The 114,452-nt window shown below is 72.6% G+C and carries 91 protein-coding genes, 1 tRNA gene and 2 pseudogenes; 65 read left to right on the forward strand and 29 right to left on the reverse strand.

Annotation, left to right across the window (positions count from 1 at the left end; genetic code table 11):
• Positions 1-538 precede the first annotated feature (538 nt).
• The gene (locus ABT014_RS25425; RefSeq protein WP_350641479.1) at positions 539-1,012 is read left to right on the forward strand and encodes a hypothetical protein; all 474 of its coding nucleotides are present in this window, start codon (positions 539-541) and stop codon (positions 1,010-1,012) included.
• 91 nt (positions 1,013-1,103) lie between these two features.
• Here the strand turns inward: ABT014_RS25425 and ABT014_RS25430 are convergent, their stop codons facing one another.
• Together ABT014_RS25430 and ABT014_RS25435 are read right to left on the reverse strand one after the other, a co-directional pair.
• The gene (locus ABT014_RS25430; RefSeq protein ID WP_350641481.1) at positions 1,104-3,470 is read right to left on the reverse strand and encodes a SulP family inorganic anion transporter; all 2,367 of its coding nucleotides are present in this window, start codon (positions 3,468-3,470) and stop codon (positions 1,104-1,106) included.
• Positions 3,471-3,806: 336 nt separating this feature from the next.
• Positions 3,807-4,802 (reverse strand): ATP-binding protein, encoded by a 996-nt coding sequence (locus ABT014_RS25435; RefSeq protein WP_350641581.1) that lies wholly within the window; start codon positions 4,800-4,802, stop codon positions 3,807-3,809.
• Positions 4,803-5,002: 200 nt separating this feature from the next.
• Between ABT014_RS25435 and ABT014_RS25440 the strand changes: the two genes are divergently transcribed.
• A complete protein-coding gene (locus tag ABT014_RS25440) occupies positions 5,003-5,899 on the forward strand; it encodes a Fic family protein (protein WP_350641482.1) in 897 nt (298 codons plus the stop codon).
• A 412-nt stretch (positions 5,900-6,311) separates the two neighbouring features.
• Here the strand turns inward: ABT014_RS25440 and ABT014_RS25445 are convergent, their stop codons facing one another.
• Positions 6,312-7,229 (reverse strand): HAD family hydrolase, encoded by a 918-nt coding sequence (locus ABT014_RS25445; RefSeq protein WP_350641484.1) that lies wholly within the window; start codon positions 7,227-7,229, stop codon positions 6,312-6,314.
• A 619-nt stretch (positions 7,230-7,848) separates the two neighbouring features.
• On the opposite strand from ABT014_RS25445, the gene ssd reads away from it, so the two are divergent.
• From ssd to ABT014_RS25460, 3 genes and pseudogenes are all read left to right on the forward strand, one after another.
• A complete protein-coding gene (gene ssd / locus ABT014_RS25450) occupies positions 7,849-8,964 on the forward strand; it encodes a septum site-determining protein Ssd (RefSeq protein WP_350641486.1) in 1,116 nt (371 codons plus the stop codon).
• A gap of 392 nt (positions 8,965-9,356) precedes the next feature.
• Positions 9,357-10,268 (forward strand): annotated as a pseudogene (locus tag ABT014_RS25455) (TadA family conjugal transfer-associated ATPase); the annotation flags it as partial.
• Positions 10,269-10,456: 188 nt separating this feature from the next.
• Entirely contained in the window at positions 10,457-11,662 is a 1,206-nt protein-coding gene (locus tag ABT014_RS25460; RefSeq protein WP_350641488.1) for a TniQ family protein, read from the forward strand.
• A 70-nt stretch (positions 11,663-11,732) separates the two neighbouring features.
• Here ABT014_RS25460 and ABT014_RS25465 read toward each other — a convergent pair whose 3' ends face one another.
• On the reverse strand, positions 11,733-14,180 hold the full coding sequence (locus ABT014_RS25465; protein WP_350641490.1) for a UvrD-helicase domain-containing protein: 2,448 nt from the start codon (positions 14,178-14,180) through the stop codon (positions 11,733-11,735).
• Positions 14,181-14,337: 157 nt separating this feature from the next.
• On the opposite strand from ABT014_RS25465, the gene ABT014_RS25470 reads away from it, so the two are divergent.
• From ABT014_RS25470 to ABT014_RS25485, 4 genes are all read left to right on the forward strand, one after another.
• Positions 14,338-15,543, forward strand: a complete 1,206-nt coding sequence (locus ABT014_RS25470) for a TniQ family protein (RefSeq protein WP_350641492.1) — start codon at positions 14,338-14,340, stop codon at positions 15,541-15,543.
• 214 nt (positions 15,544-15,757) lie between these two features.
• On the forward strand, positions 15,758-15,970 hold the full coding sequence (locus ABT014_RS25475; protein ID WP_350641494.1) for a hypothetical protein: 213 nt from the start codon (positions 15,758-15,760) through the stop codon (positions 15,968-15,970).
• Complete coding sequence (locus ABT014_RS25480; RefSeq protein ID WP_350641495.1) at positions 15,957-16,565, forward strand: sigma-70 family RNA polymerase sigma factor; 609 nt, start codon at positions 15,957-15,959, stop codon at positions 16,563-16,565. The genes ABT014_RS25475 and ABT014_RS25480 overlap by 14 nt, the downstream gene beginning before the upstream one ends.
• Entirely contained in the window at positions 16,562-17,338 is a 777-nt protein-coding gene (locus ABT014_RS25485; protein WP_350641497.1) for a hypothetical protein, read from the forward strand. The genes ABT014_RS25480 and ABT014_RS25485 overlap by 4 nt, the downstream gene beginning before the upstream one ends.
• A 172-nt stretch (positions 17,339-17,510) precedes the next feature.
• Here ABT014_RS25485 and ABT014_RS25490 read toward each other — a convergent pair whose 3' ends face one another.
• A complete protein-coding gene (locus tag ABT014_RS25490; RefSeq protein WP_350641499.1) occupies positions 17,511-17,741 on the reverse strand; it encodes a DUF397 domain-containing protein in 231 nt (76 codons plus the stop codon).
• Positions 17,742-18,614 carry a helix-turn-helix domain-containing protein gene (locus ABT014_RS25495; protein ID WP_350641501.1) on the reverse strand — a complete coding sequence of 291 codons (873 nt, stop codon included), beginning with the start codon at positions 18,612-18,614 and terminating at the stop codon, positions 17,742-17,744. It abuts the gene before it with no gap.
• A gap of 334 nt (positions 18,615-18,948) precedes the next feature.
• On the opposite strand from ABT014_RS25495, the gene ABT014_RS25500 reads away from it, so the two are divergent.
• The 6 genes from ABT014_RS25500 (at position 18,949) to ABT014_RS25525 (ending at position 24,253) form a co-directional block, all read left to right on the forward strand.
• Entirely contained in the window at positions 18,949-19,365 is a 417-nt protein-coding gene (locus ABT014_RS25500) for an ATP-binding protein (RefSeq protein ID WP_350641503.1), read from the forward strand.
• 170 nt (positions 19,366-19,535) lie between these two features.
• Positions 19,536-20,852, forward strand: a complete 1,317-nt coding sequence (locus ABT014_RS25505) for a carboxyvinyltransferase (protein ID WP_350641505.1) — start codon at positions 19,536-19,538, stop codon at positions 20,850-20,852.
• Entirely contained in the window at positions 20,849-22,075 is a 1,227-nt protein-coding gene (locus ABT014_RS25510; protein WP_350641506.1) for a metallophosphoesterase, read from the forward strand. The genes ABT014_RS25505 and ABT014_RS25510 overlap by 4 nt, the downstream gene beginning before the upstream one ends.
• Positions 22,072-22,608 carry a dCTP deaminase gene (gene dcd / locus ABT014_RS25515; protein ID WP_350641508.1) on the forward strand — a complete coding sequence of 179 codons (537 nt, stop codon included), beginning with the start codon at positions 22,072-22,074 and terminating at the stop codon, positions 22,606-22,608. Before ABT014_RS25510 ends, dcd begins: the two co-directional genes overlap by 4 nt.
• The gene (locus ABT014_RS25520) at positions 22,608-23,144 is read left to right on the forward strand and encodes a dCTP deaminase (RefSeq protein ID WP_350641510.1); all 537 of its coding nucleotides are present in this window, start codon (positions 22,608-22,610) and stop codon (positions 23,142-23,144) included. Before dcd ends, ABT014_RS25520 begins: the two co-directional genes overlap by 1 nt.
• Positions 23,141-24,253, forward strand: coding sequence for a glycosyltransferase family 4 protein (locus ABT014_RS25525; protein WP_350641512.1), 1,113 nt, complete (start codon positions 23,141-23,143; stop codon positions 24,251-24,253). Before ABT014_RS25520 ends, ABT014_RS25525 begins: the two co-directional genes overlap by 4 nt.
• 13 nt (positions 24,254-24,266) lie before the next feature.
• On the opposite strand, the gene ABT014_RS25530 is transcribed toward ABT014_RS25525, so the two are convergent.
• Positions 24,267-25,541 carry a hypothetical protein gene (locus ABT014_RS25530; protein WP_350641514.1) on the reverse strand — a complete coding sequence of 425 codons (1,275 nt, stop codon included), beginning with the start codon at positions 25,539-25,541 and terminating at the stop codon, positions 24,267-24,269.
• Positions 25,542-25,789: 248 nt separating this feature from the next.
• Here ABT014_RS25530 and ABT014_RS25535 point away from each other — a divergent pair, with 248 nt between their 5' ends.
• Positions 25,790-26,833 carry a serine hydrolase domain-containing protein gene (locus ABT014_RS25535; protein WP_350641516.1) on the forward strand — a complete coding sequence of 348 codons (1,044 nt, stop codon included), beginning with the start codon at positions 25,790-25,792 and terminating at the stop codon, positions 26,831-26,833.
• Between the two features lie 368 nt (positions 26,834-27,201).
• Complete coding sequence (locus tag ABT014_RS25540) at positions 27,202-28,413, forward strand: TniQ family protein (protein WP_350641517.1); 1,212 nt, start codon at positions 27,202-27,204, stop codon at positions 28,411-28,413.
• A gap of 176 nt (positions 28,414-28,589) precedes the next feature.
• Here the strand turns inward: ABT014_RS25540 and ABT014_RS25545 are convergent, their stop codons facing one another.
• Complete coding sequence (locus tag ABT014_RS25545; RefSeq protein WP_350641518.1) at positions 28,590-28,829, reverse strand: helix-turn-helix domain-containing protein; 240 nt, start codon at positions 28,827-28,829, stop codon at positions 28,590-28,592.
• A 59-nt stretch (positions 28,830-28,888) separates the two neighbouring features.
• On the opposite strand from ABT014_RS25545, the gene ABT014_RS25550 reads away from it, so the two are divergent.
• Genes ABT014_RS25550 through ABT014_RS25565 form a run of 4 tightly spaced genes read left to right on the forward strand, consistent with a single transcriptional unit; the run spans position 28,889 to position 34,705 of the window.
• A complete protein-coding gene (locus tag ABT014_RS25550) occupies positions 28,889-30,718 on the forward strand; it encodes a TniQ family protein (RefSeq protein ID WP_350641519.1) in 1,830 nt (609 codons plus the stop codon).
• Positions 30,715-31,479 carry a TnsA-like heteromeric transposase endonuclease subunit gene (locus tag ABT014_RS25555; RefSeq protein ID WP_350641520.1) on the forward strand — a complete coding sequence of 255 codons (765 nt, stop codon included), beginning with the start codon at positions 30,715-30,717 and terminating at the stop codon, positions 31,477-31,479. The genes ABT014_RS25550 and ABT014_RS25555 overlap by 4 nt, the downstream gene beginning before the upstream one ends.
• The gene (locus tag ABT014_RS25560; protein ID WP_350641521.1) at positions 31,476-33,593 is read left to right on the forward strand and encodes a TnsB C-terminal domain-containing protein; all 2,118 of its coding nucleotides are present in this window, start codon (positions 31,476-31,478) and stop codon (positions 33,591-33,593) included. The genes ABT014_RS25555 and ABT014_RS25560 overlap by 4 nt, the downstream gene beginning before the upstream one ends.
• Positions 33,593-34,705 (forward strand): TniB family NTP-binding protein, encoded by a 1,113-nt coding sequence (locus ABT014_RS25565; protein ID WP_350641522.1) that lies wholly within the window; start codon positions 33,593-33,595, stop codon positions 34,703-34,705. Before ABT014_RS25560 ends, ABT014_RS25565 begins: the two co-directional genes overlap by 1 nt.
• A gap of 101 nt (positions 34,706-34,806) precedes the next feature.
• Here the strand turns inward: ABT014_RS25565 and ABT014_RS25570 are convergent, their stop codons facing one another.
• From ABT014_RS25570 to ABT014_RS25580, 3 genes are read right to left on the reverse strand one after another with little or no spacing between them, the layout of a single operon-like run.
• Positions 34,807-36,861: a hypothetical protein gene (locus ABT014_RS25570; RefSeq protein WP_350641523.1), complete on the reverse strand. Its 2,055-nt coding sequence runs from the start codon at positions 36,859-36,861 to the stop codon at positions 34,807-34,809.
• A 51-nt stretch (positions 36,862-36,912) separates the two neighbouring features.
• The gene (locus tag ABT014_RS25575) at positions 36,913-38,922 is read right to left on the reverse strand and encodes a coiled-coil domain-containing protein (RefSeq protein WP_350641524.1); all 2,010 of its coding nucleotides are present in this window, start codon (positions 38,920-38,922) and stop codon (positions 36,913-36,915) included.
• Between the two features lie 29 nt (positions 38,923-38,951).
• Positions 38,952-39,617, reverse strand: a complete 666-nt coding sequence (locus ABT014_RS25580; RefSeq protein ID WP_350641525.1) for a hypothetical protein — start codon at positions 39,615-39,617, stop codon at positions 38,952-38,954.
• A 325-nt stretch (positions 39,618-39,942) separates the two neighbouring features.
• On the opposite strand from ABT014_RS25580, the gene ABT014_RS25585 reads away from it, so the two are divergent.
• The 6 genes and pseudogenes from ABT014_RS25585 to ABT014_RS34595 form a co-directional block, all read left to right on the forward strand.
• Positions 39,943-40,224, forward strand: coding sequence for a hypothetical protein (locus ABT014_RS25585; protein ID WP_502895098.1), 282 nt, complete (start codon positions 39,943-39,945; stop codon positions 40,222-40,224).
• Positions 40,225-40,318: 94 nt separating this feature from the next.
• The gene (locus ABT014_RS25590; RefSeq protein ID WP_350641526.1) at positions 40,319-41,356 is read left to right on the forward strand and encodes a type II secretion system F family protein; all 1,038 of its coding nucleotides are present in this window, start codon (positions 40,319-40,321) and stop codon (positions 41,354-41,356) included.
• A gap of 290 nt (positions 41,357-41,646) precedes the next feature.
• Entirely contained in the window at positions 41,647-42,213 is a 567-nt protein-coding gene (locus tag ABT014_RS25595) for a type II secretion system F family protein (RefSeq protein WP_350641527.1), read from the forward strand.
• A 97-nt stretch (positions 42,214-42,310) separates the two neighbouring features.
• Positions 42,311-42,595, forward strand: coding sequence for a DUF4244 domain-containing protein (locus tag ABT014_RS25600; RefSeq protein ID WP_502895096.1), 285 nt, complete (start codon positions 42,311-42,313; stop codon positions 42,593-42,595).
• Between the two features lie 85 nt (positions 42,596-42,680).
• On the forward strand, positions 42,681-43,037 hold the full coding sequence (locus ABT014_RS25605; protein ID WP_350641528.1) for a TadE family type IV pilus minor pilin: 357 nt from the start codon (positions 42,681-42,683) through the stop codon (positions 43,035-43,037).
• A 101-nt stretch (positions 43,038-43,138) separates the two neighbouring features.
• Positions 43,139-43,393: pseudogene (locus ABT014_RS34595) on the forward strand (Rv3654c family TadE-like protein); the annotation flags it as partial.
• A 98-nt stretch (positions 43,394-43,491) separates the two neighbouring features.
• Here the strand turns inward: ABT014_RS34595 and ABT014_RS25615 are convergent.
• Positions 43,492-45,924 (reverse strand): DEAD/DEAH box helicase, encoded by a 2,433-nt coding sequence (locus tag ABT014_RS25615; RefSeq protein ID WP_350641529.1) that lies wholly within the window; start codon positions 45,922-45,924, stop codon positions 43,492-43,494.
• 217 nt (positions 45,925-46,141) lie between these two features.
• On the opposite strand from ABT014_RS25615, the gene bldG reads away from it, so the two are divergent.
• From bldG to ABT014_RS25640, 5 genes are all read left to right on the forward strand, one after another.
• Entirely contained in the window at positions 46,142-46,483 is a 342-nt protein-coding gene (gene bldG, locus ABT014_RS25620; RefSeq protein ID WP_018562186.1) for an anti-sigma factor antagonist BldG, read from the forward strand.
• 131 nt (positions 46,484-46,614) lie between these two features.
• Positions 46,615-47,040, forward strand: a complete 426-nt coding sequence (locus tag ABT014_RS25625; RefSeq protein ID WP_350641530.1) for an ATP-binding protein — start codon at positions 46,615-46,617, stop codon at positions 47,038-47,040.
• A gap of 182 nt (positions 47,041-47,222) precedes the next feature.
• Positions 47,223-47,609: a cyclophilin-like fold protein gene (locus ABT014_RS25630; RefSeq protein ID WP_350641531.1), complete on the forward strand. Its 387-nt coding sequence runs from the start codon at positions 47,223-47,225 to the stop codon at positions 47,607-47,609.
• Between the two features lie 95 nt (positions 47,610-47,704).
• Positions 47,705-48,439, forward strand: a complete 735-nt coding sequence (locus ABT014_RS25635) for a small secreted protein (RefSeq protein ID WP_350641532.1) — start codon at positions 47,705-47,707, stop codon at positions 48,437-48,439.
• Between the two features lie 74 nt (positions 48,440-48,513).
• A complete protein-coding gene (locus ABT014_RS25640) occupies positions 48,514-50,049 on the forward strand; it encodes a DUF7059 domain-containing protein (protein ID WP_350641533.1) in 1,536 nt (511 codons plus the stop codon).
• Between the two features lie 64 nt (positions 50,050-50,113).
• Here the strand turns inward: ABT014_RS25640 and ABT014_RS25645 are convergent, their stop codons facing one another.
• A complete protein-coding gene (locus tag ABT014_RS25645; protein WP_350641534.1) occupies positions 50,114-50,746 on the reverse strand; it encodes a hypothetical protein in 633 nt (210 codons plus the stop codon).
• A 383-nt stretch (positions 50,747-51,129) separates the two neighbouring features.
• On the opposite strand from ABT014_RS25645, the gene ABT014_RS25650 reads away from it, so the two are divergent.
• From ABT014_RS25650 to ABT014_RS25695, 10 genes are all read left to right on the forward strand, one after another.
• Positions 51,130-51,666 carry a hypothetical protein gene (locus ABT014_RS25650; RefSeq protein WP_350641535.1) on the forward strand — a complete coding sequence of 179 codons (537 nt, stop codon included), beginning with the start codon at positions 51,130-51,132 and terminating at the stop codon, positions 51,664-51,666.
• Between the two features lie 503 nt (positions 51,667-52,169).
• Positions 52,170-55,067 (forward strand): type I DNA topoisomerase, encoded by a 2,898-nt coding sequence (gene topA, locus ABT014_RS25655; RefSeq protein ID WP_350641536.1) that lies wholly within the window; start codon positions 52,170-52,172, stop codon positions 55,065-55,067.
• A gap of 125 nt (positions 55,068-55,192) precedes the next feature.
• Positions 55,193-58,468 (forward strand): dTMP kinase, encoded by a 3,276-nt coding sequence (tmk, locus tag ABT014_RS25660; protein ID WP_350641537.1) that lies wholly within the window; start codon positions 55,193-55,195, stop codon positions 58,466-58,468.
• Between the two features lie 136 nt (positions 58,469-58,604).
• Positions 58,605-59,819, forward strand: a complete 1,215-nt coding sequence (locus tag ABT014_RS25665; protein ID WP_350641538.1) for a DNA polymerase III subunit delta' — start codon at positions 58,605-58,607, stop codon at positions 59,817-59,819.
• Positions 59,820-60,014: 195 nt separating this feature from the next.
• Positions 60,015-61,094 (forward strand): alpha/beta hydrolase, encoded by a 1,080-nt coding sequence (locus ABT014_RS25670; RefSeq protein ID WP_350641539.1) that lies wholly within the window; start codon positions 60,015-60,017, stop codon positions 61,092-61,094.
• 213 nt (positions 61,095-61,307) lie between these two features.
• Positions 61,308-62,912: an alpha/beta hydrolase gene (locus ABT014_RS25675; RefSeq protein ID WP_350641540.1), complete on the forward strand. Its 1,605-nt coding sequence runs from the start codon at positions 61,308-61,310 to the stop codon at positions 62,910-62,912.
• Between the two features lie 93 nt (positions 62,913-63,005).
• On the forward strand, positions 63,006-63,683 hold the full coding sequence (leuE, locus tag ABT014_RS25680; protein ID WP_350641541.1) for a leucine efflux protein LeuE: 678 nt from the start codon (positions 63,006-63,008) through the stop codon (positions 63,681-63,683).
• A gap of 111 nt (positions 63,684-63,794) precedes the next feature.
• A tRNA-Thr gene (locus ABT014_RS25685) sits at positions 63,795-63,871 on the forward strand.
• 611 nt (positions 63,872-64,482) lie between these two features.
• Positions 64,483-65,037, forward strand: coding sequence for a hypothetical protein (locus ABT014_RS25690; RefSeq protein WP_350641542.1), 555 nt, complete (start codon positions 64,483-64,485; stop codon positions 65,035-65,037).
• Between the two features lie 69 nt (positions 65,038-65,106).
• Positions 65,107-69,990, forward strand: coding sequence for a P-loop NTPase (locus tag ABT014_RS25695; protein ID WP_350641543.1), 4,884 nt, complete (start codon positions 65,107-65,109; stop codon positions 69,988-69,990).
• Positions 69,991-70,185: 195 nt separating this feature from the next.
• Here ABT014_RS25695 and ABT014_RS25700 read toward each other — a convergent pair.
• Positions 70,186-71,432 (reverse strand): IS3 family transposase gene (locus tag ABT014_RS25700; RefSeq protein ID WP_502895099.1). Its coding sequence is split into 2 segments (ribosomal slippage): positions 70,186-71,096 and positions 71,096-71,432, totalling 1,248 coding nucleotides; the frame shifts between segments, so codons are not numbered across the junction.
• Between the two features lie 544 nt (positions 71,433-71,976).
• Between ABT014_RS25700 and ABT014_RS25705 the strand changes: the two genes are divergently transcribed.
• Together ABT014_RS25705 and ABT014_RS25710 are read left to right on the forward strand one after the other, a co-directional pair.
• Complete coding sequence (locus ABT014_RS25705; protein ID WP_502895100.1) at positions 71,977-72,261, forward strand: hypothetical protein; 285 nt, start codon at positions 71,977-71,979, stop codon at positions 72,259-72,261.
• A 52-nt stretch (positions 72,262-72,313) separates the two neighbouring features.
• Positions 72,314-74,236: an OmpL47-type beta-barrel domain-containing protein gene (locus ABT014_RS25710; RefSeq protein WP_350641544.1), complete on the forward strand. Its 1,923-nt coding sequence runs from the start codon at positions 72,314-72,316 to the stop codon at positions 74,234-74,236.
• 71 nt (positions 74,237-74,307) lie between these two features.
• On the opposite strand, the gene ABT014_RS25715 is transcribed toward ABT014_RS25710, so the two are convergent.
• The gene (locus tag ABT014_RS25715) at positions 74,308-76,386 is read right to left on the reverse strand and encodes an ATP-binding cassette domain-containing protein (protein WP_350641545.1); all 2,079 of its coding nucleotides are present in this window, start codon (positions 76,384-76,386) and stop codon (positions 74,308-74,310) included.
• A 390-nt stretch (positions 76,387-76,776) separates the two neighbouring features.
• Here ABT014_RS25715 and ABT014_RS25720 point away from each other — a divergent pair, with 390 nt between their 5' ends.
• The 11 genes from ABT014_RS25720 to ABT014_RS25770 all read left to right on the forward strand — a co-directional run bounded on the left by ABT014_RS25720 (position 76,777) and on the right by ABT014_RS25770 (position 89,276).
• Entirely contained in the window at positions 76,777-77,178 is a 402-nt protein-coding gene (locus tag ABT014_RS25720; protein WP_350641546.1) for a YegP family protein, read from the forward strand.
• Positions 77,175-77,576, forward strand: coding sequence for a hypothetical protein (locus ABT014_RS25725; RefSeq protein ID WP_350641547.1), 402 nt, complete (start codon positions 77,175-77,177; stop codon positions 77,574-77,576). The genes ABT014_RS25720 and ABT014_RS25725 overlap by 4 nt, the downstream gene beginning before the upstream one ends.
• Before the next feature lie 343 nt (positions 77,577-77,919).
• Positions 77,920-78,942, forward strand: coding sequence for a PstS family phosphate ABC transporter substrate-binding protein (locus tag ABT014_RS25730; RefSeq protein ID WP_350641548.1), 1,023 nt, complete (start codon positions 77,920-77,922; stop codon positions 78,940-78,942).
• 200 nt (positions 78,943-79,142) lie between these two features.
• Positions 79,143-79,742, forward strand: a complete 600-nt coding sequence (locus ABT014_RS25735; protein ID WP_350641549.1) for a hypothetical protein — start codon at positions 79,143-79,145, stop codon at positions 79,740-79,742.
• Positions 79,743-80,126: 384 nt separating this feature from the next.
• Positions 80,127-82,625 (forward strand): hypothetical protein, encoded by a 2,499-nt coding sequence (locus ABT014_RS25740; RefSeq protein ID WP_350641550.1) that lies wholly within the window; start codon positions 80,127-80,129, stop codon positions 82,623-82,625.
• A gap of 133 nt (positions 82,626-82,758) precedes the next feature.
• Positions 82,759-83,778, forward strand: a complete 1,020-nt coding sequence (gene pstC, locus ABT014_RS25745; RefSeq protein WP_350641551.1) for a phosphate ABC transporter permease subunit PstC — start codon at positions 82,759-82,761, stop codon at positions 83,776-83,778.
• A 51-nt stretch (positions 83,779-83,829) separates the two neighbouring features.
• A complete protein-coding gene (gene pstA / locus ABT014_RS25750) occupies positions 83,830-85,029 on the forward strand; it encodes a phosphate ABC transporter permease PstA (protein ID WP_350641552.1) in 1,200 nt (399 codons plus the stop codon).
• Positions 85,030-85,064: 35 nt separating this feature from the next.
• Entirely contained in the window at positions 85,065-86,777 is a 1,713-nt protein-coding gene (locus ABT014_RS25755) for a substrate-binding domain-containing protein (RefSeq protein ID WP_350641553.1), read from the forward strand.
• On the forward strand, positions 86,774-87,685 hold the full coding sequence (locus tag ABT014_RS25760) for a sortase (protein WP_350641554.1): 912 nt from the start codon (positions 86,774-86,776) through the stop codon (positions 87,683-87,685). Before ABT014_RS25755 ends, ABT014_RS25760 begins: the two co-directional genes overlap by 4 nt.
• A 29-nt stretch (positions 87,686-87,714) precedes the next feature.
• A complete protein-coding gene (locus ABT014_RS25765; RefSeq protein WP_350641555.1) occupies positions 87,715-88,581 on the forward strand; it encodes a phosphate ABC transporter ATP-binding protein in 867 nt (288 codons plus the stop codon).
• 470 nt (positions 88,582-89,051) lie between these two features.
• Complete coding sequence (locus ABT014_RS25770; RefSeq protein ID WP_350641556.1) at positions 89,052-89,276, forward strand: hypothetical protein; 225 nt, start codon at positions 89,052-89,054, stop codon at positions 89,274-89,276.
• Positions 89,277-89,341: 65 nt separating this feature from the next.
• Here ABT014_RS25770 and ABT014_RS25775 read toward each other — a convergent pair whose 3' ends face one another.
• Positions 89,342-91,741 carry a lysylphosphatidylglycerol synthase transmembrane domain-containing protein gene (locus ABT014_RS25775; protein ID WP_350641557.1) on the reverse strand — a complete coding sequence of 800 codons (2,400 nt, stop codon included), beginning with the start codon at positions 91,739-91,741 and terminating at the stop codon, positions 89,342-89,344.
• Between the two features lie 171 nt (positions 91,742-91,912).
• Between ABT014_RS25775 and ABT014_RS25780 the strand changes: the two genes are divergently transcribed.
• Positions 91,913-92,191, forward strand: a complete 279-nt coding sequence (locus ABT014_RS25780; protein ID WP_350641558.1) for a hypothetical protein — start codon at positions 91,913-91,915, stop codon at positions 92,189-92,191.
• A gap of 153 nt (positions 92,192-92,344) precedes the next feature.
• Positions 92,345-92,839, forward strand: a complete 495-nt coding sequence (locus tag ABT014_RS25785; RefSeq protein ID WP_350641559.1) for an NUDIX domain-containing protein — start codon at positions 92,345-92,347, stop codon at positions 92,837-92,839.
• 4 nt (positions 92,840-92,843) lie between these two features.
• Here the strand turns inward: ABT014_RS25785 and ABT014_RS25790 are convergent, their stop codons facing one another.
• From ABT014_RS25790 to ABT014_RS25800, 3 genes are all read right to left on the reverse strand, one after another.
• A complete protein-coding gene (locus tag ABT014_RS25790) occupies positions 92,844-93,545 on the reverse strand; it encodes a class I SAM-dependent DNA methyltransferase (protein WP_350641560.1) in 702 nt (233 codons plus the stop codon).
• Between the two features lie 109 nt (positions 93,546-93,654).
• The gene (locus ABT014_RS25795) at positions 93,655-94,362 is read right to left on the reverse strand and encodes a tyrosine-protein phosphatase (protein ID WP_350641561.1); all 708 of its coding nucleotides are present in this window, start codon (positions 94,360-94,362) and stop codon (positions 93,655-93,657) included.
• A 53-nt stretch (positions 94,363-94,415) separates the two neighbouring features.
• Positions 94,416-95,132 carry a hypothetical protein gene (locus ABT014_RS25800; RefSeq protein ID WP_350641562.1) on the reverse strand — a complete coding sequence of 239 codons (717 nt, stop codon included), beginning with the start codon at positions 95,130-95,132 and terminating at the stop codon, positions 94,416-94,418.
• Positions 95,133-95,309: 177 nt separating this feature from the next.
• Here ABT014_RS25800 and ABT014_RS25805 point away from each other — a divergent pair, with 177 nt between their 5' ends.
• From ABT014_RS25805 to ABT014_RS25815, 3 genes are all read left to right on the forward strand, one after another.
• Positions 95,310-96,128, forward strand: a complete 819-nt coding sequence (locus ABT014_RS25805) for an RNA polymerase sigma factor (protein ID WP_502895097.1) — start codon at positions 95,310-95,312, stop codon at positions 96,126-96,128.
• On the forward strand, positions 96,125-97,012 hold the full coding sequence (locus ABT014_RS25810; protein WP_350641564.1) for a hypothetical protein: 888 nt from the start codon (positions 96,125-96,127) through the stop codon (positions 97,010-97,012). Before ABT014_RS25805 ends, ABT014_RS25810 begins: the two co-directional genes overlap by 4 nt.
• A gap of 279 nt (positions 97,013-97,291) precedes the next feature.
• The gene (locus tag ABT014_RS25815) at positions 97,292-98,896 is read left to right on the forward strand and encodes a protein kinase domain-containing protein (RefSeq protein ID WP_350641565.1); all 1,605 of its coding nucleotides are present in this window, start codon (positions 97,292-97,294) and stop codon (positions 98,894-98,896) included.
• 12 nt (positions 98,897-98,908) lie between these two features.
• On the opposite strand, the gene ABT014_RS25820 is transcribed toward ABT014_RS25815, so the two are convergent.
• The 7 genes from ABT014_RS25820 to ABT014_RS25850 all read right to left on the reverse strand — a co-directional run bounded on the left by ABT014_RS25820 (position 98,909) and on the right by ABT014_RS25850 (position 104,945).
• On the reverse strand, positions 98,909-99,433 hold the full coding sequence (locus ABT014_RS25820; RefSeq protein WP_350641566.1) for a potassium channel family protein: 525 nt from the start codon (positions 99,431-99,433) through the stop codon (positions 98,909-98,911).
• A 260-nt stretch (positions 99,434-99,693) separates the two neighbouring features.
• Positions 99,694-100,365 carry a MerR family transcriptional regulator gene (locus ABT014_RS25825; protein ID WP_350641567.1) on the reverse strand — a complete coding sequence of 224 codons (672 nt, stop codon included), beginning with the start codon at positions 100,363-100,365 and terminating at the stop codon, positions 99,694-99,696.
• A 72-nt stretch (positions 100,366-100,437) separates the two neighbouring features.
• Complete coding sequence (locus tag ABT014_RS25830; protein ID WP_350641568.1) at positions 100,438-101,856, reverse strand: hypothetical protein; 1,419 nt, start codon at positions 101,854-101,856, stop codon at positions 100,438-100,440.
• 157 nt (positions 101,857-102,013) lie between these two features.
• Complete coding sequence (gene tatA / locus ABT014_RS25835) at positions 102,014-102,292, reverse strand: Sec-independent protein translocase subunit TatA (protein WP_350641569.1); 279 nt, start codon at positions 102,290-102,292, stop codon at positions 102,014-102,016.
• A gap of 171 nt (positions 102,293-102,463) precedes the next feature.
• Positions 102,464-102,820 (reverse strand): DUF202 domain-containing protein, encoded by a 357-nt coding sequence (locus tag ABT014_RS25840; RefSeq protein WP_350641570.1) that lies wholly within the window; start codon positions 102,818-102,820, stop codon positions 102,464-102,466.
• Positions 102,817-103,176 (reverse strand): YidH family protein, encoded by a 360-nt coding sequence (locus tag ABT014_RS25845; RefSeq protein ID WP_350641571.1) that lies wholly within the window; start codon positions 103,174-103,176, stop codon positions 102,817-102,819. The genes ABT014_RS25840 and ABT014_RS25845 overlap by 4 nt, the downstream gene beginning before the upstream one ends.
• A gap of 191 nt (positions 103,177-103,367) precedes the next feature.
• Entirely contained in the window at positions 103,368-104,945 is a 1,578-nt protein-coding gene (locus tag ABT014_RS25850) for an MFS transporter (protein ID WP_350641572.1), read from the reverse strand.
• Between the two features lie 97 nt (positions 104,946-105,042).
• On the opposite strand from ABT014_RS25850, the gene ABT014_RS25855 reads away from it, so the two are divergent.
• Positions 105,043-105,624 (forward strand): TetR/AcrR family transcriptional regulator, encoded by a 582-nt coding sequence (locus tag ABT014_RS25855; RefSeq protein ID WP_350641573.1) that lies wholly within the window; start codon positions 105,043-105,045, stop codon positions 105,622-105,624.
• A gap of 36 nt (positions 105,625-105,660) precedes the next feature.
• Here the strand turns inward: ABT014_RS25855 and ABT014_RS25860 are convergent, their stop codons facing one another.
• Positions 105,661-105,993 carry a cupin domain-containing protein gene (locus ABT014_RS25860; RefSeq protein WP_350641574.1) on the reverse strand — a complete coding sequence of 111 codons (333 nt, stop codon included), beginning with the start codon at positions 105,991-105,993 and terminating at the stop codon, positions 105,661-105,663.
• A gap of 137 nt (positions 105,994-106,130) precedes the next feature.
• Between ABT014_RS25860 and ABT014_RS25865 the strand changes: the two genes are divergently transcribed.
• Positions 106,131-106,397 (forward strand): hypothetical protein, encoded by a 267-nt coding sequence (locus ABT014_RS25865; protein ID WP_350641575.1) that lies wholly within the window; start codon positions 106,131-106,133, stop codon positions 106,395-106,397.
• Positions 106,398-106,446: 49 nt separating this feature from the next.
• Here the strand turns inward: ABT014_RS25865 and ABT014_RS25870 are convergent, their stop codons facing one another.
• Positions 106,447-107,604: an acyl-CoA dehydrogenase family protein gene (locus tag ABT014_RS25870; RefSeq protein WP_350641576.1), complete on the reverse strand. Its 1,158-nt coding sequence runs from the start codon at positions 107,602-107,604 to the stop codon at positions 106,447-106,449.
• A gap of 184 nt (positions 107,605-107,788) precedes the next feature.
• Here ABT014_RS25870 and ABT014_RS25875 point away from each other — a divergent pair, with 184 nt between their 5' ends.
• On the forward strand, positions 107,789-108,979 hold the full coding sequence (locus tag ABT014_RS25875; protein WP_350641577.1) for a TetR/AcrR family transcriptional regulator: 1,191 nt from the start codon (positions 107,789-107,791) through the stop codon (positions 108,977-108,979).
• 105 nt (positions 108,980-109,084) lie between these two features.
• Here ABT014_RS25875 and ABT014_RS25880 read toward each other — a convergent pair whose 3' ends face one another.
• The gene (locus ABT014_RS25880) at positions 109,085-109,402 is read right to left on the reverse strand and encodes a hypothetical protein (protein ID WP_350641578.1); all 318 of its coding nucleotides are present in this window, start codon (positions 109,400-109,402) and stop codon (positions 109,085-109,087) included.
• A gap of 354 nt (positions 109,403-109,756) precedes the next feature.
• On the opposite strand from ABT014_RS25880, the gene ABT014_RS25885 reads away from it, so the two are divergent.
• Entirely contained in the window at positions 109,757-111,703 is a 1,947-nt protein-coding gene (locus tag ABT014_RS25885) for an ATP-binding protein (RefSeq protein ID WP_350641579.1), read from the forward strand.
• 124 nt (positions 111,704-111,827) lie between these two features.
• Positions 111,828-114,188 carry a tetratricopeptide repeat protein gene (locus ABT014_RS25890; RefSeq protein ID WP_350641580.1) on the forward strand — a complete coding sequence of 787 codons (2,361 nt, stop codon included), beginning with the start codon at positions 111,828-111,830 and terminating at the stop codon, positions 114,186-114,188.
• Positions 114,189-114,452 lie beyond the last annotated feature (264 nt).

Here is a 114,452-nt window from a genome sequence, read left to right on the forward strand (position 1 = left end):
CGCGGCGGCGGTCACGTTCGCGGCCGCGGCGAGCTCCGCCGGCGGCGCGAACCGGCGGTCCTCCTTGAGCAGGTTCGCCAGACTCTCGTTGCTCAACGCGTGCTCCTCATCGAGTTCAATTCTGTCGGGGTGATCCCGTGCGCAGGGATTGTCCCTTGTGTCCCAGCGCACAGCTCACCAGGAGAACGTGTCTGTTGACAAGGGGCTCCCGAGAATTGGTGTAGACCTTTGGTTCGAGGGCTGGGCGAGGGCTGGGCGGGGCGCGGATCGGGCGCGGTCGCGAGTGGGCGGCGCCTCGCCGGCCGGAGGGGATCCGATCCGAACTTCGGCCTGTCGTAGGGCTTGACGGCGACCCCGTTCGGTACTCCACTGACGGTACCTCCCCAGGTGGTCAGGACCTTCGCGGAGCGGAGCGGGCCCGCCGGCGTGGGCGCGGCTCGCATGTCAGCGCACCCCTCCTTCCTACGGGGGTCCAGCCATGCCCGAAACTCCTGCACTCCCCCTTCTTCCCCGGCCCGGCGATTTCGCGGTCGTCCGCATGGACGGCGGGGTCGGTCGGCTGATCCGAATCGGCCAGTGGCTGAACGGGGACGGCTTCCTCGACTTCGAGCACGCCTTCGTCCTCGTCGACGACGACCACCTGGTCGAGGCGCAGCCCGGCGGCGCGGAACTCCGGCCGGCCTCGGTCTACCGGGACCATCCGATGCTCTGGTCCACCGGCATCGTGCCGCTCACCGACGAGCAGCGCGGCGCCGTCGTCGCCGCGGCGCTCGGCTACCAGGGTGTCCCGTACAGCTTCGCGGACTACGCGGCGCTCGCGGCACACCGTTTCCATCTGCCCGTCGGCCCGCTCATCAAGGGGTATGTGGCCTCGACCAAGCACATGATCTGCTCCCAACTGGTCGACCAGTGCTACCACGACGCCGGGGTCCGGCTCTTCCGGGACGGCCGGTGGTCCGGCTACGTCACCCCGGCCGATCTGGCGAACCGGCTGACCGGTCGCGTCTCCTGAACCCCGGGCCACCGGTTGCGGTCGGGGCGGGTGTTCCGACCGCGACCGGTGGGTGGGGGTGGGCTGGCGCCGTCCGGGGCTGCCTGGATGCCTAGGCGGCCAGCTCCTGGTCCGTGCGGCCATCGCCGGGCCGGCCCGTGTGTTCGGGTGACACCGGGGCGAACCGGCCGGTCGCCCGGTCCAGCACGTAGGCCTGCGCGGTGGCGAAGTCGAAGTACATCCCCACCAGCCGCAGGGTGCCGTCGGCCACGCGGCGCTCGACCGCCGGGTTGGCCAACAGCTGGTCCAACTGCTGCACCACGTTGGTGATGCAGAGCTGCTCGACCACATCGGTGGCCGGACGGCCCTCGAACTCGGCCGGGACCCGGCGGAGTCTGGCGAGCGAGCCGCGCCCGTTGCGCAGCCAGCGGGTCAGCGCCGTGGGCGGGCCCGGCTGCTCGTGCACGCCGTCCAAAAGGGCCTTCATCGCCCCGCAGCCGGAGTGGCCGCACACCGTGATCGAGGCGACCTCCAGCACCTCGACCGCGTACTGCACCGCGGCTGCCACGGAGTCGTCGGACGCGCCGGGCTCGTGCGGAGCGGGCACCAGGTTGCCGACGTTGCGCACGGTGAACAGGTCGCCCGGGCCGCTGCTGGTGATCATGCTGGTCACCATGCGGGAGTCGGCGCAGGTCAGGAAGAGCTCCGAGGGTGTCTGGCCGTCCCTGGCCAGCCGGGCGAGTTCCTGGCGTACCAGTGGGGCGGTGTGCTGCTGGAATCCGCGCACCCCGTCCAGCAGTCGGCCGTGCGGATCGGTGTTGCCCTGCTCGATGGAGTGGTGGCCGACCCACGGCGTCCAGGCCCGGCACCGGTGCGGGCCTGTGGAGTTGCCGGGGCGCACGGTGCCGTCCGGGTCGAGGATGTCGTCCTCCTGGCGGTCCGTCAGTATCGCCACGCGACCGCCCGTCGCCTGGTGGCCGGCTCGCCAGGTGTGCATGGCCTCGTAGGCGGCGTGGTCCAGGAAGGAGCCGTCGTGGCGGAGGGTGACCTGCGCGCCGGCCGGGATCCTGGCCAGTGCCCGGCTGAGCTTGGGCACGGCCGCGAAGGTCAGCGGGCCGTGGGTGCGGACGGTGTGCGCCCCGTCGTCGTCCACCAGTACGTCGACGTGGGCCCTGGTCAGCCGGTAGAGCGCGAGCAGCATGGCCACCGAACCGCCGAGTGCCACCCCGAGCGGTACGTCCAGCAGGACCACGCCGAGCACGGTGACCAGGTAGACCGGGAACTCCCGGTGCCGGTGCACCCGGCGGATGTGGGCGAAGCTGACCATCTGGATGCCCACCACCAGCACCAGCGCGGCGAGTGCGGCCAGGGGGATCCGGCGCAGCCCGCCGGTCAGCGCCACCGCGGCCAGCAGTACCCAGCAGCCGTGCAGGACGGAGGACATCCGGGTGGCGGCCCCGGCCTGGACGTTGGCGGTGCTGCGGACGGCACCGCCGGCCACCGGCAGGCCGCCGAGCAGGCCGGAGACCAGGTTGGCGGCGCCCTGGCCGCGCAGCTCGCGGTTGAGGTCGCCGGTGCGGTGCGACATCCGGTCGACCGCGACCGAGGACAGCAGGGACTCCACGCTGGCCACCGCGGTGACCGTCAGGACGGTGGCGAGCAGCTTCGGCCAGTGCCCGGCGAGCAGGTCGCCGGACGGCAGGGACGCGAGCGCGTGGTGGTCCCACTCCGGCAGCTCGACCCGGGCCAGCCGCAGGTCGGCGGCGATGGACAGGCCGGTGGCGGCCCCGACGGCGATCAGCGCGGCCGGGAGCTTGGCCAGCCGGGCGCCCACCCGTCCGTACCGGCCGGGGAGCCGGCCCAGCCTCGGCCAGCCGTACAGCACGGCGATGGCCACCGCGCCGACCGCGAGGGCGGGCAGATGGGGGCCTGCCAGCTGGTCGGGGAGCGCGATCAGGTTGGCCAGCGCGGAGCTCTGCGGGGAGCCGCCGAGTACGACGTGCAGCTGGGCGAGTGCGATGGCCAGGCCGACGCCGGCCAGCATGCCGTGCACGATCGCGGGGGAGACCGCCAGCGCGGCCCGGGCGGCCCGGGCCACCCCGAGCAGCAGTTGGAGCAGGCCGGCCGCGACGGTGACGGCGCAGGCGACCTGCCAGCCGTACTGCGCGATCAGACCGGCGGTGATCACGGTGAGCGCGGCCGAGGGGCCGCTCACCTGGAGCGGTGTGCCGCCGAGCAGGCCGACCACCAGTCCGCCGACGGCGGCGGACACCAGTCCGGCGGTGAGCGGCGCACCGGTGGCGAGCGCGATGCCGAGCGAGAACGGGACGGCGATCAGGAAGACCGCGAGGGAGGCCGGTACGTCGTGCAGCAGGAGCCGCAGACGCGAGCCGTCGGGCGTCGGCCCGGCAGGCCCGGTGGGCGGGGCGTGATCGGTGGTGTCCGAAGGGGTGGGAGCGCTGGAGATGTCCAGGGTCATGGTCTTCCCGTCTGTCCGGGGGAACGAACGCAGTCAGGTCCGGCGTACTGCTCGGGGTCGGAGTGGCTGTCGTGGGTCGCGACGGTACGGCGGGATGGCTTGGGCGCAGCGGTGTGAGTCTCCGTGGGCGGCCCGCGACCATCAAGGAACGGTAAACTGAGAGTAATGAAACCTTTGCACAGCGTACAACTGAACGGAAGGTCGGCCTCCGGCTTTCACCCCTATGAGTGCAGGTGGGGCGGGCCGGGAACTCGGCGGTGACGGCCGGTGCGCACAACGGCCGGCAGGCGCTCCCGGATCGGAGCTGCTGCCGGCCGTGGGACGTGCGGGAGTAAGTCAGGCGTGCGCCTCGGCGCCGGCGCCGACCCCCGGTGCGGGCAGCACGAAGTCCTCGTCCACCTGGCCGGCGAGGTCGATGCCGACCTTGGCGTTGCCCCAGCTCTCCGCGTTGCGCAGGTGGAAGTGGACGGCCTGGGCGGTGTACCGGCGCGGATCGCGCAGCTCGTACGTGGACTCCGCCTCGGACCTGAGGTGGTCCAGCACCGCGCGGTTCGCCGGCTCCAGGCTCTTCAGTGCGGGCTCCTCGCCGCGCTCCAGGCGCCGCACCCAGTCCGACTGCCCGAACGCCGTGAGCAGGTCGTCGCCGACCTCGCGCCGCAGGAAGGCCAGGTCTTCCTGGTTCTGGACCTTGTTGCCCACCACGTGCAGCCGGACGCCGAAGTCCCGTGCGTACTCCCGGTACTGGCGGTACACCGAAATGCCCTTGCGGGTTGGCTCGGCCACCAGGAAGGTCAGGTCGAAGCGGGTGAAGAGGCCGGAGGCGAACGAGTCCGAGCCGGCGGTCATGTCCGTCACCACGTACTCGTCCCGGCCGTCGAGCAGGTGGTTGAGCAGGAGCTCCACCGCGCCGACCTTGGAGTGGTAGCAGGCGACCCCGAGGTCCTCCTCGGTGAAGGCGCCGGTGGCCAGCAGCCGGACCGAGCCCTCGTCGAGGGCGATCGGCCGGGCGCAGGCCGCGTACACCGGATTCTCCTCGACGATCCGCAGCAGGCGTGAACCCCGGCCGGGGGGCGTAGTTTTGATCATTTCCTCGGCCGATCCGATCAGCGGATTGCTGCCGCGCAGATACTCCTTGATCTGCGGCAGGTGCGCGCCGAGCGAGGGCAGTGCGGCGGCCTGGTCATCGGTCAGCCCGAGGGCAGGGCCCAGGTGTTGGTTGATGTCGGCGTCGACGGCGATGACCGGGCGCCCGGCGGCGGCGAGGTGGCGGATGAACAGTGCGGACAGCGTGGTCTTCCCGCTGCCGCCCTTGCCGACGAAGGCGATCTTCATCTGGGACTCCGGGTCTCGTTCCAGCGGGCTGGGGCCGGGGCCGCAGGCTGGAAGGCTGTTGGAAATCGTTATCGTCACCGATAGCGCCATGCTAGCCGGGGGTGAGGGTGCAATACACACAGGAACCACGGATTGCCTCGAACGGGTGATGGCGGGGTTGCTGTGTCGCGATGGTCGGGTGGGTCATTACTCTCGGGTAGGTGAGCACTGGAACTGATCCCCTCGCCCCGCTGGCCGATCTCCCCGGGGTGCCCGAAGCCGTGGCCGAGGTGCGCAAGGCCGTGGACCGCCTCTACGGGCACCGGGTGATGCGCCGCCGGGCCCCCGAGGTGACCTCGGAGGCCGCGCTCCGTGGCGCCCGTGCTTCGGCTGCGCTGGACGGTGCGGACTGGCCGCTCGAGGAGGTCCGCCGGCGCAGCGACTTCAGCGCCGATCCCGAGGCCCGGACCGTCGGCGCCGCGCTGCGGATCTCTGCCGAGGCCGGTCAGCTGCTCAGCATCTGGCGCCACTCGCCGCTGCAGGTGCTGGCCCGGCTGCACCTGCTGGCGGTCGGCGACGCCGACCCGTCGGCGGGCCGGCCCCGCCAGGCCGGTGAGCCGGCCGGTCCGGCCATCCCGGCGGATCTGGCTGCCGCCGAAGGGGTGGGCGCCACCGCGGCTCCGGTCGAAGGCACTGTCCAAGAGCTTCCGCCCGCGCCCCCGGCGGCGGAGGTCGCGGCCAGGCTCGATCAGCTGTCCCAGTTGCTGGTCGGGCGCACGGAGGGTGCCGTCGGCGGGACCCCCGCTCTCGTGGTCTCCGCGGTGGTGCACGGCGAACTGCTGGCGCTGCGGCCGTTCGGCGCGTACAACGGCGTCATCGCCCGGGCCGCGCAGCGGATCGTGCTGATCGCGGAGGGCCTGGACCCGAAAGCGATCTGCCCCGCAGAGGTCGGCTTCGCGGAACTCGGCACCGCCGCCTACCGGCAGGCCCTGCTGGGTTACCTGGGCGGGACGCCGGAGGGCATGGCCCGGTGGATCGCGCACTGCGGCGCGGCGCTTCGGCTCGGGGTGCGCGAGAGCACCGCGGTGTGCGAGGCGATGCAGCGCGGGATGGTCTGAGCCGGCGGCTCGGCCCGTACACAGGGTTGCGGCGGCACCTGATCGGACCGGGTGCCGCCGCTGGCACGGATGCCGGGTTACCAAGCATGCACCGGAAAGTGCCCATCAGGCGGGGATCCTGCCCGTTCACCTGGTGCGGCGGCCCGACAGCGGGTCGGCTGCATGTGGGTGCTCAGCCATCCGTACGCGGTCCGTGGGGCCTGAATTGCGTTGTCGGAGCGACCTCGTAGGGTCCTGACCGGGTCTCGCGGGCCGTTAAGTCCTTTGTATCGCGCTTCGGGTGAAAGGGGAACCCGAAACGGGAAGCTTTTGCGTTTTGTCCGTTTCGGCGGTATGGCGGAGCGGGGACGGCGCCCTCCAGGCCACAGTCCCCGCCGGCTCGCCCTTCAGGCCGTCTTCCGTCAGCCCCGGCTCACGAGTCGGACTTGCGGCGCCGGGCCGCGTACCAGAGCACGCCCGCGGTCAGCAGCGCGGTGCCGATCGCGACCGTCGCCACCACCGACCGGCTGGGAGCGCGGAATTCGGGCAGCCTGCGGCGCAGCTCGACCGGGCGGCTGAAGACCAGCACCGGCCACTCGCGGGCCACCGCCTCCTTGCGCAGGGCGCGGTCAGGGTTGACCGCGGAGGGGTGGCCGACCGCTTCCAGCATCGGGAGGTCGGTCGACGAGTCGCTGTACGCATAGCAGTTGGGGAGGTCGTAGCCCTCCGACTCGGCCAGCGCGCGGATCGACTCGGCCTTGTTCTCGGCGTAGGCGTAGTAGTCGATCTCGCCCGTGTAGCGGCCGTCCTCGATCTGCAGCCTGGTCGCGATCACGTGGTCGGCCCCGAGCAGCGCTCCGATCGGCTCGACCACCTCGGAGCCGGAGCTGCTGACGATCACCACGTCCCGGCCGGCAGCGTGGTGCTGCTCGATCAGCGATGCCGCCTCGTCGTAGATGATCGGGTCGATCAGGGTGTGCAGGGTCTCCGCCACGATCTCGCGGACCTGCTGCACGTTCCAGCCCTTGGTGAGGGTGGAGAGGTAGGCGCGCAGCTTCTCCATCTGGTCGTGATCGGCGCCGCCGAGCAGGAAGACGAACTGGGCGTACGCGCTCTTCAGGACGGCGCGACGATTGATCAGGCCGCCCTGGTAGAACGGGCGGCTGAAGGCCAGCGCGCTCGACTTCGCAATGATCGTTTTGTCGAGGTCGAAGAAGGCCGCGGTGCGCGGCGCGCCGTAGGGGCGGCGCCCGCCCGCGGTCCCGGCGCCTTCCGACGCGGAACGGTTCGCGGGTCCCGGCGGGGTGTTCCCGCCCTGGTCGGCGATGTCGGCGTTCTCGGTGGTGTCCACGGGAACCGAGGATAGAGGTCCTGCCCGAGGACCCCGCCATTCGGCGTACTCGCGGGCGCGCGGGTTTGTGTTTCTGGCCGGTCGGGTACACCATTGAAGTCACGGATCGTTCGCGACCGTGCTAACCCGGTCCGGCTCCTCCCCCCCGAGCCGGATCGTGGATAGACGACCCCCGCTCTCCCCCCCGGCGGGGGTCGTCGCACGTCCGGGGCCATGTGGCGGGTCAGTTGGTGGCCGGCGGGGAGTGTGCGGGAACGCCCTCACCGATCGTGGCCGGTCATCTCCGGCGCGGGCCGAACGCGGCCGAGACCTCACGCTGAGTGATCGAATTCTCTGGCGTATTTGCTGCCTCTGGGTTGTCGAGATTGATCTCCAACCCGCCTTGCGCGTCAATTCCACGCCGCAATACCCCCCTGTCGAGTGAACAAAGTTATCCACAACCCCGACTTGTCCACAGGGATTCGCAAGGGGGCTGACGGAATCCGTCCCACCCCGCACCGTGGTGCCCGGACCGAGGTGCCAGACCTCCCGGCTAGGGCCGGCCGAGGTCCACCGGCACGTCCCCGGAGCCGCGCCCGCGGCCCCGGCAGCGCACCGCACCTCATCGGGGGAGACGGCCATGTCGACACCCACCACCGAGCACGAACCCGCCGAGCGGCCGGCGCCGACCGGCCCGCTCATCCTCACCGCGGACGAGGCCCTGGCCGACCACCTGGTCCGGCTCTGCGTCGCGGCCGGCGCCGACCCCCAGGTGCTCTCGGGCGCCCCGCCACCGCGCTCGCTCTGGGAGAGCGCCCCGCTGGTACTGGTCGGCGACGACCTTGCCGAGCGCTGCGCCGGCCTCGGTCGGCGGCCCGGCGTGCTGCTTCTCGGGCTGGACCTCGACGACGGGTCGGTCTGGGTCCGCGGCGTCCAACTCGGCGCCGAGCACGTGTTGTTCCTGCCGGACGCGCAGGCCTGGCTGCTGGACCGGATCGCCGATGCGGCCGAGGGGATCGAGCTGCCCGCCCTGACCGTCGCCGTGCTCGGTGGTCGAGGCGGGGCCGGAGCGTCCACCCTCGCCTGCGCGCTCGCCGTCACCGCGGCCCGGACGGGCCGTCAGACCATGCTCATCGACGCCGACCCGCTCGGCGGAGGCCTGGACGTCCTGCTCGGCGCGGAGCACGTCGCAGGGCTTCGCTGGCCCGACCTGGCCGGTTCACGCGGGCGGGTCAGCGGCACCGAGCTGGCCGGCGCACTCCCGGCACCCCACCGTCTGACCACGCTCTCCTGGGACCGCAGCGACCTGCTCACCATCCCGCCCGAAGCGATGCGCAGCGTTGTCGCCGCCGCCCGACGGCGTGGGGGCCTGGTCGTCCTCGACCTTCCGCGGCACCTGGACGCCGCTGCGGGCCAAGCACTCGAGCAGGCCGACACCGGCCTGCTGGTGGTCCCGGCCGAACTGCGGGCGATGGCCGCAGCCGACCGGGTTGCCGCGGCCGCTCGGATGCGGCTGGCCGACCTGAGGGCGGTCGTGCGGGTGCCCGGACCGGTCGGGCTGGCCAGCACGGAGATCGCCCGCGGGCTGCGCCTCCGGCTCGCCGGTGAACTCCTCCGGGAGCCGGGCCTGTCGGTCGATGTCGAGCGAGGAGCACCACCGGGTAGTCGTGAGCGCGGGCCACTGGCCCGCTTCTGCAGCAGTTTCCTGGACGAGGCCATGCCGCCGCTGGCGGCGGCCGGAGGAGGTGCCCAATGACCGATCGTCTGCGTAGGCCCGGCCTGCGGAACAGCGGCCGCCGCCGGGAGCCGGGCGCGTCGTGGCGAGGCTCCGCGGTGGCCCGGGTCCGTCCCCCGGCCCGTAAGGAGCAGGTCCGGTCGCCGAGCGTCCCGTGCAGTGCACCGGCCGGCCCGGCCCCGTCCGGCCCGGCGCCGACGGAACCGCACGGCGGGGTCGACGACGCAGCGTCGACGCGAGTCGGTGAGGCATTGCCGGCACCTCGGCGCGGCGCGGTCGAGCCGGAACGACCGGAGAGCGAAGCGCCGGATGCTGAACGGCTCCGCGCCGTCGTGGCGGAAGGCGGTGCCGGTCCCGGACGGGCGGCTGTCGACGGTGCCACCGCTCGGCGTCCGGCCAGCAGTCCCCTCGTGGTGCGTGCCGGTGCACCTCGGTCCTCCGTCGGCACAGCGGCGACGGATCCGGACCGGTCGGCCGCGCTGGTCGACGCCGTGCGGCTGCGGCTCGCAGAGACGGGAGCCGCCCCGACCGCGGGCTCGGTGGCCGCCGCGCTCCGCTCGGCGAGAGGGCCCCTCGGTGGTGGTGACGTGCTCGACACGGTTCGCCTGCTGCGGGCCGAACTGGTGGGTGCGGGGCCGCTCGACCACCTGCTCCGCCAGCCCGAGGTGACCGATGTCCTGGTCAACGCGCCCGACGAGGTCTGGGTGGACCGCGGTGCCGGGCTGGAACGGGTGGCGAACGTCAGCTTCCCGGACGCGGACTCGGTGCGACGCCTCGCCCACCGGCTGGCCTCGGCGGCCGGGCGGCGGCTGGACGACGCCCGGCCGTGGGTGGACGCCCGGTTGCCCGACGGCACCAGGCTGCACGCCGTGATCCCGCCGATCACGGCCGGCTGCACCCACATCTCGCTGCGGACCAGCCGGTCCCGCCCGTTCAACCTCGCCGAGCTGGTGGGGTGCGGCTCGCTGCCGCCGGGAGGCGCCGAGCTGCTCGCCCGGATCGTCCGGGCCAAGTTCTCCCTGCTGATCAGCGGTGGCACCGGCACCGGGAAGACCACGCTGCTCGCGGCGCTGCTCGGCCTGGTGGGCGCCGAGGAACGGATCGTCCTGGTCGAGGACTCCTCCGAGCTCAGACCCGACCATCCCCATGTGGTCCGGCTGCAGAGCCGTCCGCCCAACCAGGAAGGGCTGGGCGAGCTCATCCTCCGGGACCTGGTCCGGCAGGCGCTGCGGATGCGGCCTGACCGGCTGGTGGTGGGCGAGGTTCGCGGCGCCGAGGTGGTCGACCTGCTCGCCGCGCTGAACACCGGCCACGAGGGCGGGTGTCGGGCGGCATTCAATCGTTCAGTAGCGCGGTGAATAGTTCAGTGACCGTTCAGTGGCGCGCTCAATCGTTCAGTCGCCTGCTGTCGGGAAGTAGCTGTAGTTCGGCGCGGATGATGGCGTCGGAGGGCCTCCGCCCGGCTGTTTGATCGTTTGTGCCACCATCTACTCCAGTTCGGCGGGAGGGTGGCATGGCAGCTCGGGCGTGGTCGCAGCTACGGCGGCTACCTGCGGTTCCGGTACCACTTGAGGCTGAGTCGCTTCACAGCTGGATCGGGGCACTGGCGAGGCTGCACGAGACGAGCGTCGGATCGGTGATGGCCGCCCTGGGGTGGCCGGGGGTCCCCTCCAATCCCACCGGCGCGCTGCATTCAGCGGTACGGGGCCTCAGCCGGTCTGATCGCGGCAGGATCGCGGCAGCCACGGGTCTCTCAGAGGGCCGGATCAGCCGTATGACCTGCGCGTCGTACCTCTCCGGGTTCCGGGATGCCCGTCCCTTGCCACCTCGTCTGCCGGAACGGCCGAGCAGAGGCACGGAGTTCCACGAGCAGATCCGAGTCAAGGCGATTCGCAAAGGTCACGTTGTTTCGCAGGCACGGTTCAAGGTGTGCCCGAGCTGCATCGACGAGGACGGCGGGCGCTGGCCGCTGGCCTGGTTGCTTCCGTGGTTCGTCATCTGCCCGCGCCACCTTCGCTTCCTGCTGGAGACCTGCGAGTGCGGCGGTCCGGTCCGATCCTCCGGCGGTGCAAGCGGACGAGACTGGATGTGCCGTCAGCGGCCAATGGACCGGCCGAATGTGACGTGTGGACGGCTTTTGCGGCGACTTCCTTCGGAGGAGATCTCGGACGTAGCGCTGGCCGAGGCCCACACGTGGCTGCTGCAGCTGCTCAAGCCCGCCGGCGAGCGGGGCACTGCTGAGGGGATCACGCCGGACGACCTCTTCGCGGTGCTGCTGCTGTGTACCGAGCGGGGCTTCCTGAGAAACGTGACCGGGCTTGATCCGTCTATGCGTGAAGCCTTCGACGCGCACGCGCGAGCGAGAGAGGCCAGGATGTGGCGGGGTATGAGGGGTGGACAGCGCGGTTACTCGCCGGATGTGCGGGTGATGGCCGCCGGCCTCCGGATGGCCGTGCCGATCCTGGTCGCTGACGATCCGCTGGAGGAGGCACGGAAGGTGTTGCCGGTGGACGTCGTCAGCGCCTCGGGTGTCAGGGCCATCTCGGACTGGCTGCACAATGACCCGCAGTGGACTGCCATGAGCCTGGTAGGAGACCGCTACATCCCGCTGGCCGCGGCCGTCCTGAGCCCGGACGGAGCCAGAGTGCCGCGTACGCCCTACATGGCGTACAGGCCGGAGGGAAACATGAGCGGATGGTCGGCGTTCACAACTGAGTGATCTTGCCAGGAGCCGCCGTCTCGGCGGGCGGCCCGCGACCCGCTCCGTGGAGCGTCGGCCGCCTTGGCCGTCAGGCCGGTGAGGGGCGAGCGCAGGCCCGCAGGTGCTGCCGCAGCCGCTCCCTCAGTCGAGGCAGCTTGGCGCTGGCGCCCAGGCGTGCGAGGAACTCGTCCACGCCCCAGGTGACCAGGTGGCCCTGACGGGAGAGATACAGGCCAACCCGGTCGATCTGGTAGCGGTCGTCGTAGTCGAGCAGGAGGTAGCCGGCGAGCTGGTAGATCTCGTCCCGGCCGAGCCGCTGCGGGCGAGTGGTGGCCTTGCAGTCGAGTAGCAGTCCACCCAGGATGAAGTCGGCGTCGGCGCCCCCGATGTCCGCGCTGCCGGCGAAGCTCGGGCCGCAGACTCGAGCCTCGGGCGGAAGCGCCCGGAAGTCCGCGAACGGGCCCTGGGCCAGGTCCATCTGCCGGTGAAGGTCCTCGGCCACATACGCCGGAACGCCGGCGCACAACTGGCCGAGCTTCGTGGCGCCGGTGGCACCCAGCAGGGGGTTGTTCCGGCGGAACTGGCCGCTGCGGAAGACGTCTTCGAAGTGCGCGGCGACGAAGCACAGCCGGCTCAGCTCGTCCTCGCCCAGCAGGCCCGGCTGGGCAAGGTAGGCGTCCACCCCGGCCAGCAGTTCCTGCCCGGCAGCGTGCAGGGCCGCGCGGGCACTGGAGGCGGGCGCCCCAGATAGCGGCTGGTTGGAGCCGGCAGCGTGGATGCCGAGAGTGACGGCCGCACCCAGCGGGCGGCCAAGGAACAGCCGCAGCCGGTAGTCGATGGCGTGCCCGAGCGCGGACCAGTCGGGGTGCTGCACGTCGATGGGCTGCACCGGGTAGGGCAGGGCGGCGATGCGCCGCTGGTAGTCGACCACCACCGCGCCGCTGCCGGGCAGGTGTTCGGCCATGAATCGGGACATCGGTGAGGTCGAGTAGCGAAGCTGGCCGGTCAGACTCAGGTCGATCATCGGCACACCGCCGATTGTGCCGTTCTTCTCCTCGTGCGAGAGAGCCTTCTCATAGCCGCCCGCCCAGGAGATCCCGCGGACATCGAGCTGGTGGCGCGCGCGGGTGACGGCGACGTAGATCAACCGCGCCTCGTCCTGCCGCATGGGCAGCTGCCGGCCTTCCTCCGTCACCGGCGGGGCGGCGAATCCGTCGCCGATGCGCACGGTGTTCCACTCGCGGCCCTTGGCCTTGTGCACGGTGGAGACGGTGACCCTGGCATCGCCCTCCGGGCTCAACTGCCCCACCGCCTTGAGGATCACTTCAGGGCCGTGGTCGTCGACCAGTTGGACGATCGCCTTCAGGTCCTGTCCGGCCTTGTCCTGCTCGACGTACTCCTGCACCTCCTCCCAGGAGTTGAACAGGAACAGCTCCGGGTGGCTGGTGCGCCGTCCGGCCTGGAGTTCCAGGGCCGCGTTCGCGATTCGATCCAGCGCGCTGCCGCCGCCGGCCAGCGCCACGGGGACTCCGCGCTCCAGGTAGGCCATGACCTCCTGCATCGCGTCCGCGTTGCCCCGGCACAGCACCGCGTCCGGCTCACTCAGCGGCCCGATGCGCGAGTCGGCCGGTCCGGAGCCGGTCAGGCGCATGTCGGAGTCCGCGTGCCGCAGCCAGCGGTTGGCCTGCTCGGCGATCCTCGGGCCGAAGCGGAACGACTGCGTCAGGTGGAGGTGGTCGGCGGGGAAGCCGGTCATCACGTCCTTCGCCGACCGCCAGGCGTAGATCTGCTGAGCGGGGTCGCCGACGCAGATCCGCTGGGCGGGCTGGTTGAGGAAGACCTCCTCCAGCACCGGATTGGTGTCCTGGGCCTCGTCCAGCAGAACGAAGTCGGCGGGCAGCACCGGCTCGCTCATCGCCCACATCTTCATGTAGAAGTCGTGCTCGAACCGCAGTCTGCCGTCGAGGGACTGGACGTCCTCCCACGCCTTCTCCGCGTACGGCAGCAGAATCCGGGCGAGATAGTCCTGCCCCTGCAGGCTCAGGCCGTTCAGTCGCTCCATGTGCCGGGCCATCACCTGCCGGTCGACGGTGTAGCAGAACCGCCGGAGCATGCCCATCACCAGTCGTGCCTGGTGGTTGACCTTGATCTTCGTGCCGTTCACCATCAGGTCGCTCGTGATGCCGAGCAGCCGGGCGGTCTGCTTCGCCGGGATCCGCGCGGAGGCTTCCAGCCGCGGCCCGTAGTTCCTGCCCACGGCCTCGAACGCCAGCGAGTGCGAGGTGCGGCACTCCACATTGCGGCCGAAGCGCTTACGGGCGTCGTCCGCGATCGCCCGGTTGAACGCCATGTACAACCCGCGCTTGCGGGTTGCGGAACCCATCAGCATCAACGTCGAGGTCTTGCCCGTCCCGGCGCCGGCCACCAGGGCCAGATCCTGCCCGGAGACGAACACCTCCCGCGCGGCCTGCTGTTCCTTGGTCGGCTCCATGGCCATCGTGTCCTCCCAGGGTGCGGCTTCATGTACCGCGATCACCGAGACTGTCCTATCCGTTACTGACAGTCAATGGCTCCCGGCGTGTTCATGACTGATGCTCGGCATCCGGCGTTTCGGTGTTAGTCGCGCGGGCCGGGGCATCAGCGCCGCTGATCGCCTGTGTCAGCATGGGGACCGGTGCGAGGGGGAGGGCGGTATGGCGGTGGTACACGGGCGCTGGCTGCCCAGGCGCTTGCCGGCTGTGCCCGTCCCACTGCAGCATGAGTCGCTGCACAGCTGGGCCGCCGCACTGGGGCGGGTGCTGGACACGAACTTCGCTCCGGTGACCTCGGTCCTCGGCTTGGACAGCGGCGGCCACGACGCGGTCTTCCGGCTGCGGCGAGCCGTCCTGGGCCTGGAGGCCCGGCAGGTGGAGATCATCGCGGCCGCCACCGGCCTGACCCGGGAGCGGATCACGGCGCTGACGTTCGAGTCCTACCTGTGGGGTGTGAAGGCCGATCACCTGTGGCCCTCCGGACTGCCCGACATCCCGGGGCACGACCAGCTGGAGAGGAACCGGGCGGCCACCGTCCAGCGCGGCTACATCCTGGGCACCACCCGGTTCAGGGTCTGCCCGGCGTGCATCGACGAGGACGGCGGGCGCTGGCCGCTGGCATGGATGCTTCCGTGGTTCGTCGCGTGCACCCGACACCGCCTCTACATGGTCGAACGATGCGTGTGCGGCAACCGCCTGCGGTCGGCGGGCTGCCTTGATGGTGCCGACTGGAAGTGCTCCGGCCACTTCTCCGACGCCACCGGAACGAAACAGCAGGCGTGCGGGCGGCGGCTGCGGGAGCTGCCAAGAGTGCCAGTCGCGGACTCGGCCCTAATCGAAGCGCACAACTGGCTGCTGCAACTGCTCAACCGTCCGGGCGAACGGGGCACGGCGGAGAACTTCACTCCCAACGACCTGTTCGCGGTGCTGCTGCTGTGCATCGAGCGCGGAGCCCCCGTCAACGTGACAGGGCTCGACTCCCACGTCAGGCTGGCCTTCGAGGAACGGACCAGGAGGAACGAGGCCACCATGTGGCGCTCGGGCGAGGGCGAGCGAGGATACGCGGCGCCCGTGCCTGTGATGGCGGCCGGCGTTCGCATGGCCGCACCGATCCTCGCTGCCGCAGACCCCGTGCGGGCGGCTGGCAGTGTCCTGCCCGTCGACGTGGTGGTCGACGGCGCCCGCGCCATTTCGGACTGGCTCCACACCCCATTGCAGATCACGGCGATGAGCCTGGTCAGCGCGCGCTTCATCCCGCTGGCAGCCTGCGTCCTCGACCAGAGCGGAAGTCCCGTCCCGCGCACCCAGCACGCGATGAACCATCCCGAGCGCTACATGAGCAGATGGTCCGCGCTCGGACCGCGGTAGCCGCTCGACCGTTCACCCGAGTGAGGCAAGCCCTTCGGGCCGGACGCGGTTCGGCCGGGCCCGTGCGTGCCGACAGGTCTGCTGTAAAGAATCTTGAAGTTTCCTTCCCGATCATGGTGGTCGGCGGCCACCTACACGATGTAGGCGCCGGTACGAGCGGGGCACGGGTCCCCGCGCCGGCGAGGGGAGGGACGAGATAGTGGAACCTGGCATCTTGATCGAGGTGGCGACCGCGGTGAGCGGCTTCGCGGCCCCCGGCGTGGCGGCGTGGTTACAGCTGCGAGGCCGACGGCAGCGTGACCGGGAGCTGTCGCTGCGGGAGTACGCCCGCACGCTTCCGGCCGGGAGCCTGATCGTGGACCGGGGCCGGCAGGGGCTCGTCATCGAGGTCGGCCAGCGCAAGGGCGGTGCCGGTGGAGTTCGATGACCGCCAGTTCGCCGCACCGGTCTTGGACGAACGCCTGCGCGTCGCCTCCGAGGCTGCCAGGATGGCCCGGGTGCGTGGTCAGTTCCTCGACTTCTTCGAGCGTGAGCACCTGCTCGTCATCCGCTTCCTGCGGTACCTGGGTGCCAGCCTCCCGGACGCCGAGGATGCCGCCTCCGAGGCGTTCGTGGCAGCGTGGGAGCGATTGCGCGACGGTGAGTTCCCCACCCAGGACTCCCAACGACGCTCCTGGGTCCGGACGGTAGCCCGCAGGGCCTGGTCGAGGCCGCCCGCCATGGCCCGCCACCAGGTGGCCGTGGCTGCGGGAGTTGAGCTGCCGGAGCTGTGCGAGCCGGGCCCCGGCCACGCCGAGCTGACCGACCAGACGATGGCTGTGCTCGCCGCGCTCGGCGCGCTGGAGGAGAACACGCGGGTCGTCATGGCCTTCCACCTGGACGGGTTCAGCTCGGTCGAGACCGCCCGTGCCATCGGGGTGTCGGATCAAAAGGCCCGCGATCTGCTGAAGAAGGCTCGAGCTGTCCTGCGGCACGAACTGAGCGCGCAACGGGATGCGGACAGGAGGGGGAGAGCGGAATGAGTACACCTGACCGTTGGCTGGACGACGACGAGCTGGACGCTCTGCTGGCCGGCGCGTCGGCCGAACTTCTTGGCGAGGCCGAGTCCGTGGCGGACCCCACGAAGGTCTTGCTGGCCATCATGGATGCACCCTCGGGCCCCGGGCAGGCCGCAGATCCGGACGACGTGACGGGAGCTGACGTCATCACGGTCATCGGCCTGCGAGCTCTGGCGCGTTCCGCGACCGAGGCGTTGGACGCTGTCAGGTCGCCGGGCCCGCTCGGCCCGTTGGACGAGTTGCCCGATCTCGCTGATCTTCTGACCCGCGGAGACCTTGAAGGTCCGTGGACGTCCGCGATCGACATGTCCCTGCGGTTCCGCGCCCGGGGGCTCCTCGACCGTCTCCCCGCTCTGGGCGCGGTCCTGCAGCAGTTGCGGGCCTTCACGAGCGTCTTGGGCCAAGCTCGCGACACCCAGCGCGAGATGCGATCGCTGAACGTGGACGCGGCCTTGGCCAAGTCAGACCGGCTCTTCGCCGAACAGGACCAGGCCCGGGATGCGGGGCGGCTTCTGGTGCACTTGCTGAGGAGAGTTGAACTCGACGCCCGCGGGAGCGACTTGTCGAACCTGGCATTGGGTGAGCCGTCGACACTGGCCAGCCTCGTGTGGTCGGAGACGACGATCTGGCCGCCCGCCGTCGCGCGCTGGATCCGGGCCGAGTCCCGGGAGATCCAGCCTGGTGTCTACCAGGTGCTCGACATCGGTGAACGCAGCGCGATGCACCTGGGCAGGTGAACACCCCCTGCCCAGGTGCCCCGTGGCCGCAGGGGCGTCAGCCGCCCTTGCGATGGTCGTTGCCGACTGCCGACAGAGCGGTCTGGGATGATGGCGAAGGCGGCCGGCCCCACTAACGCTGGGGCCGGCCGCCACTTCGTTGATTGGCTGCCCTGAGCAGCCCGTACCGCCGTCAGGCCAGGTGGTCGAAGGCTCCGGACTTCGCGCCCGAGAGCATGGCCCGGATCTCACCGCGGGTGTAGACGTGCGGAGTCTGCTCCGGCCGCTTGGAGTCCCGGATCGCGATGAAGTCGCCGACCACACCGAACTCCACGCAGTTGTCGTTGCCCCCGCTGTCCGGGCTCTTCTCCCAAGTGATACCGGAGAAGTCCAGCTCGGAGGGGTTGGGCTTGGTGGTGCTCACTTACGGCTCCTTGAGGATCTTGTTGATCTGGTCGCGGGTCTCGGGTGGGCCGAGGGCACGGGCACGCAGGTGGTCGAAGACCTCGGTGTAGCGCTCCACATCCTCAGATCCCTCGAAATACACCGAGTTGGTCAGATTCTCCACCCACACCACGTCCGGGTTGGGCGCGGGGAAGCGCATGAGAATGAACGACCCGTAGAGGCCCGGGTGGAAGCCGGCTGCGAACGGCAGGAGTTGAATGGTGAGGTTCGGGCTGGGCTCGATGGCCAGCAGGTGCTCCAACTGGCCCTTCAGGACGGCTGGCGAGCCCTCGATCCGCCGTATGGCCGCCTCGTCGATCACCGCCCACAGCTTCGGCGCGTCCTCGCGGCCGAGTACCTTCTCCTGACGCTCCATCCGCACCGTCACCAGGGCGTCGACCTGCTTGGCCGTCAGGTCCACCCGCATCTCGGTGATGACCTGCCGCGCGTAGTCGGCGGTCTGCAACAGGCCCGGCAGCAGCTGCGGCTCGTACGAGCGGAAGCTCGTCGCACTGGACTCCAGCGCCAGGTAGCCGCCGTACTGGGTGGTGTTGATCACCGCGGAGTACTTCTTCCACCAGTGCTGGCGCTGGGCCTGGTCGGCGCGGACCAGGTCGAGGATGTCCTCACGCTCGACCGGGTCGATGACCCCGTAGCAGTCCAGCAGAGCCTTTACCAGGATTGGAGTAGTGCCGCGTTCGCCGTTCTCGATCCGGCTGAGCGAGCTCTGGTTGACCTCCACGATGGCCGCGACCTCGGTCAGCTTCAGCTCCTTGGCGTCCCTCAACTCCCTGAGCCTGGACGCGAGCTGACGGCGGTACACGGACTGCGGGGCCGGGTTCCTCTTCGCCATGGCGCAAGTCTCCACCCCGCCGGAGCCGGAGGACAACCGATCTGAGGGAATTTCGCTTGGGCATATTGCCCAATGGCAGACCCTGCGGGCATGCTGACTCTCGGTGGCGGATCGTGACCTCTTGGTCGCGCTTCGTGTCATATGCCGCTGCCCGCCTCGCGCCGACTGCCGGGGGCCCCGTGTGCCCCGACGCCGACGTGCCTGCCGAACCCTTTCGCGAGCCCCCACACATCCACGCCCGGGGCTTGCTCTGCCGACTGGGGAGCACGCCATGCACGAAGACCGAGTCCGCCCCCGACACGAACCCGAAGTGGCCCTGTGTGGCTTCTTCCTGATGCCCCGCCAGAACGGATTCGCGCTGCACATGAGCGTGAGCCCCGAGCACGTCCGCGAGATGCGCGCGCGGGTCTTCAAGACAGTGGCCTCGTTCGGGGCCTCCGAAGCTGTCGCCGACGACGCCCGGCTGGTGGCCAGCGAGCTGGTCGCCAACGTGGTGCGGCTGTGCGGCCCGTGGGCGCCGGTGGTCGTCCTGGTGGCCGTTGCGGACGAGCAGGTTCTGGTGCAGGTCCACGATCCGGCTCCGTCCGTGATGCCCGGCCGGGAGACGGCACCGCCGGACAACGCCCGCTCCGAGACCGGCCGCGGCCTGTGGATCCTCGACGTCCTCGCCCCGGGCTGGACCGTCGATCCCACCCCGGTGGGCAAGCGGATCACCTGCACCCTGCCCCGCGAAGCCCTCGCCGCAGTCTGACCCGCCGGCCCCAGGGCACCGCCGTGACCGCACCGCCCGGCGCTCCTCAGGCCGAGGCGGTGTCCCTTCCGGCCTGGCCGCCAGGCGGAGCGCCTTCGTCCGCCGGTCCGCCCGCGCGCACAGCCGAACTACTCCACCTTCCGATCCCGCTCACCGCACTGGAGGCTTCCATGACGCTCGTCCCCGTCTCCGCCCCTGGCCTTGCCGTCACCTCCCGCCCCGGCCGTCCGTTGTCCGGGACCGTCCGGGTGGATGGCTCCAAGAACGCCGCCCTGCCCCTACTGGCCGCCGCCGCCGCGATCCGCCGCCCGGTCCGCTTGGACAACGTCCCCGACAGCGCGGACGTCCAGCTGATGCTGGCCCTCCTCCAGCGCTCGGGCTGCCACCTGGCCAGGCCCGTCGCCGACCCACGGGCGGTGTTGCTCGGGCCGGTGGACGGCCGCCTTCCGGTGCCCGAACTGCCCGACGCCGGCCGCATCCGCGCCTCCTACTACCTGGTGCCCGCCCTGCTGGCCGCCTGCGGAGCGGCCCGGCTGCCATGGCCCGGCGGCTGCCAGATCGGCGAGCGGGGCATGGACGAGCACTTCAAGGTCTACGCCGCCTTCGGCGACAAGGTCGAGGTCGATGACGACGGCTACCAGATCACCGCCACCCCCGGCGGCCCCGACCGGGTGGTGATCGACCTGCCGTTCCGCTCCCGGGGCGCGAGCGTGGCGGCCGTCCTCCGCGCCACGGTCAGCGGCCACCGGCTGCTGCTGGGAAACCCCAACCTGTCCCCGGAGTTCACCGGGATGCTGGAGTTCCTGCGCGAGGCCGGGTGGCGGGCCGACCTCACCGAGGACACCCTCACCATCGAACCACCGGCCGTCCCGGACGAGACCACCGCGCTCGCCTGGTCGGTGCCGGGCGACAAGATCGAGGCCGGGACCCTGGCCTGCGCGATCGCCGCCACCGGAGGCAGCGGCCGGATCGAGGGAGTCCGGGGCCAGGACACCCTCCCGGTCGCCGAGGCCCTGAACTGGCTGGGCATCCCCGCCCTGGCCGAGCTCGGCGCGTTGGTCCTGCCCGGTGGTGCCATCCCGAGCGGTAACCCGCTGACGGCCACCGCCTCGCTCGCCCCCGGCGGCCTGGACGCCGACTTCGAGCCCGCGCTGATAGCTCTCGCCGTCGGCCTGCCCGGCACCCACCTGTTCTCCGACGCCATCAACCCCGGCCGACACAGCAACCTGATCCCCCAGCTCCGCGCGCTCGGTGCCCGGATCGAGGAACTGTCCCCCACCAAGTGCCGCCTGACGGGCCCTCAGCACCTGACGGGCGCCGCGGTGAAGGCCACCGACATCCGCACGGGCACCGCCCTGCTGATCGCCGGGCTCACCGCGCACGGCACCACCACCGTCACCGGCCTCGACCAGCTCCAGCGCGGCCACGCCGACCTGCCCGCCAAGCTCCGCGCACTCGGCACCGACATCACCGAGGCCAGCCGATGACGGCGACCGCGCGGACGCTGAAGCGGATCACCGCCACCACCGACGTCCACTCCCACCTCGCCAACGCCACCGGCATGCTCGCCCACCTGCACGGCGAGCGCGAGCGGTCGCTGATCGTGGACTGCGGGGACTTCTTCGAGGGCACCGGCTTCTACCGTCTCGGCCACGGCAGCGTGGAGCGCAAGATCCTGCTCGCGCTGTACGACGTGCTCGCCCCGGGCAACCACGGCTGGAGCCACCACTTCGAGCCGGGACTGCGGGAGTTGACGGTCTGCGCGAACGCCATCGACACGAGCGGCCGCCCGCTGTTCCACCCGCTGCACCTGGCGGAGATCGGCGGCCGGAGGGTGGCGGTCACCGCCGTCATCAGTCCGCAGGCGTTCAGCGCGATCCCGCTCGGCCAGCGCTCCGGCCACCGCGCCACCGACCCGGTGCAGGCTCTGCGCAAGCTGCTGGCCCACCACCACGAGGTGGACACCTGGGTCCTGCTCTCCCACTCCGGCTTCGAACAGGACCTGGAGCTGGCCGCCGAGTGCCCGTTCCTGGACATCGTCTTCGCCGGGCACTGCCACAGCGACCACTACGGGCCCGAGCCGGTCGCCAGCACCCTCGTCGTCAAGGGCCCCGAGCACGGGGCCGGGTACGCGGCCGCCGAACCGGCCGGCTCCGGCTGGACCGCCCGCACCAGCCGCTTCCCCACCGCGGACCGGCTCCCGGCCGACCTGGCGGACATCGGCGAGGAGATCGAGACGCTCAAGGACCAGCTGACCGACCCGCTCGGGCCCGTCGCCGAGCGCTGGCGGAACACGGTGCCCGACCGCCGCGAGCTGCTGGAATCCGTCGTCTCCAGGCTCCACACGGGCCTGGATGGCACGGCCGTGATCCTCAACGAGACCGCCCTGCGGCCCGCGCCTGTCGGAGAGGTGCTGCGGCTCGAGGACCTGATGACCATCGAGCCCTTCGGAAACCGGCTCGTCCACGCCGACCTGCCCGAGGCCGCCGCCCGGGACCTGCCCGCACTGCTGGCCCACCTGACGGAACGCGCCGGGCCGCTGGTGGTGGCTCCCGCTCCGCCCTGGCCCGGCGTCCGCAGCGTGCTGACCACCGACTACCTCGCCGAGACGTTCATGGCCGGGCACGCCAGCAGGAGCGGGCTTCCCCTCGGCCAGGCCGTCCGGCACGCCCTCACCCACCCCCCGAGTGTCGTAGGAGAAGCCGAGTGATCCTCACCGGACCGGAGATCACCACCGCCGTCCGCGACGGCCGCCTCCGCATCGCCCCCTTCGAACCCGGCCAGGTCAACCCCAACAGCTACAACGTCCGCCTCGGCCCCACCCTGCTGACCTACACCGAAGAGATCATCGACGCCCACCGCCCCAACCCCACCCGGGAAGTCGAGATCGGCGAGGGCGGGTTCGTCCTGCAGCCGGGGGAGCTCTACCTCGGACACACCGTCGAGGAGGTCGGCTCCGACACCTTCGTCCCCCTGCTGTTCGGCCGCTCCTCCGTGGGCAGGCTCGGCCTGTTCGTGGAGATCACCGCCCCCATCGGCGACATCGGCTTCCACGGCCAGTGGACCCTGATGCTCGCCCCGACCCGACCGCTGCGGGTCTACCCGGGCATGAAGATCGGCCAGATCATGTTCTTCGTCTCGGTCGGCCCGGTCGACCTCTACAGCGGCAAGTACCAAGCGGCGCTCGGCCCGCAGCCCTCCGGCTACTGGCGCGACCAGGCCGGAGCCGGGGCAGTGGCCTGATGATCCTCACCGGCTCCGCCATCGCCGCTGCCGTCAAGGCGGGCGAGATCACCATCGACCCCTTCGACCCAGCCCGGATCTCGCCCAACGCCTACGACTGGCGCCTCGGCGAGACCTTACGGGTCTGCGAAGGCGACCTCGACGCCGCCCAGCCCACAACCTTCACCGAGACCACCATCCCCGCCGACGGCCTCGTCCTCCGCCCCGGCGTGCTGTACCTCGGGGCGACGCTGGAGCACACCGGCTCCGAGCGGTACGCGCAGATGCTCAACGGCGACCGCACCACCGGGGCGCTCGGCATCTGGGTCCACGTCTCCGCCCCGCTCGGCCACGCCGGCCACGCGATCCGCTGGACCCTGGAGATCCGCGCCGCCCGGCCCGTGCGGGTCTACCCCGGCATGACCTTCGGCAAGCTGATCTTCCTTCAGACCTTCGGCGCCCCGGCCAGCTACCAGCAGCTCGGCCTCAAGTACACCGCCACCGACGGCATCGACATCTCCCGCCTATACGAGGAGATCCCCGGAGGCACCACGTGACCTTCCCCCGAACCGACCGGCCCCTGGTGGCGACCTGCCTCGACCTGCCCTTCGGCAGCCCCGGCGGCAGCGTCGAACTCTTCCGCGACCTGTACACCGGCGAGGACCCGCTCATCCCCGCCCGCGCCTTCATGCTCCAGCCCACCGGCCGCCGTCCCACCGTCCCGCCGGGGCTCGAACTGCTGGCCGTCTCTGGCAAGACCTTGGAGGGCCCCGCCTTCCGCCGCTACGTCGCCGCCCTCCGCCGGGCCCTCGCCCACGCCTTGGACCCGGAGCAGATCGGGGTGCTGCACCTTCAGCACCTGGCGTTCGGCGCCACCCCGGCCCTGATGCGGGCCCTGCCCCAGCACCCGCGCATCGCCCTGGTCCACGGCACCGACCTGCTGTTCGCCCAGACCCACCGCGACCAACTACGGGTCCTGCGCGAGAGCGCCCGCCTCGCCGACGCGATCGTGGCCCCCACCACCGCCATGGCCGACCACCTGGTCCGCCTCGCGCCCCAGACCGACCTGAGCAAGATCCACCACATCCCCTGGGGCATCCCCAACCACTTGATCGACGCCGTGCCGACGCCGGTCAAGCGAGCCCCCGGCCAGCACCTGCGACTGCTATACGCCGGGCGGCTCACCGCGGAGAAGGGCGGCGACGTCCTCATCAAGGCGCTCTCCGTAGCGAAGGGGATTGAGCTGAGCATCGCCGCCCCGCGCGCGGAGTTCAACACACTCCAACCCGCACTCCGCCAGGCCGTCCAGGCCCGCTACCTCGGCTGGCTGAGCCGCCCCCAGCTCTGGAAGGCGTTCGCCGAGCACGACGCCCTCGCCATGCCCTCCACCACCCTGGAGGCCATGGGCCTGGTCGCCCTCGAAGCCCAGGCGTGCGGCCTGCCCGTCCTTTACCAGCCCGTGCCCGGCCTGCGCGAGGCCCTCGGCAACTCCGCCCTGGCCACCGACTTCACCGACACCACCACCCTCGCCCGCGACCTGGAACGGCTACGGACCTCGCCCACCCTGCTGGCCGCCCTGCGGACCGCCGGCCGGGCCAATGCGGCCCGCTACCCGCTCAGCGCCACCGCAGCAGCCCTGATGGACCTCGGAAAGCAACTCGGATGAGCCTCGGGCAGCATCAGGGGAGGTCGAACAGGACGCCCTGGCCAGCGCCACCAGCTCGGGGTACAGGGGTGCGTCTGCTGCGAGAAGCCCTTCCAGCGTCGGGCTCGGTAACGGCCGAAAGCCCCTCGATGGTGGCGGGATCCTGTAGAGCGAGCGCAGGTGCGCTTCGACTCGATTGCTCCGCGGTCGCGTACGTGCCGACCAGGGCCTCGATGATCGCGACAACCTCGGCGACGCTGATCTCGTCCAGGCTGGCCGTTTCCGTATGGCCGCCGTACCGCATCAGAGCTTTGTCGATCTGGGTCTTCGCTCCGCAGGCGCGAACCGCAGCCTTGATCGCGTTCTCGGCTGCGGTGGCGTCCGCACCGACGAGGAAGGGCCATCGGCGGACCCCGTGGTCGAATCCCTGGCGCCGATGCTCTTGCAGGCGGTTATCCACATTGTTGGCTTTGCCCCATTTGAGGTACCCAGCCCGGAGGTTGACGGCGAGGTAGACGTGAGACGGCTCTCCCGCCTTGAAGCTGGTGTCCGAGCAGTCCGAGCAGCCGCCCTGGTCGCGGTTCCGGATGTCGTTGAGACGAGGGCCAGGACGAATCTTGGCTCCGCATACCAGGCATGTGCACTTCCAGGGCAGACTTACGCTCCCGGGGTACGGAACGTCGGGCTCGAGCTTGGCCTTCCGCATGCTCGCGACGGCCTCTGTCTCGGAGAGGCGCTGTGAAGCCGCTTGGCGTGCGCGGCCGCACGGATCGCAGACGTGGCCGAGCTGCTTGATCGCGCTGTACGTGGTCTTCGTCCCGACGTTGCCGCATTTCGCGCACTCGAGCTTCCACGGGTCGTCAGCACCGGTGTAGGGCGCGCGCGGGATCAGGTGGTTGGCCAGAGCGAGGGTCGCGGCTTCCTGCGCGTCGCCACGGTTGCTATCTCCTATCCGGTCTTTCTTGCACTGCTTGTCGCACAGCCCAATACCGCCCCGCATGGCGTTCGAGTAGGTCGGATAGATGAGGGCCCCGCAGCCGAGGCAGATGCACTCGATGGGTTCCCGGTTGTTCGTGTAGTCGCCGACGACGATGACGCCTTTGGCCTCCATGTCGCGGACCACATCGGCGAGCGGGAGCCGCAGGGACTCCGCGACTTTCGCCTGGCCGCACGGCCTGCACGGACCCTGGCGCTTGGCGTTGCTGAGCGTCGGCTTTCCGGGCTTCTTGCACTCTGCGCATTTGCCAGGCCACTGGGCGTCCACGCTGCCCGGGTACGGCACGGCAGGCTCCCAGCCATAGCTGATCATTCGCCGCCGGGCTTCCCCCGGCTCAAGCTTCCGCACCCCTGTCCCTCCGCAGCCACCGGAGGAGGGACCGTAGCGGCAAGCACTGACAGCTTGTCACCCAGGCTTATGCGAAGGGCCATTGGGGCGGTCCAGCATGCCCACTCCATGGCCGACACAGATCAGCGTCACTCACTCGGGTCGCTGCCATCCCGCGCCCGGCGTCACTACGCTGGCCGGAGCGAGGACGTCTTAAGCCGATCGGGGAGACGATGACACCCAGCACAACTCGCATCCGCAAGCTCCTAGCGGACGGTGTCCACGACCGGGCCTACCCCGGGGCGGTGTGGGCCGTCGGCGACGCGACCGGCACCCACGCGAGTGGCACCGTCGGCGTCCTCGACCCCGCACAGCCCGACGAGCCGATGCGGGCGGACACCGTCTTCGACGTCGCCAGCCTCACCAAGATCCTCGCCGTGTGGTCCACAATCGGCGCCCTGTGGCAGGACGGCCTGCTGCCGCTGGACGAGCCGCTCGGCGTCTTCTGGCCCGAGGTCACCGGACACCCTCTCGGTCGGGCCACCGCCCGGAACCTCCTGACCCACACCGCCGGAGTGCCCCTGCGGGCCCAGCTGAGGAACCTCTACGGCACCGACCCGGTTGCCATCCGCACCGGCGTCCTGCACGAGGCCGCGCACCGGCCTCCGGGCGAGGCCGTCGAGTACACCGACCGGGCCGCCCTCATCCTCGGCTACCTCGCCGAACACCTCTCCGGACAGAGCCTCGACCAGCTCGCCACCGAACGAATCTGGGCCCCCCTCGACATGAGGGCAACCCGCTTTGGCCCGCTGCCCGCCAATCAGGCCGCGTTCTCCGCTCCGACCGAACTCGACCCCGAGACCGGCGCCCACCTCAAGGGCACCGCTCACGACTTCTCCGCTCGCCTCCTGAACGGGGTGTGCGGCATCGCCGGCGCCTTCTCCACCGCTGGCGACCTCTCCCGCTTCCTGCGCTACATGCTCGACCCCGCCACTGCCGCCAACACACCCGGCTTCGGCCCCGGATGGACCGAGGAGTCACTGACCGTCCAGACCGGAGGGCTGGAGCCCGTCCGCGGCCTGTTCTGGCATCCCGCCCCGGGCACCGACCCGACCGACCACGTCTGGGTGCACTACGGCTTCACCGGCACCGGCATGTGGATCTCACCCAAGCTCGGCACCTGGGCCGTCCTGCTGACCAACAAGCTGTACCTGACCCGCGACCGCGAGCCGCTGACCGGCATCCGCAACCGCTTCCGCAAACTCGTCTTTAGCTGACAGCCCTCTCGCCGCCGGACAGCAGGTGGCGAGAGCGGGTCATCAAGCCCCGTGGCTCGACGGTATCCACGGAGGCCGACACCCACCGGGCTTCGGGCAGAACTGGTGTGGCAGCCCGGATTCGACCAGATGCCTCCCCCGCCGGACAGTCAGAAGCACTCACTGCGACCTGCCGAAGATCACCCAGGGAGCGGCTACCCCGGTATGGGGAAGCCCTGGCGACACTGTGGACATGACTGACGGCAGGTTCCGGGTCGCGGCAGACCCGCCGTCGAGGCAGGAACGAGGGGATCGGAGGGCGGACACTACGGGCCTGGCGAGAGAGCGGCATGCCAGCATGGACCCCGACTTATGGTGGGGAGGACGGCATGACAGCGCAGACACGATGGCGGCCACGGCGGCTGCCCGCCGTCCCGGTACCGCTCGAGGGCGAGTCCCTGCACAGCTGGCTCGCGGCGCTGGCCAGGCTGAACGAGACCGGGATCGGCCCGGTCATGGCGGCCCTGCACCTGCCCGCGTCGGCCAACCCCGGCTTCGCGCTTCGCAAGGCCGTGCGCGGTCTCACCGCCTACCAGACGGGAGCGGTCGCCGCGGCCACGGGCCTGCCCGAAGACCGGGTCAGCCGGCTCACCTTCGCTTCCTATCTGTCGGGACTGCGCAAGGTCCGGCCGCTGCCGGACGGCCTGCCGGAACGGCCCCGGACTGCGAGCATCGACATCCACGAGAAGAACCACGCCGACACGATCCGCCGTGACCACATCGTCCCCGACGGGCAGGCCAAGGTGTGTCCGAGCTGCATCGACGAGGACGACGGGCGCTGGCCGCTGGCCTGGATGCTGCCGTGGTCTGTGGTGTGCCCGCGCCATCACCGCTTCCTCGTGGCGGCATGCGAGTGCGGCGCTCGGCCCAGGGCGCTCGGCTGCCTCGACGGCCGGAACTGGACGTGCCCCGGCCGCAAGATCAACGGGCGGCTGACGGCCTGCGGCCAGCTCCTGCGGGACCTGCCGGCCGGGACCTTCTCCGACCCGGCGCTGGCCGACGCGCAAGCCTGGCTCCTGCAACTGCTTGACCCGCTCGGTGAGCGAGGAGAAGCGGAAGGCGTCACACCGGACGACGTCAACGCCATGGTGCTGCTGTGCACCGAGCGTGGCTTCGTGACGAACCTGGCCGGACTCGACCCTCCCGTCAAGGAGGCGTTCGAGACGCACATGAGGACGAACGAGCGGAACATGTGGCGCCGCGGCGGCAGCAGCAGAGGACGCCGCGGATACTCGCCCGACCCGCACGTCATCGCCGCCGGCCTGCGGATGGCCGTGGCGATCCTGGCCGCCGACGACCCGCTGGAGGAAGCCCGCAGGTTTCTGCCGGTGGACATCGCGGGCGTGATGGGTGTCAGGGCCATCTCCGACTGGCTGCGCAAGGACACGCAGTGGACCGCCATGAGCCTGGTCGGACCCCGGTACGTTCCGCTGGCCGCGGCCGTCCTGAACCCCGAGGGTGCCAGGGTGCCGCGTACGGGCTTCATGCTGGCCCACCCCCGGGGGCGTATGAGCTTGTGGTCGGCGTTCGACGCCGATTGATCGCCACCGATCGCCCGGCGGCCCAGGGGGCGCGTCCCACTCCCGACCTCGCTGGTCGCTCCGCTCCATGGAGTTCGGGTCCACCGACTGCTGCGGACGGCTGACCCGTCGAGGCCGGTGCCGACGATCTCGACGGATCGCGGAGCGAGCACGGCGGACGAAGCCGCCGGGGCCCGTCAGCTGCGGGGGAACAGGTCGCTCACCTCGACGCCGAGAACCCGGGCGACGCCGGGAAGGCGGTCGGCCGCGATGCTGTGGCGGCCGGCCTCGACACCGGCGTAGAAGGACCGGTCCAGGCCGATCGCGCGGGCGGCACCGCTCTGGCTCAGCCCCGCCTGCTCGCGAAGCGCCCGCAGCCGCTTGCCGAAGGCGACGCGGTAGGGCTCGTCTTCCGGGCTCGTCTCGGGTGTGTCCACCCCAGAAAGCTACCGCGAGCCGACCTGTAGCATATTTCCATCAATCGGGGGGAGGTCCGATGGGTGTGCCGGTATCGATCGCCCAGCCGGGCTCGGGGTCCGTCGCGCACCGGCTGGCGCTGGTGCCGCGGGCAAGACGGCTTCCGGCTGTTCCGGTGCCGGTGGAGGGGGAGGCGTTCGCGTCCTGGATCGACCGGACGGCCTTCGAGCTCGGGGTCGGCCCCGGCCTGCTGGCCCAGCGGCTCGGACTGGAATGCCGCCCGTCCAGTGCGACCACCCGACCGCTGCTGTTCGGGATCATGCTCACGGCGGAGAGCCTACGCGGGGTCCAGGAGGCGACCGGCCTGGCCGCGGACCGGTTGCGGGCGATGCACCTGGAGCACTACGCGGGCGGAGCCCTGGACTTCACCGGCCTGTACGCGCCGTCCGAGTCCTCGGTGCGGTCCTGGGCGATCCGCGAGTGGGCCCAGGTGCACTCCAGCCGGGCCTGCGCGCGCTGCCTGGCCGAGGGGACGGTGTGGCCGCTGTGGTGGCGGCTCCAGACTGCGGCGGTGTGCCCGCGCCACTCGTGCCTGCTGGTCGACTCCTGCCCGGCGTGCGGCATCCGGCTGCGGCGGGGCAACGCCGGCCACCCGCGGGGTCTGCTCTCCAGGCCCGGTGCCCTCGACCCGGCTCTGTGCGGTAACAGGGTGCCCGGCTCGGCCGAGGTCGGTGGGCTCTGCCCCCAGCCGCTGGCCCAGATCGCCGCCCCTGACGTCCACCCGGCGCTCGTTCAGGCCCAGAACCGCGTCCTGGCCGCTGCCGCGTTCCGGCAGCCGCAGCTGCTGGGCGAGCAGGTCACCGCCGCCGAGTGGTTCGCCGCCCTGCGGCTGCTGGCCGCCGTCGCGCGGCGTGCAGCGAGCGCGGAGGACCTGAGCGCGTGCGAGACCATGCCGCCGGAGGCCCGGGAATCGCTTGCCGCAGTCCTCGGGCACCACCGGTCGGCGGCCCGGGGCGGGATGCACGCCGTGCTGCGGGCAGGCCCGGCCGAGGCCACGGAGGCGGCCGGTCTGCTCGCGCTCCTCGATCCGGTCCTGGCCTGTACGGAGCCCCAGGAGGCCCGGGACCTGCTGGCGCCGTGGGTTGCGGTGCTGGCCGAGCGGCGGCGCGCCGCGAAGGGCACCGATCCGTTCCGGGGCCTGCCGCGTCCCCGGCTGCTGGACGAGCTGCTGGCCGAGGCCATGCCCCGCTCGAACAGGGTCGCCGGAGCGCTGACCCACCGGCGCAACCCGCCCGCGCCGCCTCTGCACCTGCACCAGATACCCCACCTGGTCCGCGAGAGCGACTACGCCGAACTCATCGCCGAGCACCTGCCCGCCACCGCGCCCACCTCCGGGCGACGGCTCGCCGCCCTCGCCGTGGCCCGCCTGTGCGGGGCGGGCAGCTGGCCCGAGGCCGCCGCCTTGCTCGGCATGGACGCCCGCCGCGCGGCCCGCGTCAGCGACACGCTGGTGCGCCGAATCAACGACGCCGGCGCCTTCTGGAAGGCCGTCCGCCTCCTGGCCGAGCGGATGCGCGCGAGCGGACCGGTCGACTACCAGGAGCGCCGCACGCTGCTGGACGACCTGACCGAGGTACCGCACCGCGTGCTGTTCGCCATCCTCCACCCGCTCGGCCGGGACGTGACCCGCCAGCGGCAGCTGCACGCCGCCGCCTGGGTGTGGCAGCAGCTGACCGGCGGCGACGTGCGGGAAGCCCCCGCGTACCGGCACGGCTGGACGGGGGCGAGCGAGGAGTCGGTCCGGGAGGGCTGCCGGCGCTTCGCCGCCCGCCTCCCGCCCCAGGCCGCCGACGCCCTCACCGCCTGGGGCGAAGAGCTGCTGAATCAGCATCAGGGAAGGGCACGATGACTCGCCGACGCACCGTCAGACCTATCGGTCTGGCACTGGGCCAGGTCCTGGTCCGCTACTGCGACCAGGGGGGCAATGAGCGGCTGGTGGCGGCTGCGGACGCCGTCCGGCTGCGGTTCGAGGACGGCCTGCCGGTACGGGACATCCCCTCCTACGCAGGCCAGCAGCACACCCCCGGCGAGCTCTGGTTCGCCACCAGCGACCGCTTCCTGGCCTACGAGTCCTACTTGGAGTCGAAGTGGATGAAGCTCCTCGACTTCGACCCTGACGTGGCCGACCTCGTGGCCCAGCCGTTCGAACTCGAGGGCCGCGACCAAGGCGGAGTGTGGCGGCACACCCCCGACCTCTTCGCCCGCCTTGGGGACGGGACGGTGCGGCTGCTGGACGTGAAAGCGAACCGGTTCCTGCCCCACCTCGACGTCACCCGCCAACGGATCAGGACCGCGGCCGTGTGCGAGGCCATGGGCTGGGACTACGAGATGGTCGGCGAGCCCGATCCCCTGCGCTGGGAGAGCGTCAAGTGGCTCGCCGGGTACCGCCGCCCGTCACTGGCCGCCGACGAACTCGCCGCACCGCTGCTCGAACTCGCCGCTCACCCGGTCACCATCGGGGACCTGCTGGCCTTCCAGAGCGCACCGGACATCGCCCGCGCGGTGGTCTACCACCTCATGTGGCACCACCGCCTGGCCTTCGACATCACCAAGCCCCTGCGGGACCACACCCCGGTGTGGTCCCGCCCAGCCCCGGAGACGCGCCCGTGAACGCCCACCGCATGACCGTCGGCGACTGGATCGCGTTCGAGGACGAACGCCACCAGGTCGCCGGCCTCGACGGCCTCACCGTCCGGCTGCGGTCCGAGACCGGACGGCTCCAGGTCATCCTGCTGTCCGAGGTACTGACCGACACCACCTTCCAGGCATCCGTCGCACCCCCGGACACCGCAGACAGCCCGGACGGCGCGGACGACCTCGCAGCCCTCGACCCGGGCGGCATCCTCGCCTCCATCGACAAGGAACTGGTCAAGGACGCCGTGACGAAGGAGGCGGACCTGCTGGAAGCGATGACCGGCTACCGCTCCGGCGACCCGCTCGACGCGCTGCCGGGCGAACCTCGCCCCGAGTACGCCCCCGATCTGCCCCTGACCGAACGGGTCGCGTCCAAAGCGCGCGAACGCGGTGTCAGCGAGCGGTGGATCTGGAAGCAGTGGGCTCAGCGCCAGGAGCACGGGCTGTGGGGACTGGTGGACAAGCGCCGGGCCAAGCTGAGCAACCCGCTCAAGAACGTCCCGGCGGAGGTCCTCCAGGCGATCCGGGACCAGGCCGAGGCCGAGCGTCTCGACAGCACCGCGACCATCGGCAACCGGTTCCTGCGACGCACCCAGCAGCGGCTCGACGCCCAGCACGGCGAGGGAGCCTTCACGCTGCCCGAACGCGACGCCTTCCGAAGGATCGTCAAGAACCTGCTCGGAGGCCGCGTCACCGAACCGGCCTACCGCCGGGCCACGGCCGCCAACCAGCCCGACCGCACCTTCGGCAACGTCATCGCCCACCGCCCGGGCGAGGTCGTCATGCTCGACACCACCCCGCTGGACGTCCTCGCCTTCGACCCGGAGACCGCTAAGACCCACAGGGTCGAACTCACGATCGCCATCGACGTCGCCACCCGCTCGATCCTCGCCTGGCGGCTCACCCCCGAGGGCACCAAGGCCATCGACATCGGCCTGCTGCTGGCCGACGTGATGACCCCCGAGCCCATGCGCCCGGCCTGGGCGGAGGCCCTGCGCTACCAGGTCCTGCGGATCCCCTACGACCGGAAGCTGACCATCGACGAGCGTCTCGCCGAAGCCGCCGCCCGCCCGGTGGTCTACCCCGAGACCCTGCTGTACGACCACGGCAAGCCCTACAAGAGCGACGTCGTCCAACGTGCCTGCTACCGCTGGAGGATCGACCTCCAGGACGCGCGTAAGCTCAAGCCGACCGACAAGCCGCACGTCGAGCGGCTGTTCGGCACGATCCGCCAGCAGTTCTCCGAGCATGTCGCCGGCTACAAGGGCAACAACGTCGCCAACCGCGGGCGCACCGCCGAGGACCAGGCCCGGTGGACCATCGACGAACTCGCGGAGTTCTTCGCCGAGTACGTCGTCGCCGTGTACCAGCGGCGCACCCACCGCGGTCTTCACCTGCCCGGTTTCCCGGACATCCGCGTCTCGCCCAACGAGGCGTACCGCCAGGCCCTCGGCTCGGCCGGCTACGTGGACTGCCCGCGCGATCCGAACCTGTACTACGAACTACTGCCGATCGAGCGTCGGGTGATCCACCCCTACGGCGTTGAGATCGACCACCTCGTCTACAACGGCGACGTCCTCTACGGCTATCGGGGCTCCAAGTCCGACTACCCGGACGGGCTGTGGCCCATCCGCTCCGACCCCCGCAACCTCCTGCACGCCTATTTCCTCGACCCCGCCACAGGGAAGTGGTACGTCCTCACCTGGACACACGCCACCGGTGAACACCAGCCGTTCACTGACATCACCCTTCGCGAGGCCAAGCGGTACATCGCCGCCCGCGGCAAGACCCCTGACGACCAGGACGCGATCGCCGAAGCCCTCGTCGCACTGCAGAACCGCATGGACGCCCCCGAGACGTGGACGGCCGACCGCAAGCGCAAGATCCGCGACCGTCACCGGGCCGCCGCCCAAGCCGCCGACATGCAGCGTGCCGACCCTCCCGCCAACTCTCCGACGCTGCACGTCATTTCCGACGCCGAACCGGATGGTGAACCGGAAGGCGAAGAGGGCGCCTTCTGGGGCGATCTGGACCTGACCACCATCAAGCCCGCTGAGATCTGGGCCCCGAGCACCCGACAGGACCGCTGATGTTCACCACTTTCGGCTTCGCGCACCCCGGCCTCGCCGAGCCCCGCACCAAGGAGGAATGGCGGGCCTACCTGGCCATGGAGGCTCCACAGCGGCCCTTCATGCCCGCGCACGCGCAGTACTTGCGGATGACCCCTGAGGAGCGCGAGGACTTCAACGACGAGCGGGACGACTTCCACAGTGCGCTCGAGCTCGTGCGCACCCGGCAAATGCGCCGGCTGCACGCCGCCTTCGCCCGCCGGATGAAGGTCAACCGGAACCAGGCGCCCGGAGCCAGGCGCGGCATCGTCCTGGACGGCCCGGCGACCATCGGCAAGAGCACCCTGGTCAAGCTCTTCGCCAAGGACTACGAACTCAAGCTCCGCAAGCGCTACCCCAAGAAGTTCGCCGCGAGCTACGAAGTCGACGGCTACCTCGTCGACTACACCCCCGTCGTGTACCTCAACATCCCGAGTCAGGCCACCCCGAAGGACCTGTCCGTCCTGCTGGCCGAGTACATGGCCATGGTGATGCGCTCCGGAGCGACCAAGACCGAAGTCACCAACGGCCTGCTGAAGAACCTGAAGCTGGCGGGCACTGAGCTGGTCATCATCGACGATGTCCACTTCCTGGACCTGTCCGCCAAGGAGGGCAAAGTCGTCAACGACCACCTGAAGTACCTGGCCAACCACGTCGCGGCCACGTTCATCTACACCGGCGCCAACCTCAACACCAGCGGCCTGTTCCTCGAAGGCCAAGGCAGCACCCGGGCCACCCAGACCTCGGGTCGAAACACCCTCCACCACATGCGGAAGTTCGGAACCACGAAGACGGACAAGATCGCCTGGGTCGAGGTCGTGGCCGCACTGGAGAGCACCCTCGCCCTGTACCGGCACAAGCAAGGTCAACTCGCCGCTCTCTCGCCCTACCTGCACGAGCGAACCGGCGGGAGCATCTGCGGACTCTCCGACCTCATCCGCGAATCGGCCATCGAAGCCGTCGCCTCGGGCGAAGAAGCCATCACCAAGAAGATGATGGAGACCATCCAACTCAGCCAGATGGCAGAACTGGAGTACCAGGCGACCAAACCCGCGCAGCGCAAGGCGCGTTCGAGGGCGCAGGCAGCGAGCTGACCATCACCATGATCGAACCCGAAGCTTGGCACCGGTCGGGGCCGGTGTCCCTCTGCCCGTTGTGGCTCAGATCAGGGCTGTCAGCCGCGGAATGGCCGGGCCTACGAGCGTGGCAGACGTAGGGCGGACGGGGTCGGGCGTCCGATGGGCAGGACACCGGCCACGATGAGCCGGGGAACCTCAGTGGTGCTGCGTGCGTGGTGGATGATCCAGACGCTGTCCTCGACGCTGCTGTAGCCGCCGGAGTGGCCGCTGTCGTCGCCGACCAGGAGCACGCCGAAGGGCGGTCCGGTGGCGGTGTAGTTGGCGGCTTGCGCGATGTAGCTCTTCTTGATGCGTTCGCGGGTCCATGTGGTGTCGCGGCGTTTGACCTCGGCGACGAAGCGGCTGCCGGGCTTGGGGGTGTAGGTGACGTCGGTGCGGCCGCTGGCGACGTCGATGAGTTCGCGCTGCACGGTGCCAGGGGTCAGCGTGCCGGCGAGGTGCTGGTGGAGATCGTCTTGGACGTGCTTCTCTTTCCAGTGGTCGGGGCTGCCGTCGGGCTTCTTGTGGGGGCAGGGGCCGAGGTAGGCGGTGCGGGTGCCATAGAGGTCGGCCTGGGCGTCGAAGCGGTCGTAGAGGAACCGCAGGAACTGTTCCAGCAACGTGGTGAAGTAGGAGCTGTCGCGAGGCTTCCAGGCGGGGCTGGTGGCCAGCTCCTCAAGCAGGCACTCAAGGTGGCCGTCGAGGCGGCCGTTCCCGGTCGGGGTATAGCCCTTGGACTGCTGCTGCAGGAGCTGCTCGATCCGATCCAGGAGCTGAGGGTCGAGGTCGTCGCGCAGCATCGAGGCGTCAGCTCGGAAGAGCCCGGCGAGCGTGGGGCGGCCCTCCAGGGCTTTTCCCGGCACCACCTGACCGGCTGCAGCTCCAGCGTGCCGCTGGGCCTGGACGGCCTCATACAGTGCCCGCGCGTCGGGGGAGTCGGTGAACTGCGGGTCGGTGGAGAGAGCCTGTTCGAGGTGGTGCAGCAGTCCGTTGCTGCGAACGAACGCGGCCTCCACAGGCGGGCTCACCAGTGCCGTCAGGCCGCCAGACCCGCTGGCCTGGGCGGTGTGGATGCTGCGGCTGGTGACGTACACGTCCAGCAGGTCGCCTAGGGTGCCGGCTGGGTCGTACCAGCTGGGCTGGTCCAGGTGGGTGCGGGCGTTCTGGAGCGAGGTGACGAGCCGGGACCAGGCGCTCTGCGCCAGTCCACGGGCGCTGAGCCAGTCCAGCTGGTGCATGCCGCGGGTCCACTCGGCCAACTGCATGGTCGTTGCATCCAGTCGGTCGGCCGCCTCGGCCAGACGCTGTTCGGCGGGTATGGGCGTCGCGGGCTGCTGGTCGAGTTCACCGAAGGTGAGGACCGCGTCCAGGGCGGCGGCGTGGGCTCGGGCGTCGAGGCGGGCTTCATGGGTGCGGTCGAGGTCCTTGAACCGCATCAGGGCTCGGCGCAGATTCTCTTCGACGGCGGAGCGGTCGGACGCCTCCAGGGCGGTGCGCATGTCTGCGACGGCCAGTTCGAAGCTGGCGTCTGCCCGGGTGCCCGCTGGCAGTTCGGTCTGGCTCTCCAGCGTGCTTAGGACGTCGAGCAGGGTGTCGTCGCCGAAGTGGTCGTGGGCGACGCCGACCAGGATGGGCAGCCGCTCCAGCGCTTCAGAGGGCTCGTTACCTGTGATCTCGGCGAGCAAGGCCAAGAGGCGGTGAGGGGTGGCCATCTGCGCGACGGCCAGGCGCAGCAGTCCGGCGACGGCTGGCTGGGCCAGGGCGGCGTCGGCATCCCCGGCAAGCGCGGCTTCAGCGTGGTCGGCAAGGTCCCGGATGGTCCGGCTGCCGAGGCGGGTGGCCAGGGCTGGGTGGGCACACACCACGTCGATCGCGTCGGCCAGCACCCAGGCGGCCTGCGGGTTCCGTAGCCCCCGGGCTGCGGCGTCGAGCAACTGCCGGGCCTGTTCGCCATCCATGACGTCCAGACCACGGCCGAGCGCGGTGAGGAGGTATGGCAGGAGGGGCCCGGCAGCGAGCTGGTCGGCTTCTGTCAGGACCGCCTCGGTCCCGCCGAGGTCAGCGAGCGACGGGCCGGCCTCCAGCTCGTCGTCGGTCGCGTGGCTGGCCCAGTCCTGGAGCGTCTGGTCCACGCTTGAGGCCACGGTCCTCTCCTTGTCGCCGGCCGGTTCGGAACGAGCAGCTTAGAACAGGTGTTCACCGTTGCTGGTGATGAGGTGCTCCGATGGGAGGGCATCGACGAGCTCGGGCTGCGCCGTGGTGAGAACGACCTGCAACTCGGGAAGTTCTGCGGCGATGGCCTGTAGCTCGGCGATCAGCGTGCGGGCGGGAACCTCAGTGACCTCCTCGGCGGCGACCGAGTCGATCAGAAGGAGGCTAGGGTGCGCGGTAACGCCACGGTCAGCACCCACACGCAGGAGCGCGATGACGGTCGCGATCCGCATACGGAGCCGGTCACCGCGGCTGAGCATCTTGAACGGGGTCTTCACCCCGGCTTTGACGGCGTTGACCTTGCCGGAGCGGTCGAGCTTGACGCTGTCGAGATTCTGCACACCGAACCGTGTTGCGAGCTCGACGATTGATGCGTTCATCGCCGGGAACAGCTGCTTCGCCGAAGCGTCGACCGCCGCACGGACGGCTTCCTCCGTGGCGGCCAGGACTCGGGCGGACATCGAGACCGGCGGAACTGACGGTGTGGATCCGGTTGCCTCAAGCCGTCCGCGGAGCTCTGCGGCCCGAATCTCCAGGTCACGCAGTCGGCCATGGGCCTGCGAGGTAGCGAACCCCTGCTCCAGGCCAGCTGCCGACTCGCGCTGGTTGGCCAGAGCGGTCTGTACCGCCTCTACCGCTCTCGAACGCTCGCCGGTCACCTCCCGCTCCGTCTCCCGCGCCCTCGCCAGGGCCTGATCCAGCTCCTCCAGCAGCACTTCGGCGGTCTCCGTGTCGACCTCGGGCAGCGGCCGCGTGCACACCGCGCAGTTCGCGTGCTCGCGCTCTGCGCCGCGTCGCTCGCCGCCCAGTGGTTCCTCGCACCGCGGGCAGCACACCGGGTCCAGCCGTCCCAGGACCCGCCGGGCCTGCCAGGTCTCGCGGGCATCGAGAAGTCCCTGCTCGGCACGCATTCGCGCCGCGGACACCTCCGCGAGCGTCTGTTCGGCCTCCGCAAGCAGCGCCCGCTTCTCGCGCAGTTCTGCCGTGGTCTGGTCGGCGGCCTGCAGCAGAGGGGAGATGTCCTGGGTAGCTGCCCGGCGTCCCGCCTCGATCTGGCCGGTCACGCTGGCGAGTTCGGTCTGCCACGCATCACGCTCGGTGCGGCGGGCCTCCGCGTCTCCCTCCGCCCGGCGCTGCCCCTGCGTAATCGTCTTCTTCTCCCGCTTCCCGGCGACCGACAGTTGGGTGAGGGCCGTGCTGTAGGGGATGTCGACGAACAGGTCCATGAGCCGCGCGGAGACACCTGCGGCAGAAACGTCACCAAGCAGGATCTCGTCGCCGCCGGGGTTGAGGTAGCAAGCCCCGAAGTACGACGCCCATCCGTGGACCTCTGGGGCCCCTTGACCATCGGCGCCGCCGGTCGGCCGCCACAGATTCGTATGCTCCATACGCAGCGCGTCCATGAAGAACTCGCCGATACACCGCCTGACCTCGTCGTTGCCGGAGGCGGTCGCAAGAACGCGAAGCGCATCGTCGTTCGCAGCGAGCAGCTGCTCGCTGGAGTCCCCGGCAAGGATCCGACCCCGGAGCTGGGGGTGCGGCTGATCATCGACGTCCAGCACGATGCGGATCGGCCGGCCCGCCACCGCGAGGTCCACGCTCAGATGCCGCAGCCACGAGCGGACATCGGGCGGTAGATCGCGTGGCGCGCCGCGCAACGGGAAGACAAGGAACTCCAGCAGGCTAGTTTTCCCGGCACTGTTGGCCGGGTGGACGATCGCCCACACTCCCGGAGTGAAGTGCCGCTCCACGGTGAAGTCGTCGCTCGAGTGCTTTGTTCCGCTTGCCCGCAACCGCAGGATATGCAGCCGCCGGTCGGCGGCGGCTGGGCTCTTCAAGGTGATGTTCGCCTCGGCCAGGGCCCGCTCGACCTGTACCGACGTCAGCTCCAGCTTCCCCGCGACCTCGCTCAGAATCTCGCCAGCGCTGGGAACGGCAGACGGATCCTGCCGGTTGGAGCGGGCCGGGTCGGGCGCGGTCATGGAGCCTCCTGGTCGGTGGTGCCCGCGGCTCACGGGCGCTGTGCTGCTTGCAGTTCGCGCAGTCGCTCGCGGGCCTGCCCGGTGATGGGGCCGATGTGTCTGCCCCACGGGGTATCGGCATAGTCGCGGAGCAGGTACTGCCGGTCCTTCAGTTGTGAGCCGCCGAGACCGTCGACCAGGTCCACGACCAGCCGAGTGCGCACGGCGTACCACGCCAGTGCGGGTGCCTCAGCGACCATCGACTGAGCTACCTGCCGGCCCTGCTCAAGCAGGAAGTAGATGTGCTCCACCACCCGCTCGTGTCCGAGGACTTGCGTCTTGCGGAGCAGCCCTCGTTCCACCAATGGTGCTAGCGCATCATCGAGCTCCTCGAACGCTCCGTACTTGTAGCGCAGCATCGGGAAGCGCCGAAGATCTGGCTCCTCCGACTCCAGAATCTCCGCAGCAACCTCTAGCAGCCGTGGAACGTCCGGAGTGGCCTCGTACTCATTCATCAGCTCGTAGGCGAGGTAGTCGGGGTTGCGCACCCAGAAGTCGAGCTTCTGCAGGCGCACTTGGGTGCGGACCACTCCGACGGTCAACGGTGGCACCACCTCACGGTCGGCCGGTGGCTTTGCAGCGGCGTTGATCAGCAATAGCAGCCGCACCGAGTCCTGCCAGCGACTGGCCCGACGCACAGCCGCAGACGCGCCCATCGCGCTCCTTCGTCTCGTCAGGCCCGCCCCGGGCCTCTGAACGCTCATCCTGGCAGCGAACCGGCTCGGGGATCCAGTGATCGGACAGACCCGTGTCGTACCGTCTCGCTCCTGATCCAAGGCGGACCAGGTTCGGCTGGCAAGTCACTGATGGTCGGGAGTGTCTGACGTACTGAACGATCTGATGGCCAAGTCCGGATGACTATTCACTGGAACGTGTAGTTCAGTCTGCAGGTCAAGAGACCAGGGACTGAACTTTCTGCAGTCGTCCGACAGCGGGTGCGGCACGGTCCACGCCAACTCCGCAGCCGACGTCCCCATCCGCCTGGAGGCACTCGGCGCGTTGGCCGGCCTCGACCGCCATTCGCTGCACAGCCAGGTGCGTGCCGCCCTCGACCTCATCGTCCATCTGGTGCGGGACCAGGCGACCGGGCGGCGCCGGGCAGCCTCCCTGCACGTCCTCACCGGCGACCAGCAGGGGCTGGCCAGGGCGACGCTTGCCGTGGAGTTCGGCCCGGACGGCGCCTGCCGGCCGGGGCCCGGCTGGGCCGGGCTGCGGCAACGATGCGCCGCTCGGGGCGTCGAGCTGCCGAGGGGGATCGGATGAGTGGGCGTCACATCGAGATTGCCGGTGTCGTGCTGCTCATCGTGGTGGCGGTCGTCGCCTGGCGGTTGCTGCAGTCGGCGGGCAGGAGGCCTCGGTGATCCGTCTTGGACCGGTGCCACCGATGGCCGGACTCGCTGGTCTGGCGACGGGCTTCTGGTGCGGCCTGGCGCTGCTACGGCGAAGGGCGCGTTCCGCCCGCCGGACACGTGCACTGTTCGGTTCCTCGTGGACCGTCGGAGGCGGCGTGCGGGGCCTCGGCCTGAGGCTGGGGCGACAGATCAGGGTGCTGAGACCCTACTGGCTGGTCCCGGAACTGATCTTGCTGCCGCTGGGTCTGCTGCTCTGCCTGGTCACCCGCTCGCCGATCCCGGCGCTGGGAGCACTGGCGGCCGTCCGGCCGCTGCGTCGCTGGCGGAAACGCCGCCGGACAGCGGCGCGGGCCCGACAGCGGGCCGCCGCGGTGATCGACCTCTGTGCAGGGATCGCCGTCGAGCTCCGGAGCGGGGCAACGGCCGAGCAGGCGCTCTGTGCCGTCGTCGAGCGGTCCGGCCCCAGGCTCAGCCACACCCTGGGGGCGGAGCCTGCAGCAAGGCTGCGCGCCGCCCCGTACGGCGCGGACGTCCCCGCAGCGTTGCGGCTCGCGGCCGAGCTGCCCGGCGGCCGTGGCGCGGCTGCCGTCGCAGCCTGCTGGCAGATCACCACCGAGAGCGGATCCGGCTTGGCCTCCGGGCTCGACCAGGTGGCGGACGCACTGAGGGCCGAGCGGGCGCTGAGCGAGGAGATCGCGGGCGAGCTCGCCGGGCCGCGTGCGACGGTCGCCCTGCTCGCGATGTTGCCGGCCGTGGGCCTGCTCCTCGGGTACGCGCTCGGCGCGCATCCCGTGCGGATCCTGCTGCACACCCCGGCGGGGCTGATCTGCCTGCTCGGCGGGGTGCTGCTGGAGACGGCAGGTCTCCGGTGGACGTCCCGCATCGTACGGGCGGCCGAGGGCGGCGGAGGTGCTCGCACTGGCGAACCCGCGGCTGCCGGACGGCCGGTCTCGACCGCTCCTGCTACCACTGCTACCGCGCCGGAGCCGGCTACCTGCGGACTCTCCCGGGTACGGCCTGCATGGACGGAGGTCGGCGGATGAGCGCCGTGCCACTGCTGTCGGCGCCGCCGGCGGTCACGTTCGACCTCGCCGTCCCGTCGCTGCTGCTCACGGCAGCCGGGTGCGCGGCTACGGACTCCGAGTTCTGGAGGGTCAGGAAGCGTCGGATACTGCGGTCGCGGTTGGGCCGTTGTCCGGGCCTTGCCAGCGAGCCCGCGACAGAGTCTGGGGCGCGACAGCCTGCTGAGGAGCCGACCCGATGGCCCGTACGCCGGATCCGTGCGCTGGTCTCCTCGGAGCGGGCTCTGCCAGCCCTGGCCGGGCTGGGTGCGGTGGCACTGCTGGGCGTGCCCCTCGGGCTGCCGGCCGGGGCTCTGATCGGCCTGGCGATGTGGCGATGGTTGCCGAAGCGCGGATCGCCCGCCGCTCGGCAGGCTGCGGACGAACAGGCGCAGTTGGCCCGGCAACTGCCTCTGGCAGCCGACCTCTTGGCGGCCTGCCTGGTATCGTCCCCGTCGCCCGCCCGGGCCGCGGCTGCGGTGGCGGTCGGGGTGGATCCGCCGATGAGCACCAGGCTGGCCACGGTCGCGGCGCAGCTCGCGCTCGGAGCGTCGCCGGAGGACAGCTGGGGGCGGCTCGCGGACGACTGCCCTACGCTCGCGCCGCTGGCCAGGTGCCTCGTCCGAACCAGCCTCAGCGGCGCCCCGCCGGGGGAGTCGCTGACCGGCCTGGCGCAGCTGCGGCGGGCCGAGGCCGGCCGCGCGGCGCGCGCCAGGGTCCGGCGTGCCGGTGTGCTGGCGACGGCGCCACTCGGCGCGTGCTTCCTCCCCGCGTTCGTCCTCGTCGGCGTCGTGCCCACGGTCATGGGCCTCAGCGAATTGTTCGCCGGGCGGCTCTGACGCTGCTGGACCGCGTGAGCCCATCCCAGGATCCCGATCCCTTCCCACGCACCTCGACCCCGGTCGGGAACTCAAGCCCACCATCAAGGAGCTCACCATGAGCGTGATCAGCCCTGTCCGCCTCCGCCTGCGTCCGTTCCTCCACCTCGCCCGTCCTCCCCACATCGGTCGCATGCTGCGCCACGGAGCGGCATGGTTGCTCGGCAGAGTCCGACGTCTGCGCAGTCCCGGCAGCCGTGACGCCGGGATGACCACGGCCGAGTACGCCATCGGTACCGTCGCTGCCTGCGCCTTCGCGGCGGTCCTGTACCGCGTGGTGAGCAGCGGAGCCGTCGCGGATCTCCTCACCGAGCTGCTCGGGCGGGCCCTCCATGCGGTCTGACCCGGCGGCCTGCCTCCGCAGTTGCCGACGCCGTGGCGGCCGATGGCGAGGCACGACCGGAGGGCGCGGTGCGGACGGCGGATTCGTGACGGCCGAGACCGCGGTGGCCCTCCCGGCGCTCGTGCTCGTGGCGGCGATGCTCGTCTCCGGGGTGCTGGCGGCTGCCGGCCAGGTCCGCTGCGTCGACGCTGCCCGGCTCGCCGCGCGGGCGGCGGCCCGCGGAGACGCGGATGCCGTCGCACTCGCGCTGCGGGCTGCGCCGCGCGGCGCCTCGGTCCGGCTGGTCCGGGACGACCTGACCGTCCGGGTGACGGTGGAAGCCCCGTGCTTCGGTCCTGGCCGGATCGGCACGGTCCTGCCGGTCCGGCTCGGGGCGACCGCCGTGGCTGCTCGCGAGGACGTCTTCGGCACGGCGGCGGGAGGTGAGCCGTGGCCGGCCTGAGGCCCGGTCGCCTCATCGGTCGGGGCCGGCTCAGGGCCCGGCAGGGTCGCCCCGCACGGGCCCGGCTGCCGGGCGCGGCGGCGGACCGGGGCTCGGCCACGGTGTGGCTGGTCGCGCTGTCCGCGCTGGGCTGCTTGGTCTTCGCGGTCAGCCTCGAGGTCGGTGCCGTGGTGGCGGCGCGGCACCGCGCGGAGTCCGCAGCCGACCTCGCGGCCCTCGCGGCCGCCGACCGGATGCTGGTCGACTCCGACGGCGGGTGCGCGCGGGCGGCACTGATCGCCGGGCTGCAGGATGCCGAGCTGGTCTCTTGCGCCCTTGCCCCCGGAGAGGACGGCGTCGAGGTGGTGGTCCAGGTCCCGGTGCGGGGGCTGTCCGTGCCGGTCGGGCCTGCCCGGGCGAGATCCCGTGCCGGACCGGTGTGGGGATGGGGGCCCGAGGGGGAGCAGACGCCTGCTCAGACCGCCGACTGGTCGGGCGCCGGGTCCGGGGCAGGGTCCTCTCCACCGCCGCCCTCTCCACCGCCGGCCTCCCCACCGTCCGCCTCCGTGCCGCGCGCCCCTGCCCCGGGCCGGTTCGGTGCGCCCGCCAGCAGGATGCCGAGCAGCCGCACCGCCGCAGCCTTGTCCAGCGGATCGTTGCCGTTGCCGCACTTGGGCGACTGCACGCAGGAGGGGCAACCCCGCTCGCACTCGCAGGCGGCGATGGCGGCGCGGGTCGCCGTCAGCCACTCGACCGCACGGGAGAAGCCGCGTTCGGCGAAGCCCGCACCACCCGAGTGGCCGTCGTACACGAAGACGGTCGGCAGGCCGGTGTCCGGGTGCAGCGGCACGGAGACACCACCGATGTCCCACCGGTCGCAGGTGGCGAAGAGCGGGAGCAGCCCGATCGAGGCGTGCTCGGCGGCGTGCGCGGCGCCGGGCAACTGGTCGACGGGGATGTCGGCGTCGAGCAGCTGGTCCTCGGTCACCGACCACCACACTGCTCGGGTCCGCAGGGTCCGGGGCGGCAGGTCAAGCTTGCTCTCCCCAAGGATCTCGCCGGTGGAGATTCGCTTCCGCAGGTATCCGACGACCTGGTTGACCACTTCCACCGACCCGAAGCTGAGTCGGGCCTCGCCCCACTCCTCGGTGGTGTCGGTGGACAACACGGAGATGGAGGTGATGTCCCTGGCAGAGGTCGTGTAGGGCGGGTCGGCCCGCTCCACCAGAGCCACCGAGGTCTCCAGGTCGAGGTCCTGCACCAGGTAGGTACGGCCCTGGTGCAGGTGGATGGCGCCGGTGTGCACGGTGGTGTGGGCGGCAGCGGCGTCCACCGTCCCCAGCAGCCGGCCGGTCGGGGCCTCGACGATCTGCACCGGGTTTCCGCCGCTGCCCCTGAGGTCCACCCCGTCCACGGCCCGCTCGCGGCGGGTCCAGTACCAGGAGCCGTCGGCGCGCCGACGCAGTAGCCCGCGCTTCTCCAGCACGGGCAGCAGGTGAGCGGTGGACGGTCCGAACAGGTCGAGGTCCGGCTCGGTCAGCGGGAGCTCGGCGGCGGCGGCGCACAGGTGCGGAGCCAGCACGTGGGGGTTGTCCGGATCCAGCACGGTGGCTTCGACCGGGGTCGCGAACAGCGCCTCCGGGTGGTGCACCAGGTAGGTGTCCAGCGGGTCGTCCCGGGCGATCAGCAGCGCCAGCGCGCCCTGTGCCTCCCGGCCCGCCCGGCCGGCCTGCTGCCACAACGAGGCCCGCGTGCCGGGGTAGCCCGCCATCAGGACGGCGTCCAGCCCCGACACGTCCACACCGAGTTCCAGCGCAGAGGTGGAGGCCACGCCGAGCAGCCGTCCCGAGTGCAGGTCGCGTTCCAGCGCCCGGCGTTCCTCCGCCAGGTATCCGCCCCGGTACGCGGCCACCCGGGCGGCCAGCGGTTGGCCGAGTTGGTCCTGGGCCTGGAGGGCGACCAGTTCCGCCCCGCGTCGGGAGCGGACGAAGACCACTGTCCGGGTGCCGGTCTCGACCAGTTCGGTGAGCAGGTGGCCGGCCTCAGCGGTGGCCGTGCGGCGTACGGGCGCGCCGTGCTCGCCGACATTTTCGGTCAGCGGCGGCTCCCACAGCCCGAACACCAGCGGCCCGCGCGGCGAGGCGTCGTCGGTGACCGCCACCGCGGGCAGCCCGGTGAGGCGCTGCGCGGTGGCCGCGGGCTCCGCGGTGGTGGCCGAGGCGAGCACGAAGGTCGGCTCGGCCCCGTAACGGGCGCACAGGCGCCGGAGCCGCCGCAGCACCTGGGCGACGTGGGAGCCGAAGACGCCCCGGTAGCTGTGGCACTCGTCGATGACGACGTACTTGAGCGCCTTCAGGAAGGTGGACCAGCGGGGATGAGCGGGCAGGATGCTCCGGTGCAGCATGTCCGGGTTGGTCAGCACGTACGAGGCGTACTGGCGGACCCACTCGCGCTCCTCGCCGGGGGTGTCGCCGTCGTAGAGGGCGACCCGGACCCGGCCGGGCACCAGTTCGGCGGCGCGCCGGCGCTGATCGGCGGCCAGTGCCTTGGTCGGAGCCAGGTAGAGCGCGGTGGAGCCGCGTCCGTTCCGGGCCTCGGTGCCGTCGAGCAGTTCGCTGAGGACCGGGGCCAGGTAGCCGAGCGACTTGCCCGAGGCGGTGCCCGTCGCGATCACCACGGACCGGCCGCCCGCGGCGAGTGCCATCGCCTCCGCCTGGTGGGCCCACGGCTCCGCCACGCCGAGGGCCGCGGCCGCCGCCATGATCTCCGGGCGGATTCCTTCAGGCCAGGGTGCGTAGCGGGCCGCACGGGCGGGCAGATGCTCCGTATGGGTGAGGCGGTCCGATCGGCCCCGGTCGGCGGACAGGGTCGTGAGCAGAGCCTCGGGCTGGTGATGACGGGGCGGCATGGAGACCCAGTGTGTCACCGGCGTGACGGAGAATCGCCCCAAGCCATCGTGCGGGCATGGTCACAAGTGGTTGAATGAGGCCGTGACGGCCGCACGGCCGAGGGTCGCAATGCCGAGGCCGAGCCGCGGCTTGTGTGCCCCTGGCCTGCGACCACGCGGTGGCGGCCACCTGGCCGAAGATCGCAATGACGTAGCAAGGCAAGGTGCTGGAGGTTCCGTGGACCTGTCCCTGTCGACCCGTACAGTCGGCGATCGCACGGTCGTCGAGGTTGGCGGCGAGATCGATGTGTACACCGCCCCGAAGCTGCGCGAGCAGCTGGTCGAGCTCGTCAACGACGGCAGCTACCACTTGGTCGTCGACATGGAAGGCGTCGACTTCCTCGACTCGACCGGTCTCGGCGTTCTGGTCGGTGGCCTGAAGCGGGTGCGGGCGCACGAGGGCTCGCTCCGTCTGGTGTGCAACCAGGAGCGCATCCTCAAGATCTTCCGGATCACCGGTCTGACCAAGGTGTTCCCGATCCACACTTCGGTGGACGAGGCCGTCGCGGCGACCGACTGATCGCGTTCCGGGTGCCGGTGGGGCCGTTTTGCGCGGCCCCGCCGGTCCGGGATGCCGACACTGCCCGTGCGGTGGCCGGGAGCCGGTGTGCTCCGGGCCGGTCGCCGGGAGCAAACCCCGGAGGGGGATAGATGGCAACCGTCGAACTTCGATTCAGCGCGCTTCCCGGCCATGTGCGCACGGCCCGGCTGGTGGCAGCCGCGGTGGCGAGACGCGTCGGGGTGGACGAGTCGGTGCTGGACGAGGTCCGGCTCGCGGTCGGCGAGGCCTGCTCGCGCGCCGTCGGCCTGCACCAGCGCAGTGGCATCGACGGGACGGTCAGGGTCGCGCTCACCGATCAGGAGAAGCGTTTCCTCATCGAGGTCGAGGATGAGGCCGGGCCGATCGGCCGCCCCGCCGAGGGCGGGGGCGGCGACGGTGACGCGGAGGTGGGCGAGGAGGACCTCGGCCTCGCGGTGATCACCGGGCTGGTCGAGGAGGTCGAGGTCGACAACGGCGCCGAGGGCGGGCTGCTCCGGATGAGCTGGCCGATCGCCAACGTGCCCGTCGAGGCCTGAGCCCCACGGACCGAACGCGCCGCACGTACTGCACCTCCGGCACGTGCCGGTCGGCCACGTGCCGCACTCCCGCATCGCGGACCCGTCTCCCCGAGACTCCATTGACAATTTGTTGAAGCAGCGGTTCCCTGCTCTCCGGCGCGACCGGTGATTCGTCACCACGTCCGGGAGAGGGACACCCCATGCGGATACGCATTCTCTGGCCTGCCGGGCAGGCCACCGCCCTGCTGCGTTCGACGCCCACGTCGGAGGCGCTCTGGGCGGCGCTGCCGATCGATTCCTCGGCCAACACCTGGGGCCAGGAGGTCTACTTCGGCACGCCCGTCGCCGTACCGAGGGAGCCCGACGCCCAGCAGGTCGTCGAGCCGGGCACGGTCGCGTTCTGGACGGACGGCGACAGTCTGGCGCTCCCGTACGGCCCGACCCCGGTCTCGCGCGGGGACGAGTGCCGGCTGGCCGGCCCCTGCAACCTGCTCGGCGCGCTGGAGGGCGATCCGCAGGTGCTGCGGACGGTCCGGGACGGCGACCCGATCCGGGTCGAGCGCGCCGGAGACCGGCTCCCGACCTGACGCTATGTGGGTGGTCCGCCCCGGCCGGTGCGGTGGGGGCGGACGGCCGTGTAGGTTCGCTGGTCGATGACCCGGACCGCCGAAAGGGCCCACTGGTGAACAAGCGACTGCTGGCCGTGACCACACTCGGTGCGGTTCTCGCGCTCGGCGCCGCCGCGTGCACGGACGACAACACCGCCGACCTGAGCAATTGGGCGAAGGGCGTCTGCGACGCGGCCCAGAGCCCGATCGCCCAGTCCAGGACCGCCCTCGCCGACACCGCGAAGGTGGCGCCCGAGGAGGCCCCGGCCGATCTGCAGAAGCGGCTGTCGGCAGATCTGGCCGCGCTCGGCAAGACCAACCAGGACCTCGCGGACGCCATCGACAAGGTGGGCGCGCCCAAGGTCGACGACGGCGCCACGGTCCAGAAGGACGCCGTCGGCGAGCTCAAGCAGGCCGCGCAGGGGTACCAGGACGCGCAGAAGAAGCTCGACGGGCTGCCCACCACCGACCAGGCGAAGTTCGCGGACGGGCTGCGCAGCGTCGGCGACCAGGTGCAGCGGCTGTCGCAGCTGTCCACCCAGGCACTGGGCCGGCTGCAGAGCGGCACCCTGGGTGACGCGATGAAGAAGCAGCCGGGCTGCAAGGCCGCCGCCCCTGGCGCGGCTCCGGGCACCGGTGGCACCGACCCGACCACGGCCGGCTCCTCGTCTGCCGGAGACGCCGGCACGCCGAGCACCGGAGCCGCCACCGGCCCCACTGGCTCCACCGGATCGCCCGCAGCCTCGCCGACCGGCACCGCGCAGGCATCCGCCGGGGCGCCCACCGGCTCGGCGTCGCCCACCGGCTGAGCCGCGCAGCCGTCCCAGGGCTCGCCCTGCCGCGCACGGCCGGACGCGGGCGGGCGGCGGGGGACAATGGCGGGGTGACCAGTAGCCCCGCTCTTGACCTCGCCCGCCTCGCCGCACTCCGCGAGGCGCTGCTCGCCGCCTCGTTCACCGCCGACGGGTGCCTGGATCTGCTCGGGCCGACCGGCTACGCGGCGCTGGCCCGCAGCGAGGCGGTGCCCGCGCTGCGGGCGACCCGTGGCGGTACACCGCTGGAGACGCTGGTGCGGCTGTTCCTGCTGCAGCAGCCCGTGCCGTACGCGGCCGCCGAGGCGGCCCTGCCGGTGGCGGACTGCCTGGCCGACGGCTGGCTGGCGCAGGACGGCGGCGAGCTCCGGGCGACCGTCGACATCCGCCCGTACGCCAACGAGGTGGCCGGGCTGGACAGCGCGGACGCCTGGGTGGTCTCCGACCTCGGCTGCGCCGTCGGCGGTGCCGGCGGGATCGGTTCCGGCGAGACCGCGGCCGGGGTGGCCCGCAAGGACCTGGTGCTCGGCTTCGGCGGTGCCTCGACCACGCTCGCCAACCTGACCGTGCGCAGGCCGGTCCGGTCGGTGCTGGACCTCGGCTCCGGATCCGGCGTGCAGGCGCTGCACGCGGCCCGGCACGCCCAGCAGGTCACGGCCACCGACCTCAACCCGCGGGCGCTGCACTTCACCCGGCTGACCCTGGCGCTGTCCGGCTTCGACCACACCGAGGTCCTGGCGGGCAGCCTGTTCGAGCCGGTGGCCGGCCGGAAGTTCGACCTGATCGTCTCCAACCCGCCGTTCGTCATCTCCCCCGGCAGCCGGTTCGTCTACCGGGACGGCGGGATGGCCGGCGACGAGCTGTGCCGGACCGTGGTGCGCAACGCCGCGGCGCACCTGGAGCCGGGCGGCTACTGCCACCTGCTCGCGAACTGGCAGCACGTCAAGGGCCAGGACTGGCACGACCGGCTGGCCGGCTGGGTGGCCGGCACCGGGCTGGACGCCTGGGTGGTGCAGCGCCAGGTCCAGGACGTCGCCGAGTACGCCGAGCTGTGGCTGCGCGACGGCGGCGACCACCGGGGCCCCGGCTCCGACTACCAGGCCCGCTACGGCGAGTGGCTGGACGCCTTCGAGGCCGCCGAGGTCGAGGGCATCGGCTTCGGCTGGATCACGCTGCGGGCCGGCGGCGCGGCCGATCCCGCCGTCCGGGTCGAGGAGTGGCCGCACCCGGTCGAGCAGCCGCTCGGTCCGCACATCGACGCCTGGTTCGCCCGGCAGGAGTTCCTGCGCACCCACGACGACGCGGCGCTGCTGGCCGCGCGGTACGTGCTCGCGGACGAGGTGGTCCAGGAGCAGGTCGGCGCCCCCGGCGCGGAGGACCCGGAGCACGTGATCCTCCGTCACAACCGAGGCATGCGGCGGGCGACCAAGGTGGACACGGTCGGTGCCGGGTTCGTCGGAGTCTGCGACGGCACGCTGGCCGCCGGGGAGATCGTCGACGCGATCGCCCAGCTGCTCGGCGAGGACCGGGTGGTGCTGCGCGACCGGGTCCCGGAGTCGCTGCGGATGCTCACCGAGCAGGGGTTCATCGAGCCGGTCACGGCCTGACCCCGGGTGGCGGGGGCAGCCGCCCCCGCCACCCTCGCCGGCTCAGTACGGGCTCAGCGCGGGCTCAGGGGTGGAACAGCTCGGCGATCGTGGTGACCCGGCCCGCCGAGTCCACCGTGACGTCGTAGTTGTCGCCGAAGCACTGCTCGCCGTCGGCGTGCGCGAGGCAGCCGCCGAGGTGCTCGACCAGCGTCGGGAGGGGAACGGCGCGCTGCGCGGAGCCGGCGCCGAGGTCGACCACCGTCGCGGTCGCGCCGGAGGCGAAGTGGTACGGCTGCGCGGACCCGGTCGCGGTGTAGTAACCGTCGTTGTCGACGTCGGGGCCGCAGGTGAAAACGGTCTTCTGCGCGGTCAACCCGGTGGCGGACACCGCCGTCACGTGCACCACCTGGTGACCCGGGCGCTGCGCCGCGGCCGTGCAGTCGACCACGGGGGACGGCTTGCCCGACGGCTTCGCGGAGGTCTTCCCGGTGGGCCTTCCGGATGGCTGCGCAGTGGGCGTGGCGCCGGCACCGGCGCTGGCCGTCCCGGTGCCCGCCGCACCTTCCCCGGCCGTGGTGGCGGAGGTGACCGGCGAGGCGGCCACGGTGCTCGGGTTGCCCGCGTCGGCGCCCTCCGGGTCGCAGGCCGTGAGGCCCAGCACGGTGGCGGCGAGCAGGGCGGTGACGGTGACGTTGGCGATGCGGTGTCCGGACATGGTTGACCCCCTGTGGATGGCCCGGCCGCACCTCGTGGTCGCCCATCGAGGTCGCGGTCCGAGGTCGCGCTCCGATGCCAGGAGGACGGGGCCGTGGCGCACCCGGGTTGCGCCGGTTGCGGGCCTGTGACGTGACGGTCACGCGGGGCCGTCCCGGCCATGACAGCCGGGGCCGTCCCGGCCGTGACAGCCGGGGCTGGTGCGACGGGTGACGTACCGTCATGGCGGCGCGCCGGTGCGTCCCGATGCGCCGCCCGGGTGGGATCGTTCACCTTTCGGTCGTCCCGACGTTCCCTGCCGTCCTTCGAACGTCGGTGCGGGGTTGTCCGCCGCCTGCGACTCTCTGTCCACAGGCTTGTGGACAGAGGATCGAGGAGGCCGTGGTGGAGGAGCCGACGGCGCTGGCGGCGGGGGTCGTGCTCGCCGTGTTCGGCAGCGCACTCCTGCTCTGGTGCGCCGCCGAACTGCGCCTTCGCCACCGTCTGCGCCGACACGGCGTCCGGGTCACCGCCCGGGTCGTGGCCGACGGCGATCAGGGGCGCACCCCCTACCTGGAGTCGTACGGGGACGCCTTCGGCGAGCTCGACAGCGCGCCGCTGCTCGCCTACCCGGTCGGCTCGCGGGCGGAGGCCGGCACGCTGCGCGCCGTCCCGGACACGGCTGTCGACGGCCCGGCCGGATCCGGCCGCTCCGGGACCGTCCTGGCCCGCCCGCGCGGGCACACCCCGCTGCGCCGTCCGGCCCGGTTGGTGCCCGGGACGGACGTGCAGGTCGCGTACGACGTACGCCGGCCCGGCCGGGTGGTGCTGGCGGGTACGGACGCGGCGCCGGCGCTGCTCAGCGACCTGTTCTGGGCCCTGCTCGGCACCAGCACCCTGGCCGGCGGACTCAGCCTGCTCGGCGCCGCCCTGATCCGCTGACCTTCCGGGACAGCCGGCCGAGGACCCGCCGGATCCACAGGAGATCCACCGGAGATCCACCGGTCCCGGACCGCCCCGCCCGCCGTTCCGAGCCGGTCGCCACCGCTCCCGTCCGACCGGCGCCCGGCAGCCCCCGCCCCCGCCACGGCCCCGCTCGGGCCTCCCGCAGCCACCCCGAGCCCGCCGTCGCGGCTGAGCGCCCGTCAGCCATCGAGCTGCCGAATCCGGCCGCCGAGCTGCCCCGCAAGGCCTCCGGGAGAGCGGAAAGCCTGATCTGCGCAGCGCAAAGGCACGGCATCGGGTTACCGTTCGAGTGGCGTCGGTCGGCCTAGCCGGTGAAAAAACTGGATCCGTCCGTTTGACAAGGGTGGCCAGGGTACGGTCACACTCCGCTGGTGGGGCCGTCGTACAGCGGCTGCCCCGGTCGGCGGCTGGGCGGGTGCATCCCTCCCTCTGCCGGCCGCGCCACCAGCACAGATAACGACCGGGAGAGAAGAGCGAAGGTGTCCCCGAGCAGCGAGACCGCGCACGGCAAGCGACTCGTCATCGTCGAGTCGCCGGCCAAGGCGAAGACGATCAAGGGCTACCTTGGCCCCGGCTACATCGTCGAGGCCAGCGTCGGGCACATCCGCGACCTGCCCGGCACGGCCGCCGAGGTTCCCGACAAGTACACCGGTGAGGTGCGCCGCCTCGGAGTCGACGTCGACCACGACTTCGCGCCGATCTACGTGGTGAACGCGGACAAGAAGTCCCAGGTCACCAAGTTGAAGTCGCTGCTCGCCGAGTCCGACGAACTCTTCCTGGCCACCGATGAGGACCGCGAGGGCGAGGCGATCGCCTGGCACCTGCGGGAGGTGCTCAAGCCCAAGGTGCCGGTGCACCGGATGGTCTTCCACGAGATCACCAAGGACGCCATCCAGGAGGCCGTGCGCAACCCGCGCGAGCTGAACCAGCGCCTGGTCGACGCCCAGGAGACCCGCCGCATCCTCGACCGCCTCTACGGCTACGAGGTCTCGCCGGTGCTGTGGAAGAAGGTCATGCCGAAGCTGTCGGCCGGCCGCGTGCAGTCCGTCGCGACCCGCCTGGTGGTGGAGCGCGAGCGCGAGCGGATCGCCTTCCGCTCCGCCTCGTACTGGGACCTGGTGGGCACCTTCGGCACCGGCCGGACCGCCGCCGACGCCGCCAACCCGGAGACCTTCGGCGCCCGCCTGGTCGCGGTCGACGGGAAGCGGATCGCCACCGGCCGCGACTTCGGCCAGGACGGCGTGCTGAAGACCGCCAACACCCTGCACCTCGACGAGCAGGCCGCCCGCGCGCTGGCCGCCGCCCTGGAGCAGACCGCGTTCTCGGTGCGCAGCGTCGAGTCGAAGCCGTACCGCCGCTCGCCGTACGCGCCGTTCCGCACCACCACGCTGCAGCAGGAGGCCAGCCGCAAGCTGGGTTTCGGTGCCAAGCGGACCATGCAGGTGGCGCAGAAGCTGTACGAGAACGGCTTCATCACCTATATGCGTACCGACTCCACCACCCTTTCGGAGACGGCGATCTCGGCCGCCCGCGCGCAGGTCACCCAGCTGTACGGGGCGAACTACCTGCCGGACGCGCCGCGCACCTACGCCAGCAAGGTGAAGAACGCCCAGGAGGCGCACGAGGCGATCCGCCCCTCCGGCGACCGCTTCCGCACCCCGGCCGAGACCGGCCTGTCCGGTGACGACTTCCGGCTCTACGAGCTGATCTGGATGCGGACCGTCGCCTCCCAGATGAAGGACGCCGTCGGCCAGTCGGTCACCGTCCGGGTGGGCGGCCGGTCCGCCGACGGCCGGGACGCCGAGTTCTCCGCCTCCGGCAAGATCATCACCTTCCACGGCTTCCTGAAGGCCTACGTCGAGGGCGCCGACGACCCGAACGCGGAGCTCGACGACCGCGAGCGCCGGCTGCCCCAGGTCGCCGAGGGCGACCCGCTGGCCGCCGAGCAGCTCAACCCCGAGGGCCACGCCACCAAGCCGCCGGCCCGCTACACCGAGGCCTCGCTGGTCAAGGAGCTGGAGGACCGCGAGATCGGTCGCCCCTCCACCTACGCCTCGATCATCGACACCATCATCAACCGCGGGTACGTCTTCAAGAAGGGCACGGCACTCGTCCCGTCCTTCCTGTCCTTCGCGGTGGTCAACCTGCTGGAGAAGCACTTCGGCCGGCTGGTCGACTACGACTTCACCGCCCGGATGGAGGACGACCTCGACCGGATCGCGGCGGGCGAGGCCCAGTCCGTGCCGTGGCTGAAGCGGTTCTACTTCGGCGAGGGCGAGGGCCTGACCGCCGGCGGCGCGGCCGACGCGGGCAACGGCGACGGCGACCACCTCGGCGGCCTCAAGGAGCTGGTCACCGACCTCGGCGCGATCGACGCCCGGGAGATCAGCTCGTTCCCGCTGAACGACGAGATCACCCTGCGGGTCGGCCGCTACGGCCCGTACGTGGAGAAGGCCTCGCAGGTCGAGGGCGAACCCGGCCAGCGCGCCGACATCCCGGACGAGCTGCCGCCGGACGAGCTCACCGTCGAGCTGGCCGAGGAGCTGCTGGCCAAGCCGAGCGGCGACTTCGAGCTGGGCCCCGACCCGGTCGGCGGGAACATGCTGGTCGCCAAGGACGGCCGGTACGGCCCCTACGTGACCGAGATCCTGCCCGAGGGCACCCCGAAGACCGGCAAGAACGCGGTCAAGCCCCGCACCGCCTCGCTGTTCAAGACGATGTCGCTGGACACCGTCACCCTCGAGGACGCGCTGCGGCTGCTCTCGCTGCCCCGCGTGGTCGGCGCCGACCCCGAGGGCCAGGAGATCACCGCGCAGAACGGCCGGTACGGCCCGTACCTCAAGCGCGGCACCGACTCCCGCTCGCTGACCAGCGAGGACCAGCTGTTCACGGTCACCCTGGACGAGGCGCTGGCGATCTACGCCCAGCCCAAGCAGCGCGGCCGGGCCGCCGCAGCGCCGCCGCTCAAGGAGCTCGGCACCGACCCGGTCAGCGAGCGCCCGGTGGTGGTCAAGGACGGCCGCTTCGGCCCGTACGTCACCGACGGCGAGACCAACGCGACGCTCCGCAAGGACGACGACGTGGAGACCATCACGCCGGAGCGCGGCTACGAGCTGCTGGCCGAGAAGCGGGCCCGCGGGCCGGTGAAGAAGACCGCCAAGAAGGCACCCGCGAAGAAGGCCACCGCCACCAAGACGGCGGCCACCAAGACGGCGGCCACCAAGACGGCGGCCAAGAAGACCGCCGCGAAGAAGACGGCCGCCAAGAAGACCACGACGGTCAAGAAGACCGCCACGGCCAAGACGGCGGCGGCCAAGAAGACCACCGCGGCCGGGACCGCGGCCGGTCCGGCGACCTCGGAGTCCGAGGAGAGCTGATCGCGTTCGAATCGCGGGTCCGTGCCACCGGCGCGGGCCCGCGGTCCGTCACAACCGTGTCATGAGGCCGCCCCAGGGACCCCGCGGCCCCAACTGGCGCCTGCCCCGACCGCTACGCTGACGGTATGACGAGCGAGGAGCAGCCCACCAACCGCACTGGCGTGCCCGCCCTGCCCGACGTGGCCCCGGCCGGCACCCCCGGCGAGCGGGCCCGAGCGCTGCTGCGGCTGCGCCCGTACCGTCGGCTGTGGACGGCGCAGCTGGTCGGCGGCACCGCCGACCGGCTCGGGCTGCTGGTGCTGCTGCCGTTGACGGTGATCGCCGCCGTGCTGGGCGGTCAGTTCGGCCACGGCTACCGGCAGCTGGCGCTGGCGCTGGCCGCCGTCTTCGGCGCCCGGCTGCTCGCCACCCTGCTGTTCGGGGTGGCGCTGCTCGGCCCGGTGCACAAGCTGGCCGGCGGCCGGCTGGACGGGCGGTGGAGCCTGTTCGGCGCCGACGCCGTCCGGGCGGTGCTGATCGGCCTCGCCCCGTGGTGGGTCACCTGGGCCCCCGGGTCGGCCGTGTGGCCGCTGCTCGCCACCGCCTTCGTGGCCGGCGCCGCCGAGCGGATCTGGACCATCGGCAAGGCCGCCGCCGTACCCGGCCTGCTGCCGGCCGCCGATCCGTACGCACCCGCCGCCGAGCGCCGGCCGTCCGCCGCCGGCCTGGACGCGGTCCGCACCCTGGACGGCCGCACCGGCTGGGCCACCGTGCCGCTGGCCGCCACCGCGCTGGTGCTGCTCACCCTGCTGAACAACGTCTTCGCCGCCGCCGGCTCGCACTGGCTGCGGGCCAACCAGGCCACCACGGCGGCGCTCGGCGCCGCCCTGCTGTTCGCCGCCTCCGCCGTGCTGATCTACCTCCAGCAGCTGCCCTCGGCCGGACCGGTCGCGCCCCGCTCGCCGCTCCAGGGCCTGCGCGCCCCGACCGACGCCGCCCCCGGCGGTTCGGCGCTGCGCAAGGGCCGCACCGGCTCCGCGCCCTACTTCACCTTCGCCGTCGCTGCCGCCTACGCCACGATGGCCGGCGTCGGCGCGCTCGGCCTGCTCACCGCGGTCGACCACCGGGCCGGCCCGATCGGGTACGGCCTGCTGGTGCTCGCCGCGGCCGGCGCCCCCGCGCTCGGGATCCGGCTGACCCGGGCGACCCTGCCCGCGCTCTCCCGCCGTCGCCTGCTCGCGCTGGCGCTGCTGGTCGAGGGCGTCACCCTGATCCTGGCTGGCCTGGTGCTGGACTTCGTGCTGGTGCTGCTGCTCACCGTGCTGGCCGGCCTGGCCGCCGGGGTGGTGGTGGCCACCGGCCGTACCCTGCTCGCCCAGGAGATCGAGGAGTCCCGGCTGCCCAAGGTCACCGAGCACCTGTACGCGGTGCTGCGGACCGTGGTCGCCGCCGCGCTGGTCGGTCTGCCGCTGATCGCCGCCGCCTACGGCGAGGTCGAGTACGGCGAGATCCGCCCCGGCGGGTTCACCTTCATCCACGGGGGCGCCGCGCTGGCCGTCCTCACCGCCGGACTGCTCACCCTGGTGCTGGCCGCCGTGGTGCTGCTGAAGACCGACGACCGGCGCGGCACCGTGCCGCTCGGCCGCGAACTGGTCCAGGCCCTGCGCGGCTCCGCCACCGTGGCGCCGCACCGCACCACCGGCACCGGCTTCTTCATCGCCCTGGAGGGCGGGGACGGCGCCGGCAAGTCCACCCAGTCGCAGGCCCTGGCGGAGTGGATCCGCAGCAAGGGCCACGAGGTGGTGCTGACCCGCGAGCCCGGCGGCAGCCCGATCGGCCAGCGGCTGCGCTCGCTCGTCCTGGACGTCGGCAACACCGGCCTCTCGCACCGCGCCGAGGCGCTGATCTACGCGGCCGACCGCGCCGAGCACGTGGAGAACGTGATCCGTCCGGCGCTGGCCCGCGGCGCCGTGGTGATCACCGACCGGTACATGGACTCCTCGATCGCCTACCAGGGCGCCGGCCGGGACCTGGCCGCGACCGAGGTCGCCCGGATCTCGCGCTGGGCGACCGGCGGCCTGGTGCCCGACCTGACCGTGGTGCTCGACGTCGACCCGGCGGCAGCCCGCGAGCGCTTCACCGAGGCGCTGGACCGGCTGGAGTCCGAGCCGACCGAGTTCCACCAGCGGGTCCGCTCCGGCTTCCTGGCCCTGGCCGCGGCCGACCCGGCCCGCTACCTGGTGGTCGACGGCAGCCAGCAGGCCGCCGCGGTGACCACCGCGATCCGCCACCGGCTCGACCGCGAGCTGCCGCTCTCCGACCAGGAGCGCGCCGCCAAGGCCGAGCAGGACCGCCTCGCCCGCGAGGAGGCCGCCCGGCGGGCCGCCGAGGAGGTCCGCAAGCAGGCCGAGGAGGCGGAGAGCGAGCGCAAGCGGCAGGAGCTGCTGGAGCAGCTGCGCGCCGAGCAGGCCGAGAAGGACCGCCTCGCCAAGCTGGAGGCCGAGCGGGTCGCGGCCGAGGCCGCCCGCCGCGCCGCCGAGGAGGCCCGGCTCAAGGAGGCCGAGGAGGCCAGGGTGCGGGCCGAGGCGGAGGCCGTACGGCGGGCCGCCGAGGAGGCCCGGCTCGCGGTCGAGGCCGAGGAGCGCAAGCGGCAGGAGGCGGAGGCCGCCGCCCAGGCCGAACTCCAGCGCCAGCGCGAGCTGCAGCGGGAGGAGCAGCGCCGGCGTGCCGAGGAGGCGCTGCAGCGGGCTGAGGAGGCGCGGCTGCGGGCTGAGGAGGCGCGGCTGCGGGCCGAGGCCGAGGCTGCTGCTGCCGCCGCCGAGGCTGCCGCCGCGGCGAGCCCGGCGCCCGCGGAGGAGGCCGTCACGGCCGAGCTGCCGCAGGTCGCGCCGGAGGAGACCACGCAGGAGATCTCGGAGGAGCAGCGGGCCGCCGCCGTGCGGGCCGCGGCCGAGCGGACCTCGGTGCTCCCCAAGGTGCCGGCCGTGGACGAGACCGCGGTGCTGCCGACCGTCGGCGCCGTGGACGAGACCGCAGTGCTGCCGCCGGTGCGGCCGGCGTCGCGGGAGCGGGGCACCGACGACGGTGGCCGTGCTGACGGTGACGCTGCCGACCGGGGTACCCGGGATCGCGAGGCCCAGGACCGGATTCCGCCCCGGATGTGGCGGGAGGAGAAGGCCGGGTCCGGCGCGCAGGACGGCCCGGAGGACGGCCCGCAGGCGGTCGACACCACCCGCGAGCTGCCGGCCGTCGAGTCCCGCCCGCGCCCGGACTGGGCGGAGGAGACCCCGATGGACGACCTGCCGAGCCTGACGGACACCCTGCTCGGCTCCCGCGACGAGTGGGCCCAGTGGGAGCCGTCCGACCAGCAGAGCACCCCGGAGGAGCCGCGCGGGCTGTTCCGCAAGCGCCGCCGGGACTGACCGGCGCATCGACGGACGAGGTCCGGCCCCGCACCCGCGGCGCCGGACCTCGCCGCTTCGCCTGGGACGGCGCAGCGGTGTCCGGGCCGGGCGTTAGGCTCGATGGTCAGGCGGGGTCGGCGGCAGGGAGCGCGGCGTGAGTGTGTGGGACGACCTGGTCGGCCAGGAGCGGGTGGTGGAGCAGCTGGAGGCGGCGGCCCGCGCCGCCCGGGCGACCGTGCTGGCCGGACGCGGCTCGACCGGCCCGCAGCCGGGCACCAACGCCTCGCTGATGACGCACGCCTGGCTGTTCACCGGCCCGCCGGGTGCCGGGCAGATCACCGCGGCCCGGGCGTTCGCCGCGGCCCTCCAGTGCACCAGCCCCGACCTGGAACTCGGCGGCACCCCCGGCTGCGGCTTCTGCGACGGCTGCCACACCGTGCTCGCCGGCAGCCACGCCGACGTGAAGTACGTCCGCACCGACGGCCTGTCCATCGGCGTCGGCGACATGCGCGCCCTGGTGCTGCGCGCCTCCAGCTACCCGACCGGCGGCCGCTGGTCGGTGATCCTGGTCGACGCCGCCCACCGGCTCACCGAAGCCGCCGCGAACGCCCTGCTCAAGGGCGTCGAGGAGCCCTCGCCCCGGACGGTCTGGCTGCTCTGCGCCCCCTCCGTCCAGGACGTGCTGCCGACCATCCGCTCGCGCTGCCGGCTGCTGGTCCTGCAGACCCCGCCGGCCGAGGCGGTCGCGGACATGCTGATGCGCCGCGACGGCGTCGACCCGCAGACCGCGCGGATGGCGGCGCTGGCCGGGCAGGGCGACATCGAACGGGCCCGCCGGCTGGCCGTCGACGACCAGGCCAGGGCCCGGCGGGCGGACGTGCTGCGGATCCCGCTGGAGGTCGGCGACCTGGGCGGCTGCCTGATGGCCGCGCAGCGGCTGGTGGACACCGCCAAGGCCGACGCGGACGCGCTCGCCGAGACCCGCGACGCCAAGGAGACCGACGACCTGCGGGCGGCCTACGGGGCGGCCGAGGGCAGCCGGGCGCCGCGCGGGATGGCCGGCGCCGTCAAGGAACTGGAGAAGCGGCAGAAGAGCCGGGCCACCCGTACCCGCCGGGAGACCCTCGGCACCGCCCTGGGCGACCTGCTCGGCTTCTACCGGGACGTGCTCGCCGTCCAGTTCGGCGCCACCGGCCCGCTGGCCAACGAGGACCAGCGGCCGGCCATCGGCAAGGTCGCCGGGGCCGGGGTGCCCGAGCAGACGCTGCGGCGGATCGAGGCGGTGCTGGAGTGCCGGCAGGCACTGGACCGCAACGTCGACCCACTGCTCGCGGTCGAGGCGATGACGGTGGCGCTGCGCGCCGGCTGAGCCGGAACACCGCTTCCGTCCCGGTCCCCAGTCCCCGGGCCCCGGGACCGGGTGACGGAGGGTCGGCTCCCTCGTTCGAGTGAACGTCGCCCGCCGCCCGTCCGGCCCGGGCCCGCGTGGCGGGCTCGTCCCGCACCCTGAGGGCTGAGCCCGCCGTGGTACCGGCGGCCGGTCCTCCTCCGAGGTGGTGCGCCCATGCTCCGTCCGCTCCTCGTGGTGCCCCTGGTGGTCTCGGCGCTGGCCGGCGGCTGGCTGGCCCGTGCGGCGCTGCTGCGCTGGCGCGACCTGCGGGCCGCCCAGACGTACGAGCTCGCCGCCGAGCAGCGGCCGATGCTGCTGCGGGCCGGGGGAGCGGTGCTCTGCGGGATGTGCGTCACCGCGCTCGCCGTGGTGGTGGCCCTGGGCGGCCGGCCCGTCCGGAGCGTGGCCGACGAGGCGCCCGCCGCCGACACCCCCAGACCGGCGGCGCCGCCGGCCGCGTCCACGGCCGCCGCCACCCCGGAGCTGCCCCCGGTGGTCACCCACTTCGAATCGGTCGGGCACCCGGCCGGCGGCGACCTGGCCGAGGCGGTGGTGGCGGCCCCCGACGGGCGGCCGCGCAAGGTCCGGGTCTGGGTGCCGGCCGAGTACAAGGCGGACCCGAAGGCGGTGTTCCCGGTGATCGTGCTGCACTCCGGCACCGCCGGCCGGACCGCCGACGCCGACCTGCCCGACATCTTCGAAGGCGTCTCCTCGGCGGTGAAGCTCGGCAAGGCCAAGCCGTTCGTGGTGGTCGCCCCCGAGGCACCGAACGGCACCGGCCACCCCTGCGACCTGGTCGCCGCCGCCCCGCAGGCCGTCGCGGACGACGCAGCCCTGCGTGCCGCGGTGACCGGCGCCTTCCGCACCGCTCCGGCCGGGCCCGGCTGGGGCGTGCTCGGGGTCGAGGGCGGGGCGCCCTGTGCGGCGGCGGCCGGGCTGACCAGGCCGGACCTGTACGGCGCCGCCGCCGCGGTCTCCGGCCGGTACGACGCGACCGCGCTGGCCGCGGCGGGCGCGGACAGCACCGGCACCGCCACCGCCCGGCTGCTGCTCGCCGCCGCCAAGGGCGACGCCCCGGGGCTGGCGGCCGCGCGCAAGCTCCAGTCGACCCTGCGCGGCGGCAAGGGCCGGTCGGCCGGGGCCGACGTGCGGATCTCCGACATCGTGCAGGACTTCGCGCCGGACCGGGAACGGGTGCGGCTGGTCCGGATCGCGGTGCAGTACCTGACGGAGACGCTGGCCAAGCCGGCGTGACCGGGGCGCTGCCCGGCCGTTCGGGTGTCCCGGCTTCCCTGCGCGGGCCGTCCGGGTGCTGCCCGGCCCCGTACGGGTGCCGTCCCCGACCGGCCGGGGCGCCTGCGGCTAGGCTCGGGAGGGCCGACGGGTGATCATCACCCGGCCGGCCCGGGGCGGAGCGGCGCGAACGGCGCCGGCGTCCCCTACCGGCGGCCCCGAGGGAGACAGACCATGCGAGCGACCAGGCCCCACCGGCCCCTGCGCAGGCTCGCCCCGGTGGCCGCCGCCGCGAGCCTGCTGCTGGCCGCCGGCTGCAGTTCGGGCGCCGCGACCTCGCCGGTGAACGGCTCCTCCGCGGACGGCTTCGGCCGCGCCGCCTCGCCCGCGGCGGCCCCCGGCGTGACCCCGCTCGAACCACTGCCCGCCGAGATCCCGCCCGCGCTGGGCCGCTACTACTCCCAGCAGCTCGGCTGGCAGAGCTGCGACGGCGACTTCGAGTGCACCACCTTCAAGGTGCCGCTCGACTACGCGGCCCCGGACGCCGGCGACCTCACCCTCACCGCCGCCCGCAAGCGCAGCACCGGCGGCGGGGAGCGGCGCGGCTCGCTGCTGATCAACCCGGGCGGGCCCGGCGGCTCCGCCGTCGAGTACATGGAGGGCGCCTCCCTCAGCCTCGACCCCAAGATCCGGGCCGGCTACGACCTGATCGGTCTCGACCCGCGCGGGGTCGGCCGCTCCAGCCCGGTCAGCTGCCTGGCCGGTGACCGGATGGACGCCTTCACCGCCACCGACATCACCCCCGACGACCAGGCCGAGGTCGACGCCCTGGTGGCGGCCGACAAGGAGTTCGCCGAGGGCTGCCGCCAGCACTCCGGCGCGCTGCTCGGCCACGTCGGCACGGTCGAGGCGGCCCGGGACATGGACGTGCTGCGGGCCCTGGTCGGCGACCAGAAGCTCAACTACCTCGGCAAGTCCTACGGCACCTTCCTCGGCGCCACCTACGCCGGGCTCTACCCGAGCCGGGTCGGACGGATGGTGCTGGACGGCGCGATGGACCCGTCGCTGGACGCGGTGGCCGGCAACCGCGGCCAGGCCGCCGGGTTCGAGACGGCCTGGACCGCCTTCGCCAAGGACTGCGCCAAGCGCGAGGACTGCCCGCTCGGAACCAGCGAGGAGGAGGTCGGCCGGCAGCTGTCCGCGCTGTTCCAGCAGATCGACGGGCACCCGCTGCCGACCGGGTCGGGCCGCCCGCTCACCGAGTCGCTGGCCACCACCGGGACGATCCAGGCGATGTACGCCGAGTTCCTCTGGCCGCAGCTGCGCAGCGCCGTCGGCGATGCCAAGGCGGGGGACGGCAGCGCGCTGCTCAAGCTGTCCGACAGCTACTACGAGCGGCAGTCCGACGGCTCGTACCCCAACCTGATGTTCGCCAACATGGCGGTCAACTGCCTCGACCTGCCGCCGGCCTTCGCCGACCCGGCGGCCGTGCAGGCCGCGGTGCCGGAGTTCGAGCACGCGGCGCCGCAGTTCGGCCGGGACATGGCGTGGATGGCGCTGGGCTGCGCGTACTGGCCGGTCAAGGCCACCGGCGCGGCGCACACCGTACGCGCCGCCGGATCCGGCCCGATCGTGGTGGTCGGCACCACCCGCGACCCGGCCACCCCGTACGACTGGGCCCGCTCGCTGGCCGGCCAGCTGGAGTCCGGGCGGCTGCTCACGTACGAGGGCGACGGGCACACCGCGTACGGGCGGCGCAGCGACTGCATCGACTCGGCGGTCAACGGCTACCTGCTGGGCGGGGACGCTCCGGCGGACGGGACGCGCTGCGACAAGTGAGGCCGAGGGCGGGGGACAGGAGCGTTTCGGGTCCACGGTCCTTCTGGTTAGCATGGTGCGCCTCGTCCCCGCGTCTGCTGTAGGAGCGCACCCGTGCTCGGAGTCAACGACCTCGCGACGTACATCCTCGGCGCCCTGGTGATCGTTCTGCTGCCCGGCCCGAACTCGCTGTACGTCCTCTCCGTGGCCGCCCGCAAGGGTGTCCGCACCGGCTACCGGGCCGCCACCGGTGTGTTCATCGGTGACTTCACGCTGATCAGCCTGACCTCGCTGGGCGCCGCCTCGCTGCTGAAGGCGAACCCGGCGGTGTTCGCGGTGGTGCGGTTCGGCGGCGCGGCCTACCTGCTGTGGATCGGCTTCGGCATGCTCCGGGCGGCCCGGCAGCTGTGGCGCGAGCGGCGGGCGGCGGCCGCCGCGGTGGTCGGGGCGGAGCCGGCCGAGGCCGAGGCCGCGTCCGTCGTCGCGGACACCGAGCGGCCGATGCGGCGGGCGCTGGTCATCAGCCTGCTCAACCCGAAGGCCATCCTCTTCCTGCTCTCGTTCTTCACCCAGTTCGTGGACCCGGGCTACGGGCAGCCGGTGTTCTCCTTCGCGCTGCTCGGCGGGATCCTGCAGGCGTTCAGCGTGCTCTACCTCTCCATGCTGATCTTCGCCGGCACCGCCCTGGCCAACGCCTTCCGCCGCCGCAAGCGCCTCTCCGCCGGCCTCACCGGCGGCGTCGCGGTCCTCTTCGCCGGCTTCGCCGCCAAGCTGGCGGTCTCCTCCGCCTGACCCCGCCGCGGCCGGGGCCGGTACTGAGCAGGGTCGGAAACTGTGTAGACTGACCCGCGTTGTTGGTGCGAAGCTCAACCCTCCGGGGCAGGCAGCGAGCCCGGCAGCGGTGCCGCCTTAGCTCAGTTGGCCAGAGCAACGCACTCGTAATGCGTAGGTCGCGGGTTCGAATCCCGCAGGCGGCTCCAAGGAAGACCCCAGGTCAGGCCTCTGACCTGGGGTTTTCTCGTTTCGTTGACCGTGGGAATTGGGCCAATTGGGCACTTGGGCTCTGCGCATCGCAACGCGTAGGTCGTCGGTTGGTTGGCGCCACCGATCTTCCGAGTGACCCCTTTGACCTGCGGCTTTGTGGCACATCTCGTTTTATCTGACGCACTGTCGGGTGCGATGTGCGGCCATTGTGCGGCCATCGCTGCAGGGTAGCTGCTGGGTGGACCGTCGGTGGCGGGCTGGCGGACGTGGCCATGGAGGTTGCTGTGGTAGGGGGCCAACAATGAGCAGTCGAAGGTGTGCCAGGGCTTGTGAGTCGTGACCTTCCCCGCCGAGATGTCAGCGGTCGGTGCGGCGCTTGCGGAACGACTCTCGAGCCCTCGCGCTGGTCAGCATCAGGACCCTGGTTCGTTCGTCATTGTCGGTGATCATCTGGTGGAGCGCGTCACCGTGGATGCCCAGGAGTTTCGGCCCTACTGTTTGATCAACATAAACCCTCAAAACGGACTGCATCCAACGCCTATACTTCCGCTTCCCACACCAGCCCGAGTATGCTTCGGGCGGCGCCGTGGTGTGGAGGGAGTCACTGGTGGAGGCACTGATTGCTGCAATTGTCGGTGTTTCTGGGACCCTCTGTGCTACGTGGCTGACCCAGCGCAGCGGCGAGCGAGCGCTGGCGGCGGAGCGGCTGGACGGCGAGCGTCGGCAGCATGCTGAAGAGAGCTCCCGCGTTGCAGAGCGGGAACGGGACTCGCGTCGGGCGAGCTACGTTGCGCTGAACCAGGCAGCGCGCCGCTATTTCGGCGCCCTCAGCGACAGCCTTCATCAGTTGCCTTCGTCGGGAGCGGAGAGTCAACGGAGCGCGAACGCGCAGACGTCCGAACTCGACGAGGTACGCGTCCAGTACCGGGCCTCGTATGCGGGGGCTCAGATGATCGTTCCGGACCCGGTCCTGACTGTTGCGGCAGCTACCAACCGTGAGCTCAACCAGGCGTTTGGGATCCTCAAGCGTCTCCACCGCGGGGCCCCGCGTGAACAGGACAGCGAGCAGCAGATCCGCACCCACCTGGACGCGGCACGCGGCCTCTTGCACGAGCTGCGCCGTGAGATGCGCGTCGATCTCGGGGTCACTCAGTCTCCGTGACGACGAGACACGGGGTGGATCGCCGCGTCTCCCCCACGAAGTCGCCGCACTTGTTCTACCGTCTGGGGCATGGCGGACAACGGGTCAGAGAGTGCCAGACGGACCGACGAAGCCTCGCAGATTCCGTTTCGCGAGCGCATCACTGAGATCTTGAAGCTTCGCTTCGGCGCTGCCACGTCCGTCGGCTTCCTGAAAGAGCTGACTGGCGGTTACACAGAGGCCTTGGTAGCCACCTGCGACCTGTCGCGTACCGGGGACCCGGCCCATGAGGGCAAGTACATCGTCAAGGCGTCGAGGCGCACGGACGGGAATCGGCAAAGCCATGCCCATCGACGCTTCAGCGAGGCGTTGCCTCGTGAATTCTCCGAGGCACACGTGCCGGCGCTCGTAGCGACTGAGACGGATGACGACCTGTCTGTTGATCTGTACGAGATCGCTGGGGGCGGCCTGCGTGGCGTGCACGAGGCAGAAGTGGCCGACAGCCGTTACTTCGTGGAGGCATGCGCCACCGTCAGCGGAGAACTGTTGCATGCTCAGTTGGCCCGAGGGGCCGACCGACAGATGATGACTGCTTGGGAAGTGCTTCAGGAATGGCTGGGACGGGACTTCCTCAATGGTGGGCGCGGCGAGGCGTTGCGCGAGGCCCGTAGCCATGCAGGCGTGTCGGCCGACACCTTCCTGCTGTCCGGAGAGGTGCTGCCGGATCCGTTGGCTGTAGCCGGCCGCCTTGGCGCTGCTTCCGATGGAGCGGCTGAGGTGACCGAGGCGATCCTGTACGGCTGTTGCCACGGAGACCTCCACCTGAGGAACGTCCTGTTGGACCGCACACGGGGCAACCGGGCCGCGTACTGGTTGATCGATGTCGCCTGGGGCAAATCGGCACCGTTGCTGTATGACCAGGCATACCTGGAGGTGGCGGCGCTGCTGACCATGCAGTCTCGCTACGGCCGGGAGCTGTCCCTGAAGGTGCTCGGTGAGTGCGACGATGTACCGATCGAGGGGCCCTTGGAACTGGTGGATCAGCCACTCGTCGACGTCGTGCGTGGTATCAGGCGCGCGGTGAATGAGACGATCTGGCAGGACCAGGCTCGACGAACTGACTCACTGGAATACCAGTACCTCCTGGCCAGGCTCGGCGCGGCGCTGAACTACGCTGCGAAGCACATGTCCGTCCCTGAGAGGGTCAGTGCGTACCGCGTGGCCGCCTGGGTCTGTCGGCTGTTGCTGAAGACCTATCACGCCAGCACCTGGCACAGTCTGCTTGAAGGGTGGGTGGGAGCGGTATCGGCCGCCGAGCCGATCTCGCCGAGTCAGACTCTCGACGAATCAACCTCATGGTCCAGGCAGGAACTGGCCGAGCGGATCAGACCGTTCCTTGCCGGTTCACACAACGGTGTCGACCGCTACCTGGTAGTCGAGCAAGGCGTGTCCGACTCGGCCATGGCGGCGCTGCTGGCCCAACGATGGAACGCAGTCATCGACATGAACTCCCAGAGCGAGAAGAGCGGCTTGGCTGCGTTCCCTAGGCCAGCCAGGCCGGAGGGTCACTTCTCGCTCTACGGCCTCAACGACTCGGCGGTCACCTCCAGTCCTGGTTTCGTCCCCTGGCTTATGGCCGATGGTTGGGAAAGCAGGGGTGAGGTCCGGGCGGCAGACTTTCCGCAATGGCGTCGCAGTCACCTGCCGGCTGTCAATCGTCTTCTCGACCGGCAGAGCCGTAGCAGCGTCAACAGGGCCGTCGATGTCCTCTGCCTGACAGTCGGACAGGAGCCAGATGAGCGCACTGGTCGGGTCCTGGAAGCCATCGAGGACCACTATGAGACGTGCGCCCGCCTCCAGGTGAGCTCGGCCGTTGGAGGGGGAGCTGATCTCGCCCTACTTCTGTCCGAACTCGGCAACCCACAGTGGTCAGATTCGTCTGCAGGAAAGGCCACTCTGCCCGGCCGGGTGTTGCACGCTCCAGGGGAGCCCGACCGCACGGCCCTGGTCGAAGTCGAGCGTAGTTGGATCGTCCGGCTCTCGGCGGACCTCGAGGTGTTGCATTCCCAATGTCTGACCGACCAGCAGCGGGAGGAGTCACTCGACGAGTTCTGGCGCGGGCGTCCGCCGAGGTGGTCCGACCTAGAGGCCGGACTCGACATCCCGCGGGAGACGAGCGAACGCTTGCTGGACGATGTCAAGGCGATTCTGGAGACCAATGGCTCTGCTATTCGAGAGATCTTTCACTCGCCGGGAGCCGGCGGCACGACCCTGGCTCGACGGGTTGCCTGGGACCTGCACCGGCATCACCCCACAGTCCTGCTCAAGAGCTACGGCCCCGACACCGTGGAGCGAATCGACGAGGTCTACCGACAGACCCAGCGATCCGTCTTGGTGGTGGTCGAGTCGGCCGACGTGTCACAGAGCGAGCGCGAGAATCTCCATCACCGGCTGAAGCAGTGGAACACTCCGTCAGTGGTCCTCTGGGTCACCCGGAGCAATCGGCGCTCGCCCCACCACACATATGCGCTGGCCGAACCCATGACCGACGGTGAGGCCCACGAGTTCCGGCTGAACTACTCCCTGCGAGCAAGGGATGCGCGGGCTCGCGCTGCGGTGCAGAAGTTGGTACCCGGGCAGGTGCCCGATCAGCAGGTCTCCCCGTTCTACTTCGGGCTGGCTGCGTTCGAGAGCGACTTCACCGGCACCTTGCGCTATGTGGAGAGTCATCTGGCCAACCTTGATGACCGTCGGCTGCGGGTGGTGAAATACCTAGCCCTCGTGACGCGCTATGCCCAGCGGGGACTTCCCTATTCCCTGGTCCGGCGCTGGCTGACCGGAAAGTGGGGAGATCCCAGTGCCTCCAACGTCAGCTACCAGGACGATCTCCTGAATGTTCTTGGTGAGGACCTGCGGCATCTGATCGTGGACGATCGGCGCGAGTTGCGACTGCTGCACCCCCATGTTGGCGAGACGGTTCTGGAGTCGCTGCTGGCGGCCAACGGTCATCCTTGGAAAGATGGGCTTGCCGACCTTTCGGTGGAGTTCATTTCCCAGGTCTGCGGACACCTTGGCCCGGAAAACACGGAGGGCAGGCGAATTCTTCAGGACTTGTTCATCCGGCGTGACAAATGGTCGACACGGTCATCCCAGAGCCGATTCGCCGAACTAATCCAGCAGATCCCGGTGGATGAGGAGGCGTACCGTGTGCTCGTCGAACTCACCCGGCGGTGCCCTTCCGAGCCGCACTTCTGGAACCACCTTGGGCGATACCACATGCACAAGGTGCAGTATGGCTTCGATAAAGCTGATGAGTACCTGCTGAAGGCCATCAAGCTGTCTCATGAGAAGGACTCCATCCATTTTCATACTCTGGGAACAGTGCGCCGCGAATCGGTCAAGAGTCGCATTAGGAGCTATCAAACGGGAAGCGGCGTCGAAGCCGAATCGCTAGCCAGTATCCGAGACGTCTATGACAGTGCACTGTGGGCGTTCGACAAAGGCCGGAAGCTGGATGCAGAGGACGAGCATGGCTACGTGACCCCGGTCCAGATGATCGCCGACGTGCTGAACCAACTCGTTCGGATCTCGGCCCAGGAGAACTACCTCGGCCTGGTGCAGGCTGGCGGTGCGGTTGGCGAGTGGGCGGACGGCCAACTGCTGCTGGCCGAGTCCCTAATGGAGCGGCTCGACATGGAGTTGGCTGGCTACCACCGCAGTTCGTACCACCTGACGTGCGAGCGGCAGCTGGATGCGCTGTACGGAGGTATCGACACTCTTATCTCTGAGTGGCGTTCGATTCTGACGAGTTCCCGACAGCATTCAGGCGCCGCTTTGGTCTTGGCTCGAGCATTCTTTCGGGAGGAGGGATTGCGCTTGCAGAAGACCGCCCCGGACGCGCTACGCTCGATTGTCGCCCTGTATGACGCGGCATTTTCCAGCGAAGGCGGCCTGAACGATCATGACGCCCGGACCTGGTTCCATTGCTACCGTGCGCTGGAAGAATACGACGAACTCCGTGCGCTAGAGCGGTTCGCGAGGCTGCGCCACGATCGCCCGACCAGTCTCGAGAGTAACTACTACCTCTACGTGCTGCGCTTCATGCGTTGGCTACGTGGTGACGAGCAGACACACCGGGAGGCTGAGCGCTATCTGGCGGACTCCAGGCGCCTTGCAAAGGAGAGCCGCCGACAATACAGCTACGAGTGGGTCGGCAAGGGTGAGGGCGGCGATGGGAAGCCAAGTGTCCCTCGGTTGGTGCACTTCACCGAGTTGGGAGAGCGGCAGGAGGAACCCAAGCTGTGGCAGCACTCGGAGAAGCTGATGCGGGTACGGGGCCATATCAAGGAGATCGATGGTCCACAGTCCGGCTGGATCACCGTTGCTGACGGTCACTTGGAGGCCTTCTTCGTTCCGAAGGACAAGTTCCTGCGTAATCGGGACATCAACGAGGCTGTCGACTTCTACCTGGGCTTCAGCTATGAGGGTCTGCGTGCCTGGTCCGTAGCATTTGCCCAGTCTCCGAGCGGGACACCGCACCCAAGGGTGGCCTCAAAGTCGGAAGCTCGCCCTGCGCCTGCTCCGGCAGAGTCTTCTCGAGACCGTGACGAGTTCGCGACTCCGAGCGTAGCGGCCGTCAGGCAGCCGACGACTGCTGCGGTGCCCGTTCTGAGTGCGGCGCAGCGACACGAGGTTCAGGAGGAGGCACGGAGGGACCCTCGTGTCGCGGCGCGGGGGCTGGTGGTATCCCTCCTCGCCCAACAGGAGCAGCCATCCAAGGTCAGCTCTCTGCTGCTCGGCAAGACGTTCCAGGACGTATTGGGGCTGCAGCAGTACAAGGCGCTGCTGGGTGGCGGGAATTTGAGAAGTCTGGTCGAACGTCTCGGCTTGCATCTGGAGGACACCGGAAGTGGCCAGTTCAACGTGCTGGCGGTACCACCGGAGGACGGCGTGGGGAGGCCCGACGGGCGATGACCGATGATGCTCGACCGTTCGTGCGGGAGACTGCGGTTGATGGTCGAGTGTGCATCGTAGGAGCGGACCCACTGGGACCTGGTGGGGAAGGCTGGAGGTGAGGTGCCGATGAAACCGTCGAGCGTGTCCAATGGCCACAGGTCAGCCTTGGACCGGATGGGCCTTCGCCCGTGAAGGTGGACACGCGGTTGGTTGTCACGCGGCGAGTGTGAGCTTAGCGGTGTGCTGTCGGCGTTCGTATTCGTTGGGGCTGAGGTGGCCGTTGGCGGAGTGTCGGCGGCGGGTGTTGTAGCGGGTCAGCCAGGCGAAGACGGTCCTCCTGCAACCGGCGGGGTCGCCGAAGTCACGGGCGCCCTGGAGCGTCTCGCGTTTCAGGGAGGCGTGGAAGCTCTCGCAGGCCGCGTTGTCCGCGCTGCTGCCGACGGCGCCCATCGACCGGGTGACTCCCAGGGCCGAGCACAGCTCGGTGAAGGCCCTCGATCCGTATTGAGCCCCGTGGTCGCTGTGGAACACCGCCCCGTCCAGGCCACCGCGCGTCGCGGGCGCCATCCGCAGCGCGTCGGCGACCAGGTCGGTGCGCATGTGGTCGGCGATGGACCAGCCCACGACCCTGCGGCTGAAGCAGTCCAGCACCGTGGCCAGGTATAGGAAATCCCCGCCCGCCAGGGGCAGATACGTGATGTCGCCCATGTACTTGCGTCCCTGTTCCGGGGCGTTGAAGTCCCGCTGGAACAGGTCTGGTACGACCGTCGCGGCCGGGTCCGGAACGGTGGTGCGGACTCTTCGACGCAGGCGGATCCCGGCGATGCCGTGGGTCCGCATGACCCGGGCGACCCGCTTGTGGTTGACCCGCGCACCCGTCTCGCGCAGTTCGGCGGTCACCCTCGGCGAGCCGTAGGCTCCGCCGGAGTCGGTGTGGATCCGGCGGATCCGTTCGGCCAGGACCCGGTCCTCGCGCCGGCGGGCGGCTCTGGCGTCGGCCCCGGCCAGCCACTTGTAGTAGCTGGACCGGTTGACGTCCAGGATCTCGCACAGCCGCTTCACCTCGTAGGTGTCCCTGTGGTCATGGACGAACTGGAAGCGGCTCACCAGTTCGTCTCGCCGGCGAAATACTTGGCCGCCTTGCGCAGGATGTCCCGCTCGGTGGCCAGCTTTTGCTCGATCGCCTCAAGCTCGGCCACCCGGGCCTCCAGCCGGCGGATCCGCTCGTCGGGATCGGTGGACGCAGGCGACTGTCCTGCTCGGGCTGGCGCCGTCCCGCCCTGCCGGGCGTCGGTGAGGGCGACGGCGCGGCGGTCGCGGTAGCGCAGCACCCACTCACGCAGCGTCGCCCTGTTGATGCCCAGGTCAGCGGCGATGTCCTTGTAGGTCGCCCTGGGTGTGGACTCGTACAGGGCCACGGCATCGGCCTTGAACTCGTCCGAGTAGTCCTTCATCGCCATCGGCGGTGTTCTCGCTTCCTCCGGATCAAGCAGATCCAGTATCAGCGTGTCCACCCATCAGGGCGAAGGCCCGATCGCGAGGATGCTGCCGAGATTGTGGTCGATGTCCTGGTCGAGCGGGAATCACCCACGACCGTCGGCGCGGCGACCGCCTCACACCACGCGGTTTGACCATGCCCGTGTGTGGCGCCTGTCGGAACCGGACAAAGACTCGGGGGGGCCTACGGTCAGGGCATGTGCGGCCGGTGTGCGGCCGGACCCCTTTGAACGAGATGACACGGGGTGGGATCGGTTAACGAGCCGCGGGTACTGTGATCAGGTGAAACGGCACGATGGGGCACGTGCCGGTACCAACCACCACGGAGCCCGATGATCTTGTAATGCGTAGGTCGCGGGTTCGAATCCCGCGGGCGGCTCAGAGACGGAAGGCCTGGTCAGAGACTCTGACCAGGCCTTCCGTCGTTGGTGGGCCCGGGGTGCCCGAGTGCAGGTCGTGGGTGAGCCCGGCGCAGCCGGCGTGGGCGATGTGGATTGGTTGGGGCGGGTGGCGCGGCTGCGGCGGTGGGCGAGTGGGGATGTCCGGGCGCCGCACAAGCCGATGATGCTGCTGTGCGTACTGGGGAGCTATCAGCGCGATGCTGAGGGTGAGCTGCGGTACAGCGCGGGGGGGGGAGTTGAAGCGGTGCTCGTGGAGTACGGGCCGTCGCATCCGATCACGCCCGGGTACCTGTTCCACCACCTGGTCTGCACCTGGTCTGGCACGCGCGGCAGGTCGTCCACGGCGTGCCGCGCCCGCCCCGGCGCGGGTCGGGTGCGGCCGACGGGGTGACTCTGGACGGGTCATGACAGGTTGTCAGCGGGTGGATGCCTAGCGTGGCCGTATGACGACAGAACGTTCTCTCGGGTCGGCCGGGCGGCCGGCCGTGGCAGTGGCGGCCCGCCGTGGTGGGTACGCGGTGGTGTCGGTGGTGGTCCTCGCGCTGCTCACGCTGGTGGCGGCGATCACGCCGGCCGCGGCGGCGCGGCGCGAGGGCGGCAGCGTGACGGTGGACTTCGTCAACAACAGCGACCGGGACTTGATCGGCATGACGATCACCGTTCCGCACGGCTGCGTGATCCCGTTCGCCCCGGCCCGGATCGACGCCGGGACCACCGGGCACTGGACCGCCACCGCCTGCGGCGACCCCGCCGGGACCGAGGGGACGCTGGTCTACCAGGTGGCCGGGGAGGCCGCCACCGGCACCGCCCGGGTCGGCTGGAACGTCCCCGTCACCGGGCCGAACACCTACACCCAGACCGCGCCGACCGGCTACGTGCTCGGCCACTCCGGCGGCGCCGGCGCCGGCTCGACCGTGCAGTTCACCTTCGACTGCAACTCCACCACCTGCGACGGCATCCCCGACGACTGGAAGCGCAACGGCGTCACCATCGACCCCGGTGACGGCAGCCCCGCCAAGTTCATCGACCTGCCCGGGATGGGCGCCAAGGTCGACAAGCCCGACGTCTTCGTCCAGCTCGACTGGATGGCCGACGCCGCGCACAGCCACCGGCTGGACGCCGCAGCCATCCGCCGGGTCGTCGACGCCTTCGCCAACTCGCCGTACAACCGGCACTCGCCGACCACCGGCATCAACCTGCACGTCGACGCCGGCCCCGACAGCATCCTGGACTTCGCCACCAACAAGACCTGGGGCACCCTGAGCCGGGCCAAGCAGCAGACCGAGGCCACCAACCTCGGCACCGTGGACGCCAACAACATGTACCAGTGGAACGCCTTCAACACCCTGAAGACGGCCACCGGCGGCTTCGTCAGCACCGGCCGGGCGTCGATCTTCCACTACGCCGTCTCGGCCCACAACCTCCAGTCGGGCAGCACCTCCAGCGGCATCTCCGCCGGCACCCCCGGCAGCGACTTCATCGTCAGCCTGGGCAGCTTCACCAACTCGGTGGGCTCGGTCGACCAGCAGGCCGGCACCTTCATGCACGAGCTGGGCCACAACCTGGGCCTGCGGCACGGCGGCAACGCCGACACCCCGAACCACAAGCCGCAGTACTTCAGCGTGATGAACTACTCGTACCAGATGGGCCTGACCATCGGGACCACCACCGGGGTCGTCGACTACTCCCGCCAGCAGCTCCCGCTGAACGAGAACAGCCTGAACGAGCGGCAGTACCCGCCCTCCGGCAAGGGCTACGACGCCATCCACTACTGCCCGAACGTCAACGGGCAGGGCAGGTTCGTCACCGTGCCCTCCAGTGCCGGTGAGATCGACTGGGACTGCGACGGTGTGATCAGCCGGCCCACCGTCGCCTTCGACACCAACAACGACCAGGTGCGCACCACGCTCAGCGGCTACGACGACTGGGGCTCCCTCCAGCTGCGCGGCGGCTCGATCAGCCACCCGGGCAGTCCGGCCGGCGTCCCGGCGCCGACCCTGGAGGACGAGCTGACCATGGAGGAGGCCCGGATGGAGGTGCCGCTGGACACCACGCCGCCGGTCACCACCGCCACCACCCACCCGCAGGGAGCCACCCACCCGCACGGCGGCATGCACGGCGTCTTCCACGAGGACGTGACGGTGACCCTGACCGCGACGGACGACGTGTCCGGGGTGGCCAGGACCGAGTACAACCTCGACGGCGCCGGCTGGACGCAGTACACCGGCCCGGTCACCGTGAGCGGGGACGGCGAGCACACCCTGCTCTACCGCTCCGTCGACCACGCCCAGAACCTGGAGCAGGACAGGTCGCTGACCATCCGGATCGACTGCGACGAGAACTGGCTCCAGCGGCCCGCGGGCTGACCCGCCCCGACCGCCGTACCCGAACCCCCGGGCCGCCGGCCCGGGGGTTCGCGCATGCCCGGCCTCCCGGGTCAGTCGCGGCCGGTCGCCCGCTGCGCCGGCACCTGGCCGCGGTCGCGCTGGAGCAGCCACAGTTCGCGGAACAGGCCCGGCTCGGTGATCAGCCGGTCGTAGCTGCCGGTCTGCACGATCCGCCCGGCCCGCATCACCACGATCCGGTCCGCCACCGCCGCGTTGATCAGGTTGTGGGTGACCAGGATGACCGCCCGGCTCTCGGCCAGGCCGCGCAGGCTGTGGAAGATCCGGTGCTCCACCCGGGCGTCCAGGTCGGAGGTCGGCTCGTCCAGCACCAGCAGGCCCGCCTCCCGGTGCAGCGCCCGGGCCACCGCGATCCGCTGCCACTGGCCGCTGCTCAGCTCCACCCCGCCCCACCACTCCCGGGCCAGCAGGGTGTCCAGGCCCGAACGCAGGCCGCCGATCACCTCGTCCGCGCCGCTGCGGGCGGCGGCCGCCAGTACCGCCTCGTCGCCGCCGCGCAGCGACTGGCCGAGCTGGATGTTGTCCCGGGCGGTGAGCGGCCAGCGGGCGAACTCCTGCGGCACCACGGCGGTGCGCCGCCAGGCGGCCTGCGCGTCCAGGGCGCGGGTGGGCACGCCGTCCCAGAGCACCTCGCCGCCGTGCGGCAGGTTGAGCGCGGCCAGGCACTTCATCAGGGTGGTCTTGCCGCAGCCGTTCTCCCCGATCAGGGCGACGATCTCGCCGCGGGCCAGGGTGAGCGAGACGCCGTCCAGGGCCGGCCGGTCGGCGCCCGGGTAGGTGTAGCTCAGGTCGCGGACCTCGACCAGCTCCGGGCCGGCCGGCCGGATCGTGCCGCGGTCGATCCGGTGGCCGCCCGCCAGCTCGACGAACTCGGCCCAGTCGTCCAGGTACAGGCCCAGCCGGTACAGCCGGGCGCCGAAGCCGACGATGCCCTGCAGCCCGGTGGCCGCCGTGCGCAGCCCGATCACGGCGGTGCCCGCGGAGGCGACGCTCATCCGCCCGCTGGTCAGCAGCCAGGCGAGCACCACCCACACGGTCAGCGAGGCGAGGCCGGCGGCCACCGCGCCGACCAGGCTGATCCGGGCGGAGCGCCAGGCGGCCCGGTCGGTGGTGCGGTCGATCCGGGTGCCGGCCGCGCGGTAGCGGCCGAGCAGGAACCCCGCGACGGTGTCCGACCTGACCTGGTCGGCGGTGGTCTTGTCGACCAGGAACCAGCGCAGCAGCCCGAGCAGCCGCCGGTCCTCCAGGGTCTCCATCATGCCGAGGTAGTGCACCTGGGCGGCCCGGACGGCAGCCACCCCGGAAGGGATCGAGGCCGCCAGCAGGAAGGGCAGCAGCAGCGGGTGCAGCACGGTGAGCACCGAGGCGGCGGTGAGCAGGGAGACGGCGGAGGAGATCAGGTTCTGGGCGTCCCCGATCAGGTCCTTGGAGACGTCGGCGCCGCGGTCGGCGGCGTCCCACTTGTCGTTGTAGCCGGGGGTGTCGTACGCGGCCAGCTCGGCCGAGGTGGCCGCCTCCAGCAGGGTCAGCTCGCCCTCGCGGCCGATCCTCGGGGCCAGCCGCTCGGACAGGCCGGTGATGGCCACCCCGAACAGCGCACGCAGCCCGGTGGCCAGGCCGAGCACGGCGAGCGACGGCGCAGCCTCGCCGAGGTGGTCGGCGATCCGGCCGGCCGCCACCAGCCGGATGGTCTCGGTGGTGGCCACCAGGGCGAGCGCGCCGAGGAGGCCGGAGAGGGCCTGGAGGACCAGCAGCAGGACGGTGGCGAGCCGGTCCACCCGCCAGGCCAGCGCGAAGGCGCGGCGCACCAGTTGGGGCAGCCGGCGGCTCATCGCCAGCACCGACAGCGACTGCTGGGAGCGGAGCCTGCGATCGGCGGGGAACTGGAGCCGCAGGCTCTCCCCGTCGCTCGCGGGGCCGGTGTCGGGAGTGGGCCCGGTGTCGGGAGCGGCCCCGGGGTCGGCGGTGGGGTCCGGTGCGGTCGCGGGGTCGGTGATCGGGTCGGTGCCGGCCGCCGGCTCGGGCCGGTCGGAGGTGGATCCGAGGTGTGCATCGTGTGCGCTGCGCCCGGAGTGGACGCCGGTCTCGCCGTGCTCGTGCTGTTCGGGCATGGAGCTCCTCGGGTGGCCGCGGGGGACGGGGGAGGGGGTGCGGCCCTGATCCTGGCAGGGGGCGCCGGGCCGGCTCGGCGTGTCTCCGGCGAGGTCACCCGTTGTGGCCAAAACCGTGTCGCACTCGGCGAGTTGACTGGAAGTGGCGCCCCGTCGCCCGGAGCGCGATGCGCCGAGCGGCCGAATGATGAGCGGTCAGATTAATGCGGGGGAACTTCCCGGGGAAGAAGCGTGGTTGGAGGCTGATCACGCTTCCTGGTCCCCGGTATGCACACGTAGCTTTGACCTGCTTGGTCATGTCTTCACAAAAGGTCCTCGCGTGCGCCGCCGCCGTCCGGGAGCGCTCCCGCGCGCGGCCGGCCCGTGGGGCCCCTACCCCCGGGGGCGGCAGTGGATGGTCCGGCGCTCGAACGGCGCGGCGGCGGGAGTGCGGCGCGGTGGGAGGGCCTGCAGGCGGAACGCGCGCCGGGCGGCCGGTTCCACTGGCAGCTCAAGGCGCCCAACGGGCGGGTGGTGGCGGTCTCCCCACCGGTCTTCGAATCGGTGGCGGACGCCGAGCGCGGCTTCACCGAACTGGTCGCCGCGGGGCCGGCGCTGGTGGCCCGGATCACCCACGTCCGGGAGGGCCTGGGCTGGGTCTGGGTGGTCCCCGGTCCGCGCGGCAATCCGCTGGTGCGCTCGCACCGGGCGTACGAGCGCTACGCCACCTGTCAGAGCGCCTTCCGAAGATTCGTGGCGTTACTCGCCCGGCAGGCCGAGGAGTGGCGGGCCGCTCCCGGGTCGCCGCGGTGAGCGCGCAGCGCCGTCCGCGCCTGCTGGCTACCCAGGGCGCGGACGGGGCGGTCGGCTGGACGCTGAGCGCCGCGAACGGACGCCGGCTGGCCACCTCGGTCCGGCCCTACCGGAGTGAGGAGGAACTCCTGGCCGGGGTCCGGGAGTTGTTGGTGGAGCGGGCGGCCCTGCGGTACCAGCTCGCGCAGGGCGGCCCGCACCTGTGGGTGTGGACGGCCTGCCTGCCGCCGCGCAGCACCCGGCCGGGGGCGGACGGGCCCGAGCTGATCGCCCGCAGCGCCCGCGGCTACCTCCGGCGGGACCAGTGCCGGCAGGGCATCGGGAGTTTCCGTACCGCTCTCCAGCAGTTGGAGTACGCGCTGCGCGTGCCGGGCCCGCTGGACCGTTGGCCCTGGTGAGCGCGGTGGACCGGACGTGGGCGGGGTGCGGTGGTGGCCGTCAGGTGACCGGCCGCCCCCCGAGTCGCCACCGGGAGAAGAACGGTGCCGCGCCGGAACCGGAAACTGATGGTCGATCAGGTCGCCCGGCGACCCGTGCTGAGCTGCGGTGACGCTCCCCGGTCGGACCGTCCACACCGGCTGGCGCCGGATCCGGTCACATGCGGACGGCACTTCCCGGGCCGTGGGCGGCGCCGCAAGTATCGGTGCCGCCGGGGGCCGCACACCAGCCGCCCGGCGCCGCGGGCCCTCTCCGGGTCCGGGGTCACGCGATGTACGTCTCTCCCACCGGAGGAAGAGGAACATGCGTCACACCGCCGCCAAGCTGCTCGCCGCCACCGCGATCACCGCCTCGCTCGCGACCGTCGCGGTCTCGCCCGCCGCCGCCGACCCGGCGAGCCTGCCGGCCGCCGGCTCGATCGTGGGCGTGGGTTCGGACACCACGCAGGCTCTGTACAACCAGTTCTCCACCGACTACAACACCTTCCTGACGAGCAGCGGCAGCACCGCTCCGCGCCTGTACAGCTGGGACGCCACCGGCAGCTCCCCGCTCACCACCAAGACCGGCGCGACCTCCATCACCCGCCCGAACGGTTCCGGCGCCGGTATCACCGCGCTCAACGCGAACACCAACGCCACGGTCGACTTCGCCCGTTCCTCCCGGGCCAAGCAGGCCACCGACCCGGCCGGCTTCGACTTCGTGAACCTGGCCAAGGACGCGGTGTCCTGGTCCGCCAAGGCGGGCGGCAACGCCCCGGCGAACCTGACCACGGCCGACCTGGTGGCGATCTACTCCTGCACCAAGACCAACTGGAACCAGATCTCGGCCTCGCTGCCGAACGCCACCATCAAGCCGTACCTGCCGCAGGCCTCCTCCGGCACCCGTTCCTTCTTCCTGACCGCGATCAACGGTGGCGGCACCGCCCTCACCCCGGGCGCCTGCGTGGTGACCGGCCCGGAGGAGAACGAGGGCACCGACGCCGCGCTGAACGACGTCAACGTGGTCTTCCCCTACTCGGTCGGCCACTACGTGGGCCAGCTGAACGGTCACACCACCGCGACCGACAACGTCGGCGTGCTGACCGTCCGCCAGGTCAACGGGGTCAACCCGCTGACCGGCACCAACACCCTGAACCCGGCCTTCGCCGCGGGCTCCTACGGCCGGGTGCTGTACACGGTCGTCCGTGACACCGAGTTCGGCGTGGGCAGCCAGCTGCGCGCCATCTTCGGCCAGAGCGGCTGGGTCTGCAGCGCGACCGGCGGCAAGGCCTCCATCACCAGCTACGGCTTCCTGAACCTGCCGGGCACCGCCTGCGGCACGTTCTGATCCTGCTCCGGATCCGGAACCGGCTCCACCCGCACCACGTGACCAGCACGTCCTAGCACCGCGCACGGCACCTCACCGGTCCCGTCCGCCGCCCGGCCCACCGGCCGGTGCGGCGGGCGGGACCGGCACCGCACCGGCTCAGTACGCCAGCAACCCCGGGACCCGCCGAGCGGGCCCCACGTAGTCGAGGAGAACCGCCGATGTCCCGTCCCGCCGCCCGTCTCGCCGTCCGCGTCGCCGCGGGCACCGCCACCCTGGCCCTCGCCGCCGGCGCGGTGGCCGCCACCCCGGCCGCCGCCGCCACCCCGGCCACCGGCAGCATCGTGGTGAACGAGAGCAACACCTTCTTCCAGCAGGCCGCGCTGGCGGGCATCATCGCCCTGCCGCTGCCCTCGGGCACGGGCTCGTACGACGGGACCACCGGGCTCTCGGCGACCTTCCCGGTCACCGGCGGCGTCGCCGACATCCCGCAGTTCTACGGCAACGTCGAGGTCGGCGGCAGCCTCCTGGTGATCGACGTGAAGACCGGCCGTTCCCTGGTCTTCAAGCAGCTGGCGTTCAGCGTGGACAGCTGGCAGCTGACCGGTGTCCCGGCGGGCTCCACCACCCCGATCGCGCTGGCCGACCCGGCCGGCGACGCCCGGGTGACCCGCACCGGCGCCCTGCAGACCCTGACCTCGGCGGACCTGACCGTCGACGCCCAGGCCGCGCAGCTGCTCGACCAGAAGCTGAACACCACCTTCTTCGCCGCCGGCCAGTCGATCGGCTCGCTCACGGTGAACTTCACCCCGGCCTCCTGAGCCGCCGGACCGTCCGCGCCCCGGGGTCCCTGTGCCCCGGGCCGGCGGCCCGATCCCCCGAGGGGCCACGCAGCCACCGCGTGGCCCCTCGCCCGTTCCCGGCCCGGCGAACAGATCACGCCAAGTTCCTTACAGTACAACGGGATTGATCACTAGCCGGTGAAGTGCGGCCGACCGTGGGCCAGTTGTGGCCCCATCCACCTGAGCGACAGTCAATCGTCATGTCGGTCTGGCCGAATGGAGTCGTCCGGCAGGCCGTCGACTCCGCGAACCGGAGTCCGTCGACGCCTCGTTCCGCCCTGCCCGGCCGTCCCGCCGCACCCGGAGGTGCCCACCATGAGACTCCGCCCACCCCGTCCGATCGGCCGCCCGAGGTGGCCGAGGATGCTGCTGGCGGCATCCTTCGCCTGGGCGGTGGTGGTGGCGATCGGCATCGTCCCGCTGGGCCTCGACGGAGCCCCGCGGGCGCAGGCCGCCGGCGGGGTGACCGTCGCCGGCCCGCCGGTCTGGGACCCGGCGAGCGGGACGTACGGCGCGCCGGGGTCGGTCACGGTCACCCCGGCGACCGGGCTGACCAACCGGGTGGTCCAGGTGTCCTGGTCGGGCTTCACCCCCACCGTGGACCTGTTCGGCAGCCCGGTGAGCACCGTCCGGCACCCGTCGAACGGCGCCTACGACACCAACGCGGTCTACCCGGTCCGGGTGTACCAGTGCCGCGGCACCGACCCGAAGCCGACCGACTGCTACGGCTCGCTGCTCTACGGCGGCGACCCGGCCAAGGGCTTCGAGCAGAAGGCCCCCGCGGCCGGCCTGAACACCCCCGAGTTCCCGACCAACATGGTGATCGGGGCCACCCGGCCGGACGGCACCGGCTCGCTCTCGATCGAGGTCTGGACCTCGCAGCAGAGCCAGACCCTCGGCTGCGACCAGAACCACGCCTGCTCGCTGGTGGTGGAGCCGAACTACGGCGGTGACCCGATCGGGGCCTACCAGGCGGAGCCGGGCCAGATCAACTGCGAGGACCACTCGCCGGACGTGGACTACTTCTACAACTCGGCCACCGACGCCATGCTCGACCGGGCCAACGTCGGGCCGGACAGCTGGCGCAGCGGCGAGGCCTGCGCGTGGACCCACCGGGCGGTCGTCCCGCTGACCTTCGCCCCCTCGGCCGACGACTGCGCGGACGGCGCCTCCGCGTTCTCCGCCACCGGCCTGGAGATGGCCAACCGGGCGATGCAGCAGTGGCGGGCCGGTCTGTGCCAGGGCGACAACCCGCTGAACCTCCAGTACACCTTCGGCGGCGGCGAGCCGCAGGCCCGCGCGGCCTTCCTGCGCCGCTCCGGCAGCGACCTGGCGCTGACCGCCCGCCCCGACACCGGCCCCGCCGCCCGGCCGTACGTGTACGCGCCGCTGGCCAACTCGGCGATCTCGGTGGCGTACCTGGTCGACGACGGCGCCACCCACCAGCAGGTCCGCCGGCTGCGGCTGAACGCGCGGCTGCTGGCGAAGATGCTGACCCAGTCGTACCGGATGGCCGGGCAGGACGACATCGAGTCGGTGCAGGGCAACCCGCTCTGCATCTTCGAGGACCCGGAGTTCAAGCAGCTGAACCCGAGCGACCCGGTGAACGGGCCGGTCTGGCCGGGCTGCCTGATCAACGGCGACTTCCGGGCCACCTCCCCGGTGGTGGTCGGCGGCACCACCGACCTGGTGCACCAGCTGACCGCGTGGATCGCGGCGGACCCGGACGCGAGCCAGTTCCTCCAGGGCGCCGACGACCCGTGGGGCATGCACCTCGACGCGCTCTACCTGAAGCCGAAGTTCTCCGGCTACCCGGTCGACGCCTTCCAGCCGCAGGACTACTCCGGCCCCAAGAGCTGGAAGCAGTACGAGTGGAACCCGCTGCTCGGCGGTCTCGGCCAGGTGACCCGCAACGCCCTCCAGGCGCTGGCCTCCTGCCTGAACCCGGACGTCACCGCGACCGGCGGCCACGACAAGTGCATCCCGCAGCCGGTCGGCGAGCGCGGCTTCTTCGCGGTGCTGGACGCCGGCTCGGCGCAGGCGATGAGCCTGCCGGAGGCCGAACTCCTCAACCCGGCGGGCGGGTTCGTCGCGCCGACGCTGAGCGGGATGCAGGCGGCGGTGGCCGACATGCCGGTCGACCAGACCACCGGCACCCAGCAACTGCCGTACGGTGACCGCGGTTCCGCGTTCGCCGGCGACCGGGCGGCCTACCCGCTCACCACCGTGCAGTACGCGATGCTGCCGACCGAGGGCCTGGCGGCCGGCAAGGCGGCCGCGGTCTCCCGCTTCGTGCGGCAGGTCACCGACGCCGGCGGCGGCCAGGTCTACGGCTGGGGCCCCGGCCGGCTCGCCCCCGGCTACACCGCGCTCTCCACCGCCCAGGGCGAGCAGGCGCAGCGCGCCGCGCAGCACGTGGCGGCGCAGGACGGCGCGCTCCCCGGCAACCAGACCGCCCCGGCGGCGGGCGGCGGTGACGGCGGCAGCGGCGGCTCGGGCACCGGGGGCACGGCCGGCGGCAGCGGCGGCTCCACCGGGGGGAGTTCCTCCGGTGGCGGGATCGGCGGCGGGACCGGGGGCGGGGCAACCGGCGCCGTTGACCCGGTGACCGGCGCACCGGTGGCGGCGGGCGGCGCCAAGCCCTCGTCGAGCGCCTCCGCGCTGGCCGCCGCGCCGGTCGGCCGGCCCTCCGCGGACCGGGCCGGGGCGGCCCGGATCCTGCTGCCGGTGGTGCTGGTGGCCGGCGGGGTGCTGCTGGTCGGGGGGCCCGCGGCGCTGCTGCTGGGCGGTACGGCGGCGGGCACCCGGATCTCGGGTGCGGCCCGCCGGTCCTGGTCGCGGCTGACCGGCTCGGGGGGCTGAGCCGCCCGGTGCCGGCCGGGCCGCCGTCCAGGCCCGGCCGGCACCGGCCATCCCGTCCGCCCGGCCGGGCCGCAGGGCCCGCCGGGGCCAGAGAGACCAGCAGAGACCAGAGAGCCGGAGAGAGACGAACCCGATGGCATCCCACCTCCAGTCCGCCGCCCCCCTGATGCCGCCCGCCGACGATCCGGCGCAGGACCGGCCGCGGGTGATCAGCGCCCCCGCCGCGCCGGCCGACCGGCTGTTCCGGGGCGTGCTGCGGGCCGCCGGGCTCTCGGTCTTCCTGATCATGGGCCTGATCGCGTTCTTCCTGCTGCTGCGCGGCTCCCAGGCGCTGCGGGCGGTCGGCTGGTCCTTCTTCACCGAGCAGCGCTGGCAGACCGCCGCGCACCGGTTCGGCATCGCCGCGGTGCTGCCCAACGGCCTGCTGATCGCCCTGATCGCGCTCTGCATCGCCGTCCCGGTGGCACTCACCGCGGCGGTCTTCATCTCGGAGTACGCGCCGCCGCGGCTGCGCTCGGTGCTGGTCTCGCTGGTGGACCTGATGGCGGCGATCCCGAGCATCGTCTACGGCCTGTGGGGCCTGTTCTTCCTGCAGCCGCGGATCGTCGGGTTCATCCGCTGGCTGGCGCTGCACCTGGGCGGGGTCCTCCCGTTCCTGAAGGTGCGCACCGGCGACATCGGCACCTCGTACACCTCCTCCACCTTCATCGCCGGCGTGGTGGTGTCGCTGATGATCATCCCGATCATCACCTCGCTGAGCCGGGAGGTGTTCTCCCAGGCGCCGGCCGGCGAGCGGGAGGGCGCGTACGCGCTGGGCTCGACCCGCTGGGGGATGGTGCGCACCGTGGTGCTGCCGTTCGGCCGGGGCGGGGTGATCGGCGCGGTGATGCTGGGCTTCGGCCGGGCGATGGGCGAGACCATCGCGGTCGCGCTGATCATCTCGCCCTCGTTCAAGGTGACCGGGCACGTGCTGGAGAACGGCGCCAACTCGATCTCGGCGCTGATCGCGCTGCGCTTCGGCGAGTCGGACTCGCTCTCGCTGTCCGCCCTGATGGCGGCCGGCCTGGTGCTGTTCGCCCTCACCCTGCTGGTGAACCTGGCCGCCGGCGTGATCATCAACCGCTCGCGCTCCGGCGCGGCCACGGCGGACTGACCCGTGCCCGCCGCCCACCGTGCCGATCCCCTCCCGAAGGGAACCCTCCCGATGAGCGCCACCGCGCCACCGTCCATGGCCAAGCCCGCGCCGGCCGCGGCCCCCGATGCCCCCGAGCGCCGCCTGAAGCTGAGCGGGGCGAGCCGGGCCGACCTCTGGTCGCTGGCCGCCTCGGCCGCCGGCTCGCTGGCCCTGGACTGGCTGCTGTACGAGCGGCTGCTGCCGTTCAGCGGCGCGCAGGGCTTCCTGCTCTGCTGGTACGCGCTGTTCCTCGGCACGTACTTCGCCGTCGGCCGGCTCCAGTGGGACCCGTTGAACGTCCGCGAGCGGATGGTCACCCTCGTCGCCTGGAGCTCCGGCCTGCTGGTGGTCGGGCTGATCCTGGACCAGATCGGCTACGTGCTGGTGCGCGGCCTGGACGCGGCGCAGCACGTCAACTTCTTCACCGAGTCGATGGAGCACACCGCCGCGCTCTCGCCGATCACCTCCGGCGGGGCGCTGAACGCGATCGTCGGTTCGCTCGAACAGCTGGGCCTGGCCACCCTGTTCGCGGTGCCGCTCGGCATCGCGGCGGCGGTCTTCATGTCCGAGGTCGGCGGCCGGCTGGCTCGGCCGGTGCGTACCCTGGTCGAGGCGATGACCGCGCTGCCGTCGATCGTGGCGGGCCTGTTCGTGCTCGGCGTGGTGATCCTCACCTTCGGCGCCGAGAAGAGCGGCCTGGCCGCCTCGCTGGCGTTGACCGTGATGATGATGCCGATCGTCACCCGGGCCGCCGAGGTGGTGATCCGCCTGGTCCCCGGCACCTTGCGGGAGGCCTCGTACGCGCTCGGCGGCAGCCAGTGGCGCACGGTGTGGAACGTGGTGCTGCCCACCGCCCGGCCCGGCCTGATGACGGCGGTGGTGCTCGGCATGGCGCGCGGCGTCGGCGAGACCTCGCCGGTGCTGCTGACCTCGGGCTTCACCGCCGGGATGAACGCCAACCCGCTGGAGGGGCGGCAGGTCAGCCTCCCGCTCTACATCTGGAACTACGTCAAGCAGCCCTACCCCGACATGGTCGCCCGCGCCTTCGCCGCCGCGCTCGCGCTGATGGTGATCGTCCTGATCCTGTTCGTGGCCGCCCGGGTGCTCGGCGGCCGCCCCGCCGGGCGGATGACGCTGCGCCGGCAGGCGCGGGCCGACCGCGCCGACCGGGCCGACCGGGCCGACCGGGCCGTCCGGCCGTCCGGAGTCCCGGCGGGGGCCGCCCGATGAACCCGCACCGCCACCACCGCTCGCAAGGAGTCCCCATGACAGGCCCCCGGGCCGCGCGTCCGCTGGCCGTCCTGCTCGGCGTCCTGCTGGTGCTGCTGGCCAGCCCGCCCGCGCACGCCGCCACCTCGTTGAACGCCGACGGCTCCAGCTGGGCCGGGCCGGCCATCGACCAGTGGCGCCAGGACGTGGCGCCGCAGGGCATCCAGATCAACTTCAGCCCGGTCGGTTCGGCCGCCGGCCGCACCCAGTGGAGCAACGGCCAGGACGACTTCACCGCCTCCGACGTGCCGTTCCGCTCCCGCGCCGACACCGGTGTGAGCAGCGGCGGGGCGGGCTCGGGCGCGGGCCAGCCGGAGAACCCGGTGTACGGCTACTCGTACGTGCCGATCACCGCGGGCGGCACGGCGTTCATGTACAACCTGGTGGTCGGCGGCAAGCGCGTCACCGACCTGCGGCTGTCGCCCGCGACCCTGGTCGGCATCTTCACCAACAAGATCACCTCCTGGGACGACCCGAAGATCACCCAGGAGTACGGGCGCGCGCTGCCCAAGCTGCCGATCACCCCGGTGGTCCGCTCCGACGGGTCGGGCGCCACCGCCCAGTTCACCCGCTGGATGGAGCACACCCACAAGGCCGAGTGGGACAGCTACTGCGCCCAGGTCAACGGTGTGAGCTGCGGCGACTACACCGAGTTCTACCCGCCGGCCGGCCGGATGGTCGCCCAGAACGGCTCCGACGTGGTGGCCGGCTACATCCAGTCGCCGACCGGCCTCGGCGCGATCGGCTACGACGAGTACGCCTTCGCCAAGCGAAGCAACTGGCCCGTCGTCAAGGTGCTCAACCCGGCCGGGTACTACAGCCTGCCGACCGCCTCCAACGTGGCGGTGGCGCTGACCGCCGCGAAGATCCGCGGCGTCGACGACGCCACCCCGGCCTCGGACCCGGACTTCCTGCAGCAGAACCTCGACGGCGTCTACTCGATGACCGATCCGCGCTCCTACCCGGTGTCCAGCTACAGCTACCTGATCGTCCCCCGGGGCGGCGCGGCCCTCCCGCCGCCGCCGCGCTTCACCAACGACAAGGGCAGCGCGCTCAGCCGGTTCATCTCGTACGTGCTGTGCCAGGGGCAGGGCGAGGCGGACAGCCTCGGCTACTCGCCGATCCCGCGCAACCTGGTCCGCGGCGGCATGCTCCAGGTCGCCCACATCCCCGGCCAGGCCAGCCAGGTCGACCCCAACTCGCTGAGCAACTGCGCCAATCCGACCTTCAACTCGGCCGGTGAGCTGACCGTGCTGAAGAACGCGCCGCAGCCCAGCCCGTGCGACAAGCAGGGCGCGCCGCTCGACTGCACCGTGCAGAACGGCCAGGCCGTGGCCAAGCCCGGTGGCAGCGGCGGCGGTTCGGCCGCCGGCGGGTCCTCCGGCGGTTCGGCCGGGGGCGGCACCGGTGGGAGCACCGGCGGCCAGGGCGACGGCGGCGCCGGCGGTGCGGCCGCGGCCGGCGGCACCGGGGCCGAGCAGGTGGTCGACCCGCAGACCGGCGAGGTGGTCACCGCCGGCGGCGGCGGGAGCGGGGGCGGTGGCGGCGCGCTGCCGGCCACCGTGGTCGCGGTCGGCGGCCGGCCCGAGGACTGGGTGCTCTCCACCCTCACCGCGCTGGAACTGCTGGGCGTGGTGGCCGTGCCGCCGCTGCTCGGCCACTGGCTGCAGCGCCGCCGGCGCGCGGCGGCGGGCGGTGGGGCCCGATGACCGCCCCCACCCTGGACCGGCCGCCCGCGGCCGAGCCGCCGGAGCCCGTGCCGCTGCCCGCCGAGCCGTCCCCGCCGGCGCCGCCCGCCCTCTCCGGCGGGCGCCGCCGGGTGGTGCAGGCCGGCTGGGCGGCCACCCTGGCGGCGGCGCTGCTGCTCGGCTTCGCCGGGTACCTGCTGGCGCTGTCGGGCCTGCAGCAGCAGCACTTCCAGTCCACCGCGTACAAGACCTTCCGGGACCGGCTCGCCACCGCGGTCGCCCCCACCGGGCCGACCGCGGACGGCGACCCGGTGGCCGTCGTGGACATCCCCGCGATCGGGCTGCGCCAGGCCGTGGTGGTCGAGGGCACCACCGGCCGCGACCTGATGCGCGGCCCCGGCCACCGCCGGGACTCGGTGCTGCCGGGCCAGCGCGGCGCCAGCGTGCTGTTCGGCCGGGGCTCCTCGTTCGGCGCGCCGTTCGCCCGGCTGTCCGAGCTGCGGGTCGGCGACCGGATCGAGGTCACCACCGGGCAGGGCAGCTCCGTCTACGTGGTCAACGCCTACGGGGATGGCGACCACCCGATCACCGACACCGCCCCGGCCCGGCTGGTGCTGGTCACCAGCGACTCCGGCTGGATCCCTACCGGCACCGTGCTGGTGGGCGCCCGGCTGGACGGCGAGCCGCAGCCCGCGGCGGGCGGGCGCCCCGCCCTGCTGCCCGCCGACCGCGCGCTCGCCGTGGACAGCGGCGCCCTGGCGGGGCTCCAGCTGTGGGCGCTGGCGCTGCTGGGCGCCGCGGCGGCGACCACCGTCGCCGTCCGCCGCTGGCACCCGCGGGCGGGCTGGCTGAGCCTCAGCCCGGTGCTGGCCGCGCTGCTCTGGGCGGTCTACGAGAACGCCGCCGCCCTGCTGCCCAACCTCTACTGAGCCACCACCCGTTCGGAAGGACCTGCACCATGACCGAGGCCGACACCGCCCCGCTGCCGCGCGTCACCGACCGGGCCGCCGCTGGCCCCTCCGCCGGTTCCGCCGGCGGCCAGGACGCGGCGCTGGCCGGACTGGAGACCCGCGCGATCTCCGCGTGGTTCGGCGACCACAAGGTGCTGGACCGGGTCTCGCTGGCCATGCGGGCCGGCGAGGTGACCGCGCTGATCGGGCCCTCGGGCTGCGGCAAGTCCACCTACCTGCGGATCCTCAACCGGATGCACGAGATGGTGCGCGGCGCCGCGCTGGCCGGGGAGGTGCTGCTGGACGGCGAGGACGTCTACGCGCCGGGCCGCCGGCCGGCCGAGGTGCGGCGCCGGATCGGCATGGTCTTCCAGCGGCCCAACCCGTTCCCGGCGATGTCCATCGCGGACAACGTGGCCAGCGGCCTGAAGCTGGCCGGGATCAAGGTCGGCCGCCAGGAGCGGGACCACCTGATCGAGTCCAGCCTGCGCCGGGCCGGCCTGTGGAACGAGGTCAGCGGGCGGCTGCACACCCCGGGCGGCGCGCTCTCCGGCGGCCAGCAGCAGCGGCTGTGCATCGCCCGGTCGCTGGCGGTCTCCCCGGAGATCCTGCTGATGGACGAGCCCTGCTCGGCCCTGGACCCGACCTCCACCCGCCGGGTCGAGGAGACCATCGCCGAACTGCGCGGGCGGCTCACCATCGTCATCGTGACCCACAACATGCAGCAGGCCCAACGGGTCTCGCAGTCCTGCGCGTTCTTCCTGGCCAGCCACGACACCCCGGGGCGGATCGTCGAGGCCGGGCCCACCGGGCAGATCTTCACCAGCCCGGCCGACCAGCGCACCGCCGACTACGTCAACGGCCGCTTCGGCTGACGGGCACCGGGCCGCCCTCGCGGCCCGTGCCGTACGGTCCCCGGCCCCCGCCGAGCACTCAGCGGGGGCCGGCGCCGTGCAGCAGGGTGTCGACGATCCGGGCGGCCCGCGCGTCCGGGTCCAGCGGGCCGGCTGTGGACGGCCTCGCCGAGCAGGGCGTAGAAGGCCCGGGTGACCCGGCCGAGGTCGGCGCCGGCGTCGATCACGCCCCCGCTGGGCCCGGTCCAGCAGTTCCAGGCAGCGCCGCTCGATCTCGGCCCAGGCCTCGGCCGCCTCGCTGCCCTCCGTCGCGGGCAGGTTCAGCGCGAAGCTCCACGCGCCCTTGACCCGGATCACGTCGGCGGTGGCCCGGTGCATCATCACCAGCGCGGGGGAGCTGAGCGGCCCCACCGGCCCGCCCCGGCCGGGGCAACACGCCGACGGCCGGTCGGCGCCGCGCCAAGCGCGCGGCCGCGGCGGATACTGGCGACATGCCCCAGAATCCTGAGAGCCCCGAGTTTCCGGAGGACTTCGACGAGGAATCGCCGGTGGTCGTCGAGGCGGCGGACGAGGAGCGCGAGGTGGACGGTCACCTCGGCGACGACCTCGAGCTGCTGAGCGAGCGCCGGGCGATGGGCGCCGGGGACTCGGACGACGGCGACGCGGTCGAGCAGACCCGCGAGGTCGACCTGGACGAGGACGAGTACCGGGTCTGAGTCGGGACCGGGACCGGGTCCGAGCCGGGACCGGTCCTGGTACGGGGCCGGGGTGCGGGGTTCTCTCAGAGCGCCCGGCGGCGCTGCAGCCAGGCGAAGGCGGCCCAGCCGGGCAGCACCGGCAGGACGAAGGTGAGCAGCCGGTACAGCACCACCACCGCCAGCGCCGTCCCGTCGTCCATCCCGCCGAGGCTGGCCAGCAGCTGCTGGAGCGCGGTCTCCACGCCGCCGACCCCGCCCGGGGTGGGCACGGCCGAGCCGACGGCGTTGCCGGTCATCAGGGTGAAGCCGACCGCCGAGTAGCCCGGGGTCTGGCCGATCGCCCGTGCGCAGCAGTACAGGCAGGTGACGAAGGCCAGCGAGACCAGCAGCTGGCCGGCCACGCCGGCGGCCAGTTTGCCGGGCTGCTGGAGCAGGTCGAGCAGGCGCGGCAGCACCTCGGCCCGCAGCGGACGCAGCAGCGCCTGGAGCCGGCGGCGCAGCCACGGGACGGCCATCCCCGCCAGCACCAGCAGCCCCAGCACCGCCACCACCATCGCCATCACCACGGGGTTGGGCATCTCGTTGCCCGGCCCGCGCCCGACCAGCCAGCCGAACCAGGCCAGTTGCAGCAGGTGCAGCACCATCCCGAGCAGCTGCGCGGCGCCCACGCTGGACAGCGCCTGCGCGGTCGGGATCCCGCTGCGCTGCAGGTAGCGGGTGTTGACCGCGGCCCCGCCCACCGCGGTCGGCGACACCACCTTGACGAAGGACCCGGCCACCTGGGCGACCAGCGTGCGGCCGAAGGGGAGCCGCTCGGGGACGAAGCCGATCAGGCCGAGCGCGGCCGCCAGGTGGCTGGCGGTGGCGACCGCCGCGGCGGCGGCCAGCCAGAGCGGGTCGGCCCCGGCCAGCACGGTGATCGGGTTGCTGCCCCGGAACAGCTCCTTCAGCAGCAGGAAGCCGGCCAGCATCCCGGCCAGCACGGTGATCAGGGTGCGCGGGCGCAGCCGCTCCAGCCGGACCGGCTCGGCGGGCGCCTGGGGCAGGCTGCGCAGCACCTCGGCGCGGACCTCGGCGACCAGGCCCGGGTGTTCGCGCAGGGCGGCCCGGGTGCCGCGGGCGAGCGCGATCGGCTGGAGCAGCGGCAGCGCGGCGCCGACCGCGCCCTGGCCGAGCGTCGCCGTCGCGGACCGCACCGCCCGCTCCGGGCCGACCCGCAGCGCGAGGACGGTGAGCAGCCCGGCCAGGTCGAGCTTGAGCAGCAGCTCGCCGGCCGCGATCTCGCCGTCGGCCAGGTCAACCAGGTGGACGGCGCCGGCGGCGTCCACCAGCACGCTGTCCGGGCCGATGGTGCGGTGCGCCAGCTGGCGGCGCTGGAGCAGCCGCAGCTGCTGCCAGGCGTCGGCCAGCACCTCGTCGGTCAGCTCCTGGTCGGACAGCTCGTGCAGCGGTCGGGCGGCCAGCAGCGGGTAGGCCACCACGGCGGCGTCCGGCCCGAGTTCGGCCACGGCCAGCGGGGCCGGGGTGCGCACCCCGGCGGCGGTCGCCGCGTACGCCAGCAGGGCCTGGCGCTCCAGCGCGGTGCGGACCGGGCGCAGGCCGAGGGCCGGGGGCGCGGTGCGCAGGCGCAGCAGCTGCCAGATGCGGTGCAGCAGTCCGCTGGCCTGGGCCTGCCGGTCGATCAGCCGGACGTCCAGCTCGGGCCGGTCCTCGCTCTGGGTGACCAGGTAGCGGTTGGGGCCGGCCCGGCGGATCCGTTCGGGGCGGACGCCGGCCTTGCCGAGGGTGGTGCGCAGCTGCCGGTCGGTGGGCAGGCTGGTGGGCTCGCCGAGCGCGTACCGGGTGCCGTGCGCGGCGGTCCAGCCGACCAGCAGGCCGAGCAGCACCGACAGCGGGGTGGCGTAGCCGGTGAGCAGGCCGCAGACGCCCGCCAGGGTGAGGGCGACGGAGAGCGCGGTGCGCCAGCGGGTCTGGCCGACGGTGCCGACGGTGGTCATGAAGGCGAGGACGGGGGCCAGGTGCCCGTAGACCGGGTCGGTGCGGCCGGGGCCGTCGGGGGCGGTGTGGGTGAGGGTGGCCAGGCCCGCCACGGCGAGGTCGAGGCCGAGGGCGAGCCCGAAGGCGATCACCGCGGCGAGCACGCCGTCGGTGACCCGGCGGCGGTCGCCGCGCAGCAGCCGGGCGATGGCGAAGCCGGCCGGGACGAGCAGCAGGGCGGCGGTGCACAGGGTGCCGGCCACCCGGACCGGGGCGCCCGGCAGCAGGTCGGCGCCGAGCGAGATGTCGTGGTCCAGGCCGGTGGCGGTGAGCTGGGCGTAGTCGGCGACCAGCAGGACGAGCCCGACGGCCGCGAGACCGGCCAGCAGCCGGATCAGCGCGGCGGGGTGCCGGACCCGCAGCGGGTCGCCGCGCCTCGGGCCGCCCGGTTCGGGGGGCCCGGCGGGTGAGGTCCAGGAATGCTCATCTTGTATCACCGTGGCCACGCGGCATGCTCCCACACGGGTGCCAACAGCAACCGTTCTCCGGCGGAATGCCAGGGAACGCTCAGGGGTGTATACCAGCAGGTATCCGGGCATAACGGAACGTATGCCGGACCGCGCGGACGCCCGGCCCCGCACGCCGCGGGAGCAGGCGCCGCCGAAGGGAGGTCGACGATGACCGAACGATCGACGGCCAGGATGACCGAGCTGCGCCGGGGCACCCAGGACATCCTGGAGCGCCGCTCGATGGCGGCCAGCACCACCCCGCTCGCACCGCAGCTGCACACCGACAACCCGACCGCGGCCCGCACCGGCGCGTACGTCGGCGACGACACCTTCGGCCACGGCGGCCGCCGCGGCTTCGCGGCAGCCGCCCCGCCGGCCGGCCGGACCCACCACCCCGAACTCCCGGGCCACCGGCACCGGGGGGCCGAGAAGCACTCCGCGCACTGACGCGCCCGACGGGGCGGCGCCCGCACGGCGGGGGCCGCCCCCCGGCGCGCCCGGCCCGCCCGCGGGCGCCGGCTTCCCCCGTCCCGGGGACCGATCCCCTCCGGGGCTGCCAGAGTGGGGTGCGACGAGACCGTCCCGTACCCGAGGAGTGCCATGTCGGACAGCCCGCTGCTCCGGACCCGCGAGCAGTGGCTCGCCTCGCTGCCCCGGGTGTACGCCGCCGCCGGCTGCCTGATCACCGACCCGGCCGGCCGGGTGCTGATCGTCAAGGCGGGCTACCGGGAGCACTGGCAGTTCGTCGGCGGCACCGTCGACCTCGGCGAGAACCCGCAGCAGTGCGCCTCCCGCGAGCTGCTGGAGGAGACCGGCATCGTCCGGGCGGCCGGCGACCTGCTGGTGGTCGCCTGGACCAACCCGTCGGACGAACTCGACCACCCGGCCGGCCACTTCCTCTTCGACCTGGGCACCATGGCGGCCGACACCCCGATCACGCTGCCCGCCGGCGAGCTGGACGACCACCGCTGGGCCGGGCCCGACGAGGCCCTGGCCCTGCTCGGGCCGGCCCGCTCGCTGCGCCTGACCGCCGGGCTGGCCGCCCGCGCCGACGGCCGGACCAGGGTGCTGACCAGCCCGACCTCGGGCTTCTGAGCGCTCAGGCCGGGTTGCGCCAGACGTAGGCCGCCGAGACCGGGTGGCTGCGGTAGCGCGCCCACCGGGGCTTCCGGGCGATCCACTCCTCGTCCACCACCGCCTCGCGCATCTCGGCGAGCTCCCAGCCGGCCGCCAGGCCCGCCGAGAGGTGGTCGCTGACCAGGTGGACGTGGGTGGTGATGGCGGTCGGGGTGCCGTCGGGCCCGTCGTAGTGGGTGGGCATCCCGGCGGCCATGATGAAGTGCGGGTGCAGCCCCACCAGCACGAACAGCCCGCCCGGCCGGGCCAGTCGGCGGGCCTCGCGGTACAGCGGGCCGAGGTCGGCCAGGTGCTCGTCCACCAGCGAGGAGATCACCAGCGGGTAGCCGTCGGTGGGCAGTCCGGTCGCGGCGAGGTCGGCCTCGACCAGGCGCTCGTGGGCGCCCCGGGCGCGGGCCCGGTCGAGCATCTCGGGGGTCAGGTCGACCCCGTCGACCGCGGCCACGCCCTGCGCGCGCAGCCAGGCGCCGGTCCGCCCGGTGCCGCAGCCCAGGTCGGCGGCGCGGCCGAGACCGGCCCACCGGGGGACGGCGAGCCGGGCCAGCACCCCGAGGTCCATCGCGTCCTGCACGGTCCGCTCGTAGGTCTCGGCCCACCCGGCGTAGCCGGTGCGGACGTCCACCGTCGGGTAGCCGCGGGAGTCGAAGTCGGCGAATTCCACCATGCCGACAGTGTTGCCACGGCGGCCGGTCGGGCGCGACCGGTTTTGCCGCGCGGGCTGTCGGTAGGCCGTGGGGGAGCGGGCCGCTCGCCCGGGAGCCCGGCGGGGTGGCTCAGCCGAGCAACCGGGCCCGGACGGTCGCCAGTTCGGCCGGCGGCAGGTAGTCGTCCGGGTCGAACTCGGCCAGCACCTCCAGCAGCGTCGCCGTCGCGGTGGTGCCCGCCTCGTGCAGGATCCGCTCGGTCACCACGGCCTCGTCGGGCCGGCCGAGCACGCCCCACAGCGGCCGCAGGTTCTCGGTGCTCAGCAGGTAGTCGGCGGCTATCGCCCGGTGCTCCACCCCGGCCACCGCCAGCAGCACCAGCGCGGCCAGGCCGGTACGGTCCCGGCCCGCCCCGCAGTGCACCACCACGCCGCCGGGGCGGGCCCGGGCGACGGCGGTGACCAGCGCGGTGACCGCGTGCCGGCAGTCGTCCAGGTACGGCCGGAAGGCCAGCGGCGTGCCGTCCAGCCCGCCGAACCGGGCCCACCAGTCGGGGCCGGCCAGCTCGTCCAGCGGGACCCGGACCAGGTCGATCCCGGCCGGGTGCGGTAGTCGGGGCCGGAAGTCGGCCTCGTCGCGCAGGTCGACCACGGTGCGCACGCCGTGCTCGTACAACGCGGTCCAGCCCTCGGCGGTCAGCGAGTCCAGGTTGTCGGCGCGGACCACGGCGCCGCGGCGGGTCCGGCCGCCGCCGGCCGTGGGCAGCCCGCCGAGGTCGCGTACGTTGAGGCAGCCGTCCCAGGTCAGCTCTCGGTCGTCCGTCGTCCCGGTGTGCATGCGGCCGCGTCCCCCGTGTCCTGGTGCCCGGGGCCCGTGCCCCCGGCTGCTGTTCAGGACGGGCGCCGGGCCCGCTCCGGTTCCGCCGGCGGCGGCGCCGGGGGGTCGAACAGCCAGAGTTCCCGGCCGAGCGTGTCGAGGCAGCGGACCCGGTCGTACCGCTCGTCCCCGGCTGACAGGAAGCCCTGCGCGGCGCCGGCCAGCACCTCCCGGGCGACCCGGTCGGCCCGGCTCCACGCGCCGGTCAGCTCCAGGACGGTGCCGAGCAGTTCGGCCCGCTTGATCCGGGCGACCGCGGCTCCGGCCAGCGCCGCGTTCACCGCCTCCAGTTCGTCGGGGGACAGGTACGGCGTGGCGGCCGGCCCGTCCAGCCGGCGCAGCAGTTCGGGCAGCCCGTAGTGCCGGACGGCGGCCACCGAGTCCTGCACGGCGACCTGCCAGCGCGGCCCCGGCGCGATCTCCCACCACACCGGCCCGCCCACCGGCATCAGCTCGCCGATCCCGGCCCGCCAGCTCTCCAGACCGGTGACGGTGGTGGGGTCGGGCCGCAGCGCCGGGCCGGACCAGCGGGTCTTGGGGGTGATGCCGAGGTCCAGCGTGTAGCGGACGGCGTGCTCGTCGGTCGGGCCGACCCGCACCCCCAGCAGGGCCCAGTGCTCCTGGTCGGGCAGGGTGTACGCGTGCCCGCGGCCGGTCAGGCCGAGCGCGCGGACGGCGGGCGCGAAGTGGTCGCGCAGCGCGTCCGCGAAGAGCTCATGGGCAGTCGTCATCACAGGTCCGTGGCGGAGGGGTGGGGCGGGGGCTCGGGCCGGATCGGCCGTACGCCTACGAACCTACGGCTCGGGCACCTCGGCGGGCCGCAGGCGAATGGCAGCAACTGACAGGACCTTGGTCCCGTACCGACAGGACGGGGCCCGGTCACCCGGCCGCCGCGCCGATCACGCATCATGTGGCGGGTGCACAGAGCAGACCACCACGCGGCGGGCGCCGACGGAGTCGGCCACCCGAGTGCCCGGAGCGACGTTCCGGCAGGTCAACCACGGTCCTCGGATCGACGGGCCGACCTCGCGGCCGCCGTCGAAGCCGCCCGCGACGGGGACGAGGACGCCTTCCGGTCGCTCTTCCGGGCCGTCCAGCCGGGGCTGCTGCGCTACCTGCGGATGCTGGTCGGCGGCCGCGCCGAGGACGCCGAGGACATCGCCTCCGAGGCCTGGCTCCAGGTCGCCCGGGACCTCGGACGGTTCACCGGGGACTCCGACGGCTTCCGCGCCTGGGTCGCCACCATCGCCCGCAACCGCGCCATGGACCACCTGCGCCGCCAGCGCCGGCGGCCGGTCGCCGACCTGCCGGTCGAGTACCTGGCCGAACTCGCCGCCGCCGAGGACACCGCCGGCGCCGCGCTGACCACCGTCACCACCGCGGACGCGCTGGCGCTGATCGCCCGGCTGCCCCGCGACCAGGCCGAGGCGGTGCTGCTGCGGGTGGTCATGGAACTGGACGCCGAGAGCGCCGCCCGGGTGCTCGGCAAACGCGCCGGCAGCGTCCGGATGGCCGCCCACCGGGGGCTGCGCCGGCTGGCCGGGATGCTGGAGCAGACCGGCGGCGCCGCCGCCGGGGTGCCGGCCGGCCGCCGCGTCGAACCGGTCCCCCGGGCCGGCGGCGGCGCCCGCGGCGCGGACGCCGCACCGCCGGACGGCGCCGGGAAAGAAATGTCCGCGCAGGGTGTGACACCGCGACGAGCCGCGACGCTGAAGGACATGAGATGAGCACCAACCGATCCCGCCGGATCGACCGCGAGGCCGCCGAGCACCTGCTCGCCGGCGCCGGGGCCGAGCCGGAGGCCGGTCGGGCCGCCGTCACCGGTCACCCGGCACTCGCCGGGCTGCTCGCCGCAGCCGCCGTCCCCACGGCGCACGGGGAGCAGGCCGGGGAACAGGCGGCCCTGGCCGCGTTCCGGGAGGCCCGTCCCGACCCGGCCGGCCAGGCCGGACCGACCCGACCCGCAGACCGACCCCGGAGACGAACCATGGCGGACACCGCGTTCGCGCGGGCCTTCAGCGCGAAGGCCCTCGCAGCCGCGTTCGCCGCCACCGCGCTCGGCGGCGTCGCCGTGGCCGCCGGCACCGGGACCCTGCCCGCCCCGCTGGGCGGCACCCCGCAGCCGGCCCACCCGGTGAGCGCCGCACCGGTGGCACCGCCGTCCGGCTCCGGCACCCCCGCCGCCGTGGCGCCCGCCCGCCCGTCCGGCCAGGGCCCGACCGGCACCCCGGCCCGCCCCGGCGGCCCCGGCGCGACGCCGGGCCCAGGGCCCATCGGCAGCGGCACCCCCGCGGCCCGCGACAGCGGTGCACCGGCCACCGGGACACCCGCCGCGGAGGCCGGGCTGGCCCCGCTCTGCCGCACCTTCGGCGACCGGCTGCGCGGCGGCGAGCACCTCGGCGACCTGGTCCGGGACAAGTCCTTCCTGCCGCTCCTGCGCGCGGCCGGCACCAGCGGGCACGCCGCCGACTACTGCGCGGGCCTGCTCCGCGACGGCCAGCCCGGCACCGACCCCTCCCCGGGCCGCGACGGTCACCGGGCGACCCCCTCGCCCAAGACGGACCGGCCGACGGCCGACGCACCCTCACCCCCGGGCGGCCGCCGGGGGTGAACCGAGACTCCGGTCGGGCAGCGGGCAACCCCCCGGGCCCGCTGCCCGACCGGTGGCAGTGCCTGCTCGGCGCTGCCGTCACCCCGACTCCGGGCGGTCGGTGGGCTCCCCCGTGTCCACCGCCCGCCCGGCCCTGGCCCCCGGCCGCGCGCCCCTGACCTCCTGGTCCCGGGCCCGCGGCCGCTGCGGCTCCTGCCTCGGCGGCCCCGGCCGCTATCGTGCACAGGTGCGCGAGGCGAACTGAAGCCTTGGGCCGTCTGAGTGAGGGGAGCGGTTCCGGTGATCGGACGCGCGCTGAACGGGCGGTACGAACTCGTCGAGATACTCGGCGTCGGCGGCATGGCCACGGTCTGGCGCGGGATCGACCGCCAGCTCGGCCGGCCGGTCGCCGTCAAGGTGCTCAACGGCGGTCTCGCCGACGACCCCAGGTTCGGCGAGCGGTTCGCCCGCGAGGCCCAGCACGCCGCGATGCTGGTCCACCCCCGGGTGGCGATGATCTTCGACTCCGGCGTGGACCAGCTCTCCCCGTACATCGTCATGGAGCTGGTGCAGGGCCGGACGCTCAGCCGGGTGATCGCCGAGGGCGGACCGATGCCGGTCGAGCGGGCCGTCGGGGTGGCCGCGGCGGTCTGCGAGGCGCTGGAGGCCGCGCACGCCCAGGGCCTGGTGCACCGCGACATCAAACCCGGCAACATCATGATCACCGCCGACGGCGGGGTGAAGGTGGTCGACTTCGGCATCGCCCGGGCCGGCTCCTCCTCGTCCGCCCAGCTCACCCAGGCGGCCACGGTGCTCGGCACCGCCGCCTACCTCTCGCCCGAACAGGCCACCGCCGGCGCGGTCGACGCCCGGGCCGACCTCTACGCGGTGGGCTGCGTCCTGGTCGAGATGCTCACCGGAGCACCCCCGTTCGACGCGGACACCCCGGTGGCGATCGCCTACAAGCACGTCACCGAGTACCCGGTGCCGGTCTCGGTCCACCGGCCCGACGTACCGGCCGCGCTGGACACCGCCGTGCTCCGGCTGCTCGCCAAGCACCCCGACGGCCGCCCCGCCGACGCCGGCCAGGCCAGGGCCGAACTGCTCGCCGCCGCCCCGGGCGCCGGCCGGCCCGACCCCACCGGCCGGCTGCTGGGCACGGAGGCCGGCGCGGCCACCCAGGTCCTGCCCCCGGTCGCGGCCGCCCTGCTCACCCCGCCACCGCCGCACCTCCACCAGGAACGGCGCACCTCGGTCCTCCCACCGGTGCCCGTGCCCGTGCCCGTCCCCGCGCCGCAGGAGTACGCGCAGGGGTACGAGGAGGGGTACGAGGAGGGGTACGAGGAGCCGCCGCCGAACCGCCGCCCGCTGCTCATCGCCGGGGCCGGCGTCGCGGTCGCCGCGGTCGCGGTGGTGGCCGCGGCCCTCAGCCTCCACGGCACGGGCGGCGCCGCCAAGGCCGCCTCCGCGTCCACCCCCGCCGCCGCCCCGCCGGCCGCTTCCGCGCCGGCCTCCGCCGCGGTCCCGACCCCGGCGGCCGGCTCCGCGGCCGCCACCCCCGGCCGGAGCGCCTCCCCGTCCCCGTCCCCGTCCGCCTCGACCGGCCCGACCGGACGGACCAACCCCGCCGTCGCGATCGCCCAGTTCAGAGCCGTGGTCGCGCAGACCAGAATGCCCAAGGACCGGGACCGCCAGCAGGACCTGCTCCGGGTGCTCGACGCGGCCGCCCTCTCCGTGGTCGAACACCGACCCGACGACGCCGAGGAGGAACTCCGCGGCGCCCAGCGGCTGGTCAAGGACCTCGGCAAGCGGCGCGCCATCGACGGCGACACCACGCAGGCCTGGCTGAACAAGCTGAACTCGCTCATCGCCGCGGTCCAGGCCCAGCAGGAGCAGGACGGCTGACGGGCCGCCCGCTCAGCCCTGGTGCCGGCGGCGGTCGGCCCGCTGCTCCAGACCGCTGCGCACCCGGCGGTTGATCGAGGCGCCGCCCGCGGTCAGGAAGACGAAGGTGTAGAGGATCTGCACCATCACCACCACCCGGGACGACTGCCCCGACGGCACGATGTCGCCGTAGCCGACCGTGGCCATCGTGATCACGGTGAAGTAGAGCGCGTCGACCTTGGTGGTCAGGCCGCCCTCGAACTCGCCCGGCGTGCGGGCCATCGCCAGGTAGGCGGAGGCGAACAGCAGGATCGAGAAGCACAGCAGCATCATGATCACCAGCACCGGGTGACCCTTGGCCGCGACCAGCTCCTGCTGGATCTGCCACAGCAGGACGAACGCCACCGCGGCGAGGGCCACGCCGAAGACGACCCAGCTCAGGGTGGGGTGGTGCGGCCCGAAGACGTCCAGCGGGACGGCGAACCAGAGCAGGAACAGCAGCGTCGGCAGCCCGAGGGTGACCAGCCACTGGAGCGGGCGGCCGACGGTACGGCTCATGGGGCTCCCTCCGGGGCGGTCACGGACTCAACGGTCCCGTCCAGCCTGCGGGACCACCCCCCACCCCGCCCGCCCCGACTACGCCACCCGGGGGAGCGCACCCTCCCGGGGACGCGGTCACCCACCGGGGCATGTGGGCGACCACCAGGGGCGCGGGGAACTGCGTGAAACCGGAAGGTACGGCGCCGTCACTCCCGTATCGCGCAGTTCCTCGCGCCCCTGGTGGGGCGGGGGGACCCACGAAGAGCCCATGAGGTGGGTCAGGAGGCGACCGGGGATTGGGGGTTGGCGAAGAGGCGGTGGGAGGCGTCTTCCTGGGCGAGGCGGCGGAGGGCGGAGAGGGCCGCGTCGCCGAGGACGGTGCCGATGACCGCGCTCTCCACCAGGCTGTCCGGGTCCGGGTGGGTGGCCACCACCGCGACCTCCGCGGCGGCCAGCCGCTCGGCCGCCACCGCGTAGTCGTCCAGCAGCCCGACAAGTTCGCCCTGCCCGAGGGTGCGGAAGGTGACGATCACCTGGGCGAGCGCCTGCCGGGCGGGGCTCTCCGGCCCGACCTGCCAGCCGACCCGGGTCACCAGTTGTTCCACCGCCAGCTCCGCCTGCTCCCGCACCGCGCTCTCGGTGGCACTCTCCCCACCCGGCACGGTGGCGGGCATCGGCGCGGTGACCGCGGTGAGCGCGACCCCGAGGGTGTCGTGCAGCGAGCCCCCGGGGGTGTCGAGCGCGGCGAGCACGTCCCGCGCGGAGGCGATCGACAGCCTGCCCACGTCGATCATGGCGCGCACCAGCTTCAGCCGGTGGACGTGGGCCTCGCCGTACTGCGCCTGGTTCGGGCTGGTGAGCTCGCCGGCCGGCAGCAGGCCTTCCCGGAGGTAGTACTTGATGGTGGGCACCGGCACGCCGGTCCGGCTGCTCAACTCGCCGATTCGCATGGCTGTCCGCTCCCTCGTCTCCGCTGAATGGATAGCCTACCTTCCCACTGTGAAATCCGGCTGCGCCCCTGGTCAGCCGGGTTCCGCCGGTAGCGCGTGGTCCGGCTCCGCGGGCCCGGAGCGGTCGGGCAGGTCGGGCAGGTCCGGCCGGTCGAGGAACTCCAGCACCGCCAGCACCACCAGCAGCACGATCGCCACCCACAGCACCACCACCACGGTCGGGTAGCTCCACAGCACCACGGCCAGCACGGCGCCGCCGACCGCGGTCCACTGCAGCCAGGCCTTCCAGCGGTGGACGAACCGGCCGACCGGCCCGAGCCGCAGGCCGTACCGCTCGCCGGTCTCCCGGACGCCGCCGATGCCGGCCTGCCACAGGCCGCGGACGGCGCCGGCCCGGCGGCCGGGGCCGGAGAGCCAGGCGGCCAGCGCGATCACCACGCCGAGCGCCAGCAGCACGCGGACGGTGGCCCGCAGGTAGCGGACCAGGGTGTCGTAGACCGCCGAGGCGGCGTTCTGGTCGACGCCGGCCGGCAGCTTGTCGAGGTAGATCACCCGGAAGACGGTGAGGCCGATGCCGAGCAGCCCGGCGCCGACCGCCATCGCCAGCGCCGCGGTGACCAGCGCCCGCCGCCGGCGGACGGCGAGCAGCACGCCGCCGGCCGCGCAGACCAGGGCCAGCACCGGCACCCAGAAGCCGGCCAGGTCCAGCACCCGGAAGCCGGTCTGCACCTTCTTCACGGCGTCCGACTGCACCAGGGTGAAGTCGGTGTGCACCTCGGGGATCTTGGCGGCCACGCCGAGGCCGCGGTCCACCAGCCGGGTCTTGACCTGGTCGATGACGGGGGCCAGGTCGAGGGTCACCTTGTCACCCTTGATCTGGACGGCGCCGCCGCCCTCGCCGGTGAGCACCCGGTCCACCGCGGCGTGCGCCTCGCGGTTGAGGTTGATCCAGATGCTGGTGAAGGCGTCGCTCTCGACCAGCCGCTGCACCTGGTCGTGCACCAGGCCGGTGATCCCGCTGGTCAGCGCGGGGCCGATCTTCTGCAGGGCGGAGTCCAGCAGCGGGCGGTCGGCGGGGGCGATGTCGGAGAGCAGGCTGTCGATCGGCAGGTTCTGCATGATCAGGTCGGTCACCCGGTTGGTGACGGCGCTCTGCACCGCCGGGTCCTGCGCCAGGGGGGCCATCGTGGCCACGTAGCGGTCGGTGTCGGTGATCTGGGACTTGGTCCAGGCGGCGACCGCGGCGACCGGGGTCAGCACGGCGGCCAGCGTGATCAGCAGGGCGGCGAGGGCGGAGCGGAGCCGGTGCCGATGCTCGGACGGGGGCTCGCGCTTCTCCAGCTCGGTGACGCGCCGGCGCAGCTCGCCGATCGAGTCCGGGGGCTGCGCGGGTGGGGGGTGCGGGTCCTGCGGGGCCCGTGGGGGCAGCGGGTCCTGCGGGGGCACCGGGTCCTGTGGGGGTTGCGGATCCGGCGCGCCGGGAGTTGCCATGGGAGTCCTCCGAGCACTCGACCAGCGGGTGAGTACTAGGAGATAACAGAACAAATCGGACGGCTACTCGGCCACCTGGACGTGTCGGGGGCCCCGGGAACGCAGCGAGCCCCCGCTCGGTCGGATTCGACGGGCGGGGGCTCGCGAGCCGCGAGGCTCAGGCGCCGGTGGCCGACTTGGTGGTGTCGGCGGACTTGGTGACCGAGGTCGGCTGGACCGCCGGGCGGGGCTGCTCGGCCGCGTTCTGGGCGGCCGTGCCGTTCTGGGCCTCGGCCGGAGCGTCGTCCTCGCGCAGGGCCTTGGTCTCGGCCTTGAGGATGCGCATCGACTTACCGAGACCACGGGCCATCTCGGGAAGCTTCTTGGAGCCGAACAGCAGGACGAGCACTGCCACCATGATGATGATGTGCCAGGGCTCGAGACCGTTACGGAACATCCCTGACCACCGGTCCTTTCGCGGAAGTTCTCGCCGAAGGTGCAAGTCGGACGGGCATGCCCGACCTGGCCAGTATGCCTGGCCCGGTCGGCGAACGTATACACCCACCGGCAAACGCTGGCCGAAAACCAGGTGCCGGGCCCTGCGTGGTCTGGACCACTGGGGTGGTCGCTAGCGGCCGCCGGGCCCGGCCAGGACGGACCAGGCGCTCCCTGCGGCCGCCAGCGTGACCGCCAGCGTCAGCACCCGCAGCGGTCCGACCGGCACCGGCTCCGGGTCGCCCCCGGTGCGCTCCAGCCGGCGGCGCCGGTGCAGCCCGTACCCGAAGAACCCGCAGGCCGTCGCAGTCAGCAGGCAGCCGATCGCGCTGAGCCCGGGCTGCCGGTGGAGCAGGCCGGCGCGCAGGACCAGCAGTGCGTCGACGGTCAGCAGCAGCGCGGTGCGGCTCCAGGCCAGCAGGGTCCGTTCCGGCTGCAGGCCCGGGTCCCGGGCGGGCGCGGGCGGTGGCGCGGAGGGCGGCCGGGTCACAGCGCGGATCCGACGATCAGGATGGTGAAGACCACGGCCGCCACCACCACGCACACCGTCAGCACCAGCATGATGCGGGTGTACGGCAGCCGGCCGCCCTCCCGGATCGCCCGTTCGACCCGCACCCAGCGCCGGTACGCGGCGGCGCCGAGGCCGGCCCCGCCGAGCGCCAGCACCACCGCGAGTGCGGTCCGGACGCCTTCGGGCGCCAGGCCCGGGGTGAGCTGGTCGATCGCGACCGCGCCCGCCAGCAGGGCCAGCGCGGTGCGGATCCAGGCCAGGAAGGTCCGCTCGTTGGCGAGGGTGAAGCGGTAGTCCGGGTCCTCGTGCTCGCGGCGCCAGGCTGGTTCCGGCATCGGTGGCGGGCCTCCTGCGGTCGGTGCGCGGCTTCGCCGTCCACGCTAGGGCCAGTCCGGCCGATCGCGCCCGGCCGGCGCCGGTGGCGTCCCGCGTGCGCCGGGCAGCTCCGCCCCGCGCCGGGCACGGCGGGGGCCCCGGATGATCCGCGTGCGGTGGTCCGCTCCGGCCCGGCGGGCCGGCCGCCGGCTCAGCCGGCCGCGACCGGTTCCGGCCGACCGGCGTCCGGCTGCCCGGCCTCCGCCGGCTGCTCGGACCGGGTCGGCAGGTGCCGCATCAGCCGGTGGGCGGCCAGTGCGGCGCCGGCCATCACCACCACGCCCACCAGCGCCGCCACGTGCATGCCGTCGGCGAACGCGTTCCGGGTGACCGCCAGCAGGTCGTCCCCGGCGCCGCCGGTGAGCCGGGCGGCCACGGTGACCGCGCCGCCGAGGGTGTCGTGCGCCGCCCGGGAGGCGTCGGCGGGCAGGTCGGCCGGCAGCGCGCCGTCCAGCCGGGCCCGGTAGATCGCGGCGCCGGCGGCGCCGAGGATCGCGATGCCCAGCGAGCTGCCCAGCTCGCTGGCGGTCTCCGAGGTGGCGGAGGCGGCGCCGGCCCGCTCGGCGGGGGCGGCGGAGACGACCAGGTCGGCGGTGAGGCTCATGGTGCCGACCGAGCCGGCCGCGACCACGCCGGCGGCGATCAGCGGCACCGCCAGCGGGGTGCCGGGGTCGACCGTGGCCATCAGGGCGAAGCCGGCCGCGCCGACCAGGAACCCGCCGGTCATCAGCGTGGCTGGCCGGACCTTGCCGGCCAGCGCGCCGATCCCGCCGACGGCCGCGCCGACCCCGACGCTCGGCAGCAGCGCCCAGAGCGAGGCGGTCAGCGGGCTCATGCCCTTGACCAGCTGGAGGTACTGCGAGGTGAAGAGGGTGAAGCCCATCATGGCGAACATCGCGATGGTGTTGACCGTGATCGCGCCGCTGAAGGTCCGGTTGCGGAACAGGCCGACCTCGATCAGCGGGTGGGCGGCGGTGCGCAGCCGGGCCACCAGCGCGGCGCCGGCCAGCAGGCCGACCGCGAGCACCAGGGCGGGCCGGACGCTCCAGCCGTCCACGGCCAGCGTCTTGATGCCGTAGACCACCGGGAGCACGGTGGCGATCGACAGCGCCGCCCCGGCGAGGTCGAACCGGCCCTCGGCGCGCGCCCGGTACTCGGGCAGCAGGACGGGCGCGGCGAGCAGCACCAGCAGCATCGCCGGGATGGCGGAGAGGAAGGCCGAGCCCCACCAGAAGTGGTCCAGCAGCAGCCCGCCGGCGACCGGGCCGAGGGTGGCGCCGCCCATCAGGGCACCGGTCCAGATGCCGAGCGCGGCCTGCCGCTGCCGGGGGGCGTGGAACATGTTCCGGATCAGCGCCAGCGTGGAGGGCATCAGGGTGGCCCCGGCGACGCCGAGCAGCGCACGGGCGGCGATCAGCTGGGCCGCCCCGTCCGCGTAGGCCGCGACCAGCGAGGCGGCGGCGAAGCCGGCGGCGCCCGCCATCAGGAGCCGGCGGCGCCCGATCCGGTCGCCGAGCGCCCCCATCGGGATGAGCAGGCCGGCCAGCAGGAACGAGTACATGTCCATGATCCACAGCTGCTGGGTGCCGCTGGGCTTCATGTCGGTGGCGATGAACGGGACGGCGAAGAAGAGCACGCCCATGTCCATCGAGATGACGAGGGTCGGGAGCAGGAGGACGGCGAGGCCGATCCAGGCGCGGCGGCCGGCGGGGCCGGTGGTTGCGGTCATGGGGATGACTGTACGAGCGTGTGACACATCTGTCTAGTACAAGCGTCTAACTCGTTCGTGCGAGACATTTGTCCATGTCTCGCGTACCATCGCGACCATGGGAAACCGCGAGGATCTGCTGATCGGCGCCAAGCGCTGCCTGCTCGACAAGGGCTACGGGCGCACCACGGCCCGGGACATCGCCACCGCCGCCGGGGTGAGCCTGGCCGCGATCGGCTACCACTACGGCTCGAAGGACGAACTGCTGGCGCAGGCGATGGTCTCCGCGCTGGAGGACTGGGGCGCGGCGGTCGGCGAGGCGCTCACCGAGGCCGCCGGGGTGGCCGATCCGCGTCAGCGGTTCGCCGCCGCCTGGGACCGGGTGCGGCGCTCCTTCGTCGAGAACCGGGGCCTGTGGACGGCCCAGTTCGAGGTGATGGCCCGGTCGGAGGACACGCCCGGACTCCGCAAGGCCTTCGAGGACGCCCAGCGCGACGGCCGGCTCGGGCTGTCCGCGATCTTCCAGGGGCTGCCCGAGGTCCCCGACACCGAGGACGAGATGGCCCGCGGCGCCTTCTACCAGGCCCTGCTGGCCGGGCTGGCCGCCCAGTGGCTGATCTCCCCGGAGCAGGCGCCCACCGGTGAGGAGCTGCTGCGCGGGCTGGAGCTGGTCAGCGCGGGCGTGCTCGGCGGCGCCTGACCGGGCGCTTGCCCGGGGGCGTCCCGGGCCGGGGTCTCAGGCGGTGACCGCGGTGAGCAGCACCACCGAGTCGACGTGCGCGAGCAGCCCGTGCCGCTCCTGCGGGACGGGGTGCAACTGGCCGGTGGTGAGCTCCCGTTGCCTGCCGGCCACGGTCAGCGAGACCCGGCCGCGCAGCACCTGGAGGCTGGCCGCGACCGGCGCGTTGTGCTCGTCCAGCGAGGCCCCGGCCCGGAGCGCGATCACGGTCTGCCGCAGGACGCCGTCGTGCAGCAGCAGGTGGGCGCTGCGGCCGTGCGGATTGGCCGCGGCCTTCGCGCTGTGCTCGTCGGCCAGCAGGTTGAGATCGGCGGGTGCGGGCTCGGACATCGCGGCCTCCTGCGTCGGCGGGACCCCCGCCGCGACCCTAGGGCCTGTCGGGGCGCCCGCGCGCGCTGGAACGCCGTCAGGGGGTCGGACGGCCCTCTCCGGGTGCGCGGGCGGCCGCTCGGACCGATGGTGGACCTATGGCGACCAACAACAGGTTCAGCGACGGATTCAACGTCAACCGCTCGATGCTCACCACCGGTGTGCTGCTCGGCGGTGTGGGTGCCCTGCTCACCATGGCGGGCGCGGTCCTCGCCGGGGTCGCGCTGGCGACCGCCGGCCGTGACTACGTACGGCGGATGGACACGCCGCCCACCGAGCGGGCGGCCCGGGCGATGCAGCAGGCGAGGGCGGCCTCGCTGGCGGGGCTGGAGGCCTGGCGCAGCGAGACCAGCTCGGCGAACTGAAGGCCTCCGCGCGGGCGGGCCCGGCCACCGGGCCCGCCCGCGGGCGGAGCTACAGGCCGAGCGACTTGGCGATGATGCTGCGCATGACCTCGCTCGTCCCGCCGTAGATCCGGAACACCCGGTTGTCGGTGTAGAGCCGGGCGATCGGGTACTCCAGGATGTAGCCGTAACCGCCGTGCAGCTGCAGGCACTTGTCGATCACCTGGGACGCCGACTCGGTGCAGAACAGCTTGGTCGCGGCGGCGTCCGCGACGGTCAGCTCGCCGTGCTGGTAGAGCTCCAGCGCGCGGTCCACCATCGACTGCTGGGCGACCACCTGGGCCTCGCAGTCGGCCAGGCTGAACTTGGTGTTCTGGAACTCGGCGACCGCCTTGCCGAAGACCTTGCGGTCCTTGACGTACTGCACCGCGAACCGCACCGCGGCCGCCGCCGAGGCGTACGCGCCGACCGCGATGGCCAGGCGCTCCTGCACCAGGTTGTGGGTGAGGTAGGAGAACGCCCGGCCCTCCTCGCCCAGCAGGTCGCCGACCGGCACCCGGACGTCGCTGAAGGCCAGCTCGGCCGTGTCCGAGGTGCGCAGGCCGATCTTCTGCAGCTTGCGGCCGACGGTGTAGCCCTCCGAGGTGGTGTCCACGCACAGGATGGACAGGCCCGCCCGGCGGTCCTCGGGGTCGTACGCGGAGGTCCGGCAGACCACCAGCACCAGGTCGGCGAGGACGCCGCCGGTGATGAAGGTCTTGGCGCCGTTGAGGACGTAGTGGGTGCCGTCCGCGGAGAGCTTCGCGGTGGTGGTGATCCCCGCCAGGTCGGAGCCGGCGCCCGGCTCGGTCATCGCGATCGCGGTCATGATGTCGCCGGAGACGAAGCCCGGCAGCCAGCGCCGCTTCTGCTCCTCGGTGGCGTACTCCAGCAGGTACGGCAGCACCAGGCCGGTGTGCACCCCGGAGGAGCCGAAGGTGACGCCCGCGCGGGCGCACTCCTCGCTGACCACGGCCTGGTACTTGAAGCCGCTCTCGCCCGCGCCGCCGTACTCCTCGGGCACCTCGATGCCGAACACGCCCAGCTCGCCGAGCTTGCGGTAGAAGTCGCGCGGCGGGTGCCCGGCGCTCTCCCAGCTCTCGTAGACCGGGACGACCTCCTTGCTGATGAAGTCCCGGATGGTCTCCCGGAAGGCCTCGTGGTCCTCGTTGAAGACGGTACGGCGCACGGCGGCGCTCCCTTCGGACAGCGGCTGATCGCGGGACAAGTTAATCGCCGGTAGCCACGGCTGTCCAGCATCGTCGCAGCCCCCGCGGTGGGCGGCCGGCCGCCCGCCGTCCGGGCCCGGCGGCCCGTAAGTGAACGCTTGCTACCCTGGGTGGCGCTTTTGCGGCCGGTACGAGGGGGTGGACGTGGTGGACCGGGTGATCGTGCGGCGGCCGCCCGGGCGCCGGGCGCAGGTCCTCGCCGCCGCGGTCGGGCAGTTCCACCGGCGCGGCTACCACCAGGTCTCGATGGCCGAGGTGGCCGCCGAGGTGGGGATCACCGCGCCGGCGCTGTACCGGCACTTCCGGGGGAAGCCGGAGCTGCTGCGCTGCGCCCTGGAGGCGGAGCTGGCCGCGCTGGCCGGGGCGGTCCGGGCCGGCGCCGAGGGCCCGGAGCAGCTGTGCGCGGCGCTGGCCGCCGCGGCGGTCGAGCACCGCTCGCTCGGGACGCTCTGGCAGCGTGACGCCCGGCTGCTGCCACCGGCCCAACGGGCGCAGCTGCGCCGTGAGTTGCGGGCCCTGGTGGGGCGGATGGCGCAGGTCGTCGAGGGGGCCGGCGCGGTCGGGGCGGAGTTCCGCTGCTGGTCGCTGCTGTCGGTGTACGGCAGCCTCTCGCACCACACCTTCGCGCCGCCGCGGCGCCGCTTCGAGCTGCTGCTGCGGGAGTTGGGCGGTGCGCTGCTCGTGGCGGAGCCGGTGCCGGGGCGTCCCGGGGCCGGCCCGGCGCCCGCTTGCGGCGTGCTGCCGGTGTCGCGGCGGGAGGAGCTGCTGGTCGCGGCGGTCCGGCTGTTCGACCGGCGGGGGTTCGACAACGTGAGCACCGAGCAGCTGGGCGCCGCCGTCGGGATCGCCGGCCCGAGCGTCTACAAGCACTTCGCCACCAAGGCCGAACTGCTGGCCGCCGCACTGGTCCGCAGCCGGGAGCGGCTCTGGCACGAGGTCGGCGGGGCGCTGGCGGGGGAGTCCGCGCCGGACGCGGCGCTGGCCGCGGGCCTCGGCGCCTACCTGGACTTCGCCCGCCGCAACGGCCACTACCTGGGGGCGATGCTGAGCGAGACCGAGCGGCTCGCCCCGGCGGACCGCAGGGCCGCGGTGGACTTCCGGCGGGACTTCCTGCGGACCTGGGTCGGCCTGCTCCAGCAGGTGCGGCCCGGCTACGACCAGGCCGAGGCCCGGATCCGGGTGCACGCGATGTTCGCGCTGGTCAACGACGGGGTGCGGCACCGGCCCGGCGGTGCGGGGCCCGAACCGGCCCCGGGCCTGGAGGCGTTGAGCCGGGCGGTGCTCGGCCTGGACCCGGCACGGGACGGGGCGCGGCAGCGGGCCGGACAGGGGTGAGGGGCGGGCCCGCGCGGACCCGCCCCTCACCGGTCTGGTGGTGACCCCGGCGGCCCCGCGGGCCCGCCGGCGGGTCGGCCCAGGTCCTGTCCGGCCGGACAGGGCCTAGTAGAGGGCGAACGGGTAGTAGACGTGGTGCGCCAGGTTCCCGTTGCCCTGGACGTTGCCGATGGCTCCGGAGTTTCCGGCGACGCCGAGGTTGGTGTTCTGGTTGCTGCCGCCGGAACCGGTCGCGGTCTGCTGGGTGCCGTTCGCGTTGGCCAGGACGCCGCCCACGATGTTGCTGGACCCGGTGTTGCTCACCACGCTGCTGTTGGAACCGTTGTCGGCGCCGGCGCCGTTGTCCGCCTGGGCGGTGCCGATGCCGGCGACGAGGAAGGCGCCGAGGGCGGTGACGGCGGCGGCTGCACGAATACGGGACACGATGGTCTCCCTGCTCTGCTGGTGCGAGATGTGGCGCCGAGGGGTTGGCCGCCCCTGCCGCGCCGGACCTGACGTCGCCCCATCAGGATTGCCCAGATGGCCCATTCGCCACCAGCCGTCACCGGACGGTTAGCCCGAAGGTGTCACGGATATCGGATAACCCCTGAACGAGCGGGCCCGTCCAAGGATGCGCAATACGCCGGGAATCCCCCGAACGATGGGCTTTTCCCCCACCTGCGGGCGTGGCCGCCCGGTGGCTCGCGCGTCAACTTCCGGTTGACCGGATATCTCATCGGATCAAGGCTCGCAGAAAGCGCTGGTCGGCCGATTGTCGTACTGGCAGACTGAGGCCTCATGTCTCAAGGTCTGCCTCCCGGCCACGGTCCCGCCGGCGATGCCCCCGCCGCCGACCACCTGCGTACGACCGAGGTCGATCTCGGCGGTCTGGTGAGCGTGCTCGCCACCCACCTCTACTCCACCCCGCTGGTGGCCCTGCGCGAACTGGTGCAGAACGCCCACGACTCGCACACCCGCCGCCGGCTGGAGGACCCGGAAGGCACCGCCGTGCCGCTGATCCGGGTCCGCGGCGACGCCGCCGCCCGCACGGTGGCCATCGAGGACACCGGCGCCGGCCTCACCGAGCCGGAGATCCACGCCTACCTGGCCACCGTCGGCACCGGCTACACCCGGATGCTGCGCGACCTGACCGGCAACCAGGAGCTGATCGGCGCCTTCGGCCTCGGCTTCCTGTCCGCCTTCTCGGTCGCCGACGAGGTCGCCGTCACCACCACCTCGCACCGCGAACCGCACCTCGGCCACCGCTACCGCAGCCGCGGCGGCGAGCAGTACAGCGTCGTGCCGACCGGGCCGCGGCCCGCCCCCGGCACCGAGGTCAAGCTCCACCTCAAGCCCGAACACGCCCACCTGGCCGACGAGTACGCGCTGCGCGAGGTGCTCGGCCGCTACTGCGTGCTGCTGCCGATCCCGGTCTACGTCGGCGACGACCAGGAGCCGGTCAACGGCGTCCCGGTGCCCTGGCGCGAGGAGCCGAACGGCGACACCCACGCCGCCCGGATGCGCTTCGCCACCGCCTTCGGCCGCCGCTTCGAGCCGCTCACCGCCTTCCCCCTCACCCCGGTCGAGGGCCGCACCGACGCGGTCGGCCTGCTCTGGGTGCAGGACGGCGGCACCTACGGCTCCACCGACAACCGCGACCTCGCGGTCTACCTGCGCGGCATGCTGCTCTCCGAGGACGTCCGCGACCTCCTGCCCAGCTGGGCCGGGTTCATCGGCGGCGTGGTCGAGTCCACCCGACTCACCCCCACCGCCAGCCGCGAGGACCTCCAGCGCGACGACCACTACCGCGCCCTCCAGCAGGCCCTCACCGACGCCATCGTGGACGGCCTCTACGAGACCGCCCGGCTGCACCCGGCCGCCTGGCGGCGGATCCTCGCCCGGCACGGCCAGGACCTGCTCGGCGCCGCGCTCTGCGACGACCGGCTGTTCACCCTGCTCGCCGACGACGTCCCGGTGCCCACCTCGCAGGGCGACCTGACCGCCGGCGCCCTGCGCGCCGCCGGCTCGGGCGCCGTGCACGTGGCGCTCGGCAGCGGCGGCGGCTTCGAGGAGATGCTCTACCGCGCCATGCGGGTGCCGATCGCCCGCGGCGACCGGTACGCCGTGCTGCCGTTCCTGCGCCGCTACGCCCAGCTGCGCGAGTGCCGGATCGTCGAGCTCGGCAGCGAGAGCGGCAACCGCGAACTGTTCCGCGACCCCGAGCGCCCGCTGCCCGCCGAGGAGAGCGCCTGGCTCGGCGCCGCGCTCGCCGACGAGGGCGAGCAGCTGGTGGCCGCCCGGTTCGACCCGCCCGGCCTCCCGCTGGTGCTGGTGCCCGACCGGGAGGCCGAACTCAAGGCCCGGATCGAGGACGACCAGGCGGACGCCCGGATCCCGTCCGCCGCCCTGCGGCTGGCCCGCGCGTTCACCGCCCGCACCGACGGCGAGGTCAAGGCCCGGCTGTACCTCAACCTCGCCTCGCCCGCCGTCCAGGACCTGCTGACCGCCTACCGCGCCGGGCACACCGGCAGCACCACGGCCGCCGCGCTGCTCCGCTCGCTCAAGGTGATCATGGCCTCGGCGGCCGGCTCCACCGCCGGCGACCTGACCGCCGCACTGGCCGGGATCGGCACCGCCGTGTCCGCGCTCACCGCCGCGATGCCCGAGTCGCTGGCCGTGCCCGAGTCGCTGGCCGTGCCCGAGTCGCTGCCGGTGTCGGACGAGCTGCCGGGCGAACCCCGATGACCACGCACCACCGCACCGCCCGCACCCGTACCGCCCGCACGCGCAGCACCCGCACGCGCAGCACCCGCACCACCGCACCGGCCGCGCACCCGTCGGCCGACCGGCACCACAGGGGGAACCCGGCATGACCACCGACATCTGGGGCTGGGTGCACGACACCCACCGGCAGCTGAACGAGGCCGGCCAGCACCGGCTCGCCACCGCACTCGCCGAGATCGCCGGCCACGCCGTCGAGGGCCGCAACGAGCAACTCGACGCCATGTACCCGGAGGCGCTCGCCTCCGCCCGCGCGCTCGGCCTGCCCTGGGTCGAGGTCTTCCTGCGCCACTGGCGGCTGCAGAACCTGCTCAACAAGCGCCACCAGGGCGAGGCCGCGATGGCCGAGGCCGTCTCGCTGCTGGAGTTCGCCCACCGCGAGGAGACCGCGAGCTGCCCGCAGTCGGTCTGCGCCGTTCAGGACTTCACCATCTGCCACGCCAACATCGACGGCCCCGGCTACGTCACCGAGCGCCTCGCCGTGCTGGAGGAGACCCTGGAGCGGGTCGAGCCCGCCCGGGCCTGCTTCGACTGCCTCTCCCGCGAGTACGCCGACACCCTGGAGGACGACGGCCGCGGCGAGGAGGCGCTCGGCTACCTCGACCGCGCCCAGACCCGGATCCAGGCCGCCGGCGAGCAGGTCTCGCTCGCCTTCGGCCACAGCCGCGCCTCCGCCCTGCACCGGCTCGGCCGCTACCAGGACGCGCTGGCCGCCTACGACACCGCCGAGCACGCCTACGTCGCCGGCCGCAACCAGCTGGACGACGACGACCGCCGCAAGCTCGCCACCGGCCGCGCCCTCAACCTCGCCGCCCTCGGCCGCACCGGCACCGCCCTGGAGCTGCTGCCGCCCGCCGAGGAGGCCGACCAGTACGCCGACATCCGGCACCGCTGGGCCCGCGCCGTCGAACTCCTCGCCGAGGCCGGCGCCCTGCCGCACGGCGAGCTGGCCGACGACGCCGAGCTCGGCGCCCGCCTCGCCCGCTGGGTCGGCCACCTGGACACCGCCGGCTCGCACCGCCCCTGCCTCGACCTGGCGCTGATCGCCGGCCGGCTCGCCGTCGCCCGCGGCGCCCGCACCGTCGCCCTCACCCTGGTCGCCACCGGCGAGCGCAAGCTCGCCCTGCTGCGCCGCACCGACGACGGCGTCGCCGACCGGCTGGCCGAGCTGCGGGCCGCCGCCGAAGCCCTGCCGGTCGCCGAACTCCCCGTCCCCGCCGCCGAGCTGGTCGACTGGCTGGCCGAGCACACCCCGGCCCCGGAGACCGGCGCCGACCTGCTCGCCGCCGCCCGCGCCGAACTCCCCGAGGACGCCCCCGCGGTGGTCGCCAACCTGGCCGGCGTGCTGGGCATGCTCGGCCACGGCCGGGCCGCCGCCGAACTGCTCTGGGCCGAACTCGACGCCGGCCGCGGCCAGGACTACCTGGCCGGGATGCTCGGCTCGATGCTGATCGAGGCCGCCGACGGCGACGGCGTCCGGCAGCTGGCCGAGCGCCTGCTCGCCACCGACCCCTCCGACGCGCACTGGCTGCGGGCCCGCTGGGCCGCGGCCGAGGGCCGCTGGTCCGAGGTCGGCGAGCACTGCGCCGCCGTGCTCGTCCACGAGCCGGACGCCATCAACACCCGCCGCCTGGCCGCCACCGCCGCCACCCGCACCGGCGACCACGCGGCCGCCCAGCGGATCTACCAGGAGCTGCTGGCGCACGCCCTGCCCGAGGACGAGGCCACCCCCGGGGACCAGCACCGCACCGTCCAGGAACCGGACCTCTGGCACCTGATCACCGCCGCCACCGCCAACCGGGACTGGACGACCGTCCGGGAGGTCGGCGCCCGGCTCGGCATCGAGTTCGACGAACCCGAGGGCCCGGTCGAGGAGGAGTGGCAGCTGATCACCCTGCGGGCCACCCGGACCAACGGCTCCACCGCCGAGTTCCCGGCCGTCCGCACCGGCCCGGCCACCGCCCGGGTGTTGCCGGTGCTCGGCGACGAACTCCCGCTCAACCATCGGGACACCGTGGTCTTCGGCCCCGCCGTGCTCAACGACCCGCCGCAGGGCGAGGAGGAGCAGGAACGCTGGCGGCCCACCTTCGAACTGCTCACCCTGCTAGACCCGGCCGGCTACACCACCTACTGGCTGGACGGCGCCTGGCCCGGCGACGACCACTGGGTGGCCCTGCGGACCGACCTCCAGCAGGCCGGCTACGGGGTGTGGGCCTACAGCGGCGACCACTACGCCGTCACCGACCCGGCCGACGAGGACGGCGAGGGCCTGCCCGGCATCTACGCCGCCCTCGGCGTCCCGCCGACCGCCTCGGCGGCGCAGGCCGACGCGCTGCTGCTGCGGCTGACCGCCGACTGGCCGCACCCGGTCAGCTGGCTGGACCTGGCCGAGGCCGGCGGGCTCGACACCACCCGGCACCAGGAGATCGTCGAGCGCTACGGGCTCTGAGCTTGTTGTTTAACCTCGTACGTCACCCGACCTGCTGATCTGCGGTTCTTCCCGGGACAGCGGAGGCGGCCGTTCTCCACGCTTCGAGATGTCGAGTCACGAAGAACCAGAGAACGGCCGCTGCGTATGAGTCTCCCTGTTGCCACGCCCGCAGGTGCGGCGTTGGACCTGTTGTCGCGCTTTCGGGTCGAGTTCTACGAATGCCTCTACGCCCGCTCGGACGCACTGTTCGAGCTCACCGACGCAGTGCTGTGCACCGACGGG

This window comes from Kitasatospora sp. NPDC094015 (genome assembly GCF_040304075.1).
Classification (GTDB): Bacteria; Actinomycetota; Actinomycetes; order Streptomycetales; family Streptomycetaceae; genus Kitasatospora.

Coding starts and splice junctions, on each gene's coding strand:
- ABT014_RS25830 (WP_350641568.1), bottom strand. CDS start 101,856: ATGGCAACTCCCGGCGCGCCGGATCCGCAACCCCCACAGGACCCGGTG.
- ABT014_RS25820 (WP_350641566.1), bottom strand. CDS start 99,433: ATGAGCCGTACCGTCGGCCGCCCGCTCCAGTGGCTGGTCACCCTCGGG.
- ABT014_RS25825 (WP_350641567.1), bottom strand. CDS start 100,365: ATGCGAATCGGCGAGTTGAGCAGCCGGACCGGCGTGCCGGTGCCCACC.
- ABT014_RS25500 (WP_350641503.1), top strand. CDS start 18,949: ATGCCCCGCCAGAACGGATTCGCGCTGCACATGAGCGTGAGCCCCGAG.
- ABT014_RS25710 (WP_350641544.1), top strand. CDS start 72,314: ATGACGACAGAACGTTCTCTCGGGTCGGCCGGGCGGCCGGCCGTGGCA.
- ssd (WP_350641486.1), top strand. CDS start 7,849: ATGTCGACACCCACCACCGAGCACGAACCCGCCGAGCGGCCGGCGCCG.
- ABT014_RS25845 (WP_350641571.1), bottom strand. CDS start 103,176: ATGCCGGAACCAGCCTGGCGCCGCGAGCACGAGGACCCGGACTACCGC.
- ABT014_RS25765 (WP_350641555.1), top strand. CDS start 87,715: ATGACCGAGGCCGACACCGCCCCGCTGCCGCGCGTCACCGACCGGGCC.
- ABT014_RS25850 (WP_350641572.1), bottom strand. CDS start 104,945: ATGACCGCAACCACCGGCCCCGCCGGCCGCCGCGCCTGGATCGGCCTC.
- pstC (WP_350641551.1), top strand. CDS start 82,759: ATGGCATCCCACCTCCAGTCCGCCGCCCCCCTGATGCCGCCCGCCGAC.
- ABT014_RS25520 (WP_350641510.1), top strand. CDS start 22,608: ATGATCCTCACCGGCTCCGCCATCGCCGCTGCCGTCAAGGCGGGCGAG.
- ABT014_RS25435 (WP_350641581.1), bottom strand. CDS start 4,802: ATGAAGATCGCCTTCGTCGGCAAGGGCGGCAGCGGGAAGACCACGCTG.
- ABT014_RS25735 (WP_350641549.1), top strand. CDS start 79,143: ATGTCCCGTCCCGCCGCCCGTCTCGCCGTCCGCGTCGCCGCGGGCACC.
- ABT014_RS25530 (WP_350641514.1), bottom strand. CDS start 25,541: ATGATCAGCTATGGCTGGGAGCCTGCCGTGCCGTACCCGGGCAGCGTG.
- ABT014_RS25810 (WP_350641564.1), top strand. CDS start 96,125: ATGAGCACCAACCGATCCCGCCGGATCGACCGCGAGGCCGCCGAGCAC.
- ABT014_RS25630 (WP_350641531.1), top strand. CDS start 47,223: ATGCGGATACGCATTCTCTGGCCTGCCGGGCAGGCCACCGCCCTGCTG.
- ABT014_RS25540 (WP_350641517.1), top strand. CDS start 27,202: ATGACAGCGCAGACACGATGGCGGCCACGGCGGCTGCCCGCCGTCCCG.
- ABT014_RS25555 (WP_350641520.1), top strand. CDS start 30,715: ATGACTCGCCGACGCACCGTCAGACCTATCGGTCTGGCACTGGGCCAG.
- ABT014_RS25580 (WP_350641525.1), bottom strand. CDS start 39,617: ATGGGCGCGTCTGCGGCTGTGCGTCGGGCCAGTCGCTGGCAGGACTCG.
- ABT014_RS25855 (WP_350641573.1), top strand. CDS start 105,043: ATGGGAAACCGCGAGGATCTGCTGATCGGCGCCAAGCGCTGCCTGCTC.
- ABT014_RS25645 (WP_350641534.1), bottom strand. CDS start 50,746: ATGTCCGGACACCGCATCGCCAACGTCACCGTCACCGCCCTGCTCGCC.
- ABT014_RS25800 (WP_350641562.1), bottom strand. CDS start 95,132: ATGACGACTGCCCATGAGCTCTTCGCGGACGCGCTGCGCGACCACTTC.
- ABT014_RS25780 (WP_350641558.1), top strand. CDS start 91,913: ATGACCGAACGATCGACGGCCAGGATGACCGAGCTGCGCCGGGGCACC.
- ABT014_RS25695 (WP_350641543.1), top strand. CDS start 65,107: ATGGCGGACAACGGGTCAGAGAGTGCCAGACGGACCGACGAAGCCTCG.
- ABT014_RS25535 (WP_350641516.1), top strand. CDS start 25,790: ATGACACCCAGCACAACTCGCATCCGCAAGCTCCTAGCGGACGGTGTC.
- ABT014_RS25755 (WP_350641553.1), top strand. CDS start 85,065: ATGACAGGCCCCCGGGCCGCGCGTCCGCTGGCCGTCCTGCTCGGCGTC.
- ABT014_RS25505 (WP_350641505.1), top strand. CDS start 19,536: ATGACGCTCGTCCCCGTCTCCGCCCCTGGCCTTGCCGTCACCTCCCGC.
- ABT014_RS25485 (WP_350641497.1), top strand. CDS start 16,562: ATGAGTACACCTGACCGTTGGCTGGACGACGACGAGCTGGACGCTCTG.
- ABT014_RS25675 (WP_350641540.1), top strand. CDS start 61,308: ATGCGAGCGACCAGGCCCCACCGGCCCCTGCGCAGGCTCGCCCCGGTG.
- ABT014_RS25600 (WP_502895096.1), top strand. CDS start 42,311: ATGAGCGTGATCAGCCCTGTCCGCCTCCGCCTGCGTCCGTTCCTCCAC.
- ABT014_RS25615 (WP_350641529.1), bottom strand. CDS start 45,924: ATGCCGCCCCGTCATCACCAGCCCGAGGCTCTGCTCACGACCCTGTCC.
- ABT014_RS25565 (WP_350641522.1), top strand. CDS start 33,593: ATGTTCACCACTTTCGGCTTCGCGCACCCCGGCCTCGCCGAGCCCCGC.
- ABT014_RS25670 (WP_350641539.1), top strand. CDS start 60,015: ATGCTCCGTCCGCTCCTCGTGGTGCCCCTGGTGGTCTCGGCGCTGGCC.
- ABT014_RS25740 (WP_350641550.1), top strand. CDS start 80,127: ATGCTGCTGGCGGCATCCTTCGCCTGGGCGGTGGTGGTGGCGATCGGC.
- ABT014_RS25860 (WP_350641574.1), bottom strand. CDS start 105,993: ATGTCCGAGCCCGCACCCGCCGATCTCAACCTGCTGGCCGACGAGCAC.
- ABT014_RS25430 (WP_350641481.1), bottom strand. CDS start 3,470: ATGACCCTGGACATCTCCAGCGCTCCCACCCCTTCGGACACCACCGAT.
- ABT014_RS25730 (WP_350641548.1), top strand. CDS start 77,920: ATGCGTCACACCGCCGCCAAGCTGCTCGCCGCCACCGCGATCACCGCC.
- pstA (WP_350641552.1), top strand. CDS start 83,830: ATGAGCGCCACCGCGCCACCGTCCATGGCCAAGCCCGCGCCGGCCGCG.
- ABT014_RS25425 (WP_350641479.1), top strand. CDS start 539: ATGGACGGCGGGGTCGGTCGGCTGATCCGAATCGGCCAGTGGCTGAAC.
- ABT014_RS25715 (WP_350641545.1), bottom strand. CDS start 76,386: ATGCCCGAACAGCACGAGCACGGCGAGACCGGCGTCCACTCCGGGCGC.
- ABT014_RS25625 (WP_350641530.1), top strand. CDS start 46,615: ATGGCAACCGTCGAACTTCGATTCAGCGCGCTTCCCGGCCATGTGCGC.
- tatA (WP_350641569.1), bottom strand. CDS start 102,292: ATGTTCCGTAACGGTCTCGAGCCCTGGCACATCATCATCATGGTGGCA.
- tmk (WP_350641537.1), top strand. CDS start 55,193: ATGACGAGCGAGGAGCAGCCCACCAACCGCACTGGCGTGCCCGCCCTG.
- ABT014_RS25510 (WP_350641506.1), top strand. CDS start 20,849: ATGACGGCGACCGCGCGGACGCTGAAGCGGATCACCGCCACCACCGAC.
- ABT014_RS25495 (WP_350641501.1), bottom strand. CDS start 18,614: ATGGCGAAGAGGAACCCGGCCCCGCAGTCCGTGTACCGCCGTCAGCTC.
- ABT014_RS25550 (WP_350641519.1), top strand. CDS start 28,889: ATGGGTGTGCCGGTATCGATCGCCCAGCCGGGCTCGGGGTCCGTCGCG.
- ABT014_RS25460 (WP_350641488.1), top strand. CDS start 10,457: ATGGCAGCTCGGGCGTGGTCGCAGCTACGGCGGCTACCTGCGGTTCCG.
- ABT014_RS25470 (WP_350641492.1), top strand. CDS start 14,338: ATGGCGGTGGTACACGGGCGCTGGCTGCCCAGGCGCTTGCCGGCTGTG.
- ABT014_RS25760 (WP_350641554.1), top strand. CDS start 86,774: ATGACCGCCCCCACCCTGGACCGGCCGCCCGCGGCCGAGCCGCCGGAG.
- ABT014_RS25770 (WP_350641556.1), top strand. CDS start 89,052: ATGCCCCAGAATCCTGAGAGCCCCGAGTTTCCGGAGGACTTCGACGAG.
- ABT014_RS25890 (WP_350641580.1), top strand. CDS start 111,828: ATGACCACCGACATCTGGGGCTGGGTGCACGACACCCACCGGCAGCTG.
- ABT014_RS25865 (WP_350641575.1), top strand. CDS start 106,131: ATGGCGACCAACAACAGGTTCAGCGACGGATTCAACGTCAACCGCTCG.
- ABT014_RS25785 (WP_350641559.1), top strand. CDS start 92,345: ATGTCGGACAGCCCGCTGCTCCGGACCCGCGAGCAGTGGCTCGCCTCG.
- ABT014_RS25885 (WP_350641579.1), top strand. CDS start 109,757: ATGTCTCAAGGTCTGCCTCCCGGCCACGGTCCCGCCGGCGATGCCCCC.
- ABT014_RS25790 (WP_350641560.1), bottom strand. CDS start 93,545: ATGGTGGAATTCGCCGACTTCGACTCCCGCGGCTACCCGACGGTGGAC.
- ABT014_RS25575 (WP_350641524.1), bottom strand. CDS start 38,922: ATGACCGCGCCCGACCCGGCCCGCTCCAACCGGCAGGATCCGTCTGCC.
- ABT014_RS25795 (WP_350641561.1), bottom strand. CDS start 94,362: ATGCACACCGGGACGACGGACGACCGAGAGCTGACCTGGGACGGCTGC.
- ABT014_RS25805 (WP_502895097.1), top strand. CDS start 95,310: ATGTGGCGGGTGCACAGAGCAGACCACCACGCGGCGGGCGCCGACGGA.